Raw genomic sequence first — 115,343 nt, 5'->3', positions numbered from 1 at the left:
GCGCTGGACCTGGCCCGGCTGAACCGGCTGGTCGCCGTGGACGGCGAGTCGATGGTCGCCGAGCTGGAACCGGGGCTGCGCGCCCCGCAGGCCGAGCAGCTTCTGGCTGGGCACGGGCTCACCCTAGGACACTTCCCGCAGTCGTTCGAGTACGCCACGCTGGGCGGTTTCGCCGCCGCCCGCTCCAGTGGCCAGGCCTCGGCCGGCTACGGCCGCTTCGACGACATGGTCGTCGGCATGACCGTGGCGACCCCGCGCGGCACTCTCGACCTGGGCCGGGCGCCCAGGTCGGCCGCCGGTCCCGACCTGCGTCAGGTGATCCTCGGCTCGGAGGGGGCCTTCGGTGTGATCACCTCCCTGAGGCTCCGCGTCCGGCGCGCGCCCGCCGAACGCGTCTACGAGGGGTGGCGGTTCGAGTCGTTCGCGGCGGGCTCGGCCGCGCTGCGGCACCTGGCCCAGGAGGGCGCCGTGCCCACGGTGCTGCGCCTGTCCGACGAGACCGAGACGATGATAGGCCTGGCCAGGCCGGGCGAGATCGGCGCCCTGTCCGCCGACGCGGGCTGCCTGGCCGTCGCCGGGTACGAGGGCTTCTCCGAGGTGCCCGCGCTGCGGGAGCGGGTCGCCGCCGTGGCGTCCGGGCTCGGCGGCGTCTACCTCGGTCCCGATCCGGGCGAGTCGTGGGCCCACGGGCGCTACTCCGCGCCCTACCTGCGCGACTCGCTGCTCGCCGCCGGGGCGACCGTCGAGACGCTGGAGACCGCCGGATTCTGGTCCAACCTGCCTCGCCTGTACGAGGCCGTGCGGCTCTCGCTGCGCGCCTCGCTCGGCTCACCGCTGGTGATGTGCCACGTCTCCCACGTGTACGGCACCGGCGCCTCCCTCTACTTCACGGTCGTGGTGGCGCAGACCGACGACCCCGTCGGGCAGTGGGAGGCGGCCAAGCGGTCGGTCAACGAGACGATCGTCGGATCCGGGGGCACCATCTCGCACCACCACGGCGTCGGCCGCGACCACCGGGAGGCCCACGCGGTCGAGATCGGCGACCTGGGCGTGGAGATCCTGCGCGGGATCAAGGACAGGCTCGACCCCGAGGGCATCCTCAACCCGGGTGTCCTGGTCGCCCCGGAGAGGCCTGTCTCCTGAGGCTCGTCTCCTGAAGCCCTTTTCCCGAAGGTATTTTCCCGAAGCCCTTTTCCTGGAGGCCGTCAGGAGGCACCCGTTGTGAGGCCCGCCTTCCGGGCGGGTCTCCCGGAGGTCGCCCTCCGGCTTCCGGCTCGGCCGCCGCCGAACGGGACAATCCATCTTTCTTACCCGTGATCCGGGTGCGACTCCTTAAGATCATTGCCAAGATAGGGTCATGGTCGATGTCGGGCAGGCAGCGGAGCGCGGGCGTGAGGTCTCCTCCCGGGTGTCCAAGGAGGGCGCGGGCTGGTCCTGTTCGCGGAGGGGAACCTTCGAGGAACTGCTGCCCAGCCGGAAGCCCTTCTCCTGGCTCGATGTGCGCACGGTCTGGCGCTCCAGGAACGAGGTCCTCGCGGCCCTGTTCGGAGACCCGTCGGGGCAGGTACGGGCGCGCTGGGTGGCATCCCAGCGTGCCCGGGGGGTCGATCCCTCCTTCCGTATCCCGGTGGACGTCGGCCCGGAGTTCTCCTTCCTGGTTCTCGGTGACACCGGGGAGGGCGACTCCTCGCAGTACGCCGTGGTGCCGGGCATGCTCAGGATCGGTGAGGACACCGCCTTCGCGGTCATCGCCAGTGACGTGATCTACCCCACGGGGGCGGGGAACGAGTACGAGGACAAGTTCTTCCGCCCGTACCAGGACTACCGGGCGCCGATCTACGCGATCCCCGGCAACCACGACTGGTACGACGGGCTCGGCGGCTTCATGCGCGTCTTCTGTGACGCCCCGTCCCTGGCGGCGGAGAGCGAGGGGGGCAGGCTGTCGCCCTCCGGGTTGCGCGGCCTGCTCTGGCACAGGCCCGAGAAGATCGACGAGGCCCGGCTGGCCAGGGCGCGCGAGCGACGGGCGAAGCCTGAGCAGCAGGCCGCGCAGCCGGCGCCCTACTGGGCGATGGAGACCCCCGGGCTGCTCATCGTCGGCGTGGACACCGGGATACGCGGCGACATCGACGCCGAGCAGGAAGGCTGGCTGCGCGAGGTCTCCCGCGACCCCCGGCCCAAGGTGCTGATCACCGGAAAGCCCATCTACACCCGCAACGACTACAAACCGTCGAAGCTGGCCGGGGGCGGCACCATCGACGACATCGTCACCGACCCCGCCCACAACTACGTCGCGGCGATAGGCGGCGACGTGCACAACTACCAGCGCTTCCCGATCAAGGTAGGGGAGCGGACCATCCAGTACATCGTGGCGGGCGGCTCAGGGGCCTTCATGCACGCCACCCACACCATCCCCCGGGTCACCGTCGGCGGCCTGCACGAGGACGACTACAGGTGCTATCCGCTCCGCGGTGACTCGCTGTCGTTCTACAGCAGGCTCTACAGCGACCGGCTGCGCATGCGCTGGCTCTACCTCACCCCGGACGAGAGCTCGGCGCTGATGTCCCGGCGGATCGGCAACACCCCGGTGCGGGACATCCCGGCCGTGCCGATCACCCGGCGGATGAGATGGGCGGCCAGGATGCTCGGCGGCTGGCCGATGCCGTTCCGGCTTCCGGTGGGCAGGATCTTTCACCGCTACCTGTCGGAGCTGTCGGACTGGGACACCCCGCCGTTCTTCAAAAGCTTCCTGCACGTCTCGGTGACGCCCGAGGTCTTACGGATCCGCAGCTTCGCCGCCACCGGGTGCCTGCCACAGGAGATCGAGCCCCCGCTCGAGGACGAGATCGTCATACCGCTCGTCTGAACCGGAATGTCGTACCGGCGTGGCAGTGTTGGCGTATGAACGTGTCGGTCGCGGCCGCTCCCGGCGGTGGGGGCGCTCTACGCGTGGACGGCGAGTCCGCCGTGGCCGTCGCCGATCTGGCCTCGGCGGTTCGCGAGCTGGAGGCCTGCCACCCTCGCTGGGTCTGGGCGGACACGCGGGAGGTCTACCCCGCGCTGCTGGCCGCGGGCGTGCGGGTGGCGCGCTGCCACGACCTGGCGCTGACCGAGGGCCTGCTCCTGGCACATGAGGGACGTTTCGGCGAGCCCCGCTCGGCCAGGGCCGCCCACGCCCGGCTGCACGGTCTCCCCGTGCCGGAAGACCATCAGGAGTCCCAGGCGCGGCAGGCCACCCTTTTCGAGGAGGAGACGCCGGCGCCCGACGCGGACCTGGTCGCCGAGGTCCACGCCGACCAGCTGCGGCGCGTCGAGGCCACCGCCGATCCTCGGCGGTTCCGGCTGCTGGTCGCCGCGGAGTCGGCCGGGGCGCTGATCGCCGCGGAGATGGCCCAGGAGGGCATGCCTTGGCGTGAGGATGTGCACGACGAGCTGCTGACAGACCTGCTCGGCCCGCGTCCGGTGCACGGCATGCGGCCCGCCAAGCTCCAGGCCCTGGCCGATCAGGTGGCGGCGGCCTTCGGCACCTCGTTCAACCCCGACTCGCCGCAGCAGATAGTCAGGGCGTTCAAGGCGGCGGGCGTGCCCGTCTCCTCCACCAGGGCGCACGACATCAGACAGGTCGACCACCCCGGCGTCGCGCCCCTGCTCGCCTACAAGGAGATGGCCAGGTTCTACAGCTTCCACGGCTGGGCCTGGGCCGACCAGTGGGTCCGCGGCCACCGCTTCCGGCCCGAGTACGTGGTGGGCGGCGTGGTGACGGGCCGGTGGGCCACCAACGGCGGCGGCGCCCTGCAGATCCACAAGCTGATGCGCAAGGTCATCGTGGCCGACGACGGCTGGACGCTCGTCGTCGCCGACGCGGCCCAGCTGGAACCGCGGGTGCTGGCCGCCATGGCCGGGGACGGCGGCCTGGCCGGGGCTGCCGGGCAGATCGACCTCTACCAGGCGCTGGCGCAGGCGTTCGGCGGCGAGCGCGACAACGCCAAGATCGCCATGCTGTCGGCGATGTACGGGGGCACCAGCGGAGACGCGCCCAAGCTGCTGGCCGTGATGCGCCAGCGCTTTCCCCGCGCCTACCAGTTCGTGGAGGACGCCGCCCGCGCGGGGGAGGAGGGCAAGGTGGTCCGTTCCTGGCTGGGCCGCACCTCGCCGCCGCCCTCGGCCGGCTGGCGGGCGCTGGTCTCGGGCCCCGAGGGAGGCCGCGCGGCCCGCGAGCGTGGCCGGTTCACCCGCAACTTCGTGGTCCAGGCGACCGCGGCCGAGTGGGCGCTCGCCCTGATGGCCGTGCTGCGCGGCCTCCTTTCCGACCCGGCCAGGCTGGTGTTCTTCCAGCACGACGAGGTGATGGTGCACTGCCCGGCCGAGCAGGCGGACGAGGTCGTCGCGGCGGTCGGCAGGGCGGCGGAGGAGGCGAGCAGGCTGCTGTTCGGATCGACCCCCGTCTGCTTCCCGATGCAGGCGGTCCAGGTGCGGTGCTACGCCGACGCCAAATGAGCTCCGCCTGGGGGGCATGCCGGTGTGCGCGAGCGCTCGGAACCCCGGATCCGGGCGGGGCAGGCCCTGCTCAGGCCCTGCTCAGAGCCAGCCAGGCGCCGGTGATCGTCACCATGACCCCGATGGCCGCGCCGAGCACGCCGTACGACAGGCTGCCGACGATCACCCCGGCGGCCACGGTGCCGGTCGCGCCGCAGACGTTCATCAGCAGATCGGACAGGCCCTGCACGGGGGTGCGGTGTTTCAACGGCACCGCCTCGCTGAGTATCGCCGAACCGGAGATCAGCCCGCAGGACCAGCCGAGGCCGAGCAGGACCAGCCCGGCGGTCACCCGCGTGACGTCGTGCGCCTCGGCCCCGCCCGCGAGGACCGCGGAGGTCAGCAGCAGGCCCATGCCCAGCACCAGCACCGGTGTCCGCCCGGCCCGGTCGGCCAGCCAGCCGACCACGGGGGACAGCACGTACATCCCCGCGATGTGCAGGCTGATCACGACACCGATGACCGTGTACGTCGAGCCGCCGTGGTCGAGGTGGACCGGGGTCATGGACATGATCGACACCATGGCGGTGTGGCTGACCGCGATCGCGATCAGCGCGCGCCTCGCGACGGGTGTCCCGCGCAGCACCCGCCAGGCGGCGCGTAGCGTGCCCTCGCCCTTCCCGGAGCCGTCCGCCGTGGCCGACGTCGAGGCCGGGCCGGAGGGCGGCGCCTGGACGGGGAGCGGCGCCTGGACGGAGGGCGGGCTGTCAGGGCCGGGAGGCGTTTCCGCGGCCTGGTGCTCCCCGCCCGTCCGCCCCGCGGAGGCGGGCGGCGCGGTGTCCGGGGGCGGAAGCATGGAGCGGGCCAGGAGCAGGGGGTCCGGGCGCAGGGCGACAAGGATGACGACGAGGGTGATCGCGAAGCTCAGCAGGGCGAGGGCGAACGGGCCGCTGCCCGGTGCCAGGCCGAACCCGGCACCCAGCCGCTCGGCGGGTCCCGCCAGGTTCGGGCCGGTGACCGCCCCGACGGTGGTGGCCCACACCACCAGCGACAGGTGCCGGGCCGAGTGCCCCGGCGCAGACAGGTCGGTCGCGGCGTAGCGGGAGGCCAGGTTGCCCGCGCTGGCCGCGCCGAACAGCACCAGCCCGGCCAGCAGCAGCGGCCACGAACCCACGGCGACGGCGAGCAGTGAGACCAGGCAGCCGAGCAGGGCGCACCCGTAGGCCAGGGTGAGCCCGGCCCGCCGGCCGCCCCTGCCGGACGACCTGGCGGTGGGCAGCGCCAGCAGCGCGGCGCCCAGCACCGTCGCGGTCCCGGCCAGCCCGCTGAGCGTCGTGGAGCCGGAGAGCTCCTTCACGGTCACCGAACTGAAGGCGAGTCCCACGGCGACGCCGATCCCGCCGCTGATCTGGGCGGCGGAAAGGACGGCGAGCGTCCGCCGCCGCACCGTGGCGACCTGCTCCCCGCCGTCAAGGCGGGCACGGGAGAGGTCGGGGGGCGTGGTGTCGGGAGGCGTGGTGTCGGCGGTCACGAGTGAAGTCTGCCATCACTCATGACCGGACCGGGAAGTCGTCTCGCGGGCGGGGTCAGTCGGCGGAGGTGAAGGTGGCGAAGAAGGTGTCCAGGATCTCCGAGTTCTTCTCCCAGTCGAGATCCTGAACCCTGAACGTGATCTGGTAGGCGGTCTGGCCGTTGACGGCGACGTAGCGCGTCAGCCCGTGCATCGGGACGCCGTTGGGCTGGAGATAGGTGTACTCCCAGTCCGCGGCCTTCCACGAGCGGTAGTCCACCGCCGTCACGCCTACTTCGGTGTACTCGTCCAGGCCCTTCTTGCTCGCCTTGCGAAGTGCCGTCACCGGGTCCGCGACCGGCACCTCGACGACGACGATGTTCTGCCCGCCGCCCTTCGGGCCGGAGAAGGTGACGGTTCCCTCCGGGCCGGCCTTCACGGTCCAGTCGCCGGGCACCGCGCCGAAGACCCCGGCGGCGTTCGCCGGCTTGAAGCCGTCGGGGATCTCCTCCTCGGTATCGGAGGGTGCCGCCGGGTCGGCGGGTGCGGAGATCGCCACCGACGGGCCCGTGGAGTTCGTGGTGCCGGAGTCGTCGCCGGGGAGGAAGACGATCAGCCCGGCGACCACGATGGTCAGCACGCCGCCCCCGCCGAGCATCAGCAGACCGTCGAGACCGTTGCCGCGCGACCGGCCGCCCCTGCGCTCCGGAGCGCGGCGCGTGCCCGCGCGTGCCCTGGCCCTGCCGGGCGAGGTCATGGCCTGGGAGTTCCGTACGGCGTCGGAGGGGGCCGGCTCCCGCGAGGCCGGGATGGGCCAGAGCGTGGCTTCGCCGCGCCCACCGCGCGGCGGGGCGCCGGGGAGGTCACCGGAGAAGCTGGTCAGCGCGTCGAACGGGTTACCGTCCGGTCCGGTCGCGGGGGTGCGCAGCGCGTCGTACCCGCGCTGGTGCCCGCCGGTCTGCGGGGATCCGGGGGCAGGGGAGTGCCCCGGGGGGGAGAGCAGGTCCGCGCGGTGGGCTCCGCTCGGCCCGTCGAGCACGTCGTAGGGGAGCGCGTGACCGCCCGAGAAGTCGGCGGCGGGGTCGTAGGGCACCCGGATCGGGCCGGAGGGCGTCTCGATGATCCGGGAGGGCATCGGCCCCGACGGCACGTCCAGCGGGGGCATCAGGTGCATCGGCATGGAGTCGCCGGGGATCGGCATCGACGAGGGCACCGGGCTGGGCGTGCGGTTCGGGGTGCTGGAGCCGTGGCTGCGCAGCACCCGGTCCAGCAGATCCGACACCTGGGCGGCGGTCATCCGGTCGGCGGGGTTCTTGCGGAGCAGGCCGTCGATGACGGTGATCAGGGCGCCGGCCCGCTGGGGGCGGTTGGGCTCCTGTGTGAGGATCGCGCCGAGCACGGCCACCGCGTCAGGACCCTCGTAGGGGGGCCGGCCCTCGACCGCCGCGTAAAGGGTGGCACCGAAGGACCACAGGTCGGAGGAATGGGTGGCCCGCTGGCCGGACAGCCGCTCCGGCGGGATGTAGGCGGGGGAGCCCATCAGCAGGCCGGTCTGGGTGATCGTGGCGTCGCCCTCTATCGCGGCGATGCCGAAGTCGGTGAGCACCACCCGGTCGGAGGTCAGCAGCACGTTGCCGGGTTTGACGTCGCGGTGCATGATCCCGGCGGCGTGGGCGTGGCGGAGCGCGTCGAGCACCCGGACGCCGATCTCGGCGGCCTGGATCACGGGCAGCGGCCCGCTCTGTCGTACGGCCTGCTCAAGCGACCAGGCGCGGACCAGTTCCATCACGATCCAGGGGCGGCCGTCCTCCTCGACGACGTCGTGGACCGTGACAATGCCGGGGTGGCTGAGCCGGGCCGCCGAGCGGGCCTCGCGGAGCATCCGCCGGTGCGCTCCCTGCTTGCCCGCGTGGTCGAGTCCGTAGGGGAGGATCAGCTCCTTGACCGCGACGTCCCGGTCGAGCAGGACGTCGTGGGCGTGCCACACCATGCCCATCCCGCCACGGCCCACCGGTGACACCAGGCGGTAGCGCCTGCCCACCAGCCTGCCCTGGCCCTCCGGTGCGGCCCCGGCGGAATCGCCACCCTCAGGCCCCTGGGGGTTTCTCCCGAGCAAGCGATCGGTCATCGTACCCCGTTCCCCATAAACAGCCCTTTTTGTAAGGCTGAACACGATATCGGGATGTCATTCGATATTGGAAGTTGGTGTACGGAGAAAGCGCGTGATGGTATTTGTCGGTGATTCGGTGCTCTTCGGATCACCGATCTCGCGTCCGCGCCCTGACGTCGCCGGATGCCGCCGGCGGGCGGGAGAAATGTCAGCTTCGCCCGTTTCTGATAGCTAAAGGATCACTAAATCGATTCGTTTCCATGATCGGCTGTCTCGGCCAGCGCGGCCAGCGCCGAGGTGAAAGCCGAGGCGGGCGGGTTGACCAGACCCGCGCCGACCTGTCCCGTCCCCGCGACCCGGCCGGCGATACCGGTGTTCACGGTGGGCAGCAGGCCCGTCCTGGCGACCAGCGTGACATCGATGCCGACCGGCGTGCCCCGGAAGTCCAGCCCCGGGATCTGGTACGCGGGATGCTCGGCCAGGGTGATCTCGTACATGGAGCGGGTGGCCGCCATCGCGTCCGAGACGTCGCCGCCGACGAACCGCACGATCGCCGGGGCCGCGGCCATCGCGAAGCCTCCCAGGCCGGCCGTTTCGGTGATCGTGGAGTCGCCGATGTCGGGATTGGCGTCGTCCGGGCCGTACGCGCCGAGATAGAGACCGTCCGGCACGCCCGCGGGGCCGGTGAACCAGCGGTCGCCCAGCCCGGAGACCTGGATCCCGAAGTCGGTGCCGTTGCGTGCCATCGCGACGACCATTGTGGAGCCGGGGACGTTCCTCGCGGCGTCCGTGCTGACCTTGCACGCGGCCATGCCCGCGTTGAGGAAGAAGTGGTCGTTGCCGTTGATGAAGCGGAGCACCTCGGTGGCGTGGCCGGGAGCGGCCTCCACCACCTCGGGAGCCAGTTCGCGCACCAGCAGCGAGGTGGCGGCGCGGTTGCGGTTGTGCAGTTCGTCGCCCATCTGCAGGGCCTGCGCGGTCAGCGACCGCAGATCCAGCGGCCCGCTCCGCTCCAGGGTGGCCCTGAGCACGGGGCCGAGGACCTCGGCCATCCAGCGCAGTCGCCTCAGCACCTCCGGGCCGTACGCGCCGTAGCGCAGCACCTTGCCCAGCCCTTCGTTGAGCGAGCAGTAGGCGGTGCCGCCGTGCTCGGCGTCACGGACCTCGAACATCCACATCGACGAGGTGACCACGCCCGCCATCGGCCCGACGGTCCGATGGTGGTGGCAGGAGTCCAGCCGCGCCCGCCCACAGGCCAGCCGCTCCTCGGCGTCGGCGGCGTCGGCGGCCAGCCCCTCCAGCAGCATCGCCCCGACGAGCGCGCCCCGCATCGGGCCCGACGCCCGTTCCCACTCGATCGGCGGCCCCGCGTGCAGGAACGTGCCCTTCGGCAGGTCGAGCACCTCATGTGCGGGCCGCACCCCGACGAGCTGCGGCCGGGCGGAGACCAGGCGGCCCACCGCCGTCTTGTTGGCGCGGCCCCTGCGCGGGTCGGCCAGCACCCGGGCCAGGTCCGCCTCGGTACCGGGCATCGGCGGGCGCCAGTCCACCCGCGTCCGTGGAACGGCCTGGGCGTCCAGGGCCTCGCCGAGCACGTCGGCCCCCACCGTGATCACTTCCGGCTCGCCGGAAAGCATGGTCAGCGTCATGGGTGAACTCCTGAGCGAAGAACGGTGACGTTCGGAGGGAATGCGGCCGCTTCCGGGCGTCCGGCGGTGGTCAGCGGGCGGTCCCGGTGTCCGGCGGTGGTCAGCGGGAGACCCCGGTGTCCGGCGGTGGTCAACGAGCGGTCCCGGCGGCGACCTTCGCGGCGTGTCCCGCGGCCCGGGCGTTGGAGGTGAACACCGTGGCCCCCGCCGCGTTGAGGGCCTCGGCCTGCGTGTTCAGTCCCTGCGGGTCGCCCCCGGAGCCGATCAGCGCGACGATCACCGTGACCCCTCTCGCGACGGCCCCGGCGATCGCGGGCGCGAGCGTCGCGGCGGGATCGGGGTCCGCGCCGTGGCCGAGGACCACGTCGAGCAGGACGACCTCGCCCGGCGGCACCTCGGCCAGGGCCTCCAGACGGAGCGTCGGGTCGATCATCGGGTGGGCCCGGCCGACCGTGTAGGCGTCGTCGCCGAAGTCGGTGAACTCCCCGGTCCCGGTGATCAGCCGAGCCTCCACGCAGAGCGTCCCGCCCGAGTAGATCCCGCGCAGACTCCCCCCGGCTCCCGTACCGGTCGTCTCCGTGTGCTCCCGCGCCGTGCCGGGGGCGGCCCAGGACGGCCAGGCGGGGATCGGGGCGCCGAGGGCGCGCAGGGCGGTCTCGGTAGCCGAGGTCAGGTCGTCCTGGCCGGGGCCGAGCAGGGCGGTCACGACCGGCGTACCGAGCTTCGCGACGGTCTCGGCGACGGCCCGCGCGATTTCCGGGGCGGGAGGCTTGGAGACGAGGATGATCAGCTCGGTCGCGGGGTCGGCGTCGAGGGCCTCAAGGGCGCGCAGGGTGGACAGCCCGCCCACGTCCGAGGACAGGTCACGGCCGCCCACGCCCAGCACATGGGAGACCCCCACTCCCGCGAGGTCCAGCAGGCAGGTCACCTGCTGGGCGCCGGTCCCCGAGGCGGCCACCAGACCGACCGGGCCCGGCCGCAGGACGTTCGCGAACCCGAGACCGGCTCCGCCGATCACAGCGGTGCCGCAGTCGGGACCCATGACCAGCACGCCGAGCTCGGCGGCGCGTCGCTTGAGCAGTACCTCCTGCTCGACCGGCACGTTGTCGCTGAAGATCATTACAGACAGGCCGGCCTCGACCGCGTCCAGCGCCTCGGCGAACGCGTACGGCCCGGGTACCGAGACCAGGGCCAGCGTGGCGGCGCGCTCGCGGGCCGCGGTACGGACCGTGCGCGGGGGGTGCTCGACGGTGGCGCCGCTCGCGGGCGGCGTGGAGAGTCCCGCCAGCAGCCCGTCCAGCTGGGCGAGGGCGGCCTCCAGAGCGTCCGCCTCGCCGCCGCGCAGCGCGATCAGCAGATCGGCGGGACCTGCCTTGGGGAGGTCGAAACCCAGCTCGGCGGCGATCCCGAGGTTGAGTTCCGTGGCCATCGCCACCACCGCGACCTCCACGCCGGAAAGCGCGCTCGCCGTCCGGCTGACCCGCATCAGGCTCACGGAGTCGTGGTAGACGCCCGTGCGCACCCGGACCACATCAGTGCTCAATTGCCCCTGCCTTCCAGATCGATGACTGCCGCGAGCCCGATGCGCAGCCCCCACGCCAGGTCGGCCCCCGAGGTGTGACCCAGCTGGAGCAGGCGGCGTAGCGCCGGCTCCAGGGACTGCCGCCCGGAAAGGCCCCGCAGCACCGCCAGGACCTCGCCGCTGGCCTCGCCCCTGGCGGCACAGTGCAGCAGCGCGGCCGAGATGGGGGTGGTCCTGCCGCGCACGTCGAAGGTGACGGCGGCGGCCAGCCAGTCGGCCAGCCAGACGGCACGGCCCGCCCCCGTCGCGCCGCCCAGGTGGCGCAGCGCGACCAGTAGTCCCGCGAGCACGTCGTCGCCGCTCGGCGTGAGCCCCGGGCCCAGACCGACCAGTTGCTCGGCGGCCACGACGCTTTTCAGCAGCGAGCCCTCGGCGCACCCCTGGGCCAGCAGGTTGGCGGCACCGTTGCCCTCCAGTCCCGACCGCCTCTGCGACCGCTCGCACAGCCCGGCCATCTCGGGCAGCGAGCGGACCAGCTCCGCCACCCTCACGGCACCGAGCGGCGGAGCCGGGTTCCACCAGCGGTGGGCTCGCAGGCGGAGCCGCCCGATGTCGATCGAGCCGTCGCCGACGCACGCCTCGTCACCCACCGAGACCTGAGGCATCGGGTCGGTGACCACCATGGCGTTGGGCAGGCGGGTGGCCTGCCCGGTCACCACTGCGATGACCTGCGGTTCCAGTTCGGTGCGTACCTCAAGGTAGACGCCGGCGGGGAAGGCCGCCAGCACCCGCGCCGGACGGCGGGGCGCCTCCAGCACCCCGCGCAGGGTCGTGCTGGCCGCGCCGGTCCCGTGTGTCCGCACGTGCACGTGTCGCGCCTTCGGGCGCGTTCCAACGCTCATGAACGCTCCTCGGCAGGCCCCGTGGGTGTGAAGGTGCTCTCTCCAGCGGTTCGCTCGCTCACGGACTCCCCCATCCATTGAGCCGTACGGTAGAACGGGCGTGGACGCAGGCCGTACGGATAAAGCTGCCAACAGTCAGCTCAAAGGTTGGCTCTTCCTGACAGACAGGTCTATCGGTCACAATCACCTCATGGAACCTCCCGTACGGCCGGCGAGTACCGGAACGATCATTCACGGCGTCGCCGTCGGCGAGGTCCTCGGCGTCTCGACGCTGGCGGGAGCCCGGCTGATCGCGGGAGAGCGGGGCCTGGACCGCGTGGTGCAGCGGCTCAACGTGATGGAAGTCCCCGACGTCCTGGCCTGGGTCAAACCGCACGAGCTGCTGCTCACCACCGGCTACCCGCTGCGCAACACCCCCCAGTCGCTCGGCAGGCTGGTGGCCGACCTCGACGAGCGCGGTCTGGCCGCGCTGGCCGTCAAGCTCGGCCGCTACCTCGACGAGCTGCCGGAGGAGATGGTGGAGCAGGCCGACCGGCTGGGTTTCCCACTGATCCAGCTCCCCGACAACGTCGGTTTCGACGACATCCTCAACCAGGTGCTGACCGACATCCTCAATCGCCAGGCCGTCGTGCTGGCCAGGGCGGAGGAGGCGCACCGGGCGCTGGTCCAGGTCGTGCTCGCCGGGGGAGGGCTGCGCGAGGTGACGGCCGAGGTCGCGGGGCTGCTGGACGTGGGCGTGGCCGTGCTGGACGGGACGGGCCACGTGCTGGCCGCGGCCGGGCCCGCCGAGCACGTGGCCGAGCTGCGCGGCGCCCCCGACTCCCGCCACACCTCGGTGCCGGTGGTGGCGGGCGGGCACCACCACGGCAGGATCGTCGCCTGCGGCCCCGTCGGGTCGATCGGTGACAGCGATGTCGGCATTCTGGAACGTGCCGCCACGGTCGCCGCGCTGGTGGTGACCCGGCAGGAGGCGGTCAACGCCGTCGAGAGCAAGTACCGTGCCGACTTCCTGCGCGACGTGCTCACCGGCAGGGCGGGAGGCTCCGAGCGGGTCTCCTCCAGGGCCAGGGCCTTCGGCTGGGACCTGCAGCGCCCGGTCACCGTGCTGGTGGCCGAGCTCGACCCGGAGGGCGACGAGCGCGTCGCCCAGGACCGGTTGGTCACCTGCTGGACCGGTGCGATGCGCCGCCACGACACGCGCGGCGCGGTGGCGGGCTTCTCCCACGAGGTCGTCACCATCGTGGACGCGGCGGTCGACGCGGACCGCCTGGCCAAGGACGCCGCCGCGGTCTTCGCCGAGTCCCTGCCCGCCACCTTCTCCACCGGTGCCAGCCGCACCGCCGTCGGGGCCGAGGCGCTGCCCGAGGCGTACGGCCAGGCGCTGAAGGCCGCACGGGTGGGCCGCCAGCTCCACGGCCCCGGCGCGGTCGCGCACTTCGACCAGCTCGGCGTCTACCGGCTGCTGTCCCTGGTCAACGACACCGCCGAGCTGCACTCCTTCGTCCGTGAGACCCTCGGCCCGCTCGCCTCCGACGACGACGCCGAGAACGCCGACCTGCGCCGCACCCTGCAGGTGCTGCTGGAGACCAACCTCAACGTGGCGGAGACGGCACGCAGGCTGCACTTCCACTACAACACGCTGCGCTACCGGATCGGCAAGCTGGAACGCATGCTCGGCGGCTTCACCGAGGACGCTCACCTGCGCCTGAACCTCACCCTGGCCCTGCACGTCCTGCGGATGAGAGGTATCTGAGGCCGGTGCTCCGCGTCCTGGTGTCTGCGACCGGTGCTCCGCATCCTGGACGTGCGCGGGGGCGACGTCCGAAGGAGCGCCCGCGTTCTGGGAGCGCCCGCGTTCTGGGAGCGCACGGGATTCAAGCTGTTCGGGATCCAAGCTGTTCGGGATCTAAGCTGTTCGGCGTGAACGAGACCTTCGAGCTGGAAACCGACTACATCCCGCTCTGTGACCTGCTCAAGTACTGTGGCGTCACCGAGACGGGCGGCCAGGCCAAGCACTTCATCGCCGACGGCAACGTGCTGGTGGACGGTGAGGTCGAGCTCCGCAAGACCTGCAAGATCCGCAGCGGCCAGGTGGTGACCGGCGACGGCTTCGAGATCCAGGTGGTCGCCGCCGGAGCCTGATCCCGTCACCGGCCCCGCCCGGCTCTCCGGCGGTCCGTCCGCCTCCGGCCGCTCTTCCGGGCCGTGACGGTCCGTCCGCGCTGCCGGCTACGTCACATACCTATATCTTTCGCCGTCCCGCGTGTCCTTCACCGGGCGTTCTCGCTGGTGGTGCGCGAGGCATTCACTGGTCGGCTGCTCAGATTTGGCAGATCATGACGATGTCCGCGCATGGACTCAGTCCTAATGTGCCCGCAACGGTAGTAAGGGACTCGCCGGAGGGATGCCCGCGGGGTGGCCACCGACCGACGGCCCGGTGAAAGGTGGGGCTCGATGGCTGCAGGTTGGACGAAACACGGCGACGGCCGGACACTCGCCCCGGGGGAAGTGGTCAGACCCGACGAGCGGCTGTCCTGGCCGCGCATGGTCGGGTTCGGGGCGCAGCACGTCGTCGCGATGTTCGGCGCGACCTTCGTCTTCCCGCTGGTGATGGGGCTCGACCCCAACGTCGCCATCATGTTCTCCGGTGTCGGAACGATCATGTTCCTGCTCATCGTGAAGGGGAAGGTCCCCAGCTACCTCGGGACCAGCGCGTCGTTCGTGGGAGGCGTGCTCGCCATCCGGGCGCTCATGGGCGGTGACACGCCCGCCACCGACGCGATCGTCACCGGCGCCATCCTCGTCGCCGGACTGGTACTCGCGCTCGTGGGCGTGGCCGTCCACTTCCTCGGCGTGCAGGTCATCAACCGGGTCTTCCCGCCGGTCGTCACCGGCGCCGTCGTCATGCTGATCGGCTTCGGCCTGGCGTACGTCGTCGCCGACATCTACTGGCCGCAGGACCAGTGGATGGCCCTGATCACGATGACCGTCACCTTCGTCCTCATCGTGCTCTTCAAGGGTTTCATCGGCAGGATCGCCATCCTGCTCGGCCTGATCATCGGCTTCGTCCTCTCCTGGGCGGCCGACAAGATCTTCGGCAACATCACCGCCTTCAACGCGGGCACCGGCGCGATCGACACGCACCCGAGGGTGAGCTTCGACGCGGTGGCGTCGGCCGACTGGATCGGCCTGCCGAGCATGCACTTCCCGGACTTCAAGTTCTCCGCCGTGCTGCTGGTCCTGCCCGCCGTGATCGCGCTGGTCGCCGAGAACGTCGGCCACGTCAAGGCCGTCGGCGAGATGACCAAGACCGACGTCGACCCCTACATGGGCCGGGCGGTCATCGCCGACGGCGCCGCCACCGTCGTCGCCAGCACCTTCGGCGGCTCCCCGACCACCACCTACGCCGAGAACATCGGCGTCATGGCCGCCACCCGCGTCTACTCGACGGCCGCCTACTACATCGCCGCCGTCATCGCGATCCTCTTCGGACTCTGCCCGAAGTTCGGCGCGCTGGTCGCGGCCACGCCGGGCGGCGTGCTCGGCGGCATCACCGTCATCCTGTACGGCATGATCGGCCTGCTCGGCGCGAAGATCTGGATCGAGAACCGGGTCGACTTCGCGGACCCGGTCAACCTCGTCCCGATCGGGGCGGGAATCATCCTCGCCATCGGCCCGGTCAAGCATATGATCAGCTCAGACTTCACGCTGGAGGGCATCGCCCTCGGCACCATCGTGGTGGTGGTGGGTTACCACCTGCTCCGGGCCATCTCCGGACGGGGCGACACAGGTGGCGGCGCCGGTCCGGCAGAGGTGTCCGAGCTGCGACGAGAGGCCACCGGGTGAAACCACCCCCCTTCGAATACCACGCCCCCCGCTCCCTCGGCGAGGCGCTCGACGCCCTCGCCGGGGCCGGGGAGCACGGCAAGGTGCTCGCCGGGGGGCAGAGCCTGATCCCGCTGCTGAACATGCGGCTGGCCGCCCCCGCGCACCTGGTCGACATCAACCGGCTGGCCGAACTGGCGGCCGTCGACGTCGAGCCGGGTGGCGTGCGGGTCGGCGCCCTGGCCAGGCACGCCCAGGTGGAACGCTCCGAGGAGGTCGCCGCGGCCCAGCCGCTGCTACGCCAGGCCCTCCGGCTGGTGGCCCACCCGGTGATCCGCAACCGGGGCACCGTGGTCGGCAGCCTGGCCCACGCCGACCCCGCCGCCGAACTGCCGGCCGTCCTCACCCTGCTGAGAGGCTCGGTACGGCTGGCCCGGCCGGGAGCCGTCAGGGACGTGGCCGCCGAGGACTTCTTCACCGGCCCCCTGGAGTCGGCGATGGAGGCGGGAGAGCTGGCCGTCTCCGCGTTCTTCCCCGCCCCGCCCCCGCGCTCGGGCACCGCGTTCCGCGAGGTCGCCCGGCGGCACGGCGACTACGCCCTGGCCGGGATCGCGGCGCTGGTCGCGCTGGACGACGACCTGAGGATCACCTCGGCGACGGTGGCGTGCGTGAGCCTCGGCCCCGTCCCGGTGCTCGTAGACGTCACCGACGCCGTCGGCCACCGGCCGCCGGACTCGGCGGACTGGGCCTCGGCGGCCCGCGCCGTAGCGGACCGGATCGAGCCGGAGGCCGACATCCACGCGACCGTCGCCTACCGGCGGCACCTCGCCGGAGTCCTCACCGAGCAGGCACTCCGTGACGCCGCCAGGGAGGCCGTAGATGCATGAGATCACGCTGACCGTCAACGGGGTGGTCAGGCAGGCCGCGGTCCCGGCGCGGCGGCTGCTGTCCGACTGCCTGCGGCACGACCTCGGCCTGACCGGCACGCACGTCGGGTGCGAGCACGGGGTCTGTGGATGCTGCACGGTGCTGCTGGACGGCGAGCCCGTCCGCTCCTGCCTGACGTTCGCGGTCACCGTGGACGGGCGCGACATCACCACCGTGGAAGGGCTCGCCGGCCAGGACGGCACGCTCTCGCCGGTGCAGCGGGCCTTCGCCGAGTGCCACGGCCTGCAGTGCGGCTTCTGCACGCCCGGCTTCCTGTGCACGGTGACCGCGCTGCTGCGGGACAATCCGGCGCCGAGCGACGAGGAGGTGCTGGAGGGCATCTCCGGCAACCTGTGCCGGTGCACGGGCTATCAGAACATCGTCAAGTCCGTCCACCGCGCGGCCGAGATCATGGCGGAGGAGTCTTGAGCGGGCGCGTGGACGCCCCGAACGGGGGCGGGAGACTCTCGGAGCGCGAGGACTTTCCGGGCGGTTCCGGAGGATCCTCGGGCGGGCGAGGCAGGAGACACGTCCCGGTGAGGCGATCATGACCACGAAACTGTTCGGCGAACCGGTCAGGCGACGCGAGGACCCCCGGCTGCTGACCGGGCGTGGCCTCTACCTCGACGACCTGGGAGCGGGGGCGCTGCAGGCGGCGTTCGTCCGCTCCCCGCACGCCCACGCCCGGATCCGCGACATCGACGTCTCGGCCGCCATCGAGGTCGACGGGCTGGTGGCGATCTACACCTGGGAGGACCTGCCCGGCGCGCTCGCCGAGCCGCTGCCGCTGCTCATCCCGCATCCGGCGCTGACCCACGGCCGCACCGCGTACCCGCTGGCCCGCGAGATCGTCAGGCACGTCGGCGAGCCCGTCGTGATGGTCGTCGCCCGCGACCGCTACCTCGCCGAGGACGCCTGTGCGCTCATCGAGGTCGACTACGAGATCCTCAAACCGGTGGTCGGGGTGGAGGAGGCCGCGCAGTCCGCCCAGCTCGTGCACGCCGACGTGCCGGGCAACGTCGGCGCGCACCTGATCCAGGAGGTGCCCTCGGCAGCCGGGCTCGGCGCACGCGAGGCCATCGACGCCGCGCCGCACACGCTGGCCTTCCGGCTCGACATCGAGCGCAGCGCGTCCATGCCGCTGGAGGGGCGCGGCGTGCACGCCCGCTGGGACGCCGACGACCACTCGCTGCGCGTCCACTCCAGCACCCAGACCTCCACCAGCGTCCGGATGGCCATCGCGGCCAAGCTCGGCCTGCCGCTGCCCAAGGTCGAGGTCGTCGCCCCGGACGTGGGCGGCGGTTTCGGGGTGAAGATCGTGCACCCGTGGCCGGAGGAGATCCTGGTCCCGTGGGCGGCGATCAGGCTCGGCCAGGAGGTCAAGTGGACCGAGGACCGGCGCGAGCACTTCATCTCCTCCGCGCACGAGCGCGCCCAGGTGCAGTCGGTCCGGGTCGGCTTCGACGACGAGGGCCGGATTCTGGGCCTGGACGTCGAGATTCTGCACGACCACGGCGCCTACACGCCGTACGGGATCATCGTGCCGATCATCACCGCCACCCAGCTCCTCGGCCCGTACAAGATCGGCGCCTACCGGGTCGCGTTCTCCTCGATCTACACCAACACCGTGCAGGTCACCCCCTACCGGGGGGCGGGCCGCCCGCAGGCGGTCTTCTGCATGGAGCGGAGCATGGACCACATCGCCGAGCACCTGGGGGCCGACCGCACCGCGGTGCGCGCGGCCAACTTCATCCAGCCCGACGAGTTCCCCTACGACCAGGGCCTGATCTTCCAGGACGGCCGCCCGCTGATCTACGACAGCGGTGACTACCCCGAGTCGCTGCGGCTGCTCAAGGAGCTGATCGGCTGGGACGACTTCCCCGCGCTGAAGGCCCGTGCCGCCGCCGAGGGGCGCGCGATCGGGATCGGGATCGGCTGCTACGTCGAGGGCACCGGCGTCGGCCCGTACGAGGGCGGCCACGTCCAGGTCACCTCGGACGGCCGGGTGCACGTCTCCACCGGGCTCACCTCCCAGGGCCAGGGCCACGAGACGGTGTTCGCGCAGATCGCCGCCACCGAGCTGGGCGTGCCGCTGGAACAGGTCTCGGTGGTCACCGGAGACACCCGAAGGTTCGGTTACGCGGTCGGCACCTTCGCCTCGCGGGCCGCGGTGATGAGCGGCAACGCGATCGCCCTGGCCTGCAGGAAGGTCAGGGAGAAGGCGCTGCGGATCGCCGCCGAGGCGCTGGAAGCCGACCCCCGCGACCTGGAGATCGTCGACGGGGAGGTGCGGGTGGTCGGCGCCCCCGGCACCGCGATCCCGCTGGCGACCGTGGCGGTGCTGTCCAACCCGCTGCGCTACGCCTTCGACGCCGAGGCCGCCAGGGCGACCCAGTTCGCGGGCACCTCGTCCTTCGACCGGCCACCGGTGGCCGAGGGGGAGGAGCCGGGGCTTGAGGGCCGGGACTACTACTCGCCGATCCGCTCGACCTTCGCCTCCGGCATGCACGCGGCGATCGTGGAGACCGACCCGCTGACCGCGGAGATCCGCATCCTTCGCTACGCCGTGGTGCACGACTGCGGCAACCTGATCAATCCGATGATCGTCGAGGGGCAGATCCACGGCGGGGTCGCCCAGGGTGTCGGCGGCGCCCTGTACGAGAAGATGGTCTACGACGGCCACGGCCAGTTGCTGAACGCCTCGTTCATGGACTTCCTGATGCCGTACGCCACCGAGGTGCCCTTCGTCGAGACCGCGCACCTGGAGACCCCGTCGCCACTCAACCCCTTGGGCATCAAGGGAGCGGGCGAGGCGGGGGTCATCCCGGTCTCGGCGGTGATCGCCTCGGCGATCGAGGACGCGGAGGGGATCAGGATCGACCGGATGCCCATCTCCCCGTCGGACCTCTTCGACCTGCGCCGCGCCGCTACCGGACGATCCACCTCCGAAACCTGACCTTTCACTCCGTCCGCCCCCGCCGGGGCGCGGACGTTCGTTGGGCGGTCTCCGGCCCCTGCCCGGCTCACCCTGAATCCAGCGCGAGTTCTCCGTCCGAGTGGCCCGTGACTGCGTGGCCCACAGCTGCCCCGCCCTCGCCCGCGCGGCACTGCGGATGATGGAGCACAACATGCGCGCCCACACCCTGCTCGCCGATCAGTGCCTGCGGCGGTGACAGGCTTCTCATCGACCGGCGGGCATCCTCTCGACACCTCATCCCCGGAGGAACCCGGAGGAACCCGGAGGAACCCGGAGGAACCCGGAGGAACGGAGTGCTACGGGGTCAGGACCACCTTGTTGCATTTGTCCTGCTTGTGCTTGAACATCTCGTAGGCGCGCGGGGCGTCCTCCAGCCGCATGCGGTGGCTGATCACAAAGCTGGGATCGATGTCGCCGTTGCGGATCCTGCCCAGCAGAGGTTTCAGGTAGCGCTGCACGTGGCACTGGCCGCTCCGCATCGTCAGTGACCGGTTCATCAGCGAGCCCATCGGGAACTTGTCGATCAGGCCGCCGTAGACGCCGATCACGGAGACGATTCCACCGTTGCGGCAGGACATGATCGCCTCGCGCAGGGCGTACGGGTGGTCGGTCTCCATCCGGGTCGCCTGCCTGGCCCGGTCGTAGGCGTGCACGATGCCGGCGGGGTGATGGGCCTCCATGCCCACGGCGTCGATGCAGGCGTCCGGACCCCGGCCGGCGGTCATGTCCCGCAGCGCGTCGAGGACATCGACCTCCTCGTAGTTGAGCGTCTCGGCGCCGGCGCGCCTGGCCCTCTCCAGCCGGTAGGGGAAGCGGTCGATGGAGATGACCCGTTCGGCTCCCATCAGGAAAGCGCTGGCGGCCGCGAACTGGCCGACAGGTCCGGCCCCCCATACGGCGATGACGTCCCCGGGCTTGATGTCACACATCTCCGCGCCCATCCAGCCGGTGGGCAGGATGTCGGACAGGAACAGCACCTGCTCGTCCGGCAGGCCGTCCTCGATCTTGATCGGCCCCACGTCGGCGAACGGCACTCGCGCGTACTCCGCCTGACCTCCGGGGTAGCCGCCGAGCATGTGGGAGTAGCCGAAGATGCCCGCGGGAGTGTGACCCATGAGCTTCTCCGCCAGACCGGCGTTGGGGTTGGAGTTCTCACACACCGAGTACATGCCGTGATCGCAGGCGCCGCAGGAGCCGCAGGCGATCGGGAAGGGCACCACCACGCGATCACCGACCCGCAGCTTCGTCACCTTGGACCCGACTTCCACCACCTCGCCCATGAACTCGTGGCCGAGGATGTCGCCCTTCTCCATGGTCGGGATGTAGCCGTCGTAGAGGTGCAGGTCGGAGCCGCAGATCGCGGTCGAGGTGATCCGGACGATGGCGTCACAAGCGTTCAGGATCCTGGGATCGGGGACCTCCTGGACCTCGACGGTGTTGCGGCCCATCCAGCAGTTGGCTTTCATGAGGCGCTCCCTGACATCGCGGGCTGAGCGGGGCGTTGCGTGGCTTGCCACAGGGCGCGGGCGCCCTCCGGGATCCCCTCGGAGCGGACCACCTCTCCGGTCTCCAGGACCTGCTTGAACCGGCACAGATCGTCTCGTACCTGCTGTTCGGGATGCTCGCCCAGCAGTCGGGCGAAGGCGGTGCCGATCTTGCCGCCCGGCGGGTCGTATCTGAGGTTCACCCGCACCTCCGTGCCACGTTCGCCGGGCGCGTCGGTGAAACGCACGGAACCGCTGTTGGCGACGGCAGCCTTCCCGACGGAGCGCCAGGCGATCAACTCGCCCGAGCGGTCCTCGACGATCACCGCCTCCCACTCGATGGCCTTCTTCGCGGGTCCCCTCGCCTTCCAGTGCGATCGTCCGTCACCGATCACCCGTACCGACTCCAGGTGCGCCATGAAGCGGGGAAGGTTCTCGAAGTCGTGCCAGCACCGGTACACCTCCTCGCGGGGACGATTGATCGTGACGGCCGCGTGCAGATTCATCCCGTGCTCGGACTTTTCCTGACGGTGCCGCCTCGCGCGGACCGCGGTGTACAGGGCGGCGGCCGTACCGGCGGCGACCGCCGTCACGGCCATGGCGCGGCCGCGTCTCCGGCCGGTGCGGCCGGCGGTCGACAGGCCCGGCCGGATCCGGCCCGGGATGTCACCCGCGACACGGGTCCCTCCTCTGGAGGTGGGTCTGCGGCCGCCCGGCGGGGACGCCGGGTAAAACACACCCCACACGCCCGTCGGCGCCATCGCGTCGCGTGCCCGGGCCGAGTCCTCGACACCGGGCGCGCGCCTACCGGCGCCCGACGCGGCGAACCGCGCCGCGAGCCGTGCCACGCCCACTCCCAGGCCGGCCCAGCCCAGCGCGCGGGCGAGGGTGTGAGTCGTGTGTTCGTATCCTTCACCCATGATTTTCCTCACCTGGCTGGTGACTTTTCGCCATCGCTTCAGCGGCGGCCTGGCCCGGCGGCCACGACCGCTCTCGCTGCCCCGCCTGCGGCGCGGGCACCACCCGGACGGTCGTCCCGCGGGTTAATTCACTGTCTCTACCCCGCTGACCTGGTACGACACTGATTGTCCGAATCCTTTGGTCAGCCCTGGAATCCCAGGAGCCCAACCTCGTGGCACGTCTGCGATCAGGTGAGGGATCGCGTCCGCGCAGGTGGTGTACGAGTGTTTGAGATCGGTACCTGCCGCGCCTGGCTGATCGCCGTTGAAAAGCGCGGCGTAGTACGTGGGGAAAAGCGCGGCGAGGGTGGTGGAGTGGTTGGGGGCCGCTCACCGGTAACGCATCGTGCGGGGTGGAAGGTCAAAGCGCGGCGAGGGTGGTGGAGTGGTTGGGGGCCGCTCACCGGTATCGCATCGTGCGGGGTGGTGGCGGGCGTTGGCGGGTGTGGGTGACCGGGGGCGGGCCGGTGGAGCTCCGGGAGGGGGCAAAGCGGGTCATGGCGGGCGTGGAGGCGGGGCCGTGGTGGTGACGATCGGGGATTTTCCATGATCTGGGTGAGTTGGCACGCTGGGGGCGTGCGGATTCACCCAGATCATGGAAACCACAACTCCGGCCCCTCGGGTGGGCCGCCTTTCGTGGTGGAAGGCCCGATTCGTCCCCGCACCCGGCCGGGGGCGACCCCTGACCGGACGCCCCGCGGACCTTCGTACCCCGCACGGCGAGAGCCCCGCACGAGGCGGCGGCGAGCAGCGGCGAGGAGCGGCCCCGAATCCTTCCGCACCGCGGCGGACCCGTACCGATGGGCGGCCCTGAACCACTCCGCCGCCCTCGCTGCGCTTTTGATCTTCGACCCCGAACGACGCGACACCGGTGAGCGGCCCTGAACCACTCCGCCACCCTCGCCGCGCTTTTCCCCACGGACGACGCCGCGCTTTTCCACCGTGACCGGCTTACCGGATTCGGATGCTCGTACACCACGTCCGTGGACGCGACCCAGGTAAGGTCTCCTCCTGACCCGTTCACGAATGTGCGTGTGACTTCCGCCCATCGGTTTGCGGGCTCCACGGCAGAGGGGCTACGTCAGAGGCGGCCAGTATTTTCGGCGGGACCATGGCCGGGTCGACGACGCGCAGGCGGCTGGCCGGGGTCGGGTCGATGCCGCGTAAGGTCACCAGACGTTGCCCGTCCGCCTCGGCGAGCAGAGCGAGGGCAGCGGGCAGTCCGGCGGCGACCGTGGCGATCGCGAGGCCGATTCCGATCAGGCCAGGATGCTTGTGCGGGTATTCGATCCGATGCAACCCGGAGGCGGCGATCGCCTCGACTTCCCGGAGACGTTGCATCTGCCGAGCGTCGTTGGTCAGGATGACGTGGAAGCCCTCGGCCACCGCCCGGGGGTAGAGGTTCTCATCCCGTGTTCCGGACCAACGATCGAGATCCAGCAGGTGGACGATCTCATGCCCCAGGACGAAAGCGGCGATGGCCTGGTGGAGCGGCCGGGACACGTTCTCATCCAGCAGCAGCCTCACGAGGCTCCTTGGGGGGATCGTAGCTGTCAACGTAGTCGGCGAAATCGGCGGCATCCAGGGCCGCTGTGGCGGTGACGCTCGGGTAGTACTCGGAGATCCGCTCCGGGAGGACTCCGTCCCTGAGCAGTGCGGCGACCTCGTCATAAGGGACGCGGGTGCCCTCGATCACGGGCACCCCACCGCGAACCGCCGGATCCACCGTCACATGCGCGCGAGGTCGCAGCAACGGCGGGATGTGCCTGCCGTCACGGTAGAACGGCTGCAGGACGTCGACCATCTCGTGGATGACCACGTTGGCCTTCCTCCGCACCAGATCGACCGCCTGATCCGACTCGGCCAGGTAGATGCTGCTGCCGTCGGCGACCAGCGTGTAGGACGAGAGATGGTCGTGCTCTTTCAGATCGCCGCGGAGTGTGTCGAGCGCCCGTCTGATCTTCTGTAGTGAGGCGTCGTTACGCAGCTTGACGCAGGTTCGCAGCGCCACCACATCACGGAAGGAGTAGAGGACGGGGCGCGTGCCGGAGATCTCCGGTATCAGCACCGCGCCCTGTCTGACACCGGCCTTACGCCAGTGCGCGAGCTGGCGGAGCGTGGCGCCTGACAGCGCGGCAGCCAATTTCGGGTCGTACGTCATCACCTCACCCCTTCCGCGCTCCGTGAATCACACTTCCGCCCGGCCATCATCGCAAATCCCGCTACGTCGGTCAGGCATTACGCGGCGCCCTTCGCAGTCTTGATGCTTCCGGCCGGACTAGGGACGTCGTCACCGCTGCCCCCCCGCAGAGGACTTCGATGCCGCCCCGCCCGGCGGGTAAGGGTCAGGCGGCGAGTTCGTGGTTGAGGTGGTCGCGGAACTCGCGGACCATCATGCTGCCCTTGTACGGCTCAAGCCGACCGGCGAACTGCCGGATCAGATCGACCGAGCGTGCGGAGGCCAGCGCCTTCGTCGCCGGAATCGCGGCTCGGGCGGTGTCAAGAGCTCGCTCCAGCTCACCCATTTTCACGTATGCCTTGGCGGCATTGATCTGGTTGATCTGGGCGGATCGAGGAAGGCGTTTGCTGAACGAGGTCACGGCCGCTTCCGCATGGTTCGCCGCTCGCGTGTAGTCGCCGAGCAGCTGCCAGCACTCGCCCGCCTGGGCATTCAGCTCTACCTCGTCATGCATGCCGATCCATGCCGGGTCACGATCGGTGCTCCCTTGAGCGTGGGTGCTTTCCGCTTCGCCAAGCAGACGTTCGACCTGCTTGGCGCTGTGCCTGTCATCGGTCTCGGCTGGTTTGGCTTGCAGGGCCGTTGCCCACGCCTCCCTGGTCAGCATCAACGCCATGACGTTCGGGGACGCCTGTGCACGGCGTGCGGTGTCGGTCGCGGCTCGTGCGAGCCAGACCGCCATGGCGGCCTGCTCCAGATGAATCGCCTGCCTGGCCATCGTCGCCAGCACCCAGACCCCGGTCAGTGGATCGTCCCCCGTCTTCGCCAGCCGCAGGGCCTGGCCGAAGTGCTGCTGTGCCTGACCCTGCTGGTTCAGGTCGAAGGCCGTCCAGCCCGCCAGCAGTGTCATCCCGGCCGCCGCCGACATCAGCGCCGCCCCCACCTGCTCGTCGTAGCGGCCCTGCAACAGCGGGGCGACTGTGTTGTCGAGATACCGTGCCACCGTCGGGCGGACCAGGCCCGCCCCGAACTGGTTGTCCAATTGGCTGAAGACCGTGCGGGCCTCGTTGACGCGGTCGACGTCGGCTATGCCCACCGCGTGCCTGCTTCCCCGCTGCGCGGCCGATCGAGGGGGAGTGTCGTAGTTCCACGCCGACAGCCACCCGCCCAGCACCGAGGGCACGAACGGCAACGCGGCCAGCACGTGGCGCCGGGACTCGTCCACCTCATACCTCCACAACAGTGCGGCCGACTTCACGGTAGCCGCCGTCGACGTGTCGCCGTACTCCGTACCGGGCCACGAAGATGTCTCTCCGTGGGACCACCCCTCTATCCACTGCTCGACCTCCACCGCCTCCACCTCGAACACGGCCGCGATCTGTCTGCGGCTGTAGGCACGGATGCCCTGCTCGCTCCGCTCCCACCGGCCCCAGGTCCCCGGGGCCACCCCGACCGCTGCCGCCGCCTCCTCCTGAGTCATTCCCCGCTGCTTACGCGCCCTGGCCAGGTCCGGACGCCCCTTACCACCATGTGGCTTCCCCACGACCACTCTCCTTCGGTAATCGAATGACAACTCATTGTGATATTCGAAGACCTCTGGTCGCTACCCCTCAGCGAAACGCTCGGTTAACGCCTACCGCCGCCCAGTTACGCCCTCCTGATGCCCAGTCGCCTTCCACCTCCGGAACGGCCTCCAACGGCCGGTGATCAACGGGCAGGCGCTGATGTTCCCCCCTCCGATCACCCTGACGTTTCCTGCTGTGCACAGCCCCCACAGTGAACGGAGCGTGCTCATGCGGTCAGCCGACGACATCCCGCCAGGTGCCCAACACCACCCGGCCGAAAGCCCGGCGCCCCTGCCGGACCAGAACTGGAAACACCTCGACGCAACCGGACAGAGCACCACCCCGCCAGTACACGACACCAGGGCGACGGCACCGGACACCGAGATGAAGAGGCGACAGGCGGGGGTGACGGGGCCGGGCGCCGGGATGACAAGGCCAGACAGCGAGGCAGCAGGGCTGGGCGCCGGAGCGGTGGGGCCGGACACCGGGACAACGGGGCGGGACGGTGGCGCGGCGGGGCAGAGTGACATCCGTGCGCTTGTGAAGGTCCTGCAGCCCGGCTCGGCCTCGCGCCGTGCCCGGGCCGCCGTCCGGGAGGTGCTCCAGCAGGCAGGCCTGCCCGACGACGACATCGACACCGCCGAACTCATCGTCGCCGAACTCGCCGCCAACGCCGAGAAGCACGCCCGCCCGCCGTACGAGCTGCGGATCTTCAGCTTGGACGGCATCCCCACCTGGTGCGAGATCGTCGACGGTGACCCCAACCTGCATGAGATCCGCCTCATCCTCAACCTGCTGCACTCGGTGAAGAAGATCGGCCTTCCGCTGCTCGCCGAGAACGGCCGTGGCCTGCTCCTGGCCCACCAGCTCTCAGGTGGCCACTGCCAGACCTACCCGGCCATCACCCTCACCACTGCCACCCCCGGCAAGGCCGTCGCCTTCGCCCTGCCCACCCTCTCCGGCAACCGCCTGCTCTTCCCACCCCTCCCGGACCTCCGCCCCGGTCTCGCAGATCTCCGCCGCTGGTCATCGGGATAGATGCTGGGCGGGCGGGCTTTCGTGGGGAGCGGCCTCGGGGGCCCTTGAGTCTGCGGGCTCGCACAACTGCATCCATCACGGTGGGGCGTCCTCCGCTCCGGCCCTGGGCTCGCGCGGCTCCGGGAGCGGGAGCGTGGAAAGTGGGGCCCGTGTCCTTTGACACGGGCCCCACTGATGATTGTTATGCGCGCTGGAGTTGGGGCTTGATCGCCTCAGCCGTGCTGGTGTTGACGAGGTGGAGGGAAAGCATGGAGATCCAGGCCCAGCCGATCAGCGATGCGACGGCGAACAGCAGGCTCATCAGCCCGGGGTTGGTCTGTGGCAGGACGGCGTAGACGATCCCGCCGGCCACGCTGTAGATCGCCCACCCTTTCTGCTTGCCGGCGAGGAACCGGCGGGCGAACACCAGGCTCGCTGCCAGCAGGGCAAGGCCGGCCACCATGGAGGCCACGTTGTGAAGCGCGCCGTGCCAGGAGATCACTCCGTCGGCTGACCCGGCGGGGTAGCCGCTCGCCGGGTCGGTGACGAAGACGCCCGCGAGGACCAGTGCACCGCCGAAGACTCCGATCAGTCGGGGGCCCCATTTCGCCCCATGGCCCTGGCGCAGTGTCCGCCGCATCCCGATGGCCGCCGCGATGAACAGCGTGCCGGTGACGACGAAGTTGGCGATCTGCAGCCATCCGAGGTCTCCCGTCGCCAACTGGCTGAGCATGTGCCGGGAGAGATCGAAGCCGTCTCGGGTGAACGCCTGGGCGAACGCCACAGTGAAGAACAGCGGGGTCGCGACCGTACCGGCGGTCAGCAGTCGCTTCGTGGTCGTGGTGTCAGTCATCGGACGCGGCTCAGTTCGGCGTGGTAGCCGCCGCCGGGCCAGATCCAGTCCCCGGACAGGCTGTTGCCGTCGGGGCTGAACAGGGCGCGATAGTAGGCGGGTGAGCCTTTCTCGCCGCCCCAGATGGTGAGCGTGTCACCGTTGATCTCGTAGACGTAGTCGAGGGTCTCGCCCTGGCTGCCGTAGAACCGGGAGGTGATGTCCTCGCCTGGTTCCTCGGCGCCGAACGGCTTTTCCCGGCCGATGATCTCGATGCCGGTGATGTGCCGGCCGGCATGCTGAAGGTCGACCTCCTGCTTGAGGAAGTGACGGCCCACCAGCCAGGAATAGGTGACCTGGCCGGTGGCCTCGCCGCTCACCTTCCAGGTGCCGGTGAGCCGGTCTAGCTCGGTCATCGCGGTGTCCTGCTTGTTCGACATGAGGACCTCTCCTGTCCGCTTCGATGCTGCTGGGTTTGTCTGTGTGACGGCACGGCGCCTGGAAAGGAATCGGTGCCCGGCTCAGCCGTGCAGAAATTCCACGAGCGCGGGCGCGAGCTTTTTGGGGGCCATGACCACGGCGCCGTGGTTGAGGCCGGGCAGGGTGCGGTGTTCGGCATCGGGCAGGACATGGGCGAGTGCTCGTGCGGCGTTGTGGAATCCGGCCGGGCTTTTGCCGCCGGTAAGCACCAGGGACGGCGCTGTCGCGGCAGACCATCGGCCGGCCTCCAGCGGCTTGCCCTGCTGGGTCTCGCCCATCACCGCGGCGTCGTAGGGCAACGTGTGCGCCAGCGCCTTGAGGTTCGACCACACACCCGGCATCAGCCGCATCATGGTCACCATGAACGCGGGCATGCCCTGTGCCTTGGTCATGAAGTACCTGACCGCGTCGCCGCGCCGGTCGGCGGCCAGCAGCGCGTCGAGGTGCCGGGCGTAGTCCTTGGGTGGGCCGAAGCCGTCGTCGCCGATCACGAACGGCGGCTCGTAGAGTGCCAGTTTCTCGATGTTGAGCCCGGTCGCCGCAGCACGCAACGCCAGTACCGCCCCCGACGAACTCCCGAACACCGAGGCCGAACCCCCGACATGGTCGATCAACGCCGCGATGTCCTCGACCTCGCGTTCGGCCGCGTACCCTGGGGCGTCGCCACTGGCGCCCCGGCCTCGCCGGTCGTAGTTGATCACGGTGAAGTGCTGGGCGAGCAGGCCGGCGAGCTTACCGGCGTCGGAGCGGTCGGCCAGCGCCGAGGACACCAGGATGACCGCGGGCCCGGCACCGAGCCGCTCGAACGCGATCTCGGTTCCGTCCCGGGAGATGACCGTCGAGTTCACCGTGACCGCTGTTTTGCTGGTGGTGGACATGATTGTTCCCGTCTCAGGTGTCATACGGTGTTACCGGCTGTATGACGGCGCCTGGGCGGAGAAGGAATCGGTCCGGTTTCGACTTGTCGCGACCAGGGTGACGGACCCCGGTCCCGGGCTGCGCAGCACGCGCAGTGGCAGGCCAGGAGTGCGCGGGACTCGGCCGGGAGGTCGCATTGCTTGCGCCAGTAGCCGCCCGCGAAGCCCAGGATCGTATGCCTTGGTCGGTGCCGGGCAGCAGGACCCGCATGGACTCCAGACGCCTGCCCGCTGCCTCCCAGGTCGCGGCCGTCCTGGAGGGGCCGTTCCGGCGTCCCGCGACGCGGAGAACACCGCCCTGTCTGAGGTGATGGCGGCCCTCAAAGGGAGTCTGGCGCGTGGCGTCACGACCGTCGAGGAGAGCTCGACCCGCGTGCCCGGTGGCCGGTGTGGTGATCAACCCGTCTACCAGGAGCTTCTTCATGTCATCAGGGGGACGCCGGACTCTCGATCATCCTGCGACCGGCAGACCGCTCCGGGATGAAAAATATCCGCGGAAAGGTTCGTCCCGGGCCGACATTCACGCCGGCCCGGGACGGATCTTTCAGTGAATTCTAATAGAAGAGGTAAAGAGCAAAGCGAGAGCCGACGAGCTCACATTTGTAATCCTGGACGATGCCGCCGTTGGTGATGGCGTTGAAGCCGGTTCTGGTGCAATCGTTTCTATACTGGTAGTAATCCGCGAAGTGCCATGAGGGGGCGGCCTGCGCGGAGGTGGTTGCGGCGGGGGCGGCCATGGCGGGGGCGGCCATGGTGCCGAAGGCAAGCCCACCTGCCATCAACGCCACTGTGGCCAGACGACGAGCTCTCATTCTTTTCCTGCCCTTCGTTGAAGAGGCACGCGCCCGTGAACGGCGATTCTGGTGGTAATCGCGTCTCAAGCACATGATTTCCTGCCGTCAGAGTGCGCCGACATACTTGGAAACCAGTTGTGGATCACTGGAAAATCCAGCTGAGGAAGGCTTTTTCATCCTGGGTGGCGATCGGCTTCGACGGTCTACCGGACGAGGACGGCCTGGACAGTCGCGGAGCCGGCGGTCTCTTGGGCGTACGTGCCCACCCAGGACGAATCAGGTGGAGAACACTCTCCATCTATCGGAGGTGATCTTTGCACGCTTGAGGTGACACGCTCGGAAACGGCCTGAAGCTCAGCACCGCCTTCCTTGATCAGGTGGTGGAGCGGTGTACTCGTCATACCCCTCGGAGTAGGGGGATCGGGCGGCCAGCGGGCAGATCAGTCGCGATAGATCGCTGTCAGCCGGGACCGCGACGCCACCCCACAGGCGTGCGGTGCCGTCACCACCGGCGCTGGCCAGGGTCCCCCCGTCAGGGCTGAAGGTCACGCCGCTGATGAACGGCAATCCATTGGAGGAGGCGGTGTGTCCGGTGAGGGGGTCGCCCAGCTGCCGGTGGGTGGTGGTGTCCCACAGCCGGATGGTGCCGTCGGCTCCCCCGCTCGCGAGACTGCGTCCATCAGGGCTGAAGGCCACGCTGTTGATGGAGTCGACCACTGGGTTGCGGGTGTCCTGGTGCCCGGCGAAGGGATTGCCGCGCTCCTGCCCGGTGGAGAGATCCCACAGGCGCACCACGCTCTCATCGGTGTCGGCGATGGCGAGGGCACGCGCGTCGGCGCTTAGGGCAAGGGCGCTCACCGAGCCTTCGCGACGCGGCGGGAGAACGGCGTCGCCACTGTGGCCGGCGATGTTCCACCGGCGGACGCTTCCGTCGATTCCCGCGCTGGCGAGGCCACGCCCGTCTCGGGTGAACGCCACCTCAAGAACGCGGCCGCCGTGCCCGGTCAGCGGGGCGCCGAGCGGGCGATGGGTGGCGACGTCCCACAGGCGTACGGTGCCGTCGTCTCCGGCACTGGCCAAGGTGCGCCCGTCCGGGCTGAAGGCGACGGTCTGGACTCCTTTCCTGTGTCCGGTGAGGGTCGCGACTTCGCGGTGCGTCGCGATGTTCCACAGACGCACGGTGCCGTCGGCTCCGGCACTGGCGAGAACGCGTCCGTCCGGGCTGAATGCCAGCCGGAGAACATGCTCTTTGTGGCCGGTGAGGGGTTCGCCGCGACGTCGGTGGGCGGCTATGTCCCAGATGTGCACGATGCCATCGCTCCCCGCGCTGGCCAGGATGCGGCCGTCAGGGCTGAAGGCGACGGTCCAGGCGAACTCGGCGGCGGCGTCGAAGGGGCCGCCGAGTTGGCGGTGCGCGGTGACATCCCAGAGGTGGACGGTTCCCTCGAATCCGGCACTGGCGAGAGTGTGTCCGTCCGGGCTGTAGGCCAGCCCGATGACGCTGTTCTTGTGCCCGGTGAGCGGGGCGCCGAGCGGGCGGTGGGTGGCGACGTCCCACAGGCGTACGGTGCCATCGTTTCCCGCCGTGGCCAAAGTGCGTCCGTCGGGGCTGAAGAGCACCCCGTTGACGGGGTTGAATGCGGAACCGATGGCGTCCGTGTGGCCGGTGAGCGGGGCGCCGAGCGGACGACGGGTGGCGACGTCCCACAGCCGTACGGCCTTGTCGGCGGCTGTGGTGGCCATTGTCTTCCCGTCCGGGCTGAAGGCGACGCCGCGGACGTCGTCCGGGTGGCCGGTGAGCGGGGTTCCGAGCGGACGGCGGGTGGCGACGTCCCACAGCCGTAGGGTCTTGTCGTCTCCGGCACTGGCGAGGGTGTGTCCGTCCGGGCTGTAGGCGACCGCGTAGACGGGGCCCTTGTGTCCGGTGAGGGGGGCGCCGAGCTGCCGATGGGCGGATATATCCCACAAGCGTACGGTTTTATCGTTTCCTGCGCTCGCGAGCGTGTGCCCATCCGGGCTGAAGGCCACCGCCCAGACGAATTCGCTGTGGCCGGTAAGGGGAGCACCGATGGGGCGATGAGTGGTGACGTTCCACAACCGTACGGTGCCGTCCAGTCCGGCGCTGGCGAGCGTGTGCCCGTCCGGGCTGAAAGCGACGGAGGGGACGACATCCTGATGGCCGGTGAGCGGGGTGCCGATGGGGCGGCGGGTGGCGACGTCCCACAGCCGTATGGTGCCATCGGTTTCCGAGACGGCCAGAGTCTTTCCGTCCGGGCTGTAGGCCACGGCCCACGCGGAGCCCTCGCCTACCGCGATGATGCCTCGGCCGGCGCCGGCGAGGATGTCGAGCACGCTGTAGCGCGCCTCGGGCGTACGGGCGACGCGCCAGGCGTTGGCGGCCAGCGCGGCGGACCGTACCGGATCGGCGGCCGCGATGTACTCGCTCTGTAGCGCCCGCTCGCGTGACGTGGCCTCCTGGCTCCGCGCCTCGGCGAGACGCTGCTGGGTCCTGGCGTCGTTCGCGGCGAGGACGGCCGCCCCGGCGCCTCCCAGCGAGGCGATCAGCAGGACGATGAGGGTCACCAGGGTGACCCGGCGGCGCCGTCTGGCCCGCTTCGCGGCCGCGTCACTGCTGGTCAGGAAGTCGGCGACGACCTCGTTCAGAAAGGGGTGGCGGGTCGGGCCGGAGCGCCAGCGCTCGCGGGTCCGGTCGATGGCCTCCAGCCGGGCGCCGGTGTAGAGATAGCCGGGCTCGCGTCGCTGGCGGTCCCAGCGCGCGGCGTCCTCGGAGAGTTGCTGGCCCACGAGCAGGTCGGCGCGGTCGGCGTCGATCCAGGATCGCAGTTGCGGCCAGGCACGGATGAGGGCTTCGTGGACGATGTGGGCCCGATCCTGATCCACGGTGATCAGCCGGGCTCGGGTGAAGGCGTCGAGGACGACCCGGGCTTGATCATGTTCCGGACTGCCGGCCGCAGGGAGCAGTTCCAGCAGGGGGACCGTTCGGCGGGTGTCGTCGGTGGCCTCGCCAAGCCGGACGAGGCGCAGGAACATACGGCGCGCGGTGTCCCGGGCCAAGGAATCGGGAGGCTCTGGCCCGCTTGGCGGCCGCTTCGCGCTGTGGGAGGGCGCGGTGTCGGACGACTGCGGTGACCGGGGTGCGGTGCCGGACGACTGCGGTGACCGGGGTGCGGTGCCGGACGACTGCGGTGACCGGGGTGCGGTGCCGGACGACTGCGGTGACCGGGGTGCGGTGGTGAGAAGGTCTGGTGAGTGGAGGGAGTTCAGGGTCTCGTCGGCGGTGCGGGCCAGCGCCTGGGTGATTCCGCCGGTCGCGCGGTAGGCCGCCAGGGTGAGGACGCCGTCCTCGCGGCGTTGCCAGGTGGCCAGCAGCGCATGGGACAGCAGCGGCAGAGGGGTGCTGTCGGTGCTGTCGCCGAGGTCGTCCAGCAGTTGTTCCACCAGGCCCTCATCGAGGGTGAGACCGGCCAGCCGGGCCGGTTCCTCGATCACATCGCGCAACTGGTCGCGGGTCAGCGGCGGAACGACGGCCGCGTGCTCCAGCGCGTCCACGAGTCCGGGGTAGGCGGTGCAATGGCCGAAGAAGTCGGCGCGCACGCCGATCACCACGGGCACCTTGCGGGAGATCGCGACGAGTGCCCTGATGAACGGTGCGCGGCGAGACTCGTCCTCGCAGAGGGTGAAAACCTCTTCGAACTGGTCAATGAGGAGAACGGTGTCCTCAGGAAGGGCGTCCCACAAACGATCGGGGTCGGGCGGGGTTATGAGCCGTTGGCGTCCTCCACTCGTGTCCCCCAAGCGATCGGGGCCAGGTGGCGTCGCGAGCAGCTGCTCTCGTTCAGCTGTCGTGTCGCCCGTGCGATCGGGGTCGGGCCGGCTTCCTCCAGTCAGGTCGGTCACGCTTTGGAGAAGACCGCCGAAGGGATCGGCGCCAGGGGTGAGCAGCAGGCAACGTTCGGAGCCCAGCGCCGCGATCAGCCCGGCCTGCAGGACGGAGGACTTGCCTGAACCGGAGGGACCGGTGACGACGAGCGGTGCACCTCGCTCGGAGGTCACCCGATCGGCGAGGGTATGCGTGAGTGCTTCACGGCCGAAGAAGAAGGCCGTGTCCTCGGCGCGGTAGGCACGCAGACCTCGGTAAGGGCTGTGCTGCCCGTCATCGGGCAGTGCCGCCGGGAAGCGGTGACCGGCCGGGGGACGGTACGCGGCGTTGACCACGATCGGGCGGCCACCGTGGTCGGCGGCCTGGCGGCGGGGAACGGGCATGCCGCGTTCGCGCAGGCCACGGGTGAGACAGCGGTGCACGTCGTCAAGGCCGAGCAGGTACGGTCCGGTCGGGTCGCCTTCGGTGAGCAGGTGGATGAGCGCGCCGGTGAAAGCGGTGTGGCGATCCCCGGGCAGCGCCCAGGCCGTCTCGTCGCGGCTGGTGGAGGTCAGCAGATAGGTGTCCGGCCAGCCGGTGGCGCGTCCGGCCCAGCAGCAGTCCAGGATCACCACGCTCAGCCGGGCCCTGCTCCTTGACAGCAGGTCGGCGACTTCCGCGTACGGCAGCGCCTGGTTCCTGACCGGGCCTTGGGTGAGGTCCACCGTGGCCTGGGTGGCGAGATACAAGCGGTTGTCAGGACCGATGAGACCGTGTCCGACATATACGAAGACCAACACGTCGGTGGCCTGCTGGGACAGGGCGTCGATCGCCGTCGCCAGCCGGGCGGGATCGTCCGGGTTCACCAGGAGCGTCAGCTGCTCGGGAGCCAGATCGGTGTGCTCGACCAGGGTGGTGGCCAGGTCGGTCGCGGCGGAGACCGCCTGGGGCACGTCGCGGATCCTCGCCTCCGCGACGTGCCGGCCCGAGCCGACGATCAGCACGCGAACGCCGGATCCGGACAGCAGGAGCCTCGGCGTGGCCTCAGCCACCATCCGCCTCCTCCTCACTCTCCCGTTCGTGGTCCAGAGCGGGTCGGGTGATCACCGGTAATGGCGATCGCCTTTCCTGCTCGGCACGAGACCCGGGTTCTCGCCGGTGCGAGACCCACCCCGGTTATCGCTTCCAACCTCCCCTTCGCTACGTCACAGCTGACGAAACCCGTTCTCCCGAAGCACCGCCAACGGATGACACCGGAACTCCCCAGGCGCGCTCGACCAGGAGGACCGATGTCAGGGACCTGGCCGATGGGATCTCAGGACAGCTTGCGTGGCCCACACCAGGTCAAAGCCCGCTCCGCCGCGACGAATGAAGGTCAAGCCAGGAATCCGCGAGCGAGTGCTCGTCGCCCACCAGCGCGGCGAACCGTCCGCGGAAGCACAGCTCACCGAAGATCTTCGCGAAGTCACCCCGTTGATCTCGTCGATGAACCGCATGCCCCTCTCCGAACAGCCTGCTCACTATCGACGAACCAAGGGCGGATGTCGTACCGATCCCTTACGGTGACAGATCGTGAACAGCGAGTCATGCGCGTACATTGATGAGTCCATGCGGGTCGGTGCCGGACTCTATGTGCTGGCCGCCGCGGTCGTTCCCAACCACCAGGCCGTTACGTACAGGGCGGCTCTTCGCGCATTGCTTCTCTCCAAGCAGCCGCGCCTGCACTGGCGGGACGAAAGGCCGAAACGCCGTCTTGAGATCGTCTATGCGCTTGCCGAACTGTCGCTCGACGTGATCGCGGTCGTGGGCACCGATATGCCGTCATCAAAACAGAAGCGTGCTCGACGTAAATGCATGGATCGCCTCTACTGGCGACTCGCCCAACGACGTGTGCCCCACGTGATCATGGAGGGGCGCGGTCAGGCGGGCAACAAGGAAGACCTCGACATGGTTAACGCTCTACGCGCGCAGAACATGTTGCCTGACGAGATGCGCGTCGAGTGGGCCGACCCTCTTTGCGACGAACTCCTCTGGCTTCCCGACATCCTTGCGGGCGTCATCGCGGCAGCGGCCGCAGGGGACACGGCACTGCTGGGGATTCTCGAAGAAGGGGTGATCGTCGATCGACTGCGCTGCGACTGATTGAGAACAGCGCGAAGCCCGGGGTCCTGTCAGTTCCGGCAGTAAACCCGGGCTCACTTCCTCTCCCCCTAGCAGGGGGCGGCACCGCCAACCCTACCCGGCTATCGTCGGCGAACACATCGCTTTCCGTTATCGTCCAGCGGGCGGCCGAAGTTCTTGCCCACTTCAAGATCATTCAACCGTGTCGCCGTCACCAACGTCCATGGTCAGCCCAGGAGCGCGCGGGTCTCGGCCAGCAGATCGCACTGGTCGCGCCAGTCGCCGCCCGCGAAGCCAAGGACCAGGTGACGCGCCCCGGCGTCACGGTAGGCGGCCAGCCGCTCGGCCACCTGCGCGGGTTTCCCGGTGAGGGGCAGCTGCACGGCCTCCTCCATGGGGATGCCGTACCCGGTGATACCCGAGGCGATGGACTCGCGGGTGGGCAGGCCGGGCCCCGAACCGAGGACGCCGGTGGCGCCGATGGCGACGACCGGCTCGGGGCGCCCGTGGGCGGCGGCGAGCTCGGCCAGCCTGGTTCGGCCCGAGGCCACCTCCGACGGCGGGATCATCGAGGGGAACCAGCCGTCCCCATAGCGGGCCGCCCGCCGCACGGCCACCGCCGAGGCGTTGCCGACCCAGATCGGCGGCGGCGTCACGGCCGGTTGGAGCCGCGCCTCTCCCGGCTCGTCCACCAGCGCGACGGTCTCCCCGGCCAGCAGCCGCGCCAGCAGCTCCAGTGCGGTGTCGGTCCGTCTGCCGCGCTCGCCGTACGGCACTCCGGCCGCCGCCCACTGCCCGGCCCCGCCGCCGGAGCCGACGCCCAGCACCAGCCGGCCGCCCGAGACGTGCTGCAGGCTCGCGACCTGCTTGGCCGCCCAGGCCAGGGGCCGGATCGCCGGGACGAACACGCTCGCGCCGATCCGGATCCGGCTGGTCGTCGTCGCCGCGACGGCCAGCGCCACGGCGCAGTCCAGTGATGCGGCCCCGGTGGCGAGGTGGTCGCCGTGCCAGACGCCGTCCAGCCCGGCCTCCTCGGCATGGCGCGCGGCGGTGCCCAGATCGAGCCGCTGCTCCCGCTGCACGCCGATGCCGGGCAGAATCACTCCGATGTCCATGGACGCCATCCTTCAACCTCAAGTGACCTTGAGGTCAACTCGCCACGGGAAGTGCTTCGCCCTCTCCAGTCCGGTCAGGCGATGCGATAGCGGTGCTCGTCGACGGTGGCGACCACTTCAAGTCGCCCTCCAAGCGCCTGGACGTATGCCGTTAGCGTGCCCAGCGTCGCAGACCCCAGCTCCCCGCGTTCGATCGCGGAAATCCTCTCCTGTCGCACGTGCATCCGCTCCGCGACGTCAATCTGGCGCAGGCCCAGTTGTTTGCGCACGGCGGTCAGCCTGATGGCAGTGACCGCCTCGGCCGCGCCCTCGTCGATCGCGGTGATGTCCTCCTCGTCGAAGATCTCGTGTTTGACGTCGTCCCACCGGTGGAATGTGGTCATCGCTCGTGCTCCTTCGGTGATGCTTCCAGTCGTTCTATCCATTCGGTGAAGAGACTCTCTGTGAGCGGTATCGCCTTTTCGTACCAAATGTTCCATTCCCCAGCCTTGTCGCCGGCCACCAGAAGCACGGCGTTGCGACGGGGATCGAAGGCGAACAGGATCCTGATCTCGCTCCGGCCCGATGATCCGGGACGGAGTTCTTTCATGTTCTGCAGGGTGGAGCCTGTGATCCTGTCAACCAGTGGCCTTCCGAGAGCGGGTCCGATCTCGATGAGGGTCTGGATGGCCTGGCCGACCAGTCTTGAAGTCGCGCGATCACTTGCTCGTGTCGCGTGCAACCACTCTCGAACCTCCTCCGTCAACTCCAGGTTCCACGCCATGGCGAACTCCCTTCATAGTATGCAGGCATACTATGAAGGGCAAGAATGTCACGGTGGGTTTTTATTTGGATTCGCCGTGTAGTTATTGGCCGACCTTGTGTCGGAGAGGTCGTTCTTCGGATGAGCCCTCAGGGGATACGGCGGTGACGGAGGCCGACGCTCAGTGGCGGGGGAGCGGCGTGGTTTGGCGGGTGGGGAGGCGGTGTCGGGGGCCAGTTCGGTGACGAGCCGGCCGGACGGCCACAATGAGCTGCGGGCGGCCATGGACCTGCTCACCGACACGCTCCTGTCCCACCTGTCGTACGAGGAGAGGGAGCTGGTCGAGCCGCTCGCCAGGCTCGGCCTGTACTGAACGCCACGCGCAGGTTCGGGGGAGGGCTCTCCCCGGCGACCGGGGCCGGCGACCGGGCCCGACGATCGGGGCCGGCGACTGGGACCGGCGGCCAGCGACCGGGGCCGGCGGTGAAGCGGGAAGCCCGGCCCGTGGCGGGCAGGATGTCTCAGGACACCTCGGCGACCAGGCGCTTGCGGAAGACCCAGTACGACCACGCCTGGTAGCCGAGCACGAACGGCAGCGCGATCAGACCGATCCAGGTGAGCATGCCCAGCGTGTACGGGCCGGAGGCGGCCTCGGCGACGGTGAGGCCGGGGAGCGGGGCGGGCCACAGGGCGCCGAACAGGGCGGCGCCGCCCAGCGCGATGGACGAGGCGGTGGCGGCGAACGCCCAGCCGTCCCGGCCGCGCCAGGTCAGCGCGATCCCCGCGGCCAGGGCCGCCACCGAGGCGAGCGCGCCCGCCCAGAGCCACGGGGCCGCCGACCAGCCGGCGGCCACCGCATCCGTGGCCGGGATGTTCGGCAGTGCCGCCACCGCGGCGGGCAGCGCCACCGCGGCGGCGATCATCGCGGCGCGCCGGGCGCGGGAGCGCACCGGCCCCGAGGTCTTGAGCGCGACGAACACCGCCCCGTGCAGCACGCACAGCGAGAGGGAGAGCACTCCGCCGACCAGCGCGGCCGTCGCGCTGTTCCGCAGCAGGTCGGCGAAGACGGCACCCCACAGGAACGCGGGAAGCGCGCTGCCGACCAGCACGCCCAGGTCGCACCAGACGCGGTCGGAGGCGTGCTGGACCTTGCCGCGCCACTCCAGGCCGACGCCGCGCACGATCAGGCCGACGAGGATCAGTGTGATCGGCAGGTAGAACTCGCTGAGCAGCCCGGCGTACCAGGCGGGGAAGGCGGCGAACATGGCGCCGACCGCGGTGATCAGCCAGACCTCGTTGCCGTCCCAGACCGGGCCGATCGTGCCCAGGACCTGCTTGCGCTCGGCCTCGTTCCTGGCCAGCGCCGGTGCCAGCATGCCCACGCCGAAGTCGAAGCCCTCCAGCACGAAGTAGCCGATCCACAGGAACGCGATGAGTATGAACCAGAAGGTGGTGAGTTCCATGGTGGTCGCCTTCAGTACATCAGGGTCGGCTGGAGCCGGGCGCTCGCGGCCTGGTCGTCGTCGCGCGAGGGCGGGGTGAGGGGCGCGGCGGGGACGGCGGGCTCGGGGCCCGTCTTGACGTGGCGGGTGATCAGTACGGCCTCGGCCACCGCGAACACGCCGTACACCAGAGTGAAGATCGCCAGCGAGAGGGCCACCTCGGTGAGGCTCACGCCGGGCGACACGCTCGCCGCGGTGAGCAGCTCACCCTGGACGGTCCACGGCTGGCGGCCGATCTCGGAGAGCAGCCAGCCCGAGATCATCGCGATGGTCGGCAGCGGCAGCGCCAGCAGGGCGGCCCTGGCGAACCAGGCCGGGATCTCCTGCTGCGGGCGGTTGCCGCCGCGGCGTTTGCGGGTCAGCCAGAGACCGAGAATCGACAGGCCCACCGTGGCCATCCCGAAGACGATCATCACGCGGAAGGACCAGAAGACCACCGGCAGGTTGGGCAGGTAGTCGGCCGGGCCGAACTGCTCGGTGAACCGGGCCTGCAGGTCCGCTGTGCCCTGGACGACCGAGTTCGGGTCGTTGGTGGACAGGAAGCTGAGCAGTTTGGGGATCTCCACCCCCGGCACCGGGGAGAACGCCGCGCCGGCCGTGTCGTGGGTGAGTCCCTCGGCGGCGGCCAGCTTCATCGGCTGCTGCTCGTACAGCAGTTTGGCGGACATGTCCCCGCTGACCGCGACCACCGCGCCGGCGAGCGCCGTCATGACCAGTGCGGCCCGGATCGGGGTCCGCCAGATGCTCGCCGTGTTCCGCCGGGCCGGCAAGGCCCCCTCGGGGGCGGCGCGCCGCTCCCGCAGGACCTGGTAGCCGCAGATCGCCAGCACGAAACCGCCCCCGACCACGAAGGCCGCCCCCACCACGTGGGGCACCTGCACGAGGGCGGCGGAGTTGGTGAGCACCGCCCACAGGTCGGTCATCCGGGCCTTGCCGTCGACCACCTCGTAGCCGACCGGGTGCTTCATCCAGGCGTTGGCGGCGAGGATGAAGTAGGCGGACACGGTGGAGCCGATGACCGCGATCCAGATGGTGGCCAGGTGGATGCGTTTGGGCAGCTTGTCCCAGCCGAAGATCCACAGACCGATGAAGGTCGACTCCAGGAAGAACGCGAGCAGTGCCTCCAGCGCCAGCGGGGCGCCGAAGACGTCGCCGACGAAGATCGAGTATTCGCTCCAGTTCATGCCGAACTGGAACTCCTGCACGATGCCGGTCACCACGCCCATCGCGAAGTTGATCAGGAAGATCTTTCCGAAGAACTTCGTGAGCCGCAGGTAGTGCTCCTTGCCCGTGCGGTGCCAGGCGGTCTGCAGGCCGGCGACGAAGACGCCGAGGCCGATGGTCAGGGGTACGAACAGAAAGTGGTACACGGTGGTCACCCCGAACTGCCACCGAGCCAGGTCTAGTGCGTCCATCTTCCCTTCGCGTTTCCCTCGCGGGCCTGTTGCTCTACGGCTTGTAGTTCTACTTCTAGTAGTACTACAGGCTGTAGAGTAAAGGGGGGAGGAGACGCCGCGAGCTGATGCGATCTTTGTCACATGATTCGGTGCGAGACCGCACTTCTCCGCCGGACCGAGACCGTCCCTCGGCTCGCGACGCCGGCTCTCCTCATGCCGCAGGGAATGTCTCCACGTATGGCCCGGCATGAAGGGACATGTCTCCCGTCACGCCGGGCACATCCCCGCCGCCCGCCATCCCCCCGGAGGCGTGACTCCATGGTGGAGCGTGCGGCACCCCCGGGGCGTCCACCTCCGGAGTGATTTCGAGGTACGCCGCGCGGGCGACATCGCGAGCCCTTACTTCCCGCGCGAAGCGGGGGAGGGTCGCAGGGGCGCCGCCTTCAGGTACGCGTCGAGGTTACCGAGCTCGAACCCCCGGCGCTTGATCTTGGCGATGAGGATCTTGAAGTCACGGGCGAGGTTCGGCCGGAAGTGCAACAGCAGCACGTCGCCGGGGCGGAGCCTCTTGTCGGGCACCTGGTAGGCGATCTTCCCGCCCGGCTGCACGGTCGCGGTCCAGAGCAGGAGCGCGTCGATACCGCAGGCCTTGGCGGCCCTGCGGGTCGCGGTGTTGTGGTTGCCGAACGGGGGGCGGAACAGGGTGGGCGCGGTGCCGGTGTGCCTGCGGATCAGTGTGGAGGTACCGCAGATCTCGGCCTTCTGCCCCTCGTAGCCGAGCGCGGGCAGGTTCGGGTGCGTCAGCGTGTGGTTCTCGATCGTCGCCCCCGCGTCGCGCAGGTCGCGTACGTACCCCCACTTGCCCGCGCCCAGGAACCTGCTGCCCTGGGCGGTCGGATCGGCCGCGCCCCTGGCCTCCACGGCGTCGCGGGTGACGAAGGCCGCCACGGGGATCCGCTGGTCGCGGACCTGTGCCACGAAGCCCGGATCCTGCTCCCAGCCGTCGTCGATGGTCAGGAAGACGACCTTCCGCCTGGTGGGGATGGAGCTGATCACCGGAGGCAGGCCGTCACCGGGACGGGGGATCACGCCCACCTCACCCCGCCTGGGCATCGCACCCGGTGGCCCTGCCGCCTTCCTCGCGGCTCGGCCATCCGTACCGGCGGGGGCCTTCCCCGAGCCGGAGGAGACTCCTGGCGCGGGGGCGGCACCCTCGCCGGGCCCGCCGTCCAGGCCCGTGGCGCACCCGGCGCTCACCGCCAGGGCCGTCGCCGCCGCCGCTCTTATCGTCCAGTGAGTCCCCGATGCCATGGGCGACCATCCTGCCAGCAGCCGGGAGTCCGTTCGATCATGCCTCGCGAGGTGATTCGCGGGAGTCTGTCTGATCGTGCCTCGCGGGGCGATTCAAATGGCTATGTTCTGTACTCCCATGATCATGGCATTTAGCGGGGTAGGGTCAGCACTACCACGACTAGGGGTGGAAGCGGGGGTTTGCGATCACGGCGGCCACGCGATCCTGGGAAAGTCGTCATGTTCGGCCGACGCGGATGTGTGGCGTCGCCGGCTGACGTAATCATGTCGAGTGATCCGGCCCATCTGAGGAGAACCGTGACCAACTCCACCGCGATAGACGACGCGGATCCCCCCGTCCCCCTTGAAAGCGCGGAACGGGGTAGTGATTTCGCCCGGCTGTCGCGCCGGATCGTCCAGGCGGGGCTGCTGGACCGGCGCCCCGGGTACTACGCCGCACGGCTCGGCCTGGTGGCGGCGTCCTTCGTCGGCGGCTGGGCCGTCTTCTTCGCCGTCGGCGACTCGTGGTATCAACTGCTGGTCGCCGCCTTCCTCGCGGTGGTGTTCGCGCAGATCGGGCTGGTCGCCCACGACCTGGCCCACCGCCAGGTCTTCCGCTCCCGCCGTTCCAGCGAGATCGCCGGACTGGTGGCCGGAAACCTCTCCATCGGCATGAGCTACGGCTGGTGGATGGACAAGCACACCCGCCACCACGCCAACCCCAACCACGAGGACCATGACCCCGACGTCGCCCCCGACTTCCTGATCTGGTCGCACGAGCAGGCCGCCGAGAGCAGGGGGCTGCCCAGGCTCCTGGGCCGCCGGCAGGCGTTCCTGTTCTTCCCGCTGCTCACGCTGGAGGGGTTCAACCTGCACGTGTCCAGTGTCAGGGCCCTGATGCGCCCGACGACCAAGCACCGGGCCGTGGAGGCGTCGCTACTGACCGTGCACGCCGTCCTGTATCTGGGCGCGCTGTTCACGGTGCTGTCACCGGGCAAGGCCGTGGTCTTCCTCCTGGTGCACCAGGCGATCTTCGGTGTCTACCTGGGCTGCACCTTCGCGCCCAACCACAAGGGCATGCCGATGCTCAGGGGCGAGGAGAAGCTCGACTTCCTCCGGCGCCAGGTGCTGACCTCGCGCAACGTGCGCGGCGGCAGGGTCCTCGACGCCGTGCTCGGCGGGCTCAACTACCAGATCGAGCACCACCTCTTCCCCAGCATGCCGATGCCCAACCTGCGCCGTGCCCAGCCGATCGTCCGGGCCTACTGCGAGGAGTTGGGTGTCGACTACCTGGAGTCCGGGATCGTCAGCTCGTACGCGCAGGCGCTGCGCCACCTGCACGACGTGGGCGCGTCCCTGCGAGCCGGAAGCCCCGCGCCCGGCTGACCCGTCCGCGCCGGTCGGTCTCGTGCGTCAGGGCGGCAGCACTGACAACGACGGGTCGTCCCGGCGGGCAGATGTTGCTGTTATCCGCCCGCCCGGAGATTGCCTAGGGTGCTTGGTGTGAAGCTCGCAGGCAGTGCCGTGCTCGGCATCGACAGAGATCGTGTGTGGTCAGCGCTCCAGAACCCGGCCGTGCTCGTGCGCACGATCCCGGGATGCGAGCGCCTTGAGGAGACGGGCCCGGACACCTACCGGATGACCGTCACCGCGGGCGTGGCCTCCATCAAGGGCGTCTACCAGGGCGAGGTCGCCCTGTCGGAGCCGGAGGCCCCGGAACGGTTCGTGCTCAGGGCCCGTGGCCAGGGCGCCCCCGGCACCGTGGACGCCACGGTGGAGGTCCGTCTCAGCGAGGTCGAGGGTGGCACCCGGATCGACTACGACGCCGAGGCGGTGATCGGCGGCATGATCGGTGGCGTCGGCCAGCGCATGCTCGGCTCCGTCGCAAGGAAGACCGCGGGTGACTTCTTCTCCGCCGTGGAGAGTCACCTCGTCTCCGGCGAGATCTCCGGCGAGGTCTCCGGCGAGGCCCCTGCCGCCCCGGCCCTCGCTCCCGTCCTCACCACCGGTGCCCCCTCGGAGGACACCGCGTACACCGTGCCCACTGCGTCCACTGCGTCCACTGCGTCCACTGCGCCCGTCACGCCCGTCACGCCCGTCACGCCCGTCACGCCCGTCACGCCCGGAACAACGCTCGAAGCCGGCCCCGCGCACGTCTTCGAGCGCCCGGCCAAGCAGTCCAGGCCCGGAGTCCCCGCCTGGTCGCTCCTCGCCGCGTTCGGGATGGGCGCGGGCGTCGCGCTCGGCAGCGCGGTGATCGGCTGGCTGCTCGGCCGTACCGGCAGGAAACGGTGACGGTGGTCACAACCGGACGGAAGTGATCGCGTCGGCGGGACGTGCCGAGATCATGTCTCCACCCCTGCTGAGGCGGGTGTTCAAGGAATTGATCATGCTCCGGTGAGGAATCTGTGGTGTTCGGACCGGCGGTCCGCGTGTTTGACCGGTAAAACGCGCTCCTTTTAGGATCCTGGCGTACGTCTGCCACGACGGGTCACGGGGGAACATGGAGCCGCTGCTGATCCTGCATGCAGTGGCGGCGGTGCTCGCCCCGGCGCTGGTGCGCCGCTTCGGCCGGGCCGCGTTCCTCCTGCTCGCCGTGCCACTGGCCTGCGGGTTCGGCTACACGATCTGGATCGCCCTGACCGGTGTCCCCGTCGAGTCGCACCACGACTGGGCGCCGGGCCTCGGCCTGGGGTTGTCCTTCCGCGCCGACGCGCTGGCCGTGCTCATGATGGCCCTGGTCACGGGTGTGGGCACGCTGGTCGTGCTGTACTGCTCGCGCTACTTCTCCGCAGGCGCCGAGGGGCTCGGCCGGTTCGCCGGGGTGCTCGTGGCCTTCGCCGGGGCGATGCTCGGGTTGGTGGTCGCGGACGACCTCCTGCTGCTCTATGTGTTCTGGGAGCTGACCACTGTCTTCTCCTACCTGCTGATCGGCCACGACCCCGCCGGCAGGACCAGCCGCCGCTCCGCGATGCAGGCGCTGATCGTCACCACGTTCGGCGGCCTGGCGATGCTGGGCGGCATGGTCGTGCTCGGCGAGGCCGCGGGAACGTATCGCATCTCGCGGATCGTGCAGAGCCCGCCGTCCGGCGGCCTGGTGGCGGTGGCGGTGGTGCTGATCCTGGTCGGCGCGCTGTCGAAGTCGGCGGTCTTCCCGTTCAGCATGTGGTTGCCCGCGGCGATGGCCGCGCCGACACCGGTCTCGGCCTACCTGCACGCCGCGGCGATGGTGAAGGCGGGAATCTATCTGCTCGCCCGCCTGGGCCCGGCCTTCGAGGAGCTCGCCGCCTGGCGGTGGGTCGCCGTACCCCTGGGCCTGCTCACCATGCTGCTCGGCGCCTGGCGGGCGCTGCGCGAGCACGACCTCAAGAAGCTGCTCGCCTACGGCACGGTGAGCCAGCTGGGTTTCCTGACTGTGCTGTTCGGCGCGGGCACCCGCGACACCGCGATCGCCGGGGTCGGGATGCTGCTCGCGCACGCACTGTTCAAAGCCTCCCTCTTCCTGGTCGTCGGCGTCATCGACCACTCCACGGGCACCCGCGACCTGCGCGAGCTGAGCGGCCTGCGGCGCTCGGCGCCGTGGCCGGCCGCGGTCGCCACCGGGGCCGCCGCCTCGATGGCGGGCATCCCGATGTTCCTGGGGTTCGTCGGCAAGGAGGCGGCCTTCGAGTCGCTGCTGACCGGCCGGGGCACCGACACGGCGGTGCTCGCCGGAGTCGTCCTCGGGTCGGCGCTCACCGCCGGCTACAGTGCGCGTTTCCTGTGGGGCGCCTTCGGCGCCAAGCCCGGTGTCGAGCCGGTGCCGGTGCACCCCGCGGGCGCCGCGATGCTCCTGCCGCCCGCACTGCTCTCGGTGCTCGGCCTCGCCGCGGCCCCGTTCGCCGCACGGTACGGCGAGGCGATGCGGAGCTACACCGACACCTTCCCCGGACCCGGCCACGGCACCCACCTCGCGCTGTGGAGCGGCGCCCCGGTGCCGCTGCTGCTGTCGGCCGTCGCGCTGGCGGGTGGAGCGCTCCTCTTCCTGGCCAGGAAGCCGCTGGCGCGGATCGGGGAGGCCCTGCACCTGATCGACTCCGGCCGGGCCTACTGGGCCCTGGTCCGCGGGCTGGAACGTTTCTCCCTGCAGCTGACCGGCGTCGTCCAGCGTGGCTCACTGCCCGACTACCTCATGATCGCATTCGTCTCGGTGGCGGGGGTGGGCGCCTTCTCACTGGCGTACGGTCCCGAACCCGACCTTCGGCTGGACCTGGTGGCCTGGGACCGTATCGAGCAGCCCGTCATCGGCGTGCTCATCATCGCCGCGGCGGCCATCGCGCTCAGGGTGCGCTCGCACATCGTGCTGGTGCTGCTGGCGGGCCTGACCGGGTACGGCACGGCGCTGCTGTTCCTCGTCCACGGCGCGCCGGACCTGGCGCTGACCCAGTTCCTCGTCGAGACGCTGAGCCTGGTCGTGTTCGTGCTGGTGCTGCGGAGGCTTCCCCTCGGGCCGAGGGAGGACCGGCCCCGGGTGCCGTTCGGCGCGCGGCTCACCCTCGGCATCGTGAGCGGCGTCGTGGTGGCGGGGGCCGGCCTGCTCGCGATGAACGCGCGGCAGGCGACACCGATCGGCACGCTGATGGCCGAAGCGGCGAAGGAGGCCGGGGCCGCCAACATCGTCAGCGCGCTCCTGGTCGACATCAGGGCCTGGGACACCATGGGGGAGAGCTCCGTGCTCGTCGTCCTCACCCTCGGCATGACCGGCCTGGTCTTCCTGCGCAGCCGCTCGTACGCGCCGCAGCCTCCGACGGAGAAAACCGGCGAGGAGAGAACCGGTGAGGAGCCCCGGACGTACTGGCTGGCGACCAGTCTGCCGCCCGGGCAGCGGACGGTCGTCCTCGAATTCGTGGCCCGGGTGACCTTCCACACCGTGATGCTGGTCTCGGTCTTCCTGCTGTTCACCGGGCACAGCGGGGTGGGCGGCGGGTTCGCCGGGGGCATCGTGGCCGGTCTCGCGCTGGTCCTGCGCTACCTCGCCGGAGGCAGGCACGAGCTGACCGCCGCCGCGCCGGTCGCCCCCGGGGTGCTGATCGGCCTGGGGCTCCTGCTGTCCACGCTCACCGCCCTGGTGGGGCTGTCGGCCGGTGCGGGGCCGCTGGACATGCTCTCCGCCGACCTGTACGTCCCGCTGGTCGGCAAGCTGCACCTGTCGACGGTGCTCCTGTTCGACCTCGGGGTCTACATCACGGTGATCGGCATGGTGCGGGACATCCTGCGCAGCCTGGGCGCCGAGCTGGATCGGCAGATCGAGGAGGGGGAGAGCCGATGACCGCGCCCGTGCTGCCTCTCCTGGTGGTCGCCGCGCTCGTGGCCGCGGGGGTCACGCTCCTCCTTGAGCGGAGCCTGGTCCGGCTGCTGGCCGGGGTCATCCTGCTCGGCAACGGGGTGAACCTGCTGATCCTCACCGTGGGCGGGCCGCCGGGGGAACCACCGATCCTGGGCGTGTCCGACCCGGAGCGGATGGCCGACCCGCTGCCGCAGGCCATGGTGCTCACCGCCATCGTCATCACGCTGGGCGTCACCGCCTTCCTGCTCGCCATGATCCACCGGTCCTGGCAGCTCACCGGCGCCGACGAGGTACAGGACGACACCGAGGACCGCCGGGTGCGGCTGCGCGCCAGGCGCGGTGAGCTCGGCCAGGCCGTGCTCGACCGCGAGGAGGCCTACCAGCGGCTGGTCCGCGAGCAGCGGGCCGAGCTGGCCCGGCTGGAGGAGGCCCAGCACGAGCGGGAGCGCAGGGAACTGGATGAGCTGGAGCAGCAGATCCTCGACGTCAACGTCGACCTGGGCCGCTGGCTGCAGGAGCACAAGAACGACGGCCTGTCCGCCGAGCGGCTCGCCGAGCGTTTCGCCGAGGCCCAGCAGGCGGAGGACGTCTCCAAGGAGGGCCGGGAGAGGCGCGTGAGGGAGATGCGCGCCGAGTTCGCCCGCAGGAGGCGGGAGCAGGCCGCGCGGGAGCGCGAGATCCGCAAGCGGCTTCGCGCCCGCCAGCGCGACGCCCGCAGGCAGATGCGCGCCGCCATCCGGGAGGACCGGGCGCGGCAGGCCAGGGCGCAGGATCCCGAGCTGGAGGGCGAGGACTGATGGAGGCGCTCATCCCGGTGCCCGTGGTGCTGCCGCTGCTGGCCGTCGGTCTCAAGCTGGCCATCGGCAGCAGGCTGCGCAGGCTCCAGGCACTCATCAGCGTGGGCACGCTCGCGGTGGTGCTGATCGTGTCGCTGTTCCTGCTGGTCGCGGCCGACAGCGGGGGCCCGCTGGTGTCCCGTGCCGGGGGCTGGGGCGCGCAGATCGGCATCGCGCTCGTCGCCGACCGTCTCTCCACGCTGATGCTGGCGGTCTCCTCCGCGGTGACGCTCTGCGTGATGATCTACTCGCTCTCCCAGTCCTGGGCGGACCAGGAGCACAAGGCCTCACTGTCGATCTTCCACCCGGCCTATCTGATCATGGTCGCCGGAGTGTCGGACGCCTTCCTGTCCGGTGACCTGTTCAACCTCTTCGTCGGGTTCGAGATGCTACTCGGCGGCTCGTACGTGCTGCTGACCTTCGGCGGGACCGAGTCCCGCATCCGGGCGGGCGCCACCTACACGGTGATAGGACTGGCGTCGTCACTGTTGTTCCTCGTCGCGATCGCGGTGGCCTACGGCGCCACGGGCACCGTGTCGCTGGCGCAGCTGGCCGAGCGCTTCTCGATGCTGCCCCAGCACGTCAGGCTGCTGGTCGAGCTGACACTCCTGCTGGTCTTCGTGGTCAAGGCCGCGATCTTCCCGATGTCGGCGTGGCTGCCCGACTCGTATCCGACCGCGCCCGCTCCCGCGACGGCGCTCTTCGCCGGGCTGCTCACCAAGGTCGGCATCTACTCGATCATCCGGCTGGAGGCGTTGCTGTTCCCCGGTGGCCCGGTGAGCGGCCTGCTGATGTGGGCGGCGCTGCTGACCATGCTCGTCGGGGTTCTCGGGGCGGTAGCCCAGACCGATATAAAACGGATGCTCTCCTTCACCCTGGTCAGCCATATCGGCTACATGGTGTTCGGAGTCGCCCTGTACAGCGTCCAGGGCATGGCAGGTGCCGTCTTCTACGTGGCCCACCACATCACCGTGCAGACGAGCCTGTTCCTGGTGACCGGCATGATCGAGCGCCGCACCGGTACCACTTCCCTGGACGGCCTCGGCGGCCTGGCGAAACTGACACCCGTGATCGCGGTGCTCTTCTTCGTGCCCGCGATGAACCTGGCGGGCATCCCGCCGATGTCGGGCTTCCTGGGCAAGCTCGGGCTGATCCAGGCGGGAGTGGCGGACGGCGGCCCGATGGCCCTGACCCTGGTCGCGGGAGGGCTGGTGACCAGCCTGCTCACCCTGTACGCGGTGGCCACGACCTGGAACAAGGCCTTCTGGCGGGTACCGCCCGCGGGAATGGTCACCGAGGGGGGAACCGTGCTGGAGACCCAGGAAGGCGAGGACGGGGCAGAGCCGCAGGGGGAGCCGGGCGCGGGCGCCCGGAGCGGGACCGCGGCCGAGGCGATCGTCACCTCCGTCACCATGCCGAAGCTCATGTTCGCCTCCACGGCCGCCCTGGTGGCGCTGGCGCTGTCCTTCACCGTGCTGGCCGGCCCGCTGTTCGCCCTGTCGGAGCGGGCCGCGGCGGAACTGCTGGCCCGCGAACCGTACATCTCCGCGGTGCTCGGCGGTGAGCGGTGAGCGAGCCCCGCCGGGTGCTCCCGGCGCCCCGGTTGCCGGGCAGGCCCGTGCCGCTGCCGCAGGTGCTCTGGCTGACCGTGATCTGGCTGCTGCTCTGGGGAGACCTGAGCGTGGGCAACGTGCTCGGCGGCCTGCTGGTCGGGCTGGTCCTCGTGTGGCTGCTGCCCCTGCCGATTCAGGACACCGGCCTCCGGCTCCACCCCGTCTGGATCCTGCTGTTCCTCGTCCGCTTCGTACGGGACATGATGGTGTCCAGCTTCCGGGTCGCCTTCTGGGCGCTGCGCCTGGGCAGGCCGCCGCCGATGCAGCTCGTCGAGGTGAGGCTACGCGCCTCGTCGGAGGCCATGGCCGTGCTGGTGACCGTGGCGCTGTCGGCGCTGCCGGGCAGCCTGGTGCTGGAGGCGAACGTCCGCCGGAGAACGCTGCTGCTCCACGTGCTCGGCGTTCCGGGGGATCCGGCGACGGTCGGACAGGTCACCCAGGATGACGTGACCCGGTTGGAGAACCGCATCGTGGCCGCCTTCGGCACCCGCGCGGACCAGGAGGAGGTGCGATGACGACGGTGTACCTGATCGTTCTGGGGCTGCTCGCCGCCGCCGCGGCGATGACGCTCTACCGCCTGGTGCGCGGTCCGACGATGCTGGACCGGGCCGTCGCGCTGGATGTGCTCACCGCCGTCGTCATCTGCGCGATCGGGGCGGGGGCGGCGACCTACCGGGACTACTCGGTACTGCCCGTGCTGCTGGTGCTGTCCCTGCTGGGGTTCGTCGGCTCGGTCTCGCTGGCCAGGTTCTTCTCCGGGCGTGCCCGGTGACCGTGATGGACGTGGCCGCGGCCGTCTGCCTGCTGCTGGGGGCGGGACTGGCGTTCGCCGCGGGGGTGGGCATGGTCAGGTTCCCCGGCACTCTGGCGCGCATGCACGCGGCGACCAAGCCCCAGGTGCTCGGGCTCCACCTCATCCTGCTCGCCATGTGGCTGCGCGACCCCAGCTGGAAGATCGCCGGCGTCATACTCCTGGTCGCCGTCTACCAGGTGGTGACGGCCGCGGTGGCCGCCTACATGGTGGGCAGGGCCGCCTACCTCACCGCGGCGCCGCACGACGACGGCGGCGACGGCACGGCCGTACCGCCCGGCGACGGCACGGCCGTACCGCCTGGTGACGCTCGCGCCTAGGGATCTCCCGGCGTACCGTGTCGGTATGCGTGAGGGACGTGCGGAGGACGCAAGGACCGAGGCCAGACGACTGATCCGTGACCTACTGGGCGAGGAGCGGCCGGACGCCGCCCTTCTGCTGGGCGAGGCGGGAGCGGCGCTGGGCGCCGACCGCGTCGCGCGTTCCGTCGAACTCGCACGAGGCGCCCCCCTCACCCGCAGATCCACCGAGCTCGCCGCGCTGGCCGCCCTGCTGGTCGGAACCCGTGAGCTCGGCGAGCGGTGGTGGCGGCGCGAGCGCGGCGGCAAGCTGCCCGCGCCGGACGAGGTGCTCCGGAGCTCCACCGCGATCGAACCGTGGACCGACCTGACGGTTCTGGAAATGCTCGCCGCCTGGATCGCCGACGACGCGGCGGACGAGACCTGGGGCCGCCCCGCCGCCGTCACCGACCTCAACTCCTGGCAGGCCGAGGACCGGGTCGAGCTGCCGCCCGACGCGTGCCCCGGCCGGCGGATCGTGGTCGCCTTCGACGCGGGCGGCCGACTCGACGCGGTGGTCCTGCGCCGGGCGGACAACGAGCTCGGTTCCAACCTCGACTTCGACTCCCTGCGCTACTCCCGCCCCGCCGAGGCCCAGTGGAGCTGGGGCGTCGCCGCGGGGCTCGGCCCGCACCGGCTGGACGAGCACCCCGACCCGTACGAGCAGCCGGTCGACGCCGAGGCCGCCGCGACCCTGCACACCTGGGCGCTGCGCCAGGGCGCCTCCGCCGCACAGGTGGGTGCGGTGTGGCGCGACAGGGGCGATGTCATCGCCGCCATCGAGCGGATCGACTGGATGTGGCGCAGCGGCGAGTGGTTCGCCTGGTGGCGAGGGGTGTCCGCCCTGGTCGACGGCGAACCCGGGCAACTGGCCGCACGCCTCGCGGAGATCGCCGACGCCCCCTAACGCGACGTTCCGCTCGTCGCCCCACTCGGGGGCCTGCCACCGGGCGGCTCGCCGGGTCGACCTCCACCTGACCTGGCCCTACTAGCGGGTGGAGAGTCCCGCCAGGGCGCCGGCGTAGATCTCGACGGCCTCCTCGATCCGGGGAATCTCGCAGTATTCGTCGGTGACGTGCGCCTGCTCCGGCTCCCCGGGACCGCAGATCACGGTGGGTGCTCCACCGCAGGCGGCGACGAGCACCGAGGCGTCGGTGAAGTAGCTGGCGGCCGGTCGCTCGCCCGGGGGGCGGGCCCCTGCGGCGACCAGGACCCGCACGAAGGGGTCGTCCGGGTCGGTCCACACCGAGGGCAGGTCGGTCAGCACCTCCAGCGAGGTCTCCCCGCCGAGCTTCTCCCGGAGCCGCTCACGTAGCTCCGTGTGGTCCTGGCCGGTGACCGTGCGCATGTCGACGGTCGCCTCGGCGAGGTCGGGGATGGAGTTCACGTTGATCCCGCCGTGTACGGTCCCCACGTTCGCGGTCGGCGCGCCGAGCCAGGGATGAGGGGGAACGCCGGGATCGAAGCATTCGACGGCGCCGATCGCGCGGGCCAGCTTGTAGATCGCGTTGTCGCCCAGGTGGGGCATCGAGCCGTGGGCGGTCCGGCCGTGGGCGGTCGCCTTCAGCCAGAGCGCGCCCTTGTGCCCGAGCAGGGCGCGGTTCGCGGTCGGCTCGGCCACCAGCAGCCCCCGGGACCGGCTGACCAGCCCACGGGCGATCATGTCGATCGCCCCCTCGCAGCCGGTCTCCTCTCCCGCGGTGAGGACGATCTCCAGCGCCACCCGGTGGCCCGGCCCGCGCGCGTGCCGCTCGGCGGCGACGACCAGCGCGGCCACCCCGGCCTTCATGTCGCTCGACCCGCGCCCGTAGAGCCGGTCGCCGTCCACCTCCGCGGTGTGCGGCTCGTGCGTCCATGCCTGGCCGCCCAGCGGAACCGTGTCGAGGTGACCGGTGAGGGTGACGGGCACGCCCGTTCCCCATCGGGCCACCAGTCCGGTACGGCCGGGTGCGTGGTCGTGCGTCCGCACCTCGAAACCGGCGGCCTCCAGCCTGTGGGCGAGCGGTTCGGCGACCGCGGCCTCGCCGCCGCCCACCGAGTCGATCCTGATCAGCTCGCGGGTCAGTTCCACGACGTCGGTCATGCCGATCCCCTGCCTTCCTGACCGTCCCCGGTCACGGTTCCTGAGACTCCGGCGGTGGCCGTGTCCCCGGTCAGGACTCCTGCGGCTCCGGTGGTGACCACGCCCCTGGTCACGAGGCGGCTGGTCTCCCGTACGACGAGCCGGGGAGCGATCGCGATGCGCTGCGCGGGCCGCGGATCGCCCACCCGTACCTGGTTCAGCAGGCGTACCACCTCGGCCGCCATCTCCTCCACCGGCTGACGCACGGTGGTGAGCGGCGGGTCGCACATCGCCGCGTGGCCGACGTCGTCGAATCCCACCACCGCCACCTCCTCGGGAACGCGTACGCCGCCGACCCGCAGCGCCCGCAGCAGGCCGACCGCGATCTCGTCGTTCCCGCAGACCACCGCGTCCGGCAGGGGGCCGTCGGCCAGGAGTGACTGCCCGGCCTCGAAGCCCCAGGCGAGGGTGAACTCGCCGAGCAGCGGCGGCCTGGAGGCGATCCCGGCGCGGGCTGTGGCGAGCTGGAAGCCGGCCAGCCGCAACCTCGCGGAGGAGTTCATCAGGCGGCTGCTGACGAAGACGACGGAGCGTGCTCCTCCGGCGACCACGTGGTCGACTGCCTGGGCCAGCGCCGAGTCGTCGTCCACGCCGACCCAGTCGGCTCCGCCGCCCTCGATGTAGCGGTCCACCTGCACCAGGGGCACCTGCCGGGCGGCGTTCAGGACGGCCGGCGCGCTGGCCTCAAAGTCGCACGGGCTGATGATCAGGCCGTCCACCCGCCGGGCCAGCAGCGTGTTCAGCCGCCGGGCCTCGATCTCGGGTGCGTACAGGGAGGCGCACAGCAGCAGGTCCCGCCCGGTCTCCTGGAGTTGATGCTCCACCGATTCGACGATCGTGGTGAAGAACGGGTTGCCGATGCCGGGAACGATCATGCCGATTGTTCCGGTGGTCTGGTCGCGCAGTGCCTTGGCGATGGCGTTCGGCCGGTAGCCCAGCTCGGTGGCGGCCCGTGTCACTCGCTCGGCCACCTCGGCGGTGACTTTGCGGCGGCCGGACAGGGCACGCGAGGCCGAGGCCACGGAGACGCCGGCCGCTCTGGCCACGTCGTGGATTGTCACGCCCATGTTGTGTAATCGATTTCCCTGGTCGCGCTGAGGATAACCGGTCGCCTCCCCGCCACACGAGCTCGCTCAGGTGCGGGTTGTTAGAACCATAGAGCGTCTGCGGCCTTACGTCACCTTGACGAGCGTTTGCCCTGGTCGCTACCATCCCCGGATATTGGTAATCGATTACCAAACCCCCTGCATCAGCGTCTCGAAAGGCTGATTCGATGGCACGACCGACTCGCTTCACCCGCCTGACCGCCGTCACGGCAATCCTTGCCACCGGCCTGCTGGCCGCGGCATGCGGCGGCACGGACGCTTCCGACACCGCGCCCTCAGCCGACGGCGGAGAAAAGCCGAAGATCGGCCTGGTGCAGATCAACCAGCAGGCGATCTTCTTCAACGAGATGAACGCCGGCGCCCAGCAGGCCGCGAAGGAGGCGGGCGTCGACCTCACGATCTTCAACGCCAACGACGACCCCGTGAAGCAGAACGAGGCCATCGACAACTTCGTCCAGCAGCAGTTCGACGGCGTCATCGTGGTGGCCATCGACGTCGAGGGCATCAAGCCCGCCGTCAAGATCGCCAAGGACGCGGGACTGAAGGTCGTGGCCGTCGACGCGATCGTGGACTCCCCTGCGGTCGACACCCAGGTGGGCGTGGACAACGCCGAGGCGGCCAAGCAGATGGGCATGTTCGTCAACGAGTGGGCCAAGAAGCAGAACGTGTCCGTGCCGAACATCGGCGTGGTCGGCGCGCTCAACTCATTCATCCAGAACGTGCGCAAGGACGGCTTCAACTCGACCGTCGAGGCGGCCGGCGCCAAGATCGTCCAGACCGTGGACGGGCAGAACAAGCAGGAGGCGGCCCTGGCCGCCGCCGAGAACCTGCTCACCTCGCGCTCGGGCCTCACGGCCGTGTACGCCACCGGAGAGCCCGCGCTGCTCGGCACGGTGGCCGCGGTGAAGTCGCAGAACGCGAGCGACCGGGTCAAGGTCTTCGGCTGGGACCTCACCGCGGAAGTGATCGGCGGCATCGACGCCGGCTTCGTCGCCGGAGTCGTGCAGCAGGACCCCAGGACCGAGGGCTACGAGGCGGTCAAGGAGGTCAAGGCGCTGATCGGAGGCGCGCAGGCCAAGAAGACCATTGATGTGCCCGTCACGATCGTGACCAAGGAAAACGTCGACAAATACCGCTCCACGTTCAAGTGAGCGGCGGAGAGACCCCTATGACCGACTACGAGGCGACCGGCGCGGACCGTGTGGTCATGCGCGACATCCGCAAACGCTACGGGATGGTCGACGCGCTGCGCGGGGCCAATCTGCGGGTCGGCGTGGGCGAGGTGGTGGGACTGGTCGGCGACAACGCCGCCGGCAAGTCCACCCTGATGAAGGTGCTCGCGGGCACCGTGGTGCCGGACTCCGGGCAGATCGTCTTCGACGGTCGCCAGGTGTCCTTCGCCACCCCCCGCGATGCCCGCGAGCTGGGAATCGAGATGGTTTACCAGGACCTCGCCCTCTGCGACGACATCGACGTGGCGGGCAACCTGTTCCTCGGCCGTGAACCGCGCCGGGCCGGTGGCCTGCTGCTGGACATCAAGCGGATGCACGAGGACGCGCGCCGGCAACTCGACGCGCTCAACATCCGGATCCCCCTCACCGACATCCCGGTGGGCGGGCTCTCCGGCGGCCAGCGGCAGGCGGTCGCCATCGCCCGCGCGGTCACCTTCGGCCCCAAGCTGCTCATCCTCGACGAGCCCACGGCCGCGCTCGCCGTCGCCGAGGTCGAGACCGTGCTGGAACTGATCAAGACCGTCTCCTCCCAGGGGGTCTCGGTGATTCTGATCACCCACCGCCTCCAGGACCTGTTCCGGGTCTGCGACCGGCTCTGCGTGATGTACGAGGGGACGCTCCGCGCCGACCTCGACGCCCGCACCACCAGCCTGGAACGGCTCGTGTCGGAGATCGTCGCCCACGACCAGCCCGAGGGAGCACGGTCATGACCGTCACCAGCGAGAGGGTGGTCACCACCCGGTCGGCCCGGGTCAGCGCCCACATCGGCAGCCACGCCCAGACCATCGCCATCGGGGCCATGCTGGTCCTACTGCTGATCTTCTTCTCGTTCTCCGCCGACCGCTTCGCCAGCGTCGGCAACCTGCTCAACCTGATCCGGCAGATCTCCCCGACCCTGATCGTCGCGGTCGCGATGACCTTCGTGATCAGCACCTCCGGCATCGACCTGTCGGTCGGCTCGACGGTCGCGCTGTCCGGATCGTTGCTGGCGATCGTCCTCCAGCAGGGCTGGGACCCCACCCTCGCGCTCATCGCGATCCTCGCGCTCGGCGCGGCGATCGGGTTCGTCAACGGCTGGTTCTCCTCCTACCAGGGCATCCCGGCGTTCATCGTCACTTTGGCCATGCTCTCGATCCTGCGGGGCACCGCCCTGCGCGCGACCGAGGGCTACTCCACTCCGATCGACGGCGGGTTGTGGATCGTCCAGCTCGGCCAGGGCCGCATCGCCGGAGTGCCGGTGCCGGCCGTCCTCGCCGTGGTGATCGCGCTGCTCGGCTGGCTGGTCCTGACGCGCACGCCGTTCGGCCGCTACGTGGTCGGTCTCGGCTCCAACGGTGAGTCGCTGCGCCGTACCGGTGTGAACACCCGCAAGATCGGGCTCATCGTCTACGTGCTGGCCGGTCTGGCCGCCGCGCTCGCCGGAGTGCTGATCGCCACCCGGCTCAGCTCCGGGTCGTCGAACGCGGGCACCGGGTTCGAGCTGGAGGTCATCACGGCCGTCGTGCTCGGCGGGACCAGCCTGTTCGGCGGCCGGGCCAGCATGCTCGGCACCATCTTCGGCGCCCTCACCCTCGGCGTCATCGCCAACGGCCTGGTGCTGCTGCACGTCTCGCCGTTCTACGTGCAGATCGTGCAGGGCAGCATCCTGCTGCTGGCCATCTTCGCCAACAACAAGCTGTGGGCGAGGTTCGGCGCGGTGCGGAAATGACCGGTCGGGCCGAGGCCGCGACTGCGACTGCGACTGCGACTGCGACTGCGACTGCGACCGCGACCACGGTGCTCGGCGAGGTGCCCGTCGCCGAGCTCGGCATCACGCTCTGCCACGAGCACCTGCGCAACGACGGCGCCAGTGCCTGGCACCCCGCCCCCGAGGGCGACGCCGAGGGTGAGCTGATCGCCGGTTCGCCGGTGCGGATGGAGTTCCTCGGCCGGCTGCGGCAGGACCCCTACCTCTCCCGCGACAACGTGTCCCTCGACGACACCGGTGTGGCGATCGAGGAGGTGGCCCGGTTTGCGGCCCGTGGGGGCCGCACAGTGCTGGACGTCACCCCGGAGGGCATCGGCCGCGCCCCGGCGGAGCTGGTCCGCATCGCCCGTGCCACCGGCCTGAACATCGTGATGGGCTGCGGCTTCTACCTGGAGCGCACCCACCCGGCCCGGGTTCGCGGTATGAGCGCCGCCGACGTCGCCGACGAGATCGAGCGGGATCTGGTCGACGGCGCCGGGGGAGTACGTGCCGGGGTGATCGGCGAGATCGGGATCTCCCCGGACTTCACCCCGGCCGAGGAGAAGGTGCTCCGCGGCGCCGCCCGGGCCCAGGCCCGCACCGGTGCGCCGCTCTCGGTGCACCTGCCCGGGTGGGTACGGCACGGCCACCGGGTACTCGACGTCATCGCCGAGGAGGGCGGCCTCCTCCCGGCCACCGTGCTGTCACACATGAACCCCAGCCTGCGTGAGCGCGACCACCAGGTGTCCCTCGCCGCCCGGGGGGCCTACCTCGGATACGACATGTGCGGCATGGACTACCTCTACCCCGGCGAGGGCCAGTCGCCGTGCGACGAGGAGAACGCCGCAGCCGTCGCCTGGCTGGTCCGCGCCGGCCTGGGCAGCCGGTTGCTGCTCTCCCAGGACGTGTTCCTCAAGACCATGCTGGTCCGGTACGGCGGAACCGGCTACGCGCACATCCTCACGCACTTCGTGCCGCGTCTGCACCGCCACGGGCTGACCCCCGAGGACACCGACCGGCTGCTCGTCGCCAATCCGCGCGAGCTCTTCACCACCCCGAAGACACCCTGAAGGAGACAATATGACCCGCGTGCTGGTCGCCGGCGAGTCGTGGATGAGTGTGTCGACCCACTACAAGGGGTTCGACGCGTTCACCACGACGACCTACCACACCGGCTTCGAGCCGCTGCGCGACGTACTGGTCGCGGACGGCATCGAGGTCGACCACCTGCCCGCGCACGACGTGCCCAAGCTGTTCCCCGGGACGCTCGACGAACTGTCGGCCTACGACGTCGTCGTGCTCTCCGACATCGGCGCCAACAGCATCCTGTTGCACCCCGACACCTGGCTGCACAGCAGGAAGTCGGCGAACCGGCTCGACCTGCTGGCGAGTTGGGTGGAGCAGGGCGGCGGCCTGGCGATGGCCGGCGGCTACCTCAGCTTCCAAGGCTTCGAGGCGAAGGCGGCCTTCCACGGCACCCCCGTGGAGCGGGTGCTCCCCGCCCGGATCTCCCCCTACGACGACCGGGTGGAGACCCCGCAGGGTCTTCCCGGCGTCGTCGTCGACCCGGCCCACCCCATCGTGGACGGGCTGCCCTCCGACTGGCCCGACCTGCTCGGCTACAACCGCTTCGAGGTCCCCGAGGACGCCCGGCTGCTCGCCACCGTCGGCGCCGACCCGCTGCTCGCCGTACGGCAGGCGGGGGCGGGCCGTACCCTCGCCTGGGCCTCCGACATCGCCCCGCACTGGTGCCCCGAGGAGTTCGTCACCTGGGAGGGGTACCGCACCCTCTTCACCCGGTCCGTGCGCTGGCTGGCGAAGGAGATCTGACATGCCGATCCCGGTGATCCTCGACTGCGATCCGGGTCACGACGACGCCCTGGCCATCCTGCTGGCGGTGGCCGACCCGGCGATCGACCTGCGCGCGGTCGCCACCGTCGCCGGCAACCAGACCGTGGCGAAGACCGCTCTCAACGCGCGGCGGATGCTCAGCCTGGCGGGGGTTACCGGGGTACCGGTCGCGGCCGGTTGCGACCGGCCGCTCGCCGGTCCGCTGGAGATCGGCGACTACGTGCACGGTGAGAGCGGGCTGGACGGCCCGGCCTTCGGCGAGCCCGACGTGCCCCTCGATCCGCGCCACGGTGTCGAGCTCATCCACGACACACTCGCCGCCGCCGACGAGCCGGTGACGGTCGTGGCCATCGGGCCGCTGACCAACATCGCCACGCTGCTGCGCCGTCACCCCGGCGACCGCGACCGCATTCGCGAGATCGTGATCATGGGTGGCTCCACCGAACGCGGCAACCACACGCCCTACGCCGAGTTCAACATCCACGCCGACCCGGAGGCGGCGGCGGAGGTGCTCGGCAGCGGCATCCCGACCACCTGGGTGGGACTCAACGTCAGCCACCAGGCGCTCGTCACCGCCGACGTACTCGACCGCATCGCCGCACTCGGCACCCCGCTGGCCCGGGTCTGCGTGGAACTTCTCACCTTCTTCGGCTCCAGCTACCACCAGACGTGGGGGTTCGAGGCGCCCCCGCTGCACGATCCGATCACCCTCGCCTACCTGATCGACCCCGAGGTCCTGACCCACGTCCGGGTGGGCCTGCGGGTCGAACTGGACGGCACGCACACCCGGGGCGCCACCGTGGCCGACCTGCACGGCCGGATGGACTGGGAGCCCAACGCGAACGTCGGGACCGTACTCGACCGGGACCGGTTCTGGGATCTCATGATCGGCGCGATCGACACCCTCGGCCGACGCTGAGGCCCCGCCACGGAGTGGCGCTCACCGGCGGCCCAGCGGTCGTGCCGGAGCAGCAGCTCGTTGAGGTATCCGGCGTTGTCCAGGCTCACCATCACCAGCGGCGGATCCAGCGAGATCGAGGCGAACGTGCCGACCGTGACCCCCACATCGTCCCGCTCGTCCTTCACCGTGACGACCGTCACCCCGGTCACCACCTGGGCCATGGACTCGACGAACTCGTTCATGCGGCAATCATCCCGGAGCCGGGCAGATGCTCCGTCGCCGCCTGGCAAGGCCGCCCGTCTCAGGCTTTTGCCGGTCAGGACCGATTCCAGGCGGAGTCGATCTTGACCGTATCCGGTCACAGACTTCCCGTCACGCTCGTCACCGATGATGCGACGCCCTCGTCACCAGCGGATGCCCGAAAATATGTCTTTCGTCATGGTTTCTCATGGATGCCGCCGCCTCTTACCAGGCGTGAGCTGGACTCTTAAGGAAACCGCTCCCAGGCGAGCCACGCGAGACGACCGAAGGTGATCACACCTTCCCTCCGCGTCGTCGTTTTCATCTCGCCACTCCACGACTATGCGTCACATCTCACTCACGTGTTCGATATCTCATCTCCCCAAACCTGACCGTCGCGCTCTTTATTTGTTCCTTATGGAGATCTTGCGGACTTAAGTGATCTATATGTACTTTTTGGTCGTTTGCTTGCACCTGACGCACTCTGAACCGTCAGCTCCGGCCTCGTCCGGTTCCCATGACGGACTGGGGTAACGCGGGGACGCTCGTTCTCGCGCTGACGTGTTCGGAGGATGACGGCGTATGCGCCGCTTGTTGTCATGGGGCCGTTCGTCTCGATCTTCAACCGGCGTGAGTCTCATCACCTTGGTGACGCTGATCCCCGGCCTTCTGCTCCTGCACGCGGAACCGGCGGTCGCCGACTTGAATCCGGCCATCGCGTCCCTTGCCGTGCGGGGCGAGCCGGCGCCGGTTCAACTGTCCGGAACGGCAGCCGGTCTGCCCTCCCTCGTGGGAACGGACCGCACGGCGACAACGGTGCAGGTGAAATCCCCTTCGAAGGAAGTCGCCGCACCGAAGAAGGCGCTGCCCCTCGAAGGCCGGTTCGTCAAGGAAGCGGCGCCTTCCACCACGACGGCTCCCTCCCTGTCGAAGAAACAGCAAAAACAGCGGAAACAGGCCACGTTGTCGATGCAGGCGCTCGCAGACCCTCCGTGCGGAAGCGTCTCACCATGGCGGTCCAACTACGCGGTCGCGCAGGGGGATCGGCTTGCCTCGGCCGGCCGGATCTGGGAGGCGCTTCAGGCCATCGCGGGATGGGCCAATACGACGCCGCCGGAGAATGGCTTCTCATGGGTATGGGCGGACCGGGGAGCGTGTCCGCTGCCCCCCGCTCCGACGGTCACCTCCATGACCCCCGCCGACGAGGCACTGGTCATGACATTGCAGCCGACGCTGTCGGCGACGGTGACCTCGTGGGCCGGCGGCGTGGCCGGCTTCGACTTCCAGGTCTGTGACAGTCCGTCGATGTCGGGCAACTGCGTGAACTCCGACGACTACGACAATGTCTGCTGCGGACTGTCCGGCCAGTGGCCGTTGCCCGAAGGACTGCTGTCGTGGGGCAAGGAGTATTGGTGGCGGGTGTACGTCACCGACGCCTCCACCATCGGCGGTCAGGGCAGATACTCCTCGACGCGTTCCTTCACCATGGGAGTGCGCCAGCCCACGATCACCTCGAACCTGTCGGCCCGGGGTGTCAACGGCCAGGAGTTCCACCAGTCCACCGGTAACTACACGACGACCTTCACCGACGCGGTGGTCAACACCGCGGGGTTGCCCCTGTCGGTGGTGCGCTCCTACAACAGCATGGACCCGCGCCGTGACGGCGCGTTCGGGGCGGGCTGGTCGACCCGTTTCGACATGCGGATCGTGCCGGAGACGATCCGCGGCTTCGAGGCGCTTCTGGTGACCTACCCCGACGGGCGCACAGTGCGTTTCGCCGACAAGGGGGACGGGACCTTCCAGCCGCCGCCGGGCACCTACGCCACCCTGGCGACGGTCACCGGGGGCGGCTGGCGGCTGATGGACAAGTCGTCCACCTCCTACCTCTTCGACACCCAGGGCCGGCTGCTGCGGGCGACCGACAGCCAGGGCCGCGGCCAGGAGCTGACCTACGGCACCGACGGCAAACTGAGCGAGGTCACCGCGACCGGCGGCAGGTCCCTGTCGTTCACCTGGACCGGCGCGCACGTCACCACCGTGTCCACCGCCCCGGTGAACGGGGCGCCGTTGACCTGGACCTACTCCTACACCGGTGACCGCCTGACCGAGGTCTGCGCGCCGACGACCGCCTGCACCAGCTTCGAGTACGGCGCCGGATCGCTGTATCGCAGCTCGGTCCAGGACGCCGACCCGTTCGGTTACTGGCGGCTGGGTGAGGCCTCCGGCAATGCGGCCGATCTGGGCTGGGGCGCCGGTTCGGCCTCCTACTCCGGGGCGACCCGAGGGCGTCCGGGAGCGCCGGCCGGCAGTACCGACACCGCGGTCGAGCTGACGAGTTCGGGCTATGTGGAGCTGCCCTCGGGCCTCATGCCACGACTACATCAGCAGGGAGCGGTGGAGTTGTGGTTCAAGTCCACCGGGACGGGCCGCCTCGTCTCCTCGGGAGAGTGGAGCAGCACGCTGGACCCGGTGGTGCAGGTGGGCACCGACGGCAAACTACGGGCCTCGCTGCGGCCGACCGCCTCGCCCATCGTCTCGACCGCCGTGGTGAACGACGGTGCGTGGCACCACCTGGTGTTCACCGTCGCCGCCGACAAGCAGACCCTCTACCTCGACGGCCTCCCCGCCGGAACGCTGACCCAGCCGGTGGCCGCCGACAACCGCGGCTTCACCCGGATCGGCGGCGGGCTGGCCGGGACCGTCGACGAGATCGCGGCCTATGACCGGCCGCTGACCGAAGCCGAGGTGGCGGCGCACTACGCCGCCCGGGTCGAGGCCCCGAACAAGCTGACGAAGATCACGCTGCCGTCGGGGCGGGTATGGGCGACCAACACCTACGACTCGGCAACCGAACGGCTCACAACGCACGTCGATGCCAACGGGGGCACCTGGCAGATCGGCGCCCTGGCCTACAACCGGACGACCGGCCAGTCCACCGTGACGGTCACCGACCCGCGCACCGAGACGCTGACCTACGTCTATGACGCCTGGCGTGGCTACCGCCTGGTCAGCCGGAGCGACCAGCTCGCCAAGGTCACCAAGTACGCGTACGACACCGGCGGCTTCCTCAAGACGGTCACGGACCCGAACAACAACGTGACAGAGCGCTTCTACGACAAACGCGGCAACCTTGTCGGGGTCAAGCAATGCCGGAGCACGAATAATTGCCAGACCGAGCGCCATGCGTACTACCTGAACACCAACGACCGGTTCGACGCCCGCAACGACCGGCCGATCGCCTCGCGGGACGCGCGCTCCTCCAGCGCCACCGACAACACCTACGCCACCAAGTGGGAGTACAACCAGCACGGCGAAACGCTCAAGCAGACCACCCCGGCCACCACCGACTTCCCCAACGGCCGGGCGACCACCTTCACCTACACCGACGGCACCGAACCCGCCGTCGGCGGCGGCACCACCCCGGCCGGACTGGTGAAGACAGAGAAGGACGCCAGGGACAACGAGACGACCTACCGCTACAGTCTCGCCGGTGATCTGGCAGAGAAAACCACCGTGTCCGGCTTGAAAATCCAGTTCGCTTATGACTCGCTGGGCCGAACGATCTCCCAAACGGAGGTGTCCGAGGCCACCCCCGGCGGAGTCACCACAACGTTCACCTACGACGGAGCCGGGCGCCTGCTCACGCGGACCGAGCCAGGAGTGAAGAACGAGGTCACCGATGTCACTCACACGGCCAAGACCACCTACACCTACGACGCCGACGGCAACCCGCTCACCGAAACCCTCACCGACCTGACCGGCGGCGACCCTCCAAGCACGACCACTTACACCTACGACGCCAAAGGTCGGCTAGAGACGATGACCGGGTCTGAAGGTGGTGTGGCTCGCTCTACCTGGGACAGCACCGGCGCCAAGGCATCGGCAACTGATCCGCTGGGCACTGTCTTCACCTATGCCTACACCAAGCGCGGTGAGCTGACCTCCACGACGATCAAGAACTGGACGGGGAGCCCGGTCGCGCCGCAAACCCCGCAGGATGTGGTCCTGGGGTCCTTCTCCTATGATCCTGCGGGCCGACTGGCCGGCCAGGTCGACGCGATGGGCCGCAAGACCTCCTATACCTACTTCACAGACAACCGTCTGTCCCAGGTGATCGGCGATGATGTCCGGCTGAACGGCTCCACCACGACGGCGGAGGTGGTGGTGGAGGCCAACACCTACGACGCGGCCGGCAATCTCAGCAAGCAGGTGACCGGTGGGGGCATGGAGACCGTCGACTACGCCTACGATGCCGCGAACCGTCTCACCTCCAGCACCTTCGACCCTGCCACCCTCAAGCGCAAGATCGCCTACACCTACGACGCGACCGACAATGTCACCGGTGAGAACCTCACCGGGGCAGGCAGCACTCGGGTGGAGTCCACGGTGTACACCTACAACGCCCTGGGGTTGGTGACCCAACAGAGCGTGGAGAACGGCGCCGACGACCTGGTCTCCACTAACACCTACGATGACCGCGGTCTGCTGACCGCGACCACCGACCCACGCGGCAACGTCTCCGGCGCCACAGCCGCCGATTTCACGACCACGATGCGGTATGACCTCCTGGGCCAGCTCGTGGAGTCGAAGGCCCCCCAGGTGAAGATCGAAAAGAACGGGTCCGCCACCGACGGGCGGCCCACGATGAAGTACGGCTACAACAATGCCGGATTGGCGACCCACACGGTCGACGCCGAGGGAAGAACGTTCACCTCGACCTTCGACAAGGCCGGACGCCTCACCTCGGCGATCGCCCCCTCCTACACCCCGCCGGGCGGCAGCGCCGTCATCCCCAAGATCAGCTTCGGCTACGACGCGGCGGGCCGCCAGACCACGGTCACCGACCCGCGCAATTACGTCACCTCCACCGTCTACGACGCGCTGGGACGCCCGGTCAAGGTGACCGAACCCGGCCCGTCCGGGCCGGGTGGCGTCTGGCTGGCGGAGTACGACCTGCTGGGTGAGCAACTCGCGGTCATCGATCCCACCGGCGCGCGCGTCGAGGCCACCTACGACGATCTGGGCCGAAAGATCACCAGCACGCAAGTCGAGCGCACCCCCACCACTGCGGCGCATACCACCAGGCTGACCTACGACACCGCGGGCAACCTCACCAAGAGCGTCGCCCCCGGCCCCAAGACCACTGACTACACGGTCAACGCCGCCGGACAGGTCACAGCCGTGACCGACCCGCTCATCCACACCTCCACCGTCGCCTACGACTTCCTTGGCCGAACCGCCAAAGTGACCGACCCGCTGGGCAACGCCACCGAGGCAGAGTACGACCTGGCCGCACGACAGATCGCCGCCAAGGACCTCAACAGCACCGGGACCACCATTCGCACCTTCGGCTTCGGCTACGACCCGGCCGGCAACCCGACCAGTACCACCTCCGCCGAAGGGCGCATCACCCGTCGCACCTTCGATGCCACGGACCAGATGACCTCGCTCATCGAGCCGGTCACCACCGGCACGTCGATCACGACGACGTTCGGCTACGACGCCACCGGCGCGCGCACCCGCACCACCGACGGCCGAGGCAACGCGACCTGGACCGGCTACAACACCCTCGGTCTGGTCGAGTCGGTCATCGAACCATCCACCGCCGCCCATCCAGGCGCCGCTGACCGGACCTGGACCAGCGTCTACGACGCCGCAGGCAACGCCGTCTCCATTCTGCAGCCGGGTGGGGTACGCATCGACCGCACCTTCGACCCCCTGGGCCAGGTGGTCGAGGAGAGCGGCAGCGGCGCCTCGGTAACCACCCCGACGCGGAACTTCACCTACGACGCAGCGGGCCGCCTCACCGCGATCGGCGACTACACCCTCGAATACAACGACCGCAGCCTGCTGACCAAGGTCTCCAAGGCCACCAACCAGGTCGCCACCTACACCTACGACGCCGTGGGCAACCCCACCCAGCGCGTCGACCCGGCGGGGACGACAAACTACACCTGGGACAACGCCGACCGACTCAAGACCGCGAGCGACCCGGTGACGGGCCGCACCTGGACCTACGGCTACGACAACGCCGACCGGCTCACCAGCAAGACCTCAGCGAGCCCGGTCAACACACAGAGCTACGTCTACGACACCGTCGACCGCCTTACCTCCCACAGCCTGAAGAACAGCTCCGGCACCGAGCTGTCGAAGATCGTCTATGGGTGGGACAAGGACGACAACCTCACCACCAAGACCACCACCGGCACCGCGGGAGCGGGCACCAACACCTACGGCTACGACCATGCCGGACGTCTCACCTCCTGGACCGCCCCCGGCGGCGCCGTCACCGCCTACACGTGGGACGACTCGGGCAACCGCACCACAGCCGACGCCAAGACCTTCACCTATGACGAGCGCAACCGGCTCATCTCCGGCGGCAGTACCGACTACACCTACACCCCGCGCGGCACCACCGCCACCGAGACCAAGGCCGGCGTCACCCGCAACCTCACCTTCGACGCCTTCGACCGCCTCATCTCCGACGGCGACGCCACCTACGGCTACGACGCCCTGGGGCGGATGACCTCGCGTACCAAGGGTGCCGATCAGCGACGCTTCGTCTATTCCGGCCTGGAAAACGACATCACCACCGTCGCCGACGGCGCCAACACCACCTTGGCCAAGTACGGTCGCGACCCCTTCGGCGGCCTGCTCAGCCTCCAGGAAGGGGGCACAGCCGCTCTCGGGTCCATGACCGACCTGCACGACGACCTGGTCGCCACCTTCTCCGGCACCGCCCTGGTTGACTCGACCGCCTATGACCCCTTCGGCGAGGTCACCCACCGCGCCGGCACCCAGCGCAGCCTCGGCTACCAGGGCGAGTACACCGACCCGGATACCGGCAAGGTGAATATGCACGCCCGCTGGTACCAGCCCGGCACCGGCGCCTTCACCTCCCGCGACGACTGGACACTTAACCCTCAACCGTCAATTCAGGCCAATCGTTACACCTATGGCAACGGTAATCCGATGGTTAATAGCGACCCTTCGGGCCATTGGAACGCTATGGATACTAGCGGAGGGAGAGGAACTTACTCACCTCCCAAGCCTGCCACTAAGTCACCTCCCAAACCTTCCTTCGCCTCTAAAGTTATTGGGGCAGTAGGCCGAGGGCTTGCCAAAAGAGTCGGACAGTATATGTTTATCGGCGGCATAGTTTACTATTCGATACACGGAAAGCCGCTCACGCTCAACAATTCAAATACAAAGCTCCAGCCCAACACCAGGCCCTGGAATCCCCCAAGGTCGACCAGGGCTCCTCTTGCGCGAGTTAAGCAAACCAGCAAAACCAGTGGCAGTTCCGGACCATGCACGACTTGCAACACTACCAGCTCTACTCCAAGGCCTCCAAAGCCTCCGGAGATCAAGAAGTCCGAGCCGTACAAACCCGACTTTGATCCGAACAGTAAAGAATTCAAAAACGACCCGAACAATGGAACAGAAGATCGCGGTCCGGGATCAGGCCGAACTCCGCGCGAGTGGGAACAATACCTATGTACTCTGGGACCTTGCAGAAGTTATGGCGGCCATGTCGGCATTGAAATCAATGGTGCTACCGGTGGCGGTGGCGGCGGGGGAATTTCATGCGAGGACTGGAATCCAGGAAACTGCGGAAGAGACGCTTGCAGCGAATCCATCGGCTTTTTGTCCTCCACTTCGGTGTCCGGATGTGTGCCCAGTTCCGGCAACGATTTAGGTAACGGCACGGCTCGCTCGCGTAACTTCCCCGTCCCCGATACCGGCGTCGATCCCGACTGGTACCCCGACGCCCCACCACCCCCGCCGGTGTCCTGCTCACCCTCCGGCTTCAACAGCTTCGTCCCGGGCACCAAGGTCCTGATGGCCGACGGCACCACCAAGCCGATCGAAGACGTCGAGGTAGGCGACTGGGTGGTAGCCGCCGACGCGGCAACAGGACTGACCGCCGCCAGGCGTGTCAGCCACCTGATCACCGGCGACGGTGAAAAACACCTCGTCCGCATCACCGTCACTCCGGACGGAACGACCGGCAAATCCGGAACACTGGTCGCCACGGATGGCCACCCGTTCTGGGTCCCCGACCTCCGCAAGTGGGTCAAGGCCGGCGAACTCCAGCCCGGCATGCTCCTACGAACCAGCGCCGGCACCTACGTCCAACTCACCGCCATCAAGAAGTGGACCACCCCCCAACGCGTCCACAACCTGACAGTCGAGGGCCTACACACCTACCATGTCCTCGCAGGCGACCAAGCTATCCTGGTCCATAATGCTGGTCCTGGACGTGGACTCGGCGATGACGAGATTTATCTCTGGCGCGCTGTGCAAGATTCTGAGCTTGCAGGTATTCACGGAAATCGCTCATATCATAACCCGCTGGGTTACGAGACGAAGTACTTCGCTTTTACTGAAGAAGGTGCCAGAGAGTACGGGCGTAGAGCTTATGGCGTACGTCCACAGGAAGGGCCGTACACAGTGACTCGAACCACCATTCAAAAGGGAAAGATTCCGCCGAGCAGCATTATGCCGCCCACGGCTGATGTTCCTGGTGGTGGGGTCGCCCTTCCGACTGACCTGCTCGACGAGTTGGGAAGGCCCCGTATTATGCCGCAATCGAGTTGTTGATAAGCGAGACGAATGAAATACGTGATCGCCTCATCGGCTGAGCGAACACTAAATCCATGGATGCAGGGCCTGCAAGATCTCCCCAATCTGGAGTTCCGTGTGGGCCGCGTTCCCCCAGCTGGAGAAGGCTGCGACGCAGAGATCGTTTCCTTCACGTTCGCGCATGACCGGTACGGAGGATCCCCTCAGATCGGAAAGGCCCAGGCACTCGTCAACCACTTGCAGGACGGATCCCCAAGAACTATCTTGGCGACCCCGCCGCTCCCTTTGAAGGATCTCCGACCTGACGAGAATGCTGCCAAGCTTAACGATAAGGCAATAGAGGAACACGTATTTCGCACTATAAGACTCTGCACCGAAGAGGCTGAACGGTTAAACCGTGAAGGCTCTATGGAGCCAATCCGATGCATTCTCCTTCATCTCGTAGGGCTCGGGTTTGATCGCTTCAAAGTTGAACCTGCTTTGAAGGGATTCCGGAGGGCTGTCTTGGCGGAATCTATTTGATGGCGGTTGCCGATGAGGGCGGCATCCTAGCGGACTGGATTGTTCTACGGTTCAATCTTGCTTAGTCTCTTGTCGGCCTGTAAATAGAAATTCGGCACCCCTTGTGACGGTCTCACTTGGGGTGCCGAACCTGGTTTGACGGCTACGTTGACGGCTACAGCGGCTGTGATCGTTTTCTGACGGCTACGTTTCGGGGTGGTCGTCGAGAGCGCCCGCCATGCGTTCGATGGCGTCGCGTTGTAGGCGGAGCCGGACGTAAGCGTAGGTGTCGGCGGTGATGGAGATGTGGACGTCGCCGAGGCCCACGAGGCCGGGACAGGGAAGGAAAACTACCCCGATAGTGTACGAGACCGCTGGAATAATGGCATCGCCTTGAATTATGCAAATGACCACAGTGGCGAATTGAAAAAGACTTACTGGCTGGCGCCGCCAGGCAAGGGGTTTGAGACCCTGGTGAGACATCTAGGGGCGATAGCTGCGCGGGAGTACGAGGTGGGACGCATGGCAACTTTAAATAGTAAAAAGAAAGAGGTCCGGTACGGAGGAAGAGTTGTTTGGCGTGGTTAGAAAACTGCCTTCCTTTACCGGAGCTCTACTGGCTGCCGTTTCGGTAATGCTTGCCTCCGGGGGCTGTTCAGCCGCATGTGAGACCAGAGCGGAAAAATATTCCGTCACGGTAATGAAAGCTACTGAAAACTCGTTCCGCGAAGAGTGGGGCGCCTCTTACAGTGAATTATCCGGGTGCGATTCCTGGGATAGCCCTTCGGTTACCATATGGTTTGCCGACAATATTCGATCGTCGGTCGAGGTGGCCGAGCGAATGAAGATGGACCGCTGGGAGTCCGTATCCCAAAAGGATGCAGTACCCTATGATGCTGATTTTGTTCTCAAAAAGGATTTCGAGGATCAAGTATTGGTTGCCGCAATAAGAGATTCTCCTGGCGGAGGAGAAAAGGAGGTTGAAGTGTTAGCCGGAGATTGAACCCATAAGGCTCGGCTCGCCGGAGGCCGGACTTCTTAAAGAATGTGCATGCGGACGCCGAGGCGGCGGATGCGTTCGCGGTAGTTGTAGCGCTCCAGGTCCAGCAGGGTTCGTACGGCCTGCCGGGCCATGGGGTGGTTGCGGATGAGGAGGGGGCCGCCTTCTCGGCGTGTTCCAGTTCGGCTGTGGCGGCCTCGCGTTGGCCGCACCAGAGCAGGCCTCGGGCGTAGTCGAGATGGTGGTATCCGACGCGGTTGGCCTGAAGGCCCTTCGGGAGCCGGACCGTCTTTCCCCGGCTCACAGCCTGGGGGCCGTCACCGAGTTCGACCGCGACGGCGACCCCGTGGATGTCGACGTTGGTCTGACTGGTGCACATCTCGTAGTAGTTGGTGCGCTGGCGAGGTCCGAGCCGGGTGACCGCCTCACCCGCGAGCCGGTGTCGCGACCACGCCTCGGCGGCGTCGTTCTTGCGGGCCGCGGTGATCGCGGCGCACAGCTGCAGCCCGCCCCAGACGGCCAGCGCCTCCGGCTGACCCGCGCTGTACTCGTCCTCGATGCTCGCGCAGGCCGAGTCGAGCACGGTGAGCGCGTCGTTCCACGAGGTGCTGGCCCACAGGTTCCGCGCGCGCCGCCACGTGGCCACCGGCAGGTGGTAGGGATCCCCCGAACGTTCGGCGGCCCAGTGGGTCCGGCTGGTCGCGATCAGGGAAAGGTCGGCGTACCCCAGGTCGTAGGCGACCGAGTCCGCTGCCCGGTAAGCGGACCAGAGCAGTCCGAAGGCGGCGCTCCGGTCAGGCTCGGCGTACAGGTGGGTCGCCGCCTGGAGTTCGGAGAGCAGCGCCGGGAGCTGATCGGCCAGTTCCGTGTAGCGGGTCTCTATCCGCAGCCGGCAGGCGTGCTCGATCGCGGCGCGCAGCTCGGGCAGCGATCGCACCTCGCCGGCCCATTCGGGGTCGAGGTCGTAGCGCTCCAGTTGGCGGCGGATCTCGGGGATCGCCGCGTGCCCCCGATCCTCCGCCGGGTTGTCACCCCGATAGGGGCGCGCGGTGAGCTCGTTGGGGTGCGTGCGCAGGGCCTGGGCGAGGGTGTTGACCAGCGCGATGGAGTCCAGGGGAAGGCTGTCGTTCTCGATCGCCGACACCCAGGACTGGGCGCGACCGACGCGCCGGGCCAGTTCGTTCTGCGTGATGCCCACGCGCTTACGAGCGCGCCGCACACGGGTTCCCACACTCTCCGCCGCCGGGTCCAAGTAGGCCATGGCCTCAAGGTAACCCGGTGCGACCGGCTTGACCTCCCCCTGCGCCAAAGTATCAGCGGCACTGATGTCAGTGTCTCTCCGCATTCATAGCGTCACCTTTTGTGAGTGATGACAGGAGACGCCTCTGCCCTCTGAGCACTCTGACCGTGACCGGCTCGCAACCGGCCACGACGACGGCCACCCCGCCGTATGAACGAGAATCGCCGCCGGGTGTACGGCCCGGACTGGGCAGGCGCGAACCACGCCGCAAGGCGGTGAGGCATGACCCCCGTCGACACCACCTCCCGGCACGAGCCCATTGAGGAGGCCGGAGCGCTGCATCCGCCGGCGCTGCGGTTCACCGGCTGGCACCTCTGGTACGGCAAGGCCACCAGCCGCTACTGGGCACTCTCCCCCACCTGGTGCCGAGAGCACATCGGCCTGATCGAGGCCGACACCCCCGCCGAACTCGCCGCACAGATACAGAACATCGAGAACTACCGCCCCAGCACAGACGACCCAGTCCCGAGCGACGAGAGCGACACGACCGAGAGCACGGGAGGTGACCGAGATGCCAGCACGCCTGTTGTCCGCACTCGTCGGCGTACTCGCTGACCGCTTCCGTACACCAGCCGACAGCGCCATGCGGTCACCGCACCTGGGCCGAATCCCCGGATGGTCGGCACCCCTGGGTCACACCCCCGTCTTCTCTCAGCGGTTCGCGGCCACCCCCGACCAGGTCAGGCCCGCACGTATCTTCGTCACCGAAGTCCTCGGCGACGACCACCCGCTCCGCGACGACGCCGTACTCCTGACCAGCGAACTCGCCACCAACGCCGTCGAGCACTCCAGCGGACCGCGCGACGCGGGACCGATCGACCCGCCACGAGAGTTCGTCGTCACGGTGGCCTTCCTCCCCCACGGCGTACTGATCACCGTCCAGGACCCCGGCGCCTCGGAGATTCCCGGTACGAGGAAACCCGGCCTGGACGCCACCGGCGGCCGAGGACTCATGCTCGTCAACGAGCTCGCCACCCGCTGGGGCTTCCACCGCGACCTCAGCGGAACCGTCATCTGGTTCGAACTCGGCTTGCCCGGCCGGTAGCCGTCGATGTGGGGCCTGACTACGACGCCTCGCCTCGGTCACGGCCTCCTCGTCGCAGGACTTCGTGATAATGCCACCTCGGCTGGGAAAGTCTGTCGTCGTATCGGGAGACCTCCCATCGCAAAGAATGCTCTACCAGGACAAGACCCTGGCTCTATCGACGATGGGCATGTACGGGTGTAGACAAAGGTTAATTAGCACCAAAAAGGCGACAAATTAACAACTTGTTTGCTCAGAGAACGCCGCTAGAAGATCCCGCGTCATGTTCGGGTCATCGGACAGACGGACGCGGTGACGCCGGCGGAGGAGCCCGCGGTCGCCACCGGGGCCGCCCACCAGAACCTGGTCGCGCTGGAGCGCACGAAGTGCCGGCACGGCTGCGAAGGCAAGATTTCGTGAAGCCGGTGCGGGGCCGGCCGGGAAGATCGTCCGCGCCGTCTCCCTCTGAGCATGGAATCCTTCCCACAGTCAATCAAGATCGGAGCAAGACCGTGTGCCAGCACATACCCCGCTGTCCGTCCGCGGACGCTTTTGATCATGAGGCGGCGCGTCTCGTGGTCTCCTACCCAGAGCAGGGGTGGGGGCTGCTCTGCAACGGTGTGGTGGTCTTCGAGGACACCGGGGAGCTTATGCCCGACGGACGTAGCATTCCCGCCCACCGCGGCATTCCCGCCCAGCACAGCCACTGTGTTGGGGCGGCATGAGGGCTTCGGCCTCCCATCCGGCCGCCGGCCTGCCCTCTCACCAGGGGAGGGTGCCCCGGCGGCTCTTTTCCGTCCCGGTCCCGGCGCCCGGGGCGTGGCAGCCGACCGGCGACCGGCAGCCCGAGAAGGTCAGCTGACGATGCGTCGGATCCACATCCGCAGGCGGTCGCGCTCCGCTGCCCGGCTCACCCTGGACCTACGGACTCCGGCGGGCAGGCGGCTGCCGTACTGACCGCTCCGTCTCACCAGGTGCCGCGTGGCCGCGGGCGACACCGCGGAATGAGCGGCCCTCCGCACCGGTTGCAGCGGTAGGTGAAGGTTGAAATCCACTCAGACGTCGTCTGCCCCTGGTGCTACGAGGAACTGGCCCGGGCCCGCTCGGGGGAAGGTCAGCCGGGAAGACCGGGAAGACCGGGAAGACCGGGCAGGCCGAGCTCGCCGGAGCGGTGGTGGCGGCGGCACAGGACCTGGTAGCGGATCGGAGCGGCGCCGGTGTCGCCGATGACCACCTGCTCGCCGGTACGGGTCATCCTGCCGCCGACCACCCGGGCGTTCAGGCGCCCGGGGCGTCCGCACCAGCACAGCACCTCGACCTGGAGGCGGTTGATCTCGTCGGCCAGCTCGAAGAGTCGCTGGGCGGCGGGGAACATCCGCGAACGGAAGTCCGAGGCCAGGCCGAAGGCGTAGACGTCGACGCCGTAGTCGTCGGTGAGGTCGGCGAGCTGCTCGATCTGGGCGACCGTGTAGAAGCATGCCTCGTCGCAGATGACGTAGTCGATGGGCTGGTGCGTGCGGACCAGGGCCACCAGATCCAGGTCGTCGTCGACCTCGACGGCCTCGCTGCCCAGGCCGATCCGGCTGGTGACCTGCGCGCTGCCCGAGCGGTCGTGTTTGGTGAGCACCAGGCCGCGCCTGCCCTGGCGGCCGTGGTTGTAGTTCATCTGCAGTGCCAGTGTGGACTTGCCGCAGTCCATCGGGCCGAAGTAGAAGCGCAGCACCCCGTCCCGGGAGACGGCGGGAACAGCGGAGAGGGCAGACGTTTCGGTCACGGGGCGCCAGCCTAGTACTTCCGACGTGGTCGGCGATCTCCACCCCTGATGACCGGTTTGTCGCTTTCGCTGGCCGTACGATCCCCGCGGTACCGGGGGGCCGATGGGTCAGAGCAGGCCGTTCTCGATTTTTGCAACGGTCCATTCTCGGACGTCCGCTTGAAAGGTTATGGTCTTCGGCCGAGGGTGAACGACGGGAGGTACGAGGGGGTTTGAGGGGAAGATGTGCTGGTAGAAGTGGGTGGTCCCCGGCTGACATAGCCTGACTGGGCTTGACTTGGCTTGACCGTGAAAAGCGTGGGAGATTCCCTTTGGCATATCGGAAAGTGGGAGAACCAGTGACGACCACCAACAAGACCGCTCCACCCCTCGGCAAGACCCCGGCCACCCTGACCTCCGGTTCCTCCAGCGCGGAGACCGCGGAGATACCGGTGGCGCTCGCGGCGATGATGAGTGAGGACGAGGCCGTCGCCGCCCAGGCCGAGGCGGCTCGCTGGCGGTACGGGTTCTACGTCGTCATCGTGGGGCTCGTGGTCATCCTGATCGGCTTCGCGGTGATCACGCTGCGCGGGGGTGACACGACCGCGCCGTTCGCCGGGCTCGTCGGCGTCTCGGGTGCGATCATCGGCGCCTACTTCGGCGTGCAGGTCGGCCAGTCCGGCAAGGACAGGGTCGAGGCCGAGCTGCGCCGTACGAACGAGATCGCCATCCGTCTCGCCGCCAAGGTCCACGCGCACGACGCCGACTCGGTGATCAACACCACCATGGGTCCCCGGCGCCGCTAGAACAGGCACCGCGGATCTCCAGCGGGCCGGCCTCCGGACAATCTCCGGCAGGGCCGGCCTTTCGCGTCTCCGGACGTCCACCGGTACTCCCCCCGCCAACACTGCCCAAGGATCGGGCGTAGCTTCGGCAGGGTCCGCCGATTTGCGGATTCGCCGGGACTGGGTAGACACGGGGGCATGCGCAGCGTCCGTATCGGGGTCGACACCGGGGGCACGTTCACAGACGTGGTCGCGGTGGACGAGCAGACCGGTGAGATCACCACGACCAAGACTCCCTCCACCCCCGCCAATCCCGCCGACGGGTTCATGGAGGGGGTGTGGAAGGTCCTCAGAAAGGCGGCCGGGGCCGAGGAGGTGACCTTGGAAGCCGTGTCGGCGGTGGTGCACGGCACCACGGTCGCCACCAACCAGCTCCTTGAGGACCGTATCGCCGACCTGGGCTTCGTCACCACCGAGGGCTTCGAGTTCATCCTGGAGATCGCCCGCCAGAGCGTGCCCGACGGCTACGGCAACTCCTACTTCTGGGTGAAACCGCCCCGCATCGTCCCGGTGCACCGGGTCAGGACCGTCGGCGGGCGCCTGGACCACACCGGGGCCGAGGTACGGCCGTTCGACGAGGAGCAGGCCGTCGAGACGGCCCGGTGGTTCCGCGACCGCGGCATCACCGCGATCGGCGTCTGCTTCCTGCACTCGTACGCCAACCCCGCCCACGAGCTGCGCATGCGGGAGGTCCTGGAACGGGAGCACCCGGACGCCGTCGTCTCGATCTCGTGCGATGTGCTGCGCGAGTACCGCGAGTACGAGCGCTCGGTCACCACGCTGGTCGACGCCGCGGTCAAACCGACGATGCGCCGCTACATCGCCAACCTGGCCGAACGTCTGGAGGCGGCTGAGACAGGCGTCGTGAGTGCGGGCCTGCCGTTCTCTGTCATGAAGAGCAACGGCGGAGTGCTGTCCGCGGCCGAGGTGGTGCACCAGCCGATCACCACGGTGCTCTCCGGACCGGCCGCGGGCGCGCTCGGCGCCGCGCTGATCGCCGCCACCGCCGGGCACCCCTCGGTGATCACCCTGGACGGCGGCGGCACCTCCACCGACGTCGCGGTGGTCGTCGACGGGGAGCCGTCGCTGACCACCGAGGGCGGCATCGGCCGCTACCCCTGCAAGATCCCGATGATCGACATCGTGACCGTCGGCGCGGGCGGTGGCTCCATCGCGTGGATCTCCCCGGAGGGCACGCCGAAGGTCGGGCCCAAGTCCGCGGGGGCCGACCCGGGACCGCTCTGCTACGGCCGGGGCGGCACCGAGGTCACCGTCACCGACGCGCACGTCTTCCTCGGCCGGGTCCCGGCGCACCTGCTCGGCGGGGAGATCCCGCTCGATGCCGACGCCGCCCGGCAGGGGATCGAGGCGCTCGCGGGCAAGATCGGACTGACCCCGGAACGGACCGCGGCGGGCATCCTGGAGATCAGCGCGTTCAACCAGTCGAACGCCATCCGCCAGATCACCGTCAAGCGCGGCCTGGACGTGCGCGACTTCCCCATGGTCGCCTTCGGCGGCTCGGGACCGCTACTGGTCTGCCGGCTCATCGACATCCTCGGCCTGCCCTCGGTGATCGTCCCGCCCGACCCCGGCAACGTCTCGGCGTTCGGGCTGCTCACCGTGGACGTCAAGAACGACTACGTGCGTACCTTCGTCACCCGCGACCTCTCACTCACGGCCGCCGCGGAGATCTTCGGCGAGCTGGCGGGACAGGCGGCCTCGGCCCTGGACCGCGAGGGCTTCGCAGCGGAGGCGCACGTCTACGCGCGCAGCGCCGACCTGCGCTACTACGGCCAGGCCTACGAGGTCAGGGTGCCCGCCCCGGCCGGACCGCTGGACGAGGCGTGGCGGGCCGAGGTGCTGGACCGCTTCCACACCGAGCACCACAAGCTCTACGGGTACGGCTACCGCGACGACCCCCGGCACGGCGTCGAGTGGGTCAACCTCCGGGTCTCCGGGATCGGCCCGATCACCCGCCCCGCCATCGGACGACGGGCGCACGGTACGAGCCGGCCCGAGCCGGCGACCTGGCGCGAGGTCTGCTACGACGAGTGGCGCAGCACCCCGATCCACCGCCGCGCCGACCTGGCGGCCGGAGCCGAGATCAGCGGTCCCGCAGTCATCGAGGAGTACGGCTCCACGCTGCCGGTCCACCCGGGCTTCACCGCGACCATGGACGAGTTCGGAAACCTGGAGGTACGCCGTGGAGCGGACGCGAACGGCTGACCCGGTACTGGTGGAGATCGTTGAGGGGACGCTCGCGTCCGTGGAGATGGAGGTCGAGACGGCCATCGCCCGTACCGCCCGCTCGCCCATGATCCGCGACGCGCACGACTTCCGCGCCGGCATCCACGACGTACGGCTGCGCAAGCTGACCGGCAGGTCCTATTCGGCGCTGGTCCAGCCGATCGTCAGGGACTTCCCGGTCACCGAGATGAAGCCCGGCGACGTGTTCTTCCACAACGACGTCTACCTGTCCGAGGGGGGCATCGGGCACCTGCCCGACCTGTGCGTGACGGTCCCGGTCTTCCACGGCGGGGAGGTCGTCGCCTTCGTGCAGGCGTTCGGCCACCACGACGACATCGGCGGGGGCGTGCCCGGCTCCATGCCGAGCAACGCGCGCAGCGTGTTCGAGGAGGGGCTGATGGTCCCGCCGATCAAGCTGTGGGACGAGGGCGTGCCCAACCGGGCGGCGCTCACCATCATGACCCGGAACTCGCGGATGCCCGACTCGCTGGCCGGAGACCTGGACGCCGAGTGCTCGGCCTGCCTGATGGGCGCGCGACGGCTGGGAGAGCTGTTCGACCGGTACGGGCGCGAGGCGGTCGAGGCGTGCTTCGACGCGATCATCTCCAACACCACCGAGACGTTCCGCAGGGAACTGCTGGCCAAGATCCCCGAGGGCACGCATGTGTGGGAGGACTACGCCGAGCACGACGGCGTGGACTCCCCCCGCCTGCACACCCAGCGGATGACCCTCACCGTCGACCATTCAGCCCAGGTGCCGCTGGTCATCGACTTCACCGGTACCTCACCGCAGGCCAAGGGGCCGATCAACCACGCGGGCGACTACGCCGACGGGGTGTTCCTGAAGAAGTGGCTGGCGCCGATCCTGCGCAACCTGGCCGACACCCCCGAGCGGATGGCCGAACTGGACGTCAACGAGGGCGTCGTCCCCCTCATCGAGATGCGGTTCCCCGAGAAGGGCACCCTGCTCACCCCCATCTTCCCGGCCCCCACCAACGCCCGTACGTTCGTGATCCTGCGCCTGCTGGGCGTGCTGGCCGGGGTGCTGGCCAAGGCGACCGGCGGCCGGATGCCCGCCGACCAGGAGACCATCCGCTACACCGGCGTCTACGGCGACGGCCTGGACGGCACCCCGTATCTGATGCGGGAGGTCCTCGGCGGCGGCTCGGGCGGCCGGTGGTACGCGGACGGGGAGGACACGATCCACGTGGTGCCGGACTCGCGCAACATCCCGGTGGAGTTCGCCGAGTCCCGCTGGCCGTTCCGGGTCGAGCGGCTCGGCCTGGCCCGCGACTCCGGCGGCCCCGGCCTCTACCGGGGCGGCCTCGGCTACGACAAGCATCTGCGGATGCTCCGCGACGCCTCGTTCATGTCCATCGCGGACCGCTCGATCCTGTCCTGCTGGGGCGTGAACGGCGGCCGGGCCGGCCGGCCCTTCGTCGTGGAGATCGAGGGCAGGGAGATGGAGGGCCTGGTGGACGACTCGCCGGTCCGCGCGGGGGAGATCATCCGGGTGCGCACCACGGGTGGCGGCGGCTGGGGCTCCCCCCTGGACCGCGACCCCGCCCTGGTGGCCGCCGACGTCCGAGACGGCAAGGTCTCGATCGAGGGGGCCCACGACGACTACGGGGTCATCCTGTCCGGCCCCCGCGATGACCTCCGGGTGGACGCCGAGGCCACCGAGACCCGTCGGGCGAAGCTCCGTGCCCTCATCCCGGCCGACGGGCCCTTCTTCGATCGAGGTCCGGGCTTCCCCACCCTGTCGGGCGGCCTGCCGTACGCGGAGCTGGACCTCATGTAGTGAAAAATCACCTTAAGTGATTGATATGGCTGGCATGATCTGTTACCCGCACCCTCCACCGTCAGTTTCGGCGGTGGAGGGTGCGGGAGACGGCGCGACTGGCGACCGCGACGGCCTCGCCGCATGGGCCCGCTCCCGCGCCCGGGCGGGGAAGGCGGCAGCACGCCGGAGGGGGCCGGGCGGCGAACAGGCGGCGGCCCGGCCGGGTTCGTGTGTGAGGCCGCGAAGGTGGTAGCCTGAAAGCAGTTGCGGTTGTGGTACCCATGAAACCTTGTGTGCACCTGACGGATGACCTTCAGGTGCATTTTGTTTTCCCGGTCATCTCCGGATGGGCTCATCGCGGCGACGCGGGGTTCGCACAGTGCGGATTCCGGCTCTGCCCCCTATCGAAGGAGAAAGTTATGGCTACGGGAACCGTGAAGTGGTTCAACGCAGAAAAGGGCTTCGGCTTCATCGAGCAGGACGGCGGCGGCGCCGACGTCTTCGCTCACTACTCCAACATCGCTGCCCAGGGCTACCGTGAGCTGCAGGAAGGCCAGAAGGTCTCCTTCGACGTCACGCAGGGCCAGAAGGGCCCGCAGGCCGAGAACATCGTTCCGGTCTGACGTAGCACGGCAATGCACGGGCCGGGGCCCGCACCCTTCGAGGGTGCGGGCCCCGGCTCGCTTCATGTCCGCCCGTCCGTCGCCGGGCATCGCCAGGTTCTTCGGATGCTCCGGCCCTGTCATCTCCGACCCGACCTTCGCCCGGGGACGTGGTGGGTTCTCGAATGTTCCGGCTATATCGGGCGGTCGCCGAGGACTGCGGGCCGGGCGGCCGGTTCGCGAGATCCGCCGGTCTTGCCCAGGGGGAGAGAAGACGTTTTCCTGTAGGCATGACCTTAATGATCACTGCGGTGCGGCACGGTCAGAGCGAGTCCAACGTGGCCTTCGAGGAGGCTCTCCGCGCCGGGAGGGCGATCGTCCTGGAAGGCCGGGACCGGGACGTCTCGCTGACCCCGCTGGGCAGGGAGCAGGCCGCCGGGCTGGGGGGCGTCTGGCCGGTGGGGACCCGCCCGACCTCGTCCTCTGCTCGCCATATCGCAGGGCCGTGCAGACCTGGGAACTGGTCGCCGCCGAACTGGGCGTGGATCCCGAGGTCCGGCTGGAGCCGAGGCTCAGGGACCACGACATGGGACGCTGGTCGGGGATGAACCTGATCGCGCTCCGGGAGAGGTTTCCCGGGCAGGAGGAGAACCTGACGGCGCGTCTTTACGCCGGATTCCGGCCGCCCGGGGGCGAGAGCTACCCCGACGTCGCCGACCGGGTGCGCGAGGTGGTCGAGGAACTGCGCGCGGGGCACGCCGGGCGGCGGGTGCTGATCGTCGCGCACGACTCGGTGGTGTTGATGTTCAAGCACGTGATCGAGGACGTCCCGATCGGCTCCGTCGAGGCGTTCGGCCCGGTCGGCAACGCCTCGGTTTCGGTGTGGCGCGGCTCCAGGCCCGAGATCTTCAACGAGGTGGGCCACCTGCGGGGGGCAATCTCGTAGGCGGGGCCGTCGAGATTCGGGCTTCGCGCCCCGCACGTCCGGTGCCGAGCACCGACACTGGACGTTGACCGGTGGCGACTGGACAATGGAGTCCTCTCACGGAGGCGTCGCGGTGTCCTCTCGTGCCGAGAGGTAGGCCCAGACTCGGTGACCGATGGTGGGACCGCCCTGGTAGCCGGTGCGGGTGGCGAGGGCCGCGACGGTCGCCAGGCCGCGGCCGTTCTCCTCGTTCGGGTCCGGCGGTTGCTCCCTGCGGAACCAGGGGACACCGTTCCCGCCCTGGTCGTGCACGGTGATCAGGATGCCGATGGCTTCGCCCCCGTGCCGGAGTGGTGACGCGCGGCCCAGTACGACCTCGACGGTGAAGGAGCCGTCCGCGTCGCCGCTGCGGCTGTGGCGCAGCGCGTTGCCGGCCAGCTCGGACACGATCAGTTCGGCATCGTCGGCGCAGGGGGTGTCGGCGAGCAGGAAACGGACGAGCCTGCGGGCCTGGGCCACCTGGTCCGGCGTACCGGAGAAGGAGCGGGACCAGACCAGGTGACCGGTAGGACGTGGCCGAGCGGAGGTGGGGGTCGGCCCGACCTCAGAGAGGGAGAAGGGGGTCGGTCTTCTTTCGGTTGAGGAGCTGGGGAGGAGGTTCGAGTCGGTGGGCGGGCGGAGTCGCTCGTGGCCGTGGTTGAAAGGTTGGCGCATAAGGCTGAACTCTGGCGCGAGGTGCCCGTGAGGAAGATCCCCGGTTTTTCGGCTCGGGGGATCCCGATCATTGACGGGGGAACTGCTCGGACGGCCAGGGGTAAGTGATTTCCGTTCCCGTAGTCCCCGTTATTCGGATTCCCGCCCCTCTGTCTTTCCGTGGTCATTCATGTACTATCCGTGACTGACGCTTGGTCTGCATCGTACGCCGGGAGTTGATGGCGATGTCCAGAGACGGTTACCACATCATGATCGACTGCCGGAAGCACAGCGAGCTGCTGCGGGCCAAGGGCTTCAGCTTCGATCAGATCGCGGACATCTTCACGCTCTACCACGATGTCAGCCCGCTGAAGCTGCACCGGTACGCGCACGGACTCACCGGTGCGCAGGCCGTGGCCGCCTACAACGACCTGGACCCGGCCGGCACGGCGGCGATGCGCGTGCCCAGGCTCTATGTCTTCGAGGGGTGGCCGGACTCGGAGCGGCGTCCCAACGCCAGGGCGCTGACGATCTTCGCGCAGATCTACCACACCACCGCCCGGCGTCTGGTCACCGATGAGATGTACGCCTCCTACAGCCCGAACGACCGCGATCTCATCGACCGTACGGATCATCGTCACCTCGATTCCCAGGGGTCTCGCCACGCCCCGGGCACGGTGGCCACCCGTGCCAGCATGGAGCTAGAAGCGGTGCGTGCGAGCGGTACGGTTCCCGCTGCTCTGACGCCTGCGGGCTGCGCCGCCCTGCTTCGTGCCCTTAGAGCCGAGGAGGCCGATGTGAAGCGACGGGATCTGCTGTTCGAGCTCGCCCTGGCGATGGGCGGCGCCCCCGCCCTCGTGCTGCTGCGTCACCTCTCCCCGCCGGAGAAGGACCGGCTGGCGACGGCAGTGCGGACCTCCGGCCGGGTGGACGCCGGGACCGTCGAGGTGATCGAGAAGCTGACCGCCCGGTGCCGCCGCCTGGACGACGACTTCGGCCCCGAGACCGTGCTTCCCGTGGTCGATGCCCAGCGGGAGTTGGTCGCCGGTCTGCTGCGCGGTGAAACCCTGCTCCCCGCGCTACGCGACCGACTCACCTACGCCTACGCCCAGCTCAGCCAACTCGCCGGATATCTCCAATACGACCTGATGGACTATGCGGGAGCGCAGCGCCGCTACCGGGAAGCGCTGGGCGCCGCGCATCAGATCGCCGATCCCACTCTGATCACCTACCTGCACACCTGCCTGAGCAACATATTCCTCCGCCAAGGACAGACAGGTCGGGCCCTCGACCATATCTACGCCGCTGAGGGCTGGGCGCGGCGGAGTCCGAGCGCCCTTCTCCGATCGCTGCACGCGATAGACATGGCTCGCGCGCTGGCCCGCTCCGGAAGCGTCCGGGAGAGCGAGCATGCCCTCGCCCGATCCCGTCAACTGGTCAGCCAGCCGAGAAGCGAGGCCGATCCTTCCTATCTCTACTGGTGGACACCCATCGGGGTGCAACGGAACACCGCCTATTGCATGCTCGCCTGGGGACGCCTCACCGATGCGATCGACTCAGCGGAACAGGCGTTGGCGATTCCCATGACTCGCAAGATCGCTCACGGTGAGGCCCTGCTGTACTACGCCGAGGCACTTACCCGGAAGCGTGAGATCCCCGCCGCCGTCGACAAGATTCGCGGTGCTGCGCACCTCGCCGGCTCGCACAGCTCCGGTCAGCTCACCGACTCCGTACGGCAGGCTCGTACCCGGCTCCAGCCGTGGGCGGGCAACAAGCACGTCCGCCATCTCGACGAGGAACTTCGCTCCCTGAGCATCGTTTCCCAGATCAAGGAATGAATCTCAGCGTGGTGGAACGCGAGGAAGACCATCACGCCTACTTCGCGGTGGAGTACGCGGGCGGTTACCGGTTCGATCCCGCCCTCGACGTCATCGTCGACACCCAGGGGCGAGATCCGGGTGTCTATCTGCGTGCCCATCAGATCCTCAGTGCCTATGAGGGGAGATATGCCCACGCCGTCGTGATGCTGGACGCGGCATGGTAGGGCAGCCCGGGGGCGGCCACGATCCGCGACGACATCGCCGAGCGGATGAAGGGCAGCTGGGAGCACTTCGCCGTTGTGGTGATCGATCCGGAGCTGGAAGCCTGGATCTGGCAGGACAGCCCGCACCTCGCCCAGGCGTTGAAATGCCCTCAGTATTGAGTCGTATCAGCAGTTTCCTCATCAACCAGTGAACGCTATGGGGTTGGCCGGCGCTCCGTTGGCGAGGAAGCTGTCGATCAGATCCATGAGCCCGGCCGGGTAAACAACCTGGTCGGTGGTGTGCAGGTCGGCCAGAGGCCACCATTTCCAGGAGAGGATGTCGTCGGTCTGTGTTGCCCGTGTGGGGTCGACATGGTTGGCCGGAATCCGGACGATAAAGTAGCTCTCGACCTGCTGGGTGGCCTTTCCTTGGATCAGGTGCTCCTTGCTGCGCGTGGCGACCTTCGGGCCGAGTTCCACGTCGATCACGCCGAGCTCTTCGGCGAGTTCTCGGCGGGCGGCGGCCCGATGGTCCTCACCCGGATCGAGTGCTCCGCCAGGAGTGGCCCAGAAGACCCCGTCGCCCTCGTCGTAGCGAAGCAGCAGCACGCGGTTGGTTTCGTCCAGGACAATGGCGCGGGCGGCCTCGCGTATCTTCGGGGTACTCACAATCGCCATCCTCCCAGGTCAGTTGCCTCGATCAGATCTTTTCCACGAGATAGTCGCCCAAGAACAGCGCATCCAGTTCGCCGGCCTGGAATGTCGCGAGCGCATCCGCCGGGGTCTCCACGATCGGCTCGTGGTCGTTGAAGCTCGTGTTCAGCACGACGGGCACACCGGTGAGGGCTCCGAAGTGCTCGACGAGCGCGGCGAAAAGCGGTGAGACCAGCGGGTCGACGGTCTGCACACGGGCGGTTCCGTCGACATGCACCACTCCTGGTATTCGGCTTCTAGCCGCGTCGAGGACTGCGGGTGCGAGCAACATGAATGGGGATGGACCGTTCACATCGAACCAGCGGGCGGCTTCGGCCTCGGGGACGGCGGGCGCGAACGGCCGGAACACCTCTCGGTGTTTGATCCGGTCGTTCAGCGCGTCCCGGCTGGCTGTACTACGCGGATCGGCCAGGATCGAGCGGTTCCCCAGCGCGCGGGGGCCAAGTTCGCTGCCTCCCTGAAACCAGCCGATCAGACGCCCGCTGGCGAGCATTTGCGCTGCGCAGGCGGCGACGTCGCTTTCCCGATGCCAGGTGAATGGAGCAAATCGGCGTTCGACCAGGCCCGAGCGGGGGTCGCGATTCAGGGCCAGCTCGATCTCCTCGTCGGTGTAGGAGCGGCCGAAGGAATCCGTGACGATGGGACGCCGGGGTAGCTCGCCGGTGAGCCGGTGCAGGCCGTACAGGGCACAACCGAGTGCCTGGCCGCGATCGGAGGCCGGTGGCGGGACGAACAGGCCGCTCACGCCGGGCAGACGACGGATCTTGTCGTTGGCGACGCAGTTGAGCGCGACTCCGCCGGCCATACACACATCGCTCACGCCGGTGACCGAGATGACCGCCTGAACGAGACTGCACAGAACCTGTTCGACCTGGCTCTGTAGGTAGGCGGCGGCGTCTACGCCGCGCGGATCGTCGCCGCGACTGCCGACTGGACCGAAGTCGAAGCCGGTCGCTGCGGCGAAAGCGGCGACGCCGCGAGCGTGGGTCTCTTCCAGGCGCCCATAAACCCTTGTGTCGTGGACATCGAACAGCGGCGCGAGGTAGGCGGACGGGTCGCCATAGGAGGCCAGCGCCATGGTCTTGCCCGCTTCCTGAGCGTGCCAGCCGAGGTGTTCAGTGAAAGCTTCGTAGGTGGCGCCGATCCCACCGTGGCGACCTCGGCCAGGGTCGTTGCCGCCGAGCCGTTCGATGCCGCTGTGGCTCGCCAGGTAGAAGGTCTCGGTATCGGTGTTGTTACCCGCGCCGTCGGTGACCAGCACGGTGGCGATGTCGTAGGGGCCCAGGCAATAGGCAGTGTAGGCGTGGGAGAGATAGTGGTCGAGGATACGGATGCGATCGTCTCTGATGCCGAGGTGAGCGAGACCGGTTTCGGCGGGGGTCGCCTGGAAACGGCCGAAGTTGCTGACCACGACCAGGTCGACGTCGGTCAGACGCATTCCTGCGGCTCGCAGGCAGTAGAGCATGGCCGCCTGCCAGCCAGGGCTGTAGCGAGTGCGATTGAGACGTTCCTCGCCAATGGCGATCATCGTGTTCGGCGTGACCAGGGCGGCGCCGCCGTCGTGGCCCAGGTTGATGCCCACTGCGCACGGGGTCTTTCCACTCACGAGTCGGCCTCCGCGAATACGTCGGGTTTCAGGGGGTTCCATGGAACGGTGTGGTCGCCGACGCGGTGCAGACCTGCGAGCTGGAACATCTGCATTTGCCCGCCCCGGTAGGTGAAGGCGGAGGTGACAGGGTCACCGAGCACGGCTGCTCCACCGGTGGCGTTATAGGGGATCGCGAAAGCATCGTCGATCATGGGGTGGGAGTCGGATGTGGTCACATGCGAGGGAAGGCCGACGCCGGAGGCAGCCAGTTCGGTGGCCACGGTCGTCACCACGGCGTCATGATCGAGTCTGCTGGTCTCGATGATCAACGGCGGTCGTGGACACAACTCGGGCGCGTGCTCACGGTAGAAGAGATCCATTCGCTCCAGCAGGGCCGGGTCGTACCACTGTTGCCAGCGCGGATGCGCGGGATGTCCACCGCGGCGGCGCAGGCTGTCCTCGACCCCTACCTGCAGGATCACCGTGCGCATATCGGCGGGCAGGACGGGGGCGATGTGCCGCAGGTAGTAGTCGAGGGACTTGCCGTAGGGAATCGCGTCGGGATGGCGAGTGGCGAAGGAGTAGGCCAGTACTCCCAGATGGCTGCGGTCCAGCAGCATCACCTCTGCGTTGTGAGCCACAGCGCAAGCTGGTAGTGCGGTGGCGCGCAAGCGCTCGGATCGCAGATACCACAGGGTGTGGGCCGCGGTACCGGGGTGGATTGGAGCTTGTGTGCCGTCAGCGAGCTTGATGTTGGGCTCGGAGAAGAACACGCAGCGATCACCCAAGGCAGGTACGAGAGCGGCGAGGAGGCTGGTCTTGCCCGCACCGGGTGGTCCGTCGAAGGTCAGTGTCACAGCGGGACAGGACGGAGTCTCCAAGACTGAGGTGGTCATCGTCGGTGATCTCTATCAGGGTGTCGGGGCACATCAGAGGTGGGAACGTCGACCCACATTCCGTCGGATCGGGCGGAGGCGGCTGCCGCCTCCGCCATGGCCAGGGTGCGCAGGTGGTCACCGGCTTGGTGAGGCGGAAGCTGTTCGGTGGCCAGAGCGTCCGCGAAGGCGGTGTAGGCGGTCAGGATTCCGTCAGGAACCCATTCCCCGTGGGGAGTCCGGGAGATGGTTTTTCCACTGGCTGTGTGCAGGGTCGCGGTGCTGTAGGTGAGATGCGCATCGGCTCTGGTGCCGTTGACGAACCAGTTACTCGCCCATGCCGCCGCCGAACGGGTCGCGTCGTACAGTGCGAGAGAGGCGACCAACGGTGGCCCGTCGAACCGCAACATGATCGTGTAGGCGAGTGGGCAGCGGGCGTCCTGTCCCGCTTGAGCTTGGCACAGAGGGGGGCGACGCTGGGCGGCATCGCCATGCGGTGGAGTGAGGCGTTCGACCAGCTGCCCATGGCTTCGACAGGCCGCCGTACGCTCACCGTCGGAATGGTCTCCCACCTTGAGCAACGCCTGGATGACCTGCGTCATCTGGACGATGTCCTGGGCAGCGGAGAACTACGGCAGATCGCCATCGCGGAACTTCAGCTGATCAGCTCGCTGGCCGACAAGGCTGCTTACAACTCCGACGCCGGGCGGCGTCTGTTCGCGACCGTCTGCGAAGCCGCGCGTATCTGCGGCTGGCAACACTTCGACGCGGGCCGCCAGGCCGCCGCACAGAAGTACTTCATCACCGCCCTGCGAGCTTCAGCTACTGCGGGTGATCCCGAAATCGGTGCGAACGTCCTGGCCTTCATGGCCATCCAGACCTACTCCGTCGGTAACCCTCAGGACGCCGTCAACCTGGTTCAGACGGCTCAGAGCCAGACCAAGCAGCGCACGACTCCACGCGTACGGTCGATGCTTCATGCTCGCGCCGCCCGCGCACTGTCCAAGACATCACATGGCCTGTACGCCTGCACTCGGGAGCTTTCCCATGCCCGCGACGCCATGGCGCAGGGGCCTCACGATGACGATCCACCCTGGATCTACTGGATGACCGAAGGCGAGATTGAGATGCTCGCCGGATCGTGCGCGCTCGACCTGGGACACCCTCGGCAGGCGCTTCATTTCTTTGAGGCCGCCCGTGCCGCCGAATATTCGGCCGATGGTTACGTCCGAGACAACGCCCTCTATCTCACCAGGGCGGCCGGGGCGCATCTCGCGCTTGGTGAGATCGATGAAGCCTGTGCGGCTGGAAGGCAGGCATTCGAACAGAGCGGAGGTGTCGACTCCACCCGCCCATCCAGAGCGATCACCGATCTCCGCAAAAAACTGAGGCCATACCGTCACACTCCAAGCGTCCGGGATTTTCTCGAACTCAGCGCCTGAGAGCACCAAAACCAATCATTTTCCTGTCCACGGTCGACTCCTCTCCATCTATGTGGGCAGAAATCGCCCCCGAGGAGGTATCCCCACAGAAGCAGGACCAAAAGCACCTGGGCGTCCGCGCCGGCAGGTACGATGGGAAAATCCCCGCAGGAGATCGACTCGCGATGCTGCGTGGAAGCCGAACCGGCCTGAGAAACATCCCCGCGGGCGCGGGGCCGACTCGCTGTCGGCGGTGGACGGGGAGCTGGTGACTAACACGTCTCATGATCTCCCCCCCGCCCGTTCTGCCGGGTACCGGTATGGGGGATCATGGGATTCCCTCATCCGAGTATCGTGCCAGTCTCATGGCAAGCGGGCCGGGAACGGAGGAAGTGCTCCTCCGGCCGGGTCCGGTCGCCACGCATCGGAGGTTGATCTTGCAGGGAGCACTCGGCGACATCGTCGTTCTCGATCTCTCTCGTGCGCTCGCGGGTCCGCACGCCACGCAGATGCTCGGTGATCTGGGTGCTCGGGTGATCAAGGTGGAGCATCCCGGGGGAGGTGACGAGTCTCGGGGCTGGGGCCCACCGTTCGCGGGTCCCGATGGTGATATTTCAACGTATTTCCTGGCGGCCAACCGGAACAAGCAGTCGATCACCGTCGACCTCAAGTCCGCCGAGGGCAAGGCGCTGATCGAGCGCCTGGTGCGGCAGAGCGACGTGCTGGTGGAGAACTTCCGCACCGGCGTGCTGGACCGGCTGGGCTTCCCCGTCGAGCGGCTGCACGAGCTCAACCCCCGCCTGGTCATCCTGTCGATCACCGGCTTCGGCCACGACGGCCCGGAGGGCGGCAGGCCGGGGTACGACCAGATCGCGCAGGGCGAGGCCGGACTGATGAGCCTGACCGGCCCGTCGGCCGACGAGCCGTACCGGGTGGGCGCCTCGATCGCGGACCTGCTCGGCGGCATCCACGGCGCCTACGGTGTGCTGGCCGCGTTGTACGAGCGGGAGCGGACCGGGCGGGGCAAGGTCGTGCGGACCTCGTTGCTGGCCGCGGTGACCGGGGTGCACTCCTACCACGGCACGACCTGGACCGTCGGCGGCCAGGTGCCCGTCGCCAACGGTAACCACCACGCCTCCATCGCCCCGTACGGCGCCTTCCACTGCGCCGACGGCATGATCCAGATCGCGGTGGCGAACGACGCGCAGTGGCGTAGGGTCGCCACCCTGCTGGAGATAGACCCGGATATCGCGAAATATGCCACGAACATGGAGAGATTTACGCATCGGGATGAGCTGATCGCGGACATGGAGCGGAGGCTCACCAAGCACGACAGGGCGCACTGGCTGGCCGCGTTCGGCGAGCTCGGGGTGCCCGCGGGGGCGATCAGGTCCATCGACGAGGTCTACGCCTGGGAGCAGACCCGCTCCCAGGGCCTGGTCGTCGAGGTCGACCACCCCGTGCTCGGCACCATCGAGCTGCCGGGGCCGCCGCTCCGCTTCGACGGCGATCTTCCCATGCGCCATACCGCCCCGCCGGCCCTTGGCGAGCACAACGACGAGGTCCTCGCCTGGCTGAAGGAGCGGGAGAGTTGACAGGCGGGCGGACCTGCCTCCGCGCCCAGCTGCCACCCCGCGGAGCGCGGATATGACCCCGACGCGACCCGACGCGCGGACCCTGATCGACACCTTCCTCGACCCCGGTACCTGGCTCTCGTGGGACGAGCCGCCCGCCGATCCCTTCCCGGCCAACCCGGGATACGCCGAGGAGCTGGCCGTGACCCGAGCCAGGACGGGATACGACGAGGCGGTGATCTCCGGGGAGGGACTGCTCGACGGGCGCCGGGTGGCGATCGTCGCGTGCGAGTTCTCCTTCCTGGCAGGCTCGATCGGGGTGGCCGCCGCCGAGCGGCTCACCGCCGCGATCGAGCGGGCCACCGCCGAGCGGCTCCCGCTGCTGGCGGCCCCAGCCTCGGGGGGCACCCGGATGCAGGAGGGCGCGGTGGCCTTCGTCCAGATGGTGAAGGTCACCGCCGCCGTGGCCGCGCACCGCGCCGCCGGCCTGCCGTACGCCGTCTACCTGCGCCATCCCACCACCGGCGGTGTCTTCGCCTCCTGGGGCTCGCTCGGGCACGTCACCGCGGCCGAGCCGGGCGCGCTGATCGGCTTCCTCGGGCCCAGGGTGTTCCAGGCACTGCACGGCTACCCGTTTCCCGAGGGCGTCCAGGTCGCGGAGAACCTCTTCGCCCACGGCCTGGTCGACGCCGTGGTGTCGGCCGAGGACGCCCGGCGGGTCGCCACGCGGGTGCTCGCCGTGCTGTGCGCTCCCCGTGAGGGGCTGGATCCGGGTCCCGAGCCGGACGAGTGGGTCCCGGTGGTCCAGGTGTGGGACGCGATCAGCCGTTCCCGCCGCGACGACCGCCCCGGCGTGCGGGCGCTGCTCGAGCTCGGAGCCTCCGAGGCCACCACGCTCAACGGCACCGGCGTGGGCGAGCACGACCCCGGGCTGATCCTCGCCCTGGCCAGGTTCGGCGAGGTCCCCGCGGTCATCCTCGGCCAGGACCGGCGGTGCCGGCGGATCGACGCCCCGCTCGGCCCGGCCGGGCTCCGGGTCGCCAGGAGGGGTATGCGCCTGGCCTCCGAGCTGGGGCTGCCGCTGGTCACCGTGATCGACACCGCCGGGGCCGCACTCTCCAGGGCGGCGGAGGAGGGCGGTCTGGCCGCCGAGATCGCCCGCTCCGTGGCCGACCTGGTGATGCTCGACGCCCCGACCGTCTGCCTGCTGCTGGGGGAGGGCGCGGGCGGCGCCGCCCTCGCGCTGCTCCCCGCCGACCGGGTGCTCTGCGCCCAGCACGGCTGGCTGTCGCCGCTCTCCCCGGAGGGGGCGTCGGCGCTGCTGTACCGGAGTGTCGACTTCGCCCCGGAGATCGCCGAGGCCCAGGGCGTGAGATCCACGGACCTGCGCCGGGACGGCCTCGTCGACCGGATCATCCCGGAGTTCCCCGACGCCGCCTACGAGCCGGAGGCGTTCTGCCACCGGGTCTCGCGGGCACTGGAGTACGAGATCGCGACTCTGCTGGGGCAGGCCCCCGCGGACCGCCTCGCCACCAGGCTCTCCCGCTACCGCCGGCTCGGCGTGGGCTGAGCGGGCGGCAGCGACGGGACAACGGCGGGTCTCCACCCCGGCCGCGCGTCGTGGCAGGTCACCTGGGAGCCCTCAGGCGGACGGCGGGCGCGAGGGAAGGTCACGGCTCCGAGACCGCCGGGGTGAGCGGGACCGGCAGGCGTTCGATCCGGACGGAGAAGACCTCGTCGCGGGGGACGACCACCTCGTACGCCCCGTGGTCGACCATCCAGTAGCCCAGGGCCTCGGCCTTCGTCCCGCTGTGCCCGGTGTAGGCGATGTGCAGGCTCTCCTCGCCGTTCTCCTCGGAGACGTCGAGGACCAGGCAGGGCTCGCCGCCGAACGCGCCGACGGTGCGGACCAGCACCAGCCAGTCGAGGTCCTCACGCCCGACGACCAGCCGCCAGTAACCGGAGGCCGCCTCGAAGCCCTTCTGGGCCTCCTCGTTGAACAGCACCACCTCGGTGGCGCCGGGGCCGAGGGCGGCGGCGTACGTCCGGCCGGAGTAGTGGGCGGCGAATCCCGAGGCCACCGGCTCGATCTCGGCGCTCATGAGGCGGGCCGCCAGCTCAGGCCGTCGTAGCGGCCGAAGCGACGCTCCTCACCGGGGGTCACGTGGATGATCTCGGCTCCCGCGGGGATCGGCATGGGCGTGGTGTGGAACTGCGGCACGACGTGATCCCGCGAGGTGGTGAAGCCGTTTCCGGCGAAGGGCGGTGAATCGTTCCAGTCGCCACCCATGTGCGGGCCGTACGGCACGACGTAGGCGTCCATGTCGCGGGCGTACCAGCGCATCAGATAGATCTCCGGGACCGTGGAGGTCAGCTCCGAGCCGTCGAACCCCAGGTCGAGACCGGCGAAGAGCTGCGCGGGGGTGGTCAGCCGCGCGCAGTCCTGAACCCGGTACACATATCCGGAGATCACGGTGCGTCTGCCGGCCAGATAGGGCACCAGCAGCCGAGGCGGTATGACCTTCTGCATCTGCGTTCTACGCCCAGGTGGATCACTCACGGTCGGCATTTTACGATCCACCGGCCCGGAGTCGCCGGTGTTCCAGGCACGGTAGGGCATTCCGGGTGGCAATCGTGATCTGGGAGTCGAATTCGCATATCTGTACGCCGGGTCCTGGCCCCATATCGGTGCGCACCACCCCCATCGGATCGACCAGCATGCTCCGCCCGATCCCGAAGCCGTCGGCGGCCTCCTGCGGGTTCGGTGCCTGACCCACGGCCGCGACCCAGGTGGTGTTCTCGATCGCGCGGGCCCTGACGAGGGTGGTCCAGTGCTCCTCCTTCATCGGCCCCGAACCCCACGCGGCGATCACCGCGAACAGTTCGGCGCCGGCGTCCACCAGGGTCCGGGTCAGCTCGGGGAAGCGGATGTCGTAGCAGGTGACCAGGCCCACCCGGAGCCCGGCCAGCTCCACCACGACCGGGGTGTCGCCCGGTGTGACCAGGTCGGACTCGCGGGAGCCGAAGGAGTCGAACAGGTGGATCTTCCGGTAGGCCGCCTCGATCGAGCCGGAGGGGCCGATGGCGACCGCGGTGTTGTGGACCCGGCCCTCGCCGGGTTCGAAGGTCCCCGCGATCACCGACAGGCCGTGCTCTCGCGCCGATTCGGCCAGGCCGGTGACGAACGGCCCGTCCAGCGGCTGGGCGAGAGCGGTGATTCTCCTGCCGTACCGGGTGAGCGCGGCCTCCGGGAGGATCGCCAGCTCGGCGCCGCCCGAGGCGGCCTCGCCGAGGGCCTCGCGGGCACGGTCGAGGTTGACGGCGGGGTTCTTGGAGACCGGGATCTGGCACAGGGCGATGCGCGTCACGGGTGTGACCCTATCCGTCGGTTCGGCACTCGTTCCATCCACGTGAGGCTCCGCCACGCCCATTCCAGCGGTCCGTACCTGAATCTGGCCAGCCATGCCCGGCTGAACAGCACCTGGAGCGCCAGGACGGCGACCGAGAGCGCCACACCGGACAGCCGGGTCGCGTCCGAGGCGAGCAACGGCAGGAAGAGCAGGATGATCGGGGTGCTCATCAGGTAGTTGGTCAGCGCCATCCGGCCGAGTGGCACCAGGATCTCCAGGAGCGGGTCGCGCAGCCGGGTCCGGAGTGCCAGCAGCAGCCCGGTGCAGTAGGCGGTGGCGGCGGCGAGCCCGGCGGCCGGGTAGACGGCCCCGTTGAAGAGGACGGGATCGCCCGAGATGCGCACCCAGAGCCAGGTGAGCGCCACGCCCAGTACCACGCTCGCCGCGAACGCGAACGGCAGCAGCCACTCGGGCGGCGGCCGCTCCATCATGGCCATGCCCAGCAAGAACAGCCCGGGGATGAGGATCACCCCGCCGCCCTGGTGCACCGCCCACGCGGTGAGGGCGACGCCCAGCAGCACCACCGCGGGCTGCGGGAAGAACGAGGCGGGCAGCAGGACCAGTGCCCCGAAGATCGCGTACGGCAGGAGCACCTCGCCGGGGTTGACGATCTGGTGGAGCGCGCCGAGGGCCGCGAGCACCGCCAGCCTGCGCAGCAGCACGGCCCGGGGGCTCTCGGTCCGCTCGGCCGCCGACCGGAGGAAGAGAACGAAGCTCAGCCCGAACAGGAACGAGAAGATCGGGTAGAACCTGCCCTGCAGCAGGTTGTCGATCGCCCAGTCGACCGCGTTCTGATCGGGGTTTTCCAGCTGATCGAGGGTGTGCTGCCAGGTGTTGACCAGCATGATCCCGCACACCGCGAAGCCGCGGAGCGCGTCGAGTTCGTGGAATCGTCGGGGCACAGCAGATAGACGTATCACCCCATAATCAACTATGCATAGACGACCTGGTCACCCGGAGTCGCGGACGCGGGGCCGTCGTGCCCCGGATGGCCAGGTGGCGGGCGGCACGCCGGGGTGGGCGACGCGGTGGCAGGGGCGTCGATCCGTGATCGCGACCATCCAATGATCGGCACCGGGTCAGGTGTCGTCGGCGAAGGTCCGGTAGGCGGGGCGGAGAAGGTCCAGGATCGGGATGTGCCGGGCCTTGATCTGTGGCGGGTCGAGGGTGCGCAGCAGCAGGTCGGGTGGGGGGACGGGGAGGCCGGTCCGGTCGCGGAGCCGGGCCGGGGAGACGCTCGGCTCGTAGAAGGCGGCCAGCCGGTCGGTGAACGGCGCGTCGTCCACGTCGAACAGGCCGGGTCCGTGCTCGCCGGAGCCGGAGCCGGAGCCGGCTGCGGCGCCGGTCGTGGTGACGCCCGCCTCGCGGAGGGCGTCGAGCAGGGCGTCCCGGGCGATGCCCCGCCAGGCCAGCACCAGGAACGGGTCGTCGTCGAACCTCTCGGCCAGCACGTACAGCACGGCGGACAGATGCTTACAGGGGAAACCCCAGTCGGGACACGAGCAGTTCATGTCCAGGCCGCGCCGGCCGGGGAAGAGCGGCAGGCGGCACGCGCGGAAGACCTCCTCGATCTCCGGCGGCATCTCGCCGGCGAGCAGTTTGGCGCGGTAGAGGGCCTGGGCCGCCAGCGCGTCGGCGAGCTCGCGCCACTGGTCCGCCGCATAGGGGGTTATCTGGATCTCGACCAGGTACGGGGTGCGCCGAGACCCCTGGACCCGCGCCGTGACCAGACCCGGCCCGAGCTCCAGGTCGAGGACCTGGCCGGAGCGAGCGTACGAGCGGCCCCGGCCGAGTCTGCCCGGATCGCAGACACTCTCCAGGATGTCGATGAACCGGCGCGACCACCACCGCTCGCCGATCGAGCCCCGCTTGCTGCGGACCCGGATGCCGCCCTCGACCCGGATCGGCCGGGACGGCTCGAACCAGCCGCTCCCGCTCATGAAGCCTCCCGGTGGGCGCGTCCGGGAAACGCGCCGCCCTCGTTGACGCGCTCACGGGTTTGTCGAGGAGGGCGGCCGGCCCTGCTGATTCGCTCGCTCATGAGACGGCCTCCGGTCCGAGACGGAACAGCTCGTGCAGCCGGTCGGTGGACAGGCCGGTGATCCAGTCCTCGCCGGTGCCGACGACGCTCTCGGCGAGCGCCTGCTTGCGCTCGATCATCTCGTCGATTCTCTCCTCCAGGGTGCCGACGCAGATGAACTTCCTGACCTGCACGTTCCTGGTCTGGCCGATCCGGAACGCCCGGTCGGTCGCCTGGTTCTCCACGGCGGGGTTCCACCACCGGTCCACGTGGATGACATGGTTGGCCGCGGTCAGGTTGAGCCCGGTGCCCGCGGCCTTGAGCGAGAGCAGGAAGAGCATCGGCTCGTCGTCGTCCTGGAACCGCTCCACCAGCGCGTCCCGCTGTCTCTTCGGCAGCCCGCCGTGCAGCCAGAGCACCGGGCGGTCCAGATGCGCCGAGAGGTACGGCTGGAGCAGCGTGCCGAACTCGGCGTACTGGGTGAAGACCAGCGCCTTGTCGCCCTCGCCGACGATCTCCTCCGCCAGTTCCTCCAGCCGGGCCAGCTTCCCCGACCGGCCGGACAGCCGCGAGTTGTCCTTGAGCAGGTGCGCCGGATGGTTGCAGACCTGCTTGAGCTTCAGCATGGTCGCGAGCACGTTGCCGCGCCGCTCGATGCCCTCGCTGTCAGCGATCTTGTTCATCATGTCGGTGACCACCGCCTGGTAGAGGGTGGCCTGTTCGGGAGTGAGGGTGCACCAGACCTTCATCTCCATCTTGTCCGGCAGGTCGGAGATGATGGTCTTGTCGGTCTTGAGGCGCCGGAGCACGAACGGCCCGGTGGCGCGCCGGAGCGCGGCGGTCGCGGTGGCGTCGCCGTCCCGCTCGATCGGCTCCTGGTAGCGCTCCCGGAACGTCCTGGCCGAACCGAGCAGGCCGGGGTTGCAGAACTCCATCAGGGACCAGAGCTCGGCCAGGTGGTTCTCGACCGGCGTACCGGTCAGCGCGAACCTGCTCCTGGCCGGCAGCGCCCGTACGGCCTGCGCCTGCCTGGCGGCGCTGTTCTTGATGGCCTGCGCCTCGTCGCAGACGACCCTGGCCCAGGTGAGGCCGGCCAGCGTCTCGCGGTCCCGCAGGGCGGTGCCGTACGTGGTGAGGACCAGGTCCGCACGCTCCACCCGGCGGGCGAGTTCCGTCTCGCGCAGCCGGGCGGTGCCGTGGTGCAGGTAGACCTCCAGCGAGGGGGCGAACCTGGTGGCCTCCTTCTGCCAGTTGCTGAGTAGCGACATCGGGCAGACCAGCAGGGTCGGCCCCGGACGCACACCCGTCGCGCGTTCGTTGAGCAGCAGGGAGAGGGTCTGCGCGGTCTTTCCCAGGCCCATGTCGTCGGCGAGGACGCCGCCGAGCCCGATCTCGGACATGAAGCTGAGCCAGGACAGCCCGCGCTCCTGGTACGGCCTGAGCACGCCGTGGAAGTCGGCCGGAGTCGTGATCGGCACGAGGCGGCGGTCGGCCTCGCCGGACAGCAGGTCGCCGAGAAGACCGTCGGCGTCCACCGTGACGACCGGCAACTCGTCGTCGCCGCCGTGGATGACCTCCTGGATCACCTCGCCGACGGTCATCTCACCCGATCGGCGCCGCTCGACGGCTTTGAGCGCGGCGGTGAGCTGCCGGTCGTCCAGTTCGACCCAGCGGCCCCGCACCCGGACCAGCGGCACCTTGAGCCTGGCCAGCTCGGCCAGCTCCTCCTCACTGATCGTCTCGTCGCCGATCGCCAGGTCCATCCGGAAGTCCACCAGCTGGTGCAGCCCGAAACCCTGGTCGGCCGCCGCGCCAGGACCGGTCGGCTGCGAGCGGGCGGTGAGCTTGAGGCCGAGCCTCGTGGTGCCGGCCCAGGCGGGCAGTTGCACGCCGAACCCGGCGGCCTGCAGGAGCGGGGCGGCCTGGCGGAGAAACGCGAACGCGCCCGCCGTGTCGAGGACCAGCTCGGAAGGGCGGCGATCGCGCAGCGCCTCCCCGACCTTCGGGTACAGCCGGGCCGCCCGGCCGAGCCCGGCGAGCAGCGCCTCGTCGGGACGTCCCGGCAGGCCGGGGGCGGTCTCACCGGCCCAGATGAGTGGTGCGGGGAGGTAGAGGCTCAGGTCGTCCGACGACTGGAGGGCGAACTCCAGCCGCCAGCGGGAGTCGTCGGGTGGCGGCGCCGGACGGCCGCCGTACTCCGCGACGAGGTCGCCGCCGTTCTCGGGCTCGGGGCCGTTCTCGGGCTCGGTCAGCCGGAAGCACACCCTGACCGGGCCGTCGAGCCGCTGCGCGGAGTCGAACCACTCCCGGAGCGGCTTGGCCAGCTTCTCCGCCGAGGTCCGGGGCAGCCCGGGCAGCGCGGCGTCCTCACCGGTGAGGGCGACCGTCCAGCGGTCCGGGAGGGGAGCGCGCGGCCCCGGCCGGTGCCCGCCGAGCAGGCGGTCGGGGAGCGCCCGCCGTACCGCCGCGTCGGTAAGGTGGGCCACGGCCTCGATCAGCACGTGGGCCGAGGGGCGCTCCTCGACGACGGCCCGGCAGACGGGCGGCATCGCGGTGGCCAGCTCACGGAAGCGGGCGGCGTAGGGACCGGTCAGCACGGGACGCCACCGGGCCGCGTAGCCCTCGTTCTCGGCGACGAGCTGCGGCAGCACCCGGCCCCGGCGGATCAGGTCACGGGCGTACGCCGCGACGACGGCGAGGTAGCGCAGGGACGCTCCCGGGACCGGCGCCCGGTCTTCTCCGGCGGGGAACTCGTCGGGTTCGTACGCTCCCGCCGGGAGACGGGTCATCTCGTCCACGGCGTCGAGCAGGCCCAGCGCCGCGCCGGGCTCGATCAGCAGGGCCGGCACCCGCCAGGAGCCGATCTTCGGCTGCCGCGCGGCGATCTCCATCCCCGAGTCGGGTGAGGGCAGCGGGCTCCGCGCCGAACTCGGCAGCAGCAGGACGAACTCCTCCGCGGCGGCCCCGGCCAGGGCTGTCGTCGCGGCGTCTCCCCAGAGCGGCAGATCGTCGGTCATCCGTGCCGCCGGGGCCGCGAACGGATGCGGGCGGACCTTCGCCCGGGAGGCGCTCACGGCCTGCCCGGCCGGATCCTCCGCCCAGAGCGCCAGCCTGTCACCCACCCAGGCCCCATGAACCACCAGCACCGCCACGCCCCTCCTCCCGTCGCGAAAACCGTAACAGCAGCAGGAGGCCGCTACACCACCGTCGAGCGGAGCCGAGACCTACTGAACCATCGTCCTCCGGCCACGGGCGCGGCTCTCACCGAGGGGCACGGCTCCGTCGCGCTTCTCGTGGTGAGGTCGATGTCCTCGCGTTCCCCATCAGGGTCCATCAGGCTCTGGACGGCAAAATAGGCGTCAACCCTGTGTGACGACACATATACTCTCAGCTGTGGTATCGCGGTGATACCTGATCCGACTTACGATGGAAGGCATGGCTATGACGTTGCGGCTTTCCGACGAGCAGACCGACGCCCTCCGGCGGCGCGCGGAGAGAGAGGGAAGGAGCATGCAGCAGGTGGTGCTGTCGGCTGTGGACGAGTACCTGACGCGTCATTCCGATGACGAGGAGGTTCACCGGCTCGGCGTGGAGGCCGTACGCCGGTGGAAGCCCGTTCTCGACAGGCTTGCCGAATGACCCGTTACCTCACGGTGGAACAGGTTCTCGACCTCGCGGAACTGGCGATCGGGGCCACACCGGAGCTACGTGACCTGGGTCTGCTCGATTCCGCCGTGCACCGACCCCAGGCGTCGATGTTCGGGCAGGAGGCGTACCCGGACCTGTTCGTCAAAGCCGCGGCCCTGCTTCATTCGCTGGCCGCCAACCATCCGTTCGTGGACGGAAACAAGCGTGTGGCGTGGGTGGCGGCGGTCGTCTTCATGGCGTGGAACGGGAAGGCGATCGACACCGGCGATGACGAGGCCTACGACCTCGTCATCGCCGTCGCGTCGGGAAAGCTCACCGAGGTCGACGAGATCGCCGAAGTGCTCCGGAGCTTCGCCGTGCCCGCGTAGAGCGGATCACGGTCGACGCGATCGGCTGATCCGCGTCGCCGCCGTCCCCGCACGGTCGCGGACCGGTCGCGGACCGGTCGCGGACCGGCTGCGGACCGGGTACGGACGCGATCGGTCGATCCGCGTCGGCGATTACGCTGGGGCGCGTGAACGATCCTCTGGTGACACGGATGCGCGGGTTCGGCACGACCATCTTCGCCGAGATGTCGACGCTGGCCCTGCGGACGGGTTCGATCAATCTGGGGCAGGGCTTTCCCGACACCGACGGGCCCGCGGCGATGCTGGAGCGTGCGGTGTCGGCGATCCGAGAGGGCGCCAACCAGTACCCGCCGGGGCCGGGCGTGCCCGAGCTGCGCCAAGCCATCTGTGCGCACCACAAGGACCACTACGGCCTCTTCTTTGACCCCGACGGCGAGATCCTCGTCACCGTCGGCGCCACCGAGGCCGTCGCGGCGGCGATCCTGGCGCTCTGCGAGCCCGGGGACGAGGTGATCGCGTTTGAACCGTACTACGACTCCTACGCGGCCTCCGTCGCCCTCGCCGGAGCGGTGCTCCGCCCGGTCACCCTGCGCCCCGTCGAGGGCCGCTTCACTTTCGACCCCGCCGAGCTGCGCGCCGCGGCCGGACCACGCACCCGCGTGGTTCTGGTCAACTCCCCGCACAATCCCACCGGCACGGTCTTCACCCGCGCCGAGCTGGACGAGATCGCCCTGCTCTGCCAGGAGCACGATCTGATCGCCGTCACCGACGAGGTCTACGAGCACCTCACCTTCGACGGCGTCGAGCACGTCCCGCTGGCCACCCTGCCCGGAATGCGGGAGCGGACCGTGATGATCTCCTCGGCGGGCAAGACCTTCTCGGTCACCGGCTGGAAGACCGGCTGGATCTGTGGCCCGGCCGAGCTCGTCAGGGCCGCGCAGACCGTCAAGCAGTTCCTCACCTTCACCGCCGCCGCGCCCTGGCAGCTCGCCGTCGCCCACGGCCTCCGCCACGAGCTGGACTGGGTCTTTCGCCTCCGGGCCGACCTGGAGTCCAAGCGCGACCGGTTGGCGGCGGGACTGTCCGCGGCGGGCTTCGAGGTCTACCGCCCCGCGGGCACCTACTTCGTGCAGACCGACATCCGCCCCCTCGGCTTCACCGACGGCCTCGCCCTGGCCCGCGAGCTGCCGTCCCTGGCGGGCGTGGTCGCCGTCCCCACCCAGGTCTTCTACGCCCGCCCCGAGCGCGGAAGGCACTTTGTCCGCTTCGCCTTCTGCAAGAGGGATGAGGTCATCGACGAGGCGGTGAGCCGCCTGGCACGGCTCGGCGCCCTCTCCTGACGGGGGGTGGCTCGACCTGGAGACTGCCGATCGGGCATTCTGGGGGGTGACGCGACTGGCGGCAAGGGGATGGCATCAACCATCGGGGAGCTCGTAGTGGGAGTCGACCGCCTGGGCGCCCACGCCGAGAGGACACACATGTCCCAGCCCGTTCGAAACGGCTCAGAGGGCTCAGAGTCCGAGAGCGCGCCGTCCGCCCGGCTGCTTCCCGGAGGCCCGGTCGCGCAGAGCATCCTCGCCGACGTGGCCGCGCGGGCGGCCGCCCTGACCCGCGGGGGCGTCACCCCGAGCCTGGCGACGGTCCTTGTCGGCGACGACGACGCCAGCGCCGGATACATCCGGATCAAGCAGCGGCAGGCCGCCGAACTCGGTTTCGCCTCGCCGCACGAGCACCTGCCCGCGAGCGCCACCCAGGCTGATCTGCACGCGGTCATCACCGCGTTCAACGACGACCCGGCGGTGCACGGGCTGCTCGTGCAGCACCCCGTCCCCAGGCATCTCGACTACGACCGGGCCCTGCAGGTCATGGATCCCGACAAGGACGTCGACGGCATGCATCCGCTCAACATGGGGCGGCTGGCGCTGGAGCTCCCGGGTCCGCTGCCGTGCACGCCCGCCGGGATCGAGGCGCTGCTCGCCTACCATGACATCCCGGTCGCCGGTCGGGAGGTGGTCGTCCTCGGGCGCGGGGCCACGCTCGGGCGGCCCCTGTCGATCCTCCTCGCGCAGAAGCGCCCGACGGCGAACGCCGCCGTCACCGTCGTGCACACCGGGGTGAGCGACTGGCCCCGCTACACGCGCCGCGCCGACATCCTCGTCGCCGCCGCGGGTGTGCCGGGCATCGTCCAGCCCGAGCACGTCAAGCCCGGCGCCGTCGTCATCGGCGGTGGCGTGCGCTACGAGGGCAGGCGCCTGCTGCCCGACGTCGACGAGTCCTGCGCCCGGGTGGCCGGGGCCATCACGCCCAGGGTCGGCGGGGTCGGGCCCACCACCGTCGCGATGCTGTTCCGTAACGCGATCACCGCGGCCGAGCGCGCGACGGCTCCCCGCTGAGTTCCCCTGTGCCCTCCCCCTGTGGGCGAGGGCACAGGCTACATCGGCGCGGGACCGGTGAGCGCGCCGGTGCTCTCCCCCCTGCGGGCGAGGGCACCGAATAGCCGCCCCCGCGGGTACTCGCGTCCCGCGAAACGCCTGTCGTCGTGTCGCCACCCTGAAACCGATCTCTCTACGTGTACGTTCTGCTGCGGAGAGTAATCATCGAGGGTGGGTGCGCGGGGTGCGGGCTCCTTCCGGTGGCTCGCGTCGCTCTCCACTCCCGTAATCCGCAGGAAGGAGAGCATCGACGATGCGACGGAGATTCAGGGTGCTGGCGTCGGCGGCGGCGGTCACGCTCGGTTGCGCGGGGTTCGTTCCCGGTGCGGTGGCCACCTCGAGCTCGGCGTCCGCCGCCTGGGGCCCCGTCCGCAGTCACCAGAACTGGCGCTGTCTGGACGCCGATCTGGGCACCATCGGCCCGAACGGCACCAAGGTGCAGCTGTGGGGCTGTAACGGCTGGGACAACCAGTCGTGGAGCTACGACGTGTCCAGCCACACGATCCACAGCAAGGAGAACGGGCGCTGCCTGGACGCGGACCTGGGAACCATCAATGCGAACGGCACCAAGGTGCAGTTGTGGGACTGTAACGGCTGGGCCAACCAGAAGTGGATCTACGACGCGACGAGCCACACGATCTACAGCATGTACAACGGGCGCTGCCTGGACGCGGACCTGGGGACCATCGGCTCGAACGGTACCAAGGTGCAGCTGTGGAACTGCAACGGCTGGGCCAACCAGAAGTGGACGCTCTGACCGCCGTCGCTCGCGGGCGGCATGGAGACCGCATCCTGCCTGCCCGCGTGCCGGAGCCTGAGCCGGACGGGGCGCTCCCCGTCCGGAAAAGGGTGCTTCGTGCGGCTGGAGGTGCCCGGGGCCGGCGGAGAGTGGGCCGGCCCCGGGCGGTGTGAGGGTGTTCGCTACCTGCCGGCGGTGACCGGCGGGGCGGCCGGGTCGACGGCGGCGGCCGGGGCGGCGCTCTGGGCCGAGCGCAGGGGGATCTCCTTGAGCATCAGGGCGGCCACCGCGGCGAGGACCGCGACCGGGACGCCGACCAGGAAGACCGCGTTCATCGCCCGGGTGAAGGCCTCCAGGACGATCTCCAGGACCGGTGCGGGAAGCTGGTGGATGGCCTCGGGGGAGCCGAGGCCGGGAACCGCGCCGCCGCTCAGCGGCAGCTTCGCGGCCTTCGCCAGGGAGATCAGCTCCGCGGTGAGGCGGTTGGTCAGGATCGCGCCGAAGGCGGCGACGCCCACCGCGCTGCCCAGGGAGCGGAAGAACGACACGCCGGAGGTCGTCGATGCGAGGTCTGCCCTGGCCACCGCGTTCTGCGCGGCCAGGATCAGGATCTGCATGGAGGCGCCGAGCCCGACACCGAGCACCACGTTGTCGACGCCGATGAGCAGCAGCGAGCTGTCGACGTGCAGGCGTGACAGGAGGAACAGGCCGACTCCGACCAGCAGCATGCCCAGCACGGGGAAGATCTTCCATCGGCCGGTCCTGCTGACGAACCGTCCGACCGCGATCGAGGAGACCAGCAGGCCGAGCACCAGGGGAAGGGTCATCAGGCCGGAACCGGTGGGGCTCATGCCCTTGACGATCTGCAGGTACTGCGGCAGGAACATCAGCGCGCCGAACATCGCCGCGCCGACCAGCAGGGAGGCGATGGAGCTGAGCACGAAGGTGCGGTCGCGGAACAGGTGCGGGGGCAGGATCGGGTCGGCGGCCTTGCGCTCGGCGACGACGGCCAGGCCGAACATCGCCAGGCTGAGCACGCCCAGGCCGTAGGTCCACGGGGAGTTCCAGTCGAACTCGTTGCCCCCGAGGGAGAGCAGCAGCATCAGTGCGGTGGTGCCACCGGTGATGAAGGTGGCGCCCCACCAGTCGACCTTGGTGTCGGTGCGGGCGAACGGCAGCTTCAGCACCTTCTGAATGACGACGAACGCGACCACGGCCAGCGGCACGCAGAACCAGAACGTCCAGCGCCAGGACATGTTGTCCACGATGAACCCGCCGAGCAGCGGGCCGGCCACCGTCGAGAGGCCGAAGACCGCGCCGATGTAGCCGGAGTAGCGGCCGCGCTCGCGGGGTTCCACCACGTCACCGAGGATGATCTGCGGGAGCGCGGCGAGGCCGCCGGCGCCGATGCCCTGCACCGCTCTGGCGGCGATGAGCTGGCCCATGTCCTGGGAGAACCCGGCGGCGACGGAGGAGACCACGAAGACGACCAGGGCGGCCTGGAACATGAGCTTGCGGCCGTAGAGGTCGGAGAGCTTGCCCCAGATCGGGGTGGAGGCGGTCATGGTCAGCAGGGTCGCGCCGGCCACCCATGCGAGCTGGTCCTGGCCGCCGAGCGTGCCGACGATCGTCGGCAGCGCGGTTCCCACCACGGACGTCGAGATCATCGACGTCAGCATGGCGAGCATCAGTCCGGCCAGGATCTCCAGCACCTGTTTGTGGGTGAAACTCGGTGCGGCCTCGGCCCGGATCTGTTGTTCGGTCGGCATGAACCGTCCCCCAATGCGTGTAGAGTACACATTAAGTTAGTAGACGCTTGTTTACTCGTCAAATCTGGAAGGATCGCGTAGGTGGATGAGACACGGCAGCGCGACAGGGAGGGCACCTGTCGGCGCATCCTCGACGCCGCCCGCCGGTTGTTCGCCGACCTCGGCTACGAGCAGGTGACGATGCGGATGATCGCCGCCGAGGCGGATGCCAACATCGCGCTGATCAACCGCTACTTCGGCAGCAAGCGGGAGCTGTTCGCCAAGGTGCTCGCGATGCAGGGGCGCTTCCCCGGTGTCCTGGACGGCCCGGAGGAGGAGCTACCCCGCCGCCTGGCCGAGTACATCGCCGAGCGGCTCCGCTCGGACCAGGCAAGTCCGGTGCTGGCCGCGCTCATCCGGTCGTCCAACTCCCCGGAGATCCACGAGATCATCCGGGATCGGGTCAGCTCGGCGATCCTGGGACCTCTCTCGGCTCGGCTCCCCGGCCCCGACGCGGCCTTCCGGGCCACGATAGCCACCGCGCTCATCACCGGCACCGGCACGATGCACCGGCTTTACGGCCCCGACTCCGGCGACGTCCCCGACCGCGAGGCTGTGATCGCCCGGCTCACCGCGGTCTTCGAGGCATGCCTCAGGGTGTGAGGGTTCACCTCGCGGTCATGCGGCACGCCGTGCCGGGAACGTGGTCGACCTGCAGGGTCGTGTGGTCGATGTGGAAGCGCTCGTGCAGCAGCTCGGCCAGCTCGCGGCGGACCCGGTGGCAGTCGCCGCCGGGCATGACGGTCACGTGCGCGGAGAGCGCGGGAAAGCCGCTGGTCACCGTCCACACGTGCAGGTCCTCGACACCCGTCACGCCCGCGTGGGCGATGATCGCGGCGTTCACCTCGGCCGGGTTCACCCCGTCGGGGGCGGCCTCGAACAGGATGCGTCCGGCGTCGCGCAGCAGGCTGTAGGCCGCTCTGGCCATCAGGGCCGCGACGACCAGGGCGGCGATCGCGTCGGCCCGGCCCCAGCCGGTGAGCCAGACGACCGCGCCCGCGATCGCGGTGGCCACGAACGCGTACATGTCGTTGAGGATGTGCTGGAACGCGCCCTCCACGTTGAGGCTGCTCCGGTCGGCCCTGGCGATGAGCCACGCGGCGACGGCGTTGATCGCGACCCCGGCCAGGGCGGTGCCGAAGACCAGGGCTCCGGCGACCTCGGGTGGCTCGATGAGCCGCCGCACGCTCTCGTAGACGAAGTAGGCGACGAGCACCACGAACGTCAGCCCGTTGACGGCCGCGGAGAGGATCTCGGCCCGCTTCCAGCCGAAGGTGTAGGCGCCGCGGGCCGGACGGGCCGCCATCCTCATCGCCACCAGCGCGAGCGCGATGGCGCCGGCGTCGGTGAGCATGTGCCCGGCGTCGGAGATCAGCGCGATGGAGTTGGCGGCGATGCCGATGACGACCTCGACCGCCATGAAGGCGAGCAGCAGGGTGAGCGCCGCCGCGAGGTAGCGACGGTCGGCGTTCGCGCCGTGCCCGTGCCCGTGCCCGTGCCCGTGACCCATCGTAAGATCCGTTCTGCCAACATCTGAACAGTTGCTCATATATTAAGCAAGGTAAGCTTAACCCGGCAAGGCCAGGCCCTGTCCGGCCTGCGCTTCGCGCTCAACCGCCATCCATGATCACCAGGTCGCCTGCGACCATGCGAACATGTTGAGTGCCGGGCCCATCGCGGAGATCGCCGCCCTTCTCAGAGAGGACACGCAGTGAGCAGCAACCCCTTCGAGGACCCCGAGGGCGTCTACCTGGCGTTGATCAACGACGAGGGGCGGTACTCCCTCCGGCCTGTCTGGCCGGAGATCCCCGCGGGCTGGACCGTCGCCTTCGGCGAGAACTCCAAACAGGCCTGCCTGGAGCACATCGAGGCCGACTGGACCGACATGCGGCCCAACAGCCTGATCCGGGCGATGGAACAGTGAGCGGCCGAGTCCGCGGAGGAACCGCATGACCTGGCTGCGCTGCGCCTTTCCCCGCCCGGGGGCGACCACCCGGCTGTTCTGCTTCACGCACGCGGGCGGGTCGGCCACCGCCTACCGGGACTGGCCCGCGCTGCTGCCCGACTCCGTCGAGCTGCATGCCACGCAGTTGCCCGGCAGGGCCGACCGCTTCGGGGAACCGTCGCCGGAGGACATGGACACGCTGGCCGACCTGGTGACCGAGGCGATGCCGCCGCTGCTGGACCGGCGTTTCGCGCTGTTCGGGCACAGCATGGGAGCGACGCTCGCCTACGAGGTCACGCGCCGCCTGGAGGCCAGGGGAATCGCCCCGGCGCGGCTGTTCGTGTCCGGGGCGAGGGCGCCGCACGACCCCCGGGAGAGGGACGCGATCTCGGAGTACGACGACGACCGTTTCGTGGTCGAGCTGGCCAAGCTCGGCGGCACCGAGGCGGAGATCCTCTCCCACCGGTCGATGCGCGAGATCGTCCTGCCCTACGTTCGCGCCGACTTCCGCCTGGTCGAGGCATACCGCCATCGCCCGGGACCCCCGCTGCACACCCCGATCTCCGCGCTCGTCGGCGACGCGGACCCGGCGGCCACCCCGGACCAGGCCAAGTCGTGGGAGGCCCGTACGATCTCCGACTTCTCCCTCACGGTCTTTCCCGGCGACCACTTCTACCTGCAGCCGCAGCGCGCGCCGGTGGTCGGGGAGATCGTCCGGTTGCTCGCGGGGTGAACGAGCCGATCAGAGGATGAGCGCGAAGCAGTCCGGCCGAGAGGAACGTCCAGGTGCGGGCTCCGGACCGGCTCCGCCCCCGGAAGCCGCCCGGCTGGCGGATTGTGTCGAAGAGTTGGCCTTCCTTGGGCAGTGAGTGCCCATGAGACGCGGCGTGGGGGCCGTTAGCGTCAGCCTGTGGGTGAACGAGTACTTATCGCGCTCGGCGGCAACGCGATGACGGGGCCGGACGGCGGGGCCTCACCCGACGCCCAGCGTCGCGCGGTCGAGCAGGCCATGCGCCATGTCGCCGCGCTCATCGCGGACGGCCACCAGGTGACCCTCACCCACGGCAACGGCCCCCAGGTGGGCAACCTGATCCTGAAGAACCAGCTCGCCGCGCACGTCGTGCCCCCGGTGCCGCTCGACTGGTGCGGGGCACAGACGCAGGCCACCATAGGAACCCTCGTCCTCAACGCGCTCGACGGCCGCGCCGCCGTCGTGGTCACCCGCACGCTCGTCGACCCCGCCGACCCGGCCTTCCAGGACCCGGTCAAGCCGATCGGCCGCTACTTCAGCGAGGCGGAGGCCCGCCGCTTCGAGGAGCTCGGCCAGACCTGGCGCCGCTTCGACCGGGGCTGGCGCCGCGTGGTGGCCTCCCCCGAGCCGCTGGAGATCCTCGACGCCCCCGCGATCGCCGCGCTGGTGGCGGCGGGGTTCACGGTCGTGGCCGCGGGAGGCGGCGGCGTGCCCGTGGCCCGCGATGCCGGGGGGCGGTTGGGCGGGGTCGAGGCCGTGATCGACAAGGACCTGGCGGCAGCGGTGCTCGCCCGGGACGTGCGGGCCACGGTCCTGGTCATCGCGACGGACGTCCCCGCGGCCGTCGTCGGGTTCGGCACGGCCCAGGCCAGGCCCCTGGGCGCCGTCACCGCGGCCGAGTTGCGCGTACTGCACGCCGCCGGGCACTTCGCCGGCGGCAGCATGGGGCCGAAGGTCGAGGCCGCGTTGCGCTTCGTCGAGCAGGGCGGCGACCGGTCGGTGATCACCTCCCTGGAGAACATCGGGGCGGCGCTCACCGGCGAGAACGGCACCGTGGTGCGAAAGTGAACACGACGCGATTGAAAGGTGGCAGGGATGCCGGAACCCATTGAAGTGCGCAAGGTGCCCATCGAGAGCGTGACCGATGCCTCCGGGCTGGCCGGGCTCATCGACGACGGGGTGATCGAGGCGCACCGGGTGCTCGCGGTGATCGGCAAGACCGAGGGCAACGGCGGGGTGAACGACTACACCCGGATCCTGGCCGACAGGGCCTTTCGCGAGGTGCTGGAGGCCAAGGGACATCCCTCCCCCGAGAGCGTGCCGCTGGTGTGGTCGGGTGGCACCGACGGCGTGCTCAGCCCGCATGCCACGATCTTCGCCACCACGGCGAACGCCGAGCCGAGCGACGAGCCACGGGTGAGCGTCGGCATCGCGATGAGCGATGTGATCCTGCCCGAGGACATCGGCCGTCCCGCGATGGTGGAGAAGGTCGCCGCCGGAGTCCGCGAGGCCATGAAGCTCGCCGGGATCGACGACCCCGCCGACGTCCACTACGTCCAGACCAAGACCCCGCTGCTCACCCTGTCCACGATCAACGACGCCAAGTCGCGCGGCAAGGACGTGGTGATCGAGGACACCGGCCCGTCGATGGACATCTCCAACTCCACCACCGCGCTCGGTATCGCCGTCGCGCTCGGCGAGATCGAGATGCCCGCCGCCGACCAGATCCACCGCGACCTGTCGCTCTACTCCTCCGTCGCCTCGTGCTCCTCGGGCGTCGAGCTGGACCGGGCCCAGATCGTGGTCGTCGGCAACGTACGGGGCATCGGCGGCCGCTACCGGATCGGCCACTCGGTCATGAGGGACGCGCTGGACGCCGACGGCATCTGGGAGGCCATCCGCTCCAGCGGCATCGAACTGCCCGAGCGCCCCCACCCGTCCGACCTGGGCGACCGGCTGGTCAACGTCTTCATGAAGTGCGAGGCCGACCCGTCGGGCAGCGTGCGGGGCCGCCGCAACATCATGCTCGACGACTCCGACGTGCACTGGCACCGCCAGATCAAGGCCACCGTGGGCGGCGTCGCGGCCAGCGTCACCGGCGACCCGGCCGTGTTCGTCTCGGTCGCCGCGGTCCATCAGGGCCCGAGCGGCGGCGGCCCGGTGGCCGCCATCGCCGACCTCGGCTGACGGGCACGCGCTCGGGCGGGGCGGACGTCCTCCCCGAGCGTCGCCGCGGGTAGGCTCCCGGTTCGTGCCGAGTATTCCGCAGCCCTTGGTCCCCGGTGACGACGGCGCCGCCGACGCCGCCGTGACATTCGTGCTCGCCGCCTTCGCCGCGGGGGAGGCGCAGGCCGGCGAGGTCGTCGCCGCGCTGAGCGGGGCACGGCTGCTCGTGCCCGTGGTCGCCCTGCTGAAGGAGTCGGAGATCGGCGAGCACGGGTTGCGGCAGGAGAAGGAGAGCGAGATGGCTCTGCCGAAGCTCGTCGGTGCGGACGGGCGCGAGGCGGTGCTCTCCTTCACCGGGATGGAGCCGCTGCGGCGGTGGCGTCCCGACGCCCGGCCCATCCAGGCCACGATCCTTCAGGTCTGCCAGGCGGCGGTGCACGAGGACACCGCCGCCGTGGTGATCGACGTCGCGGGCCCGGTGCCCTTCGTGATCGAAGGCGCCCTGCTGCGGGCACTCGCCGCGGTCGAATCGGGCACCGTCGACCAGTTGGGCCCCGAGATCACAGTGGCACGGATGGAAGAGATCGCCGAGCCTCCCAGACGTCGGCGGTTCGGTTGGCCACCGCGTGGACGAGGTTGATCGTCGGAATCACCGGGGCGATCACGGCGACGAACCCGCCGAAGTCGCGCTCGAAGACCAGGGCGAGGATCACGGCGGTCACTTCGAGCCCCGGGATCCCCGGCGGGACCGGGGTTCGCGGATTATGGTCGCTCCGTGAGCGAGTACGCCGAGTGGGCACACCGGCCCCCCAGTCCTCCCCGGACCATTAGGCACCTCCGGACCGTCAGGTACCTCCGGGTCTTTGGGGCGGTGGTGGTCTCGTGAGTTTCACGGCGGCGCCGACGCTCCTCCCGGTCCTGGCGGCGGCCGCGTCAGGAGCGGTGATCGGGCTGTGGACGCGGCGCGTGGTGGCCCGCCACTCGGTGCCCGACGGGGAGCGGACCGGGCGGACCGGGCGGGCCCGGCCGGTGGCGGGGGCCGTGGAGGTGGCCACCGCGGTGGTGCTGGCCGCTCTCGCGCTGCGGGCGCTGTGGTCCGGCGTGCCCGCCGGGACGGCGATCACAGTGGCCGGGAGGGCGGCGGAACTGCTCGCCTTCGGGGGGCTGGCGGTGGTCGCCGTCGCCCTGTCCTTCGTCGACGCCGCCGTCCACCGGCTGCCCGACCGGCTCACCCTGGCCGCCTACCTGGGGACCGCCGCACCGCTCGCCGGGTCGGCCCTCGTCGACGGCCGCCTCGGAGATCTGCTCGGCGCGGGGCTGGGTGGACTCGCCCTGGCGGGCTTCTACCTGGTGCTGCTCCTGGTCAACCCGGAGGGAATGGGGCTGGGCGACGTCAAGTTCGCGGCGAGCCTGGGCACCGCCCTCGGCTGGCTGGGCTGGGACACCCTGGTCGCCGGGACCTTCCTGGGCCTGGTGTCCGGAGGCGTCTACGGGGCCGCCCTGATGGTCCTGCGCCGCGCGGGCCGCAAGAGCGAGATCCCCTTCGGCCCCTTCATGGCCGTCGGCACCCTCGCTGCGGTCCTCGCCGCGCTCTGACCACCGGCCTGGGGGCGCCGGCGGATGTCTCAGTAGGTGAACCGGGGCCATTCCAGTGGGCGACACGTGGAAGACTTGTCAGCATGTTGCGTTGGTTGACCGCCGGAGAGTCCCACGGCCCCGAACTCGTCGCGATCCTGGAGGGCCTGCCCGCCGGGGTGGAGGTGACCACGGCCCAGCTGGACGAGGCGCTGCGCCGCCGCCGCCTCGGTTACGGCCGCGGGGCGCGAATGAAGTTCGAGCAGGACGTCGTCACCATCGTGGGCGGTGTCCGCCACGGCCGCACGCTGGGCAGTCCCGTCGCCATCCGGGTGGGCAACACCGAGTGGCCCAAGTGGGAGACGGTCATGGCAGCCGACCCCGTCGACCCGGCCTTGCTGGAGGGGCAGGCGCGCAACGCGCCACGTTCCCGCCCCCGTCCCGGCCACGCCGACCTCGCGGGCATGCAGAAGTACGGCTTCGACGACGCCCGCCCGGTGCTCGACCGGGCCAGCGCACGCGAGACCGCCGCCCGCGTCGCGCTCGGCCAGGTGGCGCGGAGCTTCCTCAAGCAGGCCCTCGGCGTCGACATCGTCAGCCACGTCGTCTCGATCGGCGGGGCGGCGGCCACCCCCGGTGTCATCCCCGGCCCCGGCGACTCAGCGGTGATCGACGCCGACCCGGTGCGCTGCGCCGACCCGGACGGCAGCGCGGCGATGGTCGCCGAGATCGACAAGGCGCACAAGGACGGCGACACCCTTGGCGGCGTCGTCGAGGTGGTCGCCTACGGCCTGCCGCCGGGCCTGGGCAGCTACACCCACTGGGACCGCCGTCTTGACGCCCGCCTCGCGGCCGGGCTGATGGGCATCCAGGCGATCAAGGGCGTCGCCGTCGGCGACGGCTTCGAGACGGCCCGCCGTCCCGGTTCCCTGGCCCATGACGAGATCGAGAACACCGAGGACGGTATCCGCCGGATCACCAACCGGGCCGGTGGTGTCGAGGGCGGCATGACCAACGGCGAGCCGCTGCGTGTCAGCGCGGCGATGAAGCCGATCTCCACGGTCCCCAGGGCGCTGGCCACCGTCGACGTGCTGACCGGCGAGGCCGCCAAGGCCCACCACGAGCGCTCGGACGTGTGCGCGGTCCCGGCCGCCGCGATCGTCGCCGAGGCGATGGTGGCGCTGATCCTGGCCGATGCGGCGATCGAGAAGTTCGGCGGAGACTCCGTCGAGGAGGTCGCCCGCAACCTGTCCGGCTACCTCTCTTCGTTGGTGATCAAGTGAGCGGGCGCCAGGCCGGTGGAGCCCTCGGTGCTCCGGCCGGCGAGCCGCGGTGCAAGGAGGCCGGATGAGTCCCCGAGTAGTGCTGATCGGACCCCCGGGATCGGGCAAGTCGACCATCGGACAACTCCTGGCCGGCCGGCTCGGGGTCGTCTTCCGTGACACCGACACCGACGTTGAGCTCACGGTGGGCAAACCGGTGAGCGACATCTTCATCGAGGACGGCGAGGAGTTCTTCCGCGAACTGGAGGCCGACGCCGTGCGGCGGGCGCTGGCCGAGCACGACGGCGTGCTCTCCCTCGGCGGCGGCGCGATCCTCACCGAGGCCACGTGCGAGCTGCTGGCCGGGCATCCGGTGGTCTACCTGGAGGTCGGTCTCTCCAACGCCGTCCAGAGGGTGGGCCTGGCCTCGGCGCGGCCGCTGCTCGTGCTGAACCCGCGCAGCCAGCTGAAGAAACTGATGGACGCCCGCCGCCCCGTCTACGAGAAGCTGGCCCGGTTCGTCGTGGTGACCGACGAGCGCGAGCCCGGCCAGATCGTCGACGAGATCGTGAGGAGCCTGTAGCCGTGACGATCTCCAGGATCAAGGTCGGTGGCGAGAGCCCGTACGACGTGGTGGTCGGCGCCGGAGTGCTCGGCGAGCTGCCGGGCCTGCTCGGGCCGGGGGTCCGCACCGTCGCCGTGATCCACCCCGAGAGCCTGCCGGAGATCGCCCACCCGGTCTGCGGCGTGATCGAGGCGGCCGGGTACGAGGTGGTCCCGTTGCCGGTGCCCGACGCCGAGCGCGCCAAGACCGTCGAGGTGGTCGCGGAGCTCTGGTCGGCCTTTGGCCGTGCGGGCGTCACCCGCTCCGACGCCGTGGTCGGTGTCGGCGGGGGAGCGACCACCGACCTGGCGGGGTTCGCCGCCGCCACCTGGCTGCGCGGCGTCAAGGTGGTGCAGGTGCCGACGACACTGCTCGGCATGGTCGACGCGGCCGTGGGTGGCAAGACCGGTATCAACACCCCCGAGGGCAAGAACCTGGTCGGATCGTTCCATCCGCCGGCAGGTGTCCTGTGCGACCTGGCCACCCTGGTCTCGGTGCCCCGCGACGACTACGTGGGCGGCCTCGCGGAGATCATCAAGGGTGGTTTCATCGCGGACCCGGAGATCCTCGTCCTCATCGAGGACGATCCCGAGGGGGCCAAGGTCCCCGAGGGGCGGCACACCCGCGAGCTGATCGAGCGCAAGATCCAGATCAAGGCCGACGTGGTCGGCGCCGACCTGCGCGAGGGCGGCCTGCGGGAGATCCTCAACTACGGCCACACCCTGGCCCACGCCATCGAGCGCGTCGAGCGGTACCGGATGCGGCACGGCGAGGCCGTCGCGATCGGCATGGTCTACGCGGCCGAGCTGTCCCATCTGGACGGCAGGATCGGCGCCGACCTCGTGGAACGGACCAGGTCCATTCTGACCTCGGTCGGGCTGCCCACCGCCTACCGCCGTGAGGCCTGGCCCGAGCTCCGGGACCACATGCGCCTCGACAAGAAGAGCCGCGGCGCCACGCTGCGCTTCATCCTCCTGGACGGCCTGGCGAAGGTGTCCCCGCTGTCCGATCCCTCGGAGGATCTTCTCGAAGCCGCCTACCGGAAGATCGCCCGGTGAGCTTCACGACACCGGCGGTCCCGGTGGGTATCGCGGGCTTCGGCCTGAGATCGTACGTGCCGGCCCTGCACGCCATCGCCGAGAGCACCTCCTGAATCCGGGCGACCCGGAACTTCCCGCGCCCCGGCGGTCGCACCCGGCCCCCGGCGATCCCGATGCCGGGATCGCCGGGGGCCGAGGCGGTTTCAGGAGGCGCTGAGGCGCTTGAGGGCGCTGCGGACCTTCGCCGGGTCGTCGGTGGGCCAGAAGGGCGGCAGGGAGTCGCGCAGGAACCCGGCGTAGCGGGCCGTAGCCAGCCGGGGGTCCAGCACCGCGACCACGCCCTTGTCGTGCTGGCTGCGGAGCAGGCGGCCCGCGCCCTGCGCGAGGAGCAGCGCGGCGTGGGTGGCGGCGACCGACATGAACCCGTTGCCGCCCTTGGCGGCCACGTGGCGCTGGCGGGCGGAGCTGAGCGGGTCGTCCGGACGGGGGAAGGGGATCCGGTCGATGATGACCAGGCGCAGTGAGGGGCCGGGGACGTCGACGCCCTGCCAGAGGGAGAGCGTGCCGAACAGGCAGGTCGGCTCGTCCTCGGCGAACTGCTTGACCAGCAGCATCGTGGAGTCGTCGCCCTGGCAGAGCAGCGGCACGCTCAGCCGGTCGCGCAGGGCCTCGGTGGCCGCCTTGGCGGCCCGCATCGAGGAGAACAGGCCGAGGGTGCGGCCCCCGGCGGCCTCGATCAGCTCGGTGATCTCGTCGATGTAGGCCTCGGGCAGGCCGTCACGGCCCGGCTGGGGCAGGTGCTTGGCGACGTAGAGGATGCCGCTGCGGGGGTGGTCGAAGGGAGAGCCGACGTCGATGCCGCTCCAGCCGGCCCGGCGCTTGTGGGCCTTCCCGTTCTTGGACTCGTCGCGCCCCTCGCCTGTCTCGTCCGCCTCCGCGTCCTTTCGGCCGCCCTCGGCGCCAAGGCCCCACTGGCGGGCCAGACCGTCGAAGGCGCCGCCCAGGGCGAGCGTGGCCGAGGTCAGGATGACCGTACGGTCGCCGAAGAGCCTGTCGCGGAGCATGCCCGCCACCGTCAGCGGCGCCACCCGCAGCAGGGGCGGGCGCCGGTCGGTGCCGGCCTCCAGCCAGACCACCTCGGCCCGGTCGACCTCCTCGGCGTGGCCGAAGGCGTCGAGCATGCGCTGCGCGGTGTCGTGGACCTCGTCCAGGGAGGTGAAGGCCGCCTTGCGCAGTCCCGCGCCCTCAGGGTCGTCCTTGTCACCGGTGCGCGGGCCGAGGGCGGTGATGCACGCCCCCGCCGAGTCGCGGATCAAGGCGAGCGTCAGCCCGAGCACATTGGGAAGCTCGTCGAGGCGCCCGGCGGGGGCGGCGGTGAGGAGGGCCTTGAGGTCCTCTCCTGCCTCCATGAGGCGGTCGGCCAGGTGCTGCTCGATGAGCTTGCCGACCCGCCGCACGGCCGCCGCGACCATGGTCTCCGACAGTTCGCCGCTGACCACCGAGGTGACGCGGTCGACCAGCTCGTGGGCCTCGTCGACCACGACCACCTCGTGCTCCGGCAGGAGCGGGAAGTCCTCCATCGCGTCGATGGCGAGCAGCGCGTGGTTGGTCACGACCACGTCGGACTCGCCGGCGCGGGCGCGGGCCAGTTCGGCGAAGCATTCCATACCGCTCGGGCAGCGCATGGCTCCCAGACACTCCCTGGCGCTGACCGAGAACTGGCGCCAGGCCTGCTCGTTGACGCCGGGGACCAGCTCGTCGCGGTCACCGGTCTCGGTCTCGTTGGCCCACTCCTGGATGCGCTGGACCATCCGGCCCGTCGCGTTGACCTCCCGGGGGTCGAAGAGCTGGTCCTGCTCCTCGTCGGG

General features: G+C 69.6%; 95 protein-coding genes, 1 pseudogene and 1 riboswitch (2 of these 97 running past the window's edge). Of the genes and pseudogenes, 56 read left to right on the top strand and 40 right to left on the bottom strand.

The annotated features are described in order from the left end of the window. The 3 genes from OG884_RS03345 to OG884_RS03335 all read left to right on the top strand — a co-directional run. Positions 1–1,143, top strand: the 3' portion of a protein-coding gene (locus tag OG884_RS03345) for an FAD-binding oxidoreductase (protein ID WP_326646845.1). The gene continues 441 nt to the left of window position 1, outside the view; the window shows 1,143 of its 1,584 coding nt (coding positions 442–1,584); its start codon lies off the left edge, out of view; its stop codon occupies positions 1,141–1,143. A gap of 214 nt (positions 1,144–1,357) precedes the next feature. Continuing rightward, positions 1,358–2,866: a metallophosphoesterase family protein gene (locus OG884_RS03340; protein WP_326642001.1), complete on the top strand. Its 1,509-nt coding sequence runs from the start codon at positions 1,358–1,360 to the stop codon at positions 2,864–2,866. A gap of 35 nt (positions 2,867–2,901) precedes the next feature. Continuing rightward, positions 2,902–4,497 (top strand): bifunctional 3'-5' exonuclease/DNA polymerase, encoded by a 1,596-nt coding sequence (locus tag OG884_RS03335; RefSeq protein WP_326641999.1) that lies wholly within the window; start codon positions 2,902–2,904, stop codon positions 4,495–4,497. Between the two features lie 70 nt (positions 4,498–4,567). Here the strand turns inward: OG884_RS03335 and OG884_RS03330 are convergent, their stop codons facing one another. The 5 genes from OG884_RS03330 to OG884_RS03310 form a co-directional block, all read right to left on the bottom strand. Beyond that, the gene (locus OG884_RS03330; RefSeq protein ID WP_326641997.1) at positions 4,568–6,007 is read right to left on the bottom strand and encodes an MFS transporter; all 1,440 of its coding nucleotides are present in this window, start codon (positions 6,005–6,007) and stop codon (positions 4,568–4,570) included. 55 nt (positions 6,008–6,062) lie between these two features. Then, positions 6,063–8,114, bottom strand: a complete 2,052-nt coding sequence (locus OG884_RS03325; RefSeq protein WP_326641996.1) for a serine/threonine-protein kinase — start codon at positions 8,112–8,114, stop codon at positions 6,063–6,065. A 224-nt stretch (positions 8,115–8,338) separates the two neighbouring features. Then, a complete protein-coding gene (locus OG884_RS03320) occupies positions 8,339–9,745 on the bottom strand; it encodes a DUF1116 domain-containing protein (RefSeq protein WP_326641994.1) in 1,407 nt (468 codons plus the stop codon). 130 nt (positions 9,746–9,875) lie between these two features. Beyond that, positions 9,876–11,288: an FdrA family protein gene (locus OG884_RS03315; RefSeq protein ID WP_326641992.1), complete on the bottom strand. Its 1,413-nt coding sequence runs from the start codon at positions 11,286–11,288 to the stop codon at positions 9,876–9,878. Next, positions 11,285–12,169 (bottom strand): DUF2877 domain-containing protein, encoded by an 885-nt coding sequence (locus tag OG884_RS03310; RefSeq protein WP_326641990.1) that lies wholly within the window; start codon positions 12,167–12,169, stop codon positions 11,285–11,287. The genes OG884_RS03315 and OG884_RS03310 overlap by 4 nt, the downstream gene beginning before the upstream one ends. 190 nt (positions 12,170–12,359) lie before the next feature. Here OG884_RS03310 and OG884_RS03305 point away from each other — a divergent pair, with 190 nt between their 5' ends. From OG884_RS03305 to cutA, 6 genes are all read left to right on the top strand, one after another. Continuing rightward, positions 12,360–13,922 carry a PucR family transcriptional regulator gene (locus tag OG884_RS03305; RefSeq protein WP_326641988.1) on the top strand — a complete coding sequence of 521 codons (1,563 nt, stop codon included), beginning with the start codon at positions 12,360–12,362 and terminating at the stop codon, positions 13,920–13,922. Positions 13,923–14,089: 167 nt separating this feature from the next. Then, positions 14,090–14,311, top strand: coding sequence for an RNA-binding S4 domain-containing protein (locus OG884_RS03300; RefSeq protein ID WP_326641985.1), 222 nt, complete (start codon positions 14,090–14,092; stop codon positions 14,309–14,311). Positions 14,312–14,623: 312 nt separating this feature from the next. Further along, the gene (locus OG884_RS03295; RefSeq protein ID WP_326641983.1) at positions 14,624–16,015 is read left to right on the top strand and encodes a uracil-xanthine permease family protein; all 1,392 of its coding nucleotides are present in this window, start codon (positions 14,624–14,626) and stop codon (positions 16,013–16,015) included. After that, the gene (locus OG884_RS03290) at positions 16,012–16,881 is read left to right on the top strand and encodes an FAD binding domain-containing protein (protein WP_326641981.1); all 870 of its coding nucleotides are present in this window, start codon (positions 16,012–16,014) and stop codon (positions 16,879–16,881) included. Before OG884_RS03295 ends, OG884_RS03290 begins: the two co-directional genes overlap by 4 nt. Beyond that, on the top strand, positions 16,874–17,350 hold the full coding sequence (locus OG884_RS03285; protein WP_326641979.1) for a (2Fe-2S)-binding protein: 477 nt from the start codon (positions 16,874–16,876) through the stop codon (positions 17,348–17,350). Before OG884_RS03290 ends, OG884_RS03285 begins: the two co-directional genes overlap by 8 nt. A gap of 118 nt (positions 17,351–17,468) precedes the next feature. Further along, positions 17,469–19,877: an aerobic carbon-monoxide dehydrogenase large subunit gene (gene cutA, locus OG884_RS03280; RefSeq protein WP_326641978.1), complete on the top strand. Its 2,409-nt coding sequence runs from the start codon at positions 17,469–17,471 to the stop codon at positions 19,875–19,877. Between the two features lie 317 nt (positions 19,878–20,194). Here the strand turns inward: cutA and OG884_RS03275 are convergent, their stop codons facing one another. From OG884_RS03275 to OG884_RS03255, 5 genes are all read right to left on the bottom strand, one after another. Next, the gene (locus OG884_RS03275; protein ID WP_326641976.1) at positions 20,195–21,364 is read right to left on the bottom strand and encodes a zinc-dependent alcohol dehydrogenase; all 1,170 of its coding nucleotides are present in this window, start codon (positions 21,362–21,364) and stop codon (positions 20,195–20,197) included. Next, a complete protein-coding gene (locus tag OG884_RS03270) occupies positions 21,361–22,302 on the bottom strand; it encodes an SRPBCC family protein (RefSeq protein ID WP_326641974.1) in 942 nt (313 codons plus the stop codon). The genes OG884_RS03275 and OG884_RS03270 overlap by 4 nt, the downstream gene beginning before the upstream one ends. A 1,059-nt stretch (positions 22,303–23,361) precedes the next feature. Further along, positions 23,362–23,868 carry a DUF5615 family PIN-like protein gene (locus tag OG884_RS03265; RefSeq protein WP_326641972.1) on the bottom strand — a complete coding sequence of 169 codons (507 nt, stop codon included), beginning with the start codon at positions 23,866–23,868 and terminating at the stop codon, positions 23,362–23,364. Further along, a complete protein-coding gene (locus OG884_RS03260; RefSeq protein ID WP_326641970.1) occupies positions 23,849–24,502 on the bottom strand; it encodes a DUF433 domain-containing protein in 654 nt (217 codons plus the stop codon). The genes OG884_RS03265 and OG884_RS03260 overlap by 20 nt, the downstream gene beginning before the upstream one ends. Before the next feature lie 184 nt (positions 24,503–24,686). Further along, positions 24,687–26,063, bottom strand: a complete 1,377-nt coding sequence (locus tag OG884_RS03255) for a helix-turn-helix domain-containing protein (protein WP_326641968.1) — start codon at positions 26,061–26,063, stop codon at positions 24,687–24,689. A gap of 250 nt (positions 26,064–26,313) precedes the next feature. Between OG884_RS03255 and OG884_RS03250 the strand changes: the two genes are divergently transcribed. Beyond that, positions 26,314–27,123, top strand: a complete 810-nt coding sequence (locus OG884_RS03250; protein WP_326641966.1) for an ATP-binding protein — start codon at positions 26,314–26,316, stop codon at positions 27,121–27,123. 181 nt (positions 27,124–27,304) lie between these two features. Here the strand turns inward: OG884_RS03250 and OG884_RS03245 are convergent, their stop codons facing one another. The 5 genes from OG884_RS03245 to OG884_RS03225 form a co-directional block, all read right to left on the bottom strand. Next, a complete protein-coding gene (locus tag OG884_RS03245) occupies positions 27,305–27,955 on the bottom strand; it encodes a DUF998 domain-containing protein (protein WP_326641964.1) in 651 nt (216 codons plus the stop codon). After that, complete coding sequence (locus OG884_RS03240; protein ID WP_326641962.1) at positions 27,952–28,374, bottom strand: hypothetical protein; 423 nt, start codon at positions 28,372–28,374, stop codon at positions 27,952–27,954. The genes OG884_RS03245 and OG884_RS03240 overlap by 4 nt, the downstream gene beginning before the upstream one ends. Before the next feature lie 81 nt (positions 28,375–28,455). Further along, positions 28,456–29,292 (bottom strand): alpha/beta fold hydrolase, encoded by an 837-nt coding sequence (locus tag OG884_RS03235; protein ID WP_326641960.1) that lies wholly within the window; start codon positions 29,290–29,292, stop codon positions 28,456–28,458. 593 nt (positions 29,293–29,885) lie between these two features. Further along, positions 29,886–30,110, bottom strand: a complete 225-nt coding sequence (locus OG884_RS03230; protein WP_326641958.1) for a hypothetical protein — start codon at positions 30,108–30,110, stop codon at positions 29,886–29,888. 369 nt (positions 30,111–30,479) lie between these two features. Further along, positions 30,480–35,060, bottom strand: coding sequence for a caspase, EACC1-associated type (locus OG884_RS03225; RefSeq protein ID WP_326641956.1), 4,581 nt, complete (start codon positions 35,058–35,060; stop codon positions 30,480–30,482). A gap of 517 nt (positions 35,061–35,577) precedes the next feature. On the opposite strand from OG884_RS03225, the gene OG884_RS03220 reads away from it, so the two are divergent. Then, positions 35,578–36,147, top strand: a complete 570-nt coding sequence (locus OG884_RS03220; protein WP_326641954.1) for a hypothetical protein — start codon at positions 35,578–35,580, stop codon at positions 36,145–36,147. 206 nt (positions 36,148–36,353) lie between these two features. On the opposite strand, the gene OG884_RS03215 is transcribed toward OG884_RS03220, so the two are convergent. The 3 genes from OG884_RS03215 to OG884_RS03205 all read right to left on the bottom strand — a co-directional run bounded on the left by OG884_RS03215 (position 36,354) and on the right by OG884_RS03205 (position 38,004). After that, a complete protein-coding gene (locus OG884_RS03215) occupies positions 36,354–37,241 on the bottom strand; it encodes an LLM class flavin-dependent oxidoreductase (protein ID WP_326641952.1) in 888 nt (295 codons plus the stop codon). 74 nt (positions 37,242–37,315) lie between these two features. Beyond that, complete coding sequence (locus OG884_RS03210) at positions 37,316–37,624, bottom strand: helix-turn-helix domain-containing protein (protein WP_326641950.1); 309 nt, start codon at positions 37,622–37,624, stop codon at positions 37,316–37,318. After that, positions 37,621–38,004, bottom strand: coding sequence for a type II toxin-antitoxin system RelE/ParE family toxin (locus tag OG884_RS03205; protein ID WP_326641948.1), 384 nt, complete (start codon positions 38,002–38,004; stop codon positions 37,621–37,623). The genes OG884_RS03210 and OG884_RS03205 overlap by 4 nt, the downstream gene beginning before the upstream one ends. Positions 38,005–38,188: 184 nt before the next feature. Between OG884_RS03205 and OG884_RS03200 the strand changes: the two genes are divergently transcribed. Further along, a complete protein-coding gene (locus OG884_RS03200) occupies positions 38,189–38,356 on the top strand; it encodes a hypothetical protein (RefSeq protein ID WP_326641946.1) in 168 nt (55 codons plus the stop codon). 148 nt (positions 38,357–38,504) lie between these two features. Here the strand turns inward: OG884_RS03200 and cydB are convergent, their stop codons facing one another. The 3 genes from cydB to OG884_RS03185 all read right to left on the bottom strand — a co-directional run bounded on the left by cydB (position 38,505) and on the right by OG884_RS03185 (position 42,193). After that, a complete protein-coding gene (gene cydB, locus OG884_RS03195) occupies positions 38,505–39,446 on the bottom strand; it encodes a cytochrome d ubiquinol oxidase subunit II (RefSeq protein WP_326641944.1) in 942 nt (313 codons plus the stop codon). 11 nt (positions 39,447–39,457) lie between these two features. After that, complete coding sequence (locus tag OG884_RS03190) at positions 39,458–40,900, bottom strand: cytochrome ubiquinol oxidase subunit I (protein WP_326641942.1); 1,443 nt, start codon at positions 40,898–40,900, stop codon at positions 39,458–39,460. Between the two features lie 381 nt (positions 40,901–41,281). Then, positions 41,282–42,193 carry a polysaccharide deacetylase family protein gene (locus OG884_RS03185; RefSeq protein ID WP_326641940.1) on the bottom strand — a complete coding sequence of 304 codons (912 nt, stop codon included), beginning with the start codon at positions 42,191–42,193 and terminating at the stop codon, positions 41,282–41,284. A gap of 297 nt (positions 42,194–42,490) precedes the next feature. On the opposite strand from OG884_RS03185, the gene OG884_RS03180 reads away from it, so the two are divergent. The 9 genes from OG884_RS03180 to OG884_RS03140 all read left to right on the top strand — a co-directional run bounded on the left by OG884_RS03180 (position 42,491) and on the right by OG884_RS03140 (position 52,003). Further along, complete coding sequence (locus OG884_RS03180; protein WP_442811623.1) at positions 42,491–43,558, top strand: fatty acid desaturase family protein; 1,068 nt, start codon at positions 42,491–42,493, stop codon at positions 43,556–43,558. A gap of 117 nt (positions 43,559–43,675) precedes the next feature. Further along, positions 43,676–44,467, top strand: a complete 792-nt coding sequence (locus OG884_RS03175; RefSeq protein WP_326641938.1) for an SRPBCC family protein — start codon at positions 43,676–43,678, stop codon at positions 44,465–44,467. 208 nt (positions 44,468–44,675) lie between these two features. Further along, entirely contained in the window at positions 44,676–47,480 is a 2,805-nt protein-coding gene (locus OG884_RS03170) for a Na+/H+ antiporter subunit A (RefSeq protein ID WP_326641936.1), read from the top strand. Beyond that, entirely contained in the window at positions 47,477–48,295 is an 819-nt protein-coding gene (locus OG884_RS03165; protein WP_326641934.1) for a Na(+)/H(+) antiporter subunit C, read from the top strand. Before OG884_RS03170 ends, OG884_RS03165 begins: the two co-directional genes overlap by 4 nt. After that, entirely contained in the window at positions 48,295–49,905 is a 1,611-nt protein-coding gene (locus OG884_RS03160; RefSeq protein ID WP_326641933.1) for a Na+/H+ antiporter subunit D, read from the top strand. Before OG884_RS03165 ends, OG884_RS03160 begins: the two co-directional genes overlap by 1 nt. Continuing rightward, complete coding sequence (locus tag OG884_RS03155; protein WP_326641931.1) at positions 49,902–50,462, top strand: Na+/H+ antiporter subunit E; 561 nt, start codon at positions 49,902–49,904, stop codon at positions 50,460–50,462. The genes OG884_RS03160 and OG884_RS03155 overlap by 4 nt, the downstream gene beginning before the upstream one ends. Next, on the top strand, positions 50,459–50,719 hold the full coding sequence (locus OG884_RS03150; RefSeq protein ID WP_326641930.1) for a monovalent cation/H+ antiporter complex subunit F: 261 nt from the start codon (positions 50,459–50,461) through the stop codon (positions 50,717–50,719). Before OG884_RS03155 ends, OG884_RS03150 begins: the two co-directional genes overlap by 4 nt. 5 nt (positions 50,720–50,724) lie before the next feature. Continuing rightward, entirely contained in the window at positions 50,725–51,078 is a 354-nt protein-coding gene (gene mnhG / locus OG884_RS03145) for a monovalent cation/H(+) antiporter subunit G (RefSeq protein WP_326646843.1), read from the top strand. 25 nt (positions 51,079–51,103) lie between these two features. Further along, entirely contained in the window at positions 51,104–52,003 is a 900-nt protein-coding gene (locus OG884_RS03140) for a hypothetical protein (protein ID WP_326641927.1), read from the top strand. Between the two features lie 81 nt (positions 52,004–52,084). Here OG884_RS03140 and OG884_RS03135 read toward each other — a convergent pair whose 3' ends face one another. Then, positions 52,085–53,179: a M20 family metallopeptidase gene (locus tag OG884_RS03135; RefSeq protein ID WP_326641925.1), complete on the bottom strand. Its 1,095-nt coding sequence runs from the start codon at positions 53,177–53,179 to the stop codon at positions 52,085–52,087. After that, entirely contained in the window at positions 53,176–54,285 is a 1,110-nt protein-coding gene (locus OG884_RS03130) for a LacI family DNA-binding transcriptional regulator (RefSeq protein WP_326641923.1), read from the bottom strand. Before OG884_RS03130 ends, OG884_RS03135 begins: the two co-directional genes overlap by 4 nt. A 206-nt stretch (positions 54,286–54,491) precedes the next feature. Between OG884_RS03130 and OG884_RS03125 the strand changes: the two genes are divergently transcribed. The 6 genes from OG884_RS03125 to OG884_RS03100 all read left to right on the top strand — a co-directional run bounded on the left by OG884_RS03125 (position 54,492) and on the right by OG884_RS03100 (position 60,052). Further along, positions 54,492–55,475 (top strand): substrate-binding domain-containing protein, encoded by a 984-nt coding sequence (locus tag OG884_RS03125; RefSeq protein ID WP_326641921.1) that lies wholly within the window; start codon positions 54,492–54,494, stop codon positions 55,473–55,475. Between the two features lie 17 nt (positions 55,476–55,492). After that, positions 55,493–56,266, top strand: a complete 774-nt coding sequence (locus OG884_RS03120) for an ATP-binding cassette domain-containing protein (RefSeq protein ID WP_326641918.1) — start codon at positions 55,493–55,495, stop codon at positions 56,264–56,266. Beyond that, positions 56,263–57,264 carry an ABC transporter permease gene (locus OG884_RS03115; protein WP_326641916.1) on the top strand — a complete coding sequence of 334 codons (1,002 nt, stop codon included), beginning with the start codon at positions 56,263–56,265 and terminating at the stop codon, positions 57,262–57,264. The genes OG884_RS03120 and OG884_RS03115 overlap by 4 nt, the downstream gene beginning before the upstream one ends. Before the next feature lie 68 nt (positions 57,265–57,332). Beyond that, positions 57,333–58,352 carry a phosphotriesterase family protein gene (locus OG884_RS03110; RefSeq protein WP_326641914.1) on the top strand — a complete coding sequence of 340 codons (1,020 nt, stop codon included), beginning with the start codon at positions 57,333–57,335 and terminating at the stop codon, positions 58,350–58,352. A 10-nt stretch (positions 58,353–58,362) separates the two neighbouring features. Next, positions 58,363–59,112, top strand: a complete 750-nt coding sequence (locus OG884_RS03105) for a glutamine amidotransferase (protein ID WP_326641912.1) — start codon at positions 58,363–58,365, stop codon at positions 59,110–59,112. A 1-nt stretch (position 59,113) separates the two neighbouring features. Continuing rightward, positions 59,114–60,052, top strand: a complete 939-nt coding sequence (locus OG884_RS03100; protein WP_326641910.1) for a nucleoside hydrolase — start codon at positions 59,114–59,116, stop codon at positions 60,050–60,052. Positions 60,053–60,099: 47 nt separating this feature from the next. Here the strand turns inward: OG884_RS03100 and OG884_RS03095 are convergent. Further along, positions 60,100–60,255, bottom strand: a pseudogene (locus OG884_RS03095) (flavin reductase family protein); the annotation flags it as partial. Positions 60,256–60,904: 649 nt separating this feature from the next. Between OG884_RS03095 and OG884_RS03090 the strand changes: the two are divergent. Continuing rightward, a complete protein-coding gene (locus OG884_RS03090; protein WP_326641908.1) occupies positions 60,905–68,878 on the top strand; it encodes a polymorphic toxin-type HINT domain-containing protein in 7,974 nt (2,657 codons plus the stop codon). A 1,391-nt stretch (positions 68,879–70,269) separates the two neighbouring features. On the opposite strand, the gene OG884_RS03085 is transcribed toward OG884_RS03090, so the two are convergent. Beyond that, positions 70,270–71,622: a helix-turn-helix domain-containing protein gene (locus tag OG884_RS03085; protein WP_326641906.1), complete on the bottom strand. Its 1,353-nt coding sequence runs from the start codon at positions 71,620–71,622 to the stop codon at positions 70,270–70,272. Positions 71,623–71,883: 261 nt separating this feature from the next. On the opposite strand from OG884_RS03085, the gene OG884_RS03080 reads away from it, so the two are divergent. The 3 genes from OG884_RS03080 to OG884_RS03070 all read left to right on the top strand — a co-directional run bounded on the left by OG884_RS03080 (position 71,884) and on the right by OG884_RS03070 (position 73,410). Continuing rightward, positions 71,884–72,216: a hypothetical protein gene (locus tag OG884_RS03080; protein ID WP_326641904.1), complete on the top strand. Its 333-nt coding sequence runs from the start codon at positions 71,884–71,886 to the stop codon at positions 72,214–72,216. Further along, positions 72,173–72,706 carry an ATP-binding protein gene (locus tag OG884_RS03075; RefSeq protein WP_326641902.1) on the top strand — a complete coding sequence of 178 codons (534 nt, stop codon included), beginning with the start codon at positions 72,173–72,175 and terminating at the stop codon, positions 72,704–72,706. Before OG884_RS03080 ends, OG884_RS03075 begins: the two co-directional genes overlap by 44 nt. A gap of 491 nt (positions 72,707–73,197) precedes the next feature. Further along, entirely contained in the window at positions 73,198–73,410 is a 213-nt protein-coding gene (locus OG884_RS03070) for a DUF5999 family protein (protein ID WP_326641900.1), read from the top strand. 389 nt (positions 73,411–73,799) lie between these two features. Here the strand turns inward: OG884_RS03070 and OG884_RS03065 are convergent, their stop codons facing one another. After that, entirely contained in the window at positions 73,800–74,459 is a 660-nt protein-coding gene (locus OG884_RS03065) for a thymidine kinase (RefSeq protein ID WP_326641897.1), read from the bottom strand. A 338-nt stretch (positions 74,460–74,797) separates the two neighbouring features. On the opposite strand from OG884_RS03065, the gene OG884_RS03060 reads away from it, so the two are divergent. The 5 genes from OG884_RS03060 (at position 74,798) to OG884_RS03040 (ending at position 80,861) form a co-directional block, all read left to right on the top strand. Then, a complete protein-coding gene (locus tag OG884_RS03060) occupies positions 74,798–75,244 on the top strand; it encodes a hypothetical protein (protein WP_326641895.1) in 447 nt (148 codons plus the stop codon). A gap of 177 nt (positions 75,245–75,421) precedes the next feature. Next, positions 75,422–77,509 carry a hydantoinase/oxoprolinase family protein gene (locus OG884_RS03055; protein WP_326641893.1) on the top strand — a complete coding sequence of 696 codons (2,088 nt, stop codon included), beginning with the start codon at positions 75,422–75,424 and terminating at the stop codon, positions 77,507–77,509. Continuing rightward, entirely contained in the window at positions 77,487–79,331 is a 1,845-nt protein-coding gene (locus OG884_RS03050) for a hydantoinase B/oxoprolinase family protein (RefSeq protein ID WP_326641891.1), read from the top strand. The genes OG884_RS03055 and OG884_RS03050 overlap by 23 nt, the downstream gene beginning before the upstream one ends. A gap of 401 nt (positions 79,332–79,732) precedes the next feature. Then, complete coding sequence (locus tag OG884_RS03045) at positions 79,733–79,936, top strand: cold-shock protein (RefSeq protein ID WP_203954033.1); 204 nt, start codon at positions 79,733–79,735, stop codon at positions 79,934–79,936. A gap of 64 nt (positions 79,937–80,000) precedes the next feature. Then, positions 80,001–80,861 carry a histidine phosphatase family protein gene (locus tag OG884_RS03040; protein ID WP_326641883.1) on the top strand — a complete coding sequence of 287 codons (861 nt, stop codon included), beginning with the start codon at positions 80,001–80,003 and terminating at the stop codon, positions 80,859–80,861. A gap of 96 nt (positions 80,862–80,957) precedes the next feature. On the opposite strand, the gene OG884_RS03035 is transcribed toward OG884_RS03040, so the two are convergent. Further along, on the bottom strand, positions 80,958–81,554 hold the full coding sequence (locus OG884_RS03035; protein WP_326641881.1) for an ATP-binding protein: 597 nt from the start codon (positions 81,552–81,554) through the stop codon (positions 80,958–80,960). Positions 81,555–81,772: 218 nt separating this feature from the next. Here OG884_RS03035 and OG884_RS03030 point away from each other — a divergent pair, with 218 nt between their 5' ends. After that, complete coding sequence (locus OG884_RS03030) at positions 81,773–83,371, top strand: hypothetical protein (protein WP_326641879.1); 1,599 nt, start codon at positions 81,773–81,775, stop codon at positions 83,369–83,371. 11 nt (positions 83,372–83,382) lie between these two features. Next, positions 83,383–83,577 carry a hypothetical protein gene (locus OG884_RS03025; protein ID WP_326641877.1) on the top strand — a complete coding sequence of 65 codons (195 nt, stop codon included), beginning with the start codon at positions 83,383–83,385 and terminating at the stop codon, positions 83,575–83,577. 180 nt (positions 83,578–83,757) lie between these two features. Here OG884_RS03025 and OG884_RS03020 read toward each other — a convergent pair whose 3' ends face one another. The 4 genes from OG884_RS03020 to OG884_RS03005 form a co-directional block, all read right to left on the bottom strand. Next, a complete protein-coding gene (locus tag OG884_RS03020; protein WP_326641875.1) occupies positions 83,758–84,225 on the bottom strand; it encodes an NUDIX hydrolase in 468 nt (155 codons plus the stop codon). Between the two features lie 31 nt (positions 84,226–84,256). Continuing rightward, positions 84,257–85,852 (bottom strand): carbamoyltransferase C-terminal domain-containing protein, encoded by a 1,596-nt coding sequence (locus OG884_RS03015; protein ID WP_326641872.1) that lies wholly within the window; start codon positions 85,850–85,852, stop codon positions 84,257–84,259. A 20-nt stretch (positions 85,853–85,872) separates the two neighbouring features. After that, a complete protein-coding gene (locus OG884_RS03010; protein WP_326641870.1) occupies positions 85,873–86,499 on the bottom strand; it encodes a hypothetical protein in 627 nt (208 codons plus the stop codon). Positions 86,500–86,750: 251 nt separating this feature from the next. Further along, on the bottom strand, positions 86,751–87,143 hold the full coding sequence (locus tag OG884_RS03005) for a hypothetical protein (protein WP_326641869.1): 393 nt from the start codon (positions 87,141–87,143) through the stop codon (positions 86,751–86,753). Positions 87,144–87,182: 39 nt separating this feature from the next. Between OG884_RS03005 and OG884_RS03000 the strand changes: the two genes are divergently transcribed. From OG884_RS03000 to OG884_RS02990, 3 genes are all read left to right on the top strand, one after another. Beyond that, on the top strand, positions 87,183–88,175 hold the full coding sequence (locus OG884_RS03000) for a hypothetical protein (RefSeq protein ID WP_326641868.1): 993 nt from the start codon (positions 87,183–87,185) through the stop codon (positions 88,173–88,175). A 416-nt stretch (positions 88,176–88,591) separates the two neighbouring features. After that, on the top strand, positions 88,592–89,749 hold the full coding sequence (locus OG884_RS02995) for a CaiB/BaiF CoA transferase family protein (protein WP_326641866.1): 1,158 nt from the start codon (positions 88,592–88,594) through the stop codon (positions 89,747–89,749). A 52-nt stretch (positions 89,750–89,801) separates the two neighbouring features. Continuing rightward, a complete protein-coding gene (locus tag OG884_RS02990) occupies positions 89,802–91,298 on the top strand; it encodes a carboxyl transferase domain-containing protein (protein ID WP_326641864.1) in 1,497 nt (498 codons plus the stop codon). A 100-nt stretch (positions 91,299–91,398) separates the two neighbouring features. On the opposite strand, the gene OG884_RS02985 is transcribed toward OG884_RS02990, so the two are convergent. From OG884_RS02985 to OG884_RS02960, 6 genes are all read right to left on the bottom strand, one after another. Further along, on the bottom strand, positions 91,399–91,830 hold the full coding sequence (locus tag OG884_RS02985; protein WP_326641862.1) for a hypothetical protein: 432 nt from the start codon (positions 91,828–91,830) through the stop codon (positions 91,399–91,401). After that, entirely contained in the window at positions 91,827–92,288 is a 462-nt protein-coding gene (locus OG884_RS02980) for a hypothetical protein (protein WP_326641860.1), read from the bottom strand. The genes OG884_RS02985 and OG884_RS02980 overlap by 4 nt, the downstream gene beginning before the upstream one ends. Positions 92,289–92,298: 10 nt before the next feature. Beyond that, positions 92,299–93,096: a carbon-nitrogen hydrolase family protein gene (locus tag OG884_RS02975; protein WP_326641858.1), complete on the bottom strand. Its 798-nt coding sequence runs from the start codon at positions 93,094–93,096 to the stop codon at positions 92,299–92,301. Further along, a complete protein-coding gene (locus tag OG884_RS02970) occupies positions 93,093–94,040 on the bottom strand; it encodes a DUF418 domain-containing protein (RefSeq protein ID WP_326641857.1) in 948 nt (315 codons plus the stop codon). The genes OG884_RS02975 and OG884_RS02970 overlap by 4 nt, the downstream gene beginning before the upstream one ends. Before the next feature lie 177 nt (positions 94,041–94,217). After that, positions 94,218–95,078 (bottom strand): SWIM zinc finger family protein, encoded by an 861-nt coding sequence (locus tag OG884_RS02965; protein ID WP_326641855.1) that lies wholly within the window; start codon positions 95,076–95,078, stop codon positions 94,218–94,220. Positions 95,079–95,175: 97 nt separating this feature from the next. Then, complete coding sequence (locus tag OG884_RS02960; RefSeq protein WP_442811711.1) at positions 95,176–98,304, bottom strand: DEAD/DEAH box helicase; 3,129 nt, start codon at positions 98,302–98,304, stop codon at positions 95,176–95,178. Positions 98,305–98,593: 289 nt separating this feature from the next. On the opposite strand from OG884_RS02960, the gene OG884_RS02955 reads away from it, so the two are divergent. The 5 genes from OG884_RS02955 to OG884_RS02935 all read left to right on the top strand — a co-directional run bounded on the left by OG884_RS02955 (position 98,594) and on the right by OG884_RS02935 (position 102,342). Then, positions 98,594–98,797, top strand: coding sequence for a FitA-like ribbon-helix-helix domain-containing protein (locus OG884_RS02955; RefSeq protein WP_326641851.1), 204 nt, complete (start codon positions 98,594–98,596; stop codon positions 98,795–98,797). Beyond that, on the top strand, positions 98,794–99,174 hold the full coding sequence (locus OG884_RS02950) for a type II toxin-antitoxin system death-on-curing family toxin (protein WP_326641850.1): 381 nt from the start codon (positions 98,794–98,796) through the stop codon (positions 99,172–99,174). The genes OG884_RS02955 and OG884_RS02950 overlap by 4 nt, the downstream gene beginning before the upstream one ends. Before the next feature lie 146 nt (positions 99,175–99,320). Further along, positions 99,321–100,493 (top strand): pyridoxal phosphate-dependent aminotransferase, encoded by a 1,173-nt coding sequence (locus OG884_RS02945; protein ID WP_326641849.1) that lies wholly within the window; start codon positions 99,321–99,323, stop codon positions 100,491–100,493. A gap of 41 nt (positions 100,494–100,534) precedes the next feature. Continuing rightward, positions 100,535–100,617, top strand: a riboswitch (ZMP/ZTP riboswitch). Positions 100,618–100,631: 14 nt separating this feature from the next. Continuing rightward, positions 100,632–101,546: a bifunctional 5,10-methylenetetrahydrofolate dehydrogenase/5,10-methenyltetrahydrofolate cyclohydrolase gene (locus OG884_RS02940; protein ID WP_326641848.1), complete on the top strand. Its 915-nt coding sequence runs from the start codon at positions 100,632–100,634 to the stop codon at positions 101,544–101,546. 292 nt (positions 101,547–101,838) lie between these two features. Next, positions 101,839–102,342, top strand: a complete 504-nt coding sequence (locus OG884_RS02935; RefSeq protein WP_326641846.1) for an RICIN domain-containing protein — start codon at positions 101,839–101,841, stop codon at positions 102,340–102,342. 164 nt (positions 102,343–102,506) lie between these two features. Here OG884_RS02935 and OG884_RS02930 read toward each other — a convergent pair whose 3' ends face one another. Continuing rightward, positions 102,507–104,093, bottom strand: a complete 1,587-nt coding sequence (locus OG884_RS02930) for an MDR family MFS transporter (RefSeq protein WP_326641844.1) — start codon at positions 104,091–104,093, stop codon at positions 102,507–102,509. Positions 104,094–104,174: 81 nt separating this feature from the next. Here OG884_RS02930 and OG884_RS02925 point away from each other — a divergent pair, with 81 nt between their 5' ends. Further along, positions 104,175–104,735, top strand: a complete 561-nt coding sequence (locus OG884_RS02925; protein ID WP_326641843.1) for a TetR/AcrR family transcriptional regulator — start codon at positions 104,175–104,177, stop codon at positions 104,733–104,735. Positions 104,736–104,739: 4 nt separating this feature from the next. Here OG884_RS02925 and OG884_RS02920 read toward each other — a convergent pair whose 3' ends face one another. Then, positions 104,740–105,642, bottom strand: coding sequence for a cation diffusion facilitator family transporter (locus OG884_RS02920; RefSeq protein ID WP_326641842.1), 903 nt, complete (start codon positions 105,640–105,642; stop codon positions 104,740–104,742). A 201-nt stretch (positions 105,643–105,843) separates the two neighbouring features. Here OG884_RS02920 and OG884_RS02915 point away from each other — a divergent pair, with 201 nt between their 5' ends. The 9 genes from OG884_RS02915 (at position 105,844) to aroB (ending at position 113,493) form a co-directional block, all read left to right on the top strand. Next, positions 105,844–106,056 carry an MbtH family protein gene (locus tag OG884_RS02915; RefSeq protein WP_326641841.1) on the top strand — a complete coding sequence of 71 codons (213 nt, stop codon included), beginning with the start codon at positions 105,844–105,846 and terminating at the stop codon, positions 106,054–106,056. A gap of 25 nt (positions 106,057–106,081) precedes the next feature. Further along, positions 106,082–106,810, top strand: coding sequence for a thioesterase II family protein (locus tag OG884_RS02910; protein ID WP_326641839.1), 729 nt, complete (start codon positions 106,082–106,084; stop codon positions 106,808–106,810). A gap of 177 nt (positions 106,811–106,987) precedes the next feature. Continuing rightward, positions 106,988–107,896, top strand: a complete 909-nt coding sequence (locus tag OG884_RS02905; RefSeq protein ID WP_326641838.1) for a carbamate kinase — start codon at positions 106,988–106,990, stop codon at positions 107,894–107,896. Between the two features lie 27 nt (positions 107,897–107,923). Beyond that, positions 107,924–109,015 (top strand): ring-opening amidohydrolase, encoded by a 1,092-nt coding sequence (locus OG884_RS02900; protein ID WP_326641837.1) that lies wholly within the window; start codon positions 107,924–107,926, stop codon positions 109,013–109,015. Positions 109,016–109,079: 64 nt separating this feature from the next. Continuing rightward, a complete protein-coding gene (locus OG884_RS02895; protein WP_326641836.1) occupies positions 109,080–109,634 on the top strand; it encodes an SseB family protein in 555 nt (184 codons plus the stop codon). Positions 109,635–109,876: 242 nt separating this feature from the next. After that, positions 109,877–110,590, top strand: a complete 714-nt coding sequence (locus OG884_RS02890; RefSeq protein ID WP_326641834.1) for a prepilin peptidase — start codon at positions 109,877–109,879, stop codon at positions 110,588–110,590. A gap of 83 nt (positions 110,591–110,673) precedes the next feature. Next, entirely contained in the window at positions 110,674–111,852 is a 1,179-nt protein-coding gene (gene aroC / locus OG884_RS02885) for a chorismate synthase (RefSeq protein ID WP_326641832.1), read from the top strand. Positions 111,853–111,916: 64 nt separating this feature from the next. Next, positions 111,917–112,414, top strand: coding sequence for a shikimate kinase (locus OG884_RS02880; RefSeq protein ID WP_326641830.1), 498 nt, complete (start codon positions 111,917–111,919; stop codon positions 112,412–112,414). A gap of 2 nt (positions 112,415–112,416) precedes the next feature. After that, on the top strand, positions 112,417–113,493 hold the full coding sequence (aroB, locus tag OG884_RS02875) for a 3-dehydroquinate synthase (RefSeq protein WP_326641828.1): 1,077 nt from the start codon (positions 112,417–112,419) through the stop codon (positions 113,491–113,493). Between the two features lie 185 nt (positions 113,494–113,678). Here the strand turns inward: aroB and OG884_RS02870 are convergent, their stop codons facing one another. Further along, a protein-coding gene (locus OG884_RS02870; RefSeq protein WP_326641827.1) for an ATP-dependent DNA helicase crosses the window boundary here: on the bottom strand, positions 113,679–115,343 show its 3' portion. It continues 420 nt past the right edge of the window; 1,665 of the gene's 2,085 nt are visible here — the last part of the coding sequence; its start codon lies off the right edge, out of view — the gene reads right to left on this strand; the stop codon is at positions 113,679–113,681.

It is taken from the genome of Streptosporangium sp. NBC_01755, from assembly GCF_035917995.1.
Classification (GTDB): domain Bacteria; phylum Actinomycetota; class Actinomycetes; order Streptosporangiales; family Streptosporangiaceae; genus Streptosporangium.
The sequence above is the reverse complement of the archived record's forward strand: the minus strand, read 5'-3'. Positions and strand labels throughout refer to the sequence as shown.

What these genes read in the sequence shown, in the direction of transcription:
- OG884_RS03340 (WP_326642001.1), top strand. Translation starts at nt 1,358, where the DNA reads ATGGTCGATGTCGGGCAGGCAGCGGAGCGCGGGCGTGAGGTCTCCTCC.
- OG884_RS03335 (WP_326641999.1), top strand. Translation starts at nt 2,902, where the DNA reads ATGAACGTGTCGGTCGCGGCCGCTCCCGGCGGTGGGGGCGCTCTACGC.
- OG884_RS03325 (WP_326641996.1), bottom strand. Translation starts at nt 8,114, where the DNA reads ATGACCGATCGCTTGCTCGGGAGAAACCCCCAGGGGCCTGAGGGTGGC.
- OG884_RS03320 (WP_326641994.1), bottom strand. Translation starts at nt 9,745, where the DNA reads ATGACGCTGACCATGCTTTCCGGCGAGCCGGAAGTGATCACGGTGGGG.
- OG884_RS03310 (WP_326641990.1), bottom strand. Translation starts at nt 12,169, where the DNA reads ATGAGCGTTGGAACGCGCCCGAAGGCGCGACACGTGCACGTGCGGACA.
- OG884_RS03305 (WP_326641988.1), top strand. Translation starts at nt 12,360, where the DNA reads ATGGAACCTCCCGTACGGCCGGCGAGTACCGGAACGATCATTCACGGC.
- OG884_RS03295 (WP_326641983.1), top strand. Translation starts at nt 14,624, where the DNA reads ATGGCTGCAGGTTGGACGAAACACGGCGACGGCCGGACACTCGCCCCG.
- OG884_RS03285 (WP_326641979.1), top strand. Translation starts at nt 16,874, where the DNA reads ATGCATGAGATCACGCTGACCGTCAACGGGGTGGTCAGGCAGGCCGCG.
- cutA (WP_326641978.1), top strand. Translation starts at nt 17,469, where the DNA reads ATGACCACGAAACTGTTCGGCGAACCGGTCAGGCGACGCGAGGACCCC.
- OG884_RS03275 (WP_326641976.1), bottom strand. Translation starts at nt 21,364, where the DNA reads ATGAAAGCCAACTGCTGGATGGGCCGCAACACCGTCGAGGTCCAGGAG.
- OG884_RS03270 (WP_326641974.1), bottom strand. Translation starts at nt 22,302, where the DNA reads ATGGGTGAAGGATACGAACACACGACTCACACCCTCGCCCGCGCGCTG.
- OG884_RS03260 (WP_326641970.1), bottom strand. Translation starts at nt 24,502, where the DNA reads ATGACGTACGACCCGAAATTGGCTGCCGCGCTGTCAGGCGCCACGCTC.
- OG884_RS03250 (WP_326641966.1), top strand. Translation starts at nt 26,314, where the DNA reads ATGCGGTCAGCCGACGACATCCCGCCAGGTGCCCAACACCACCCGGCC.
- OG884_RS03245 (WP_326641964.1), bottom strand. Translation starts at nt 27,955, where the DNA reads ATGACTGACACCACGACCACGAAGCGACTGCTGACCGCCGGTACGGTC.
- OG884_RS03240 (WP_326641962.1), bottom strand. Translation starts at nt 28,374, where the DNA reads ATGTCGAACAAGCAGGACACCGCGATGACCGAGCTAGACCGGCTCACC.
- OG884_RS03235 (WP_326641960.1), bottom strand. Translation starts at nt 29,292, where the DNA reads ATGTCCACCACCAGCAAAACAGCGGTCACGGTGAACTCGACGGTCATC.
- OG884_RS03230 (WP_326641958.1), bottom strand. Translation starts at nt 30,110, where the DNA reads ATGGCAGGTGGGCTTGCCTTCGGCACCATGGCCGCCCCCGCCATGGCC.
- OG884_RS03225 (WP_326641956.1), bottom strand. Translation starts at nt 35,060, where the DNA reads ATGGTGGCTGAGGCCACGCCGAGGCTCCTGCTGTCCGGATCCGGCGTT.
- OG884_RS03215 (WP_326641952.1), bottom strand. Translation starts at nt 37,241, where the DNA reads ATGGACATCGGAGTGATTCTGCCCGGCATCGGCGTGCAGCGGGAGCAG.
- OG884_RS03210 (WP_326641950.1), bottom strand. Translation starts at nt 37,624, where the DNA reads ATGACCACATTCCACCGGTGGGACGACGTCAAACACGAGATCTTCGAC.
- OG884_RS03205 (WP_326641948.1), bottom strand. Translation starts at nt 38,004, where the DNA reads ATGGCGTGGAACCTGGAGTTGACGGAGGAGGTTCGAGAGTGGTTGCAC.
- cydB (WP_326641944.1), bottom strand. Translation starts at nt 39,446, where the DNA reads ATGGAACTCACCACCTTCTGGTTCATACTCATCGCGTTCCTGTGGATC.
- OG884_RS03190 (WP_326641942.1), bottom strand. Translation starts at nt 40,900, where the DNA reads ATGGACGCACTAGACCTGGCTCGGTGGCAGTTCGGGGTGACCACCGTG.
- OG884_RS03185 (WP_326641940.1), bottom strand. Translation starts at nt 42,193, where the DNA reads ATGGCATCGGGGACTCACTGGACGATAAGAGCGGCGGCGGCGACGGCC.
- OG884_RS03170 (WP_326641936.1), top strand. Translation starts at nt 44,676, where the DNA reads ATGGAGCCGCTGCTGATCCTGCATGCAGTGGCGGCGGTGCTCGCCCCG.
- OG884_RS03165 (WP_326641934.1), top strand. Translation starts at nt 47,477, where the DNA reads ATGACCGCGCCCGTGCTGCCTCTCCTGGTGGTCGCCGCGCTCGTGGCC.
- OG884_RS03160 (WP_326641933.1), top strand. Translation starts at nt 48,295, where the DNA reads ATGGAGGCGCTCATCCCGGTGCCCGTGGTGCTGCCGCTGCTGGCCGTC.
- OG884_RS03150 (WP_326641930.1), top strand. Translation starts at nt 50,459, where the DNA reads ATGACGACGGTGTACCTGATCGTTCTGGGGCTGCTCGCCGCCGCCGCG.
- mnhG (WP_326646843.1), top strand. Translation starts at nt 50,725, where the DNA reads ATGGACGTGGCCGCGGCCGTCTGCCTGCTGCTGGGGGCGGGACTGGCG.
- OG884_RS03140 (WP_326641927.1), top strand. Translation starts at nt 51,104, where the DNA reads ATGCGTGAGGGACGTGCGGAGGACGCAAGGACCGAGGCCAGACGACTG.
- OG884_RS03135 (WP_326641925.1), bottom strand. Translation starts at nt 53,179, where the DNA reads ATGACCGACGTCGTGGAACTGACCCGCGAGCTGATCAGGATCGACTCG.
- OG884_RS03130 (WP_326641923.1), bottom strand. Translation starts at nt 54,285, where the DNA reads ATGGGCGTGACAATCCACGACGTGGCCAGAGCGGCCGGCGTCTCCGTG.
- OG884_RS03125 (WP_326641921.1), top strand. Translation starts at nt 54,492, where the DNA reads ATGGCACGACCGACTCGCTTCACCCGCCTGACCGCCGTCACGGCAATC.
- OG884_RS03120 (WP_326641918.1), top strand. Translation starts at nt 55,493, where the DNA reads ATGACCGACTACGAGGCGACCGGCGCGGACCGTGTGGTCATGCGCGAC.
- OG884_RS03115 (WP_326641916.1), top strand. Translation starts at nt 56,263, where the DNA reads ATGACCGTCACCAGCGAGAGGGTGGTCACCACCCGGTCGGCCCGGGTC.
- OG884_RS03105 (WP_326641912.1), top strand. Translation starts at nt 58,363, where the DNA reads ATGACCCGCGTGCTGGTCGCCGGCGAGTCGTGGATGAGTGTGTCGACC.
- OG884_RS03100 (WP_326641910.1), top strand. Translation starts at nt 59,114, where the DNA reads ATGCCGATCCCGGTGATCCTCGACTGCGATCCGGGTCACGACGACGCC.
- OG884_RS03085 (WP_326641906.1), bottom strand. Translation starts at nt 71,622, where the DNA reads ATGGCCTACTTGGACCCGGCGGCGGAGAGTGTGGGAACCCGTGTGCGG.
- OG884_RS03080 (WP_326641904.1), top strand. Translation starts at nt 71,884, where the DNA reads ATGACCCCCGTCGACACCACCTCCCGGCACGAGCCCATTGAGGAGGCC.
- OG884_RS03075 (WP_326641902.1), top strand. Translation starts at nt 72,173, where the DNA reads ATGCCAGCACGCCTGTTGTCCGCACTCGTCGGCGTACTCGCTGACCGC.
- OG884_RS03055 (WP_326641893.1), top strand. Translation starts at nt 75,422, where the DNA reads ATGCGCAGCGTCCGTATCGGGGTCGACACCGGGGGCACGTTCACAGAC.
- OG884_RS03045 (WP_203954033.1), top strand. Translation starts at nt 79,733, where the DNA reads ATGGCTACGGGAACCGTGAAGTGGTTCAACGCAGAAAAGGGCTTCGGC.
- OG884_RS03040 (WP_326641883.1), top strand. Translation starts at nt 80,001, where the DNA reads ATGTCCGCCCGTCCGTCGCCGGGCATCGCCAGGTTCTTCGGATGCTCC.
- OG884_RS03035 (WP_326641881.1), bottom strand. Translation starts at nt 81,554, where the DNA reads ATGCGCCAACCTTTCAACCACGGCCACGAGCGACTCCGCCCGCCCACC.
- OG884_RS03030 (WP_326641879.1), top strand. Translation starts at nt 81,773, where the DNA reads ATGGCGATGTCCAGAGACGGTTACCACATCATGATCGACTGCCGGAAG.
- OG884_RS03005 (WP_326641869.1), bottom strand. Translation starts at nt 87,143, where the DNA reads ATGTTGCGGTTCGACGGGCCACCGTTGGTCGCCTCTCTCGCACTGTAC.
- OG884_RS02990 (WP_326641864.1), top strand. Translation starts at nt 89,802, where the DNA reads ATGACCCCGACGCGACCCGACGCGCGGACCCTGATCGACACCTTCCTC.
- OG884_RS02985 (WP_326641862.1), bottom strand. Translation starts at nt 91,830, where the DNA reads ATGAGCGCCGAGATCGAGCCGGTGGCCTCGGGATTCGCCGCCCACTAC.
- OG884_RS02965 (WP_326641855.1), bottom strand. Translation starts at nt 95,078, where the DNA reads ATGAGCGGGAGCGGCTGGTTCGAGCCGTCCCGGCCGATCCGGGTCGAG.
- OG884_RS02955 (WP_326641851.1), top strand. Translation starts at nt 98,594, where the DNA reads ATGGCTATGACGTTGCGGCTTTCCGACGAGCAGACCGACGCCCTCCGG.
- OG884_RS02950 (WP_326641850.1), top strand. Translation starts at nt 98,794, where the DNA reads ATGACCCGTTACCTCACGGTGGAACAGGTTCTCGACCTCGCGGAACTG.
- OG884_RS02940 (WP_326641848.1), top strand. Translation starts at nt 100,632, where the DNA reads ATGTCCCAGCCCGTTCGAAACGGCTCAGAGGGCTCAGAGTCCGAGAGC.
- OG884_RS02935 (WP_326641846.1), top strand. Translation starts at nt 101,839, where the DNA reads ATGCGACGGAGATTCAGGGTGCTGGCGTCGGCGGCGGCGGTCACGCTC.
- OG884_RS02930 (WP_326641844.1), bottom strand. Translation starts at nt 104,093, where the DNA reads ATGCCGACCGAACAACAGATCCGGGCCGAGGCCGCACCGAGTTTCACC.
- OG884_RS02920 (WP_326641842.1), bottom strand. Translation starts at nt 105,642, where the DNA reads ATGGGTCACGGGCACGGGCACGGGCACGGGCACGGCGCGAACGCCGAC.
- OG884_RS02910 (WP_326641839.1), top strand. Translation starts at nt 106,082, where the DNA reads ATGACCTGGCTGCGCTGCGCCTTTCCCCGCCCGGGGGCGACCACCCGG.
- OG884_RS02900 (WP_326641837.1), top strand. Translation starts at nt 107,924, where the DNA reads ATGCCGGAACCCATTGAAGTGCGCAAGGTGCCCATCGAGAGCGTGACC.
- aroC (WP_326641832.1), top strand. Translation starts at nt 110,674, where the DNA reads ATGTTGCGTTGGTTGACCGCCGGAGAGTCCCACGGCCCCGAACTCGTC.
- OG884_RS02880 (WP_326641830.1), top strand. Translation starts at nt 111,917, where the DNA reads ATGAGTCCCCGAGTAGTGCTGATCGGACCCCCGGGATCGGGCAAGTCG.